The sequence below is a fragment of the Arthrobacter antioxidans genome, from assembly GCF_023100725.1.
Lineage (GTDB): Bacteria > Actinomycetota > Actinomycetes > Actinomycetales > Micrococcaceae > Arthrobacter_D > Arthrobacter_D antioxidans.
The window spans coordinates 1,590,167-1,705,509 of record NZ_CP095501.1; the positions used below are offsets into that span (position 1 = coordinate 1,590,167).

General features: G+C 69.0%; 101 protein-coding genes, 1 tRNA gene, 1 pseudogene and 1 riboswitch (2 of these 104 running past the window's edge). Of the genes and pseudogenes, 66 read left to right on the forward strand and 37 right to left on the reverse strand.

Translation table 11 applies throughout. The features are described from left to right. The 7 genes from MWM45_RS07270 to MWM45_RS07300 all read left to right on the forward strand — a co-directional run. On the forward strand, positions 1–134 hold the 3' end of the coding sequence (locus MWM45_RS07270) for an ion channel (protein WP_247828869.1). It extends 928 nt beyond the left edge of the window; 134 of the gene's 1,062 nt are visible here — the last part of the coding sequence; the start codon falls outside the window, past its left edge; its stop codon occupies positions 132–134. A gap of 116 nt (positions 135–250) precedes the next feature. Then, a complete protein-coding gene (locus MWM45_RS07275) occupies positions 251–1,267 on the forward strand; it encodes a DUF808 domain-containing protein (protein ID WP_247828870.1) in 1,017 nt (338 codons plus the stop codon). Positions 1,268–1,473: 206 nt separating this feature from the next. After that, complete coding sequence (locus tag MWM45_RS07280) at positions 1,474–2,181, forward strand: ABC transporter ATP-binding protein (protein ID WP_247828871.1); 708 nt, start codon at positions 1,474–1,476, stop codon at positions 2,179–2,181. Beyond that, complete coding sequence (locus MWM45_RS07285; RefSeq protein ID WP_247828872.1) at positions 2,178–3,476, forward strand: ABC transporter permease; 1,299 nt, start codon at positions 2,178–2,180, stop codon at positions 3,474–3,476. The genes MWM45_RS07280 and MWM45_RS07285 overlap by 4 nt, the downstream gene beginning before the upstream one ends. A gap of 26 nt (positions 3,477–3,502) precedes the next feature. Then, positions 3,503–4,162 carry a TetR/AcrR family transcriptional regulator gene (locus MWM45_RS07290; protein WP_247828873.1) on the forward strand — a complete coding sequence of 220 codons (660 nt, stop codon included), beginning with the start codon at positions 3,503–3,505 and terminating at the stop codon, positions 4,160–4,162. Between the two features lie 282 nt (positions 4,163–4,444). Further along, positions 4,445–5,218 carry a hypothetical protein gene (locus MWM45_RS07295; protein WP_247828874.1) on the forward strand — a complete coding sequence of 258 codons (774 nt, stop codon included), beginning with the start codon at positions 4,445–4,447 and terminating at the stop codon, positions 5,216–5,218. A gap of 202 nt (positions 5,219–5,420) precedes the next feature. Beyond that, complete coding sequence (locus tag MWM45_RS07300) at positions 5,421–7,157, forward strand: ABC-F family ATP-binding cassette domain-containing protein (protein WP_247828875.1); 1,737 nt, start codon at positions 5,421–5,423, stop codon at positions 7,155–7,157. A gap of 65 nt (positions 7,158–7,222) precedes the next feature. Here MWM45_RS07300 and MWM45_RS07305 read toward each other — a convergent pair whose 3' ends face one another. Genes MWM45_RS07305 through MWM45_RS07320 form a run of 4 tightly spaced genes read right to left on the reverse strand, consistent with a single transcriptional unit; the run spans position 7,223 to position 10,090 of the window. Continuing rightward, a complete protein-coding gene (locus tag MWM45_RS07305) occupies positions 7,223–8,104 on the reverse strand; it encodes a ribonuclease Z (protein ID WP_247828876.1) in 882 nt (293 codons plus the stop codon). 48 nt (positions 8,105–8,152) lie between these two features. Continuing rightward, positions 8,153–8,467 (reverse strand): GAP family protein, encoded by a 315-nt coding sequence (locus MWM45_RS07310; RefSeq protein ID WP_336296699.1) that lies wholly within the window; start codon positions 8,465–8,467, stop codon positions 8,153–8,155. After that, positions 8,437–8,817: a sulfite exporter TauE/SafE family protein gene (locus tag MWM45_RS07315; RefSeq protein WP_247828877.1), complete on the reverse strand. Its 381-nt coding sequence runs from the start codon at positions 8,815–8,817 to the stop codon at positions 8,437–8,439. Before MWM45_RS07315 ends, MWM45_RS07310 begins: the two co-directional genes overlap by 31 nt. A 40-nt stretch (positions 8,818–8,857) precedes the next feature. Beyond that, positions 8,858–10,090: an AI-2E family transporter gene (locus MWM45_RS07320; RefSeq protein ID WP_247828878.1), complete on the reverse strand. Its 1,233-nt coding sequence runs from the start codon at positions 10,088–10,090 to the stop codon at positions 8,858–8,860. A gap of 273 nt (positions 10,091–10,363) precedes the next feature. Between MWM45_RS07320 and MWM45_RS07325 the strand changes: the two genes are divergently transcribed. Beyond that, complete coding sequence (locus MWM45_RS07325; RefSeq protein ID WP_247829171.1) at positions 10,364–11,191, forward strand: CPBP family intramembrane glutamic endopeptidase; 828 nt, start codon at positions 10,364–10,366, stop codon at positions 11,189–11,191. Between the two features lie 42 nt (positions 11,192–11,233). Here the strand turns inward: MWM45_RS07325 and MWM45_RS07330 are convergent, their stop codons facing one another. After that, positions 11,234–12,187 (reverse strand): formylglycine-generating enzyme family protein, encoded by a 954-nt coding sequence (locus tag MWM45_RS07330; protein WP_247828879.1) that lies wholly within the window; start codon positions 12,185–12,187, stop codon positions 11,234–11,236. 229 nt (positions 12,188–12,416) lie between these two features. Here MWM45_RS07330 and MWM45_RS07335 point away from each other — a divergent pair, with 229 nt between their 5' ends. The 7 genes from MWM45_RS07335 to MWM45_RS07365 all read left to right on the forward strand — a co-directional run bounded on the left by MWM45_RS07335 (position 12,417) and on the right by MWM45_RS07365 (position 19,227). Next, a complete protein-coding gene (locus MWM45_RS07335) occupies positions 12,417–14,777 on the forward strand; it encodes a sulfatase-like hydrolase/transferase (protein ID WP_247828880.1) in 2,361 nt (786 codons plus the stop codon). Positions 14,778–14,873: 96 nt separating this feature from the next. After that, on the forward strand, positions 14,874–15,104 hold the full coding sequence (locus tag MWM45_RS07340; protein WP_247829172.1) for an FmdB family zinc ribbon protein: 231 nt from the start codon (positions 14,874–14,876) through the stop codon (positions 15,102–15,104). Between the two features lie 36 nt (positions 15,105–15,140). Then, a complete protein-coding gene (fmdA, locus tag MWM45_RS07345; RefSeq protein ID WP_247828881.1) occupies positions 15,141–16,397 on the forward strand; it encodes a formamidase in 1,257 nt (418 codons plus the stop codon). Positions 16,398–16,557: 160 nt separating this feature from the next. Continuing rightward, positions 16,558–16,926: a GntR family transcriptional regulator gene (locus MWM45_RS07350; protein WP_247828882.1), complete on the forward strand. Its 369-nt coding sequence runs from the start codon at positions 16,558–16,560 to the stop codon at positions 16,924–16,926. A 23-nt stretch (positions 16,927–16,949) separates the two neighbouring features. After that, the gene (locus tag MWM45_RS07355) at positions 16,950–17,870 is read left to right on the forward strand and encodes an ABC transporter ATP-binding protein (RefSeq protein WP_247828883.1); all 921 of its coding nucleotides are present in this window, start codon (positions 16,950–16,952) and stop codon (positions 17,868–17,870) included. Next, positions 17,867–18,607 (forward strand): hypothetical protein, encoded by a 741-nt coding sequence (locus tag MWM45_RS07360; RefSeq protein ID WP_247828884.1) that lies wholly within the window; start codon positions 17,867–17,869, stop codon positions 18,605–18,607. Before MWM45_RS07355 ends, MWM45_RS07360 begins: the two co-directional genes overlap by 4 nt. After that, positions 18,607–19,227: a DNA alkylation repair protein gene (locus MWM45_RS07365; protein ID WP_247828885.1), complete on the forward strand. Its 621-nt coding sequence runs from the start codon at positions 18,607–18,609 to the stop codon at positions 19,225–19,227. The genes MWM45_RS07360 and MWM45_RS07365 overlap by 1 nt, the downstream gene beginning before the upstream one ends. Before the next feature lie 15 nt (positions 19,228–19,242). On the opposite strand, the gene MWM45_RS07370 is transcribed toward MWM45_RS07365, so the two are convergent. The 4 genes from MWM45_RS07370 to MWM45_RS07385 all read right to left on the reverse strand — a co-directional run bounded on the left by MWM45_RS07370 (position 19,243) and on the right by MWM45_RS07385 (position 22,732). Beyond that, the gene (locus MWM45_RS07370) at positions 19,243–20,004 is read right to left on the reverse strand and encodes a glycosyltransferase family 2 protein (protein WP_247828886.1); all 762 of its coding nucleotides are present in this window, start codon (positions 20,002–20,004) and stop codon (positions 19,243–19,245) included. Positions 20,005–20,047: 43 nt separating this feature from the next. After that, on the reverse strand, positions 20,048–20,224 hold the full coding sequence (locus MWM45_RS07375) for a neutral zinc metallopeptidase (protein WP_247828887.1): 177 nt from the start codon (positions 20,222–20,224) through the stop codon (positions 20,048–20,050). 55 nt (positions 20,225–20,279) lie between these two features. Beyond that, entirely contained in the window at positions 20,280–21,080 is an 801-nt protein-coding gene (locus MWM45_RS07380; RefSeq protein ID WP_247828888.1) for an SGNH/GDSL hydrolase family protein, read from the reverse strand. Positions 21,081–21,193: 113 nt separating this feature from the next. Then, complete coding sequence (locus MWM45_RS07385) at positions 21,194–22,732, reverse strand: MDR family MFS transporter (RefSeq protein ID WP_247828889.1); 1,539 nt, start codon at positions 22,730–22,732, stop codon at positions 21,194–21,196. A 192-nt stretch (positions 22,733–22,924) separates the two neighbouring features. Between MWM45_RS07385 and MWM45_RS07390 the strand changes: the two genes are divergently transcribed. The 4 genes from MWM45_RS07390 (at position 22,925) to MWM45_RS07405 (ending at position 26,084) form a co-directional block, all read left to right on the forward strand. Further along, positions 22,925–23,707 (forward strand): thioesterase family protein, encoded by a 783-nt coding sequence (locus tag MWM45_RS07390; RefSeq protein WP_418909747.1) that lies wholly within the window; start codon positions 22,925–22,927, stop codon positions 23,705–23,707. A 117-nt stretch (positions 23,708–23,824) separates the two neighbouring features. Continuing rightward, a complete protein-coding gene (locus MWM45_RS07395) occupies positions 23,825–24,109 on the forward strand; it encodes a DUF427 domain-containing protein (RefSeq protein WP_247828891.1) in 285 nt (94 codons plus the stop codon). 105 nt (positions 24,110–24,214) lie between these two features. Next, positions 24,215–25,246, forward strand: a complete 1,032-nt coding sequence (locus MWM45_RS07400; protein ID WP_247828892.1) for an aldo/keto reductase — start codon at positions 24,215–24,217, stop codon at positions 25,244–25,246. A 52-nt stretch (positions 25,247–25,298) separates the two neighbouring features. Beyond that, complete coding sequence (locus tag MWM45_RS07405) at positions 25,299–26,084, forward strand: lipoate--protein ligase family protein (protein ID WP_247828893.1); 786 nt, start codon at positions 25,299–25,301, stop codon at positions 26,082–26,084. Between the two features lie 18 nt (positions 26,085–26,102). On the opposite strand, the gene MWM45_RS07410 is transcribed toward MWM45_RS07405, so the two are convergent. The 3 genes from MWM45_RS07410 to MWM45_RS07420 all read right to left on the reverse strand — a co-directional run bounded on the left by MWM45_RS07410 (position 26,103) and on the right by MWM45_RS07420 (position 28,170). Beyond that, positions 26,103–26,732, reverse strand: coding sequence for an MBL fold metallo-hydrolase (locus MWM45_RS07410; RefSeq protein WP_247828894.1), 630 nt, complete (start codon positions 26,730–26,732; stop codon positions 26,103–26,105). Continuing rightward, entirely contained in the window at positions 26,732–27,817 is a 1,086-nt protein-coding gene (locus MWM45_RS07415) for an S-(hydroxymethyl)mycothiol dehydrogenase (protein WP_247828895.1), read from the reverse strand. Before MWM45_RS07415 ends, MWM45_RS07410 begins: the two co-directional genes overlap by 1 nt. 95 nt (positions 27,818–27,912) lie before the next feature. After that, positions 27,913–28,170, reverse strand: coding sequence for a mycoredoxin (locus MWM45_RS07420; RefSeq protein WP_272496062.1), 258 nt, complete (start codon positions 28,168–28,170; stop codon positions 27,913–27,915). 164 nt (positions 28,171–28,334) lie between these two features. Between MWM45_RS07420 and MWM45_RS07425 the strand changes: the two genes are divergently transcribed. The 4 genes from MWM45_RS07425 to pgsA all read left to right on the forward strand — a co-directional run bounded on the left by MWM45_RS07425 (position 28,335) and on the right by pgsA (position 32,048). Then, positions 28,335–28,637, forward strand: a complete 303-nt coding sequence (locus MWM45_RS07425; protein ID WP_043445049.1) for a chorismate mutase — start codon at positions 28,335–28,337, stop codon at positions 28,635–28,637. 155 nt (positions 28,638–28,792) lie between these two features. Further along, complete coding sequence (gene thrS, locus MWM45_RS07430) at positions 28,793–30,805, forward strand: threonine--tRNA ligase (RefSeq protein ID WP_247828896.1); 2,013 nt, start codon at positions 28,793–28,795, stop codon at positions 30,803–30,805. Beyond that, positions 30,805–31,428, forward strand: coding sequence for an HIT family protein (locus MWM45_RS07435; protein WP_247828897.1), 624 nt, complete (start codon positions 30,805–30,807; stop codon positions 31,426–31,428). The genes thrS and MWM45_RS07435 overlap by 1 nt, the downstream gene beginning before the upstream one ends. Beyond that, on the forward strand, positions 31,428–32,048 hold the full coding sequence (gene pgsA / locus MWM45_RS07440) for a phosphatidylinositol phosphate synthase (RefSeq protein ID WP_247828898.1): 621 nt from the start codon (positions 31,428–31,430) through the stop codon (positions 32,046–32,048). Before MWM45_RS07435 ends, pgsA begins: the two co-directional genes overlap by 1 nt. A gap of 101 nt (positions 32,049–32,149) precedes the next feature. Here the strand turns inward: pgsA and MWM45_RS07445 are convergent, their stop codons facing one another. Next, positions 32,150–32,974, reverse strand: coding sequence for a sigma-70 family RNA polymerase sigma factor (locus tag MWM45_RS07445; RefSeq protein WP_247828899.1), 825 nt, complete (start codon positions 32,972–32,974; stop codon positions 32,150–32,152). Between the two features lie 267 nt (positions 32,975–33,241). On the opposite strand from MWM45_RS07445, the gene MWM45_RS07450 reads away from it, so the two are divergent. Both MWM45_RS07450 and pdxS read left to right on the forward strand, forming a co-directional pair. After that, positions 33,242–33,469, forward strand: coding sequence for a hypothetical protein (locus MWM45_RS07450; RefSeq protein ID WP_247828900.1), 228 nt, complete (start codon positions 33,242–33,244; stop codon positions 33,467–33,469). A gap of 35 nt (positions 33,470–33,504) precedes the next feature. Continuing rightward, positions 33,505–34,419, forward strand: a complete 915-nt coding sequence (pdxS, locus tag MWM45_RS07455; RefSeq protein WP_043445055.1) for a pyridoxal 5'-phosphate synthase lyase subunit PdxS — start codon at positions 33,505–33,507, stop codon at positions 34,417–34,419. A gap of 70 nt (positions 34,420–34,489) precedes the next feature. Here pdxS and MWM45_RS07460 read toward each other — a convergent pair whose 3' ends face one another. Both MWM45_RS07460 and MWM45_RS07465 read right to left on the reverse strand, forming a co-directional pair. Beyond that, positions 34,490–35,206 carry a GNAT family N-acetyltransferase gene (locus MWM45_RS07460; RefSeq protein WP_247828901.1) on the reverse strand — a complete coding sequence of 239 codons (717 nt, stop codon included), beginning with the start codon at positions 35,204–35,206 and terminating at the stop codon, positions 34,490–34,492. 25 nt (positions 35,207–35,231) lie between these two features. Then, positions 35,232–37,241, reverse strand: a complete 2,010-nt coding sequence (locus MWM45_RS07465; protein WP_247828902.1) for a M3 family metallopeptidase — start codon at positions 37,239–37,241, stop codon at positions 35,232–35,234. 204 nt (positions 37,242–37,445) lie between these two features. Here MWM45_RS07465 and MWM45_RS07470 point away from each other — a divergent pair, with 204 nt between their 5' ends. Then, positions 37,446–39,008 carry an alpha/beta hydrolase domain-containing protein gene (locus MWM45_RS07470; RefSeq protein WP_247828903.1) on the forward strand — a complete coding sequence of 521 codons (1,563 nt, stop codon included), beginning with the start codon at positions 37,446–37,448 and terminating at the stop codon, positions 39,006–39,008. A 40-nt stretch (positions 39,009–39,048) separates the two neighbouring features. Here MWM45_RS07470 and MWM45_RS07475 read toward each other — a convergent pair whose 3' ends face one another. Beyond that, positions 39,049–39,819, reverse strand: coding sequence for a type 1 glutamine amidotransferase (locus MWM45_RS07475; protein WP_247828904.1), 771 nt, complete (start codon positions 39,817–39,819; stop codon positions 39,049–39,051). Beyond that, on the reverse strand, positions 39,819–41,090 hold the full coding sequence (locus MWM45_RS07480; protein WP_247828905.1) for a MurT ligase domain-containing protein: 1,272 nt from the start codon (positions 41,088–41,090) through the stop codon (positions 39,819–39,821). The genes MWM45_RS07475 and MWM45_RS07480 overlap by 1 nt, the downstream gene beginning before the upstream one ends. Before the next feature lie 102 nt (positions 41,091–41,192). On the opposite strand from MWM45_RS07480, the gene pdxT reads away from it, so the two are divergent. Genes pdxT through ruvC form a run of 3 tightly spaced genes read left to right on the forward strand, consistent with a single transcriptional unit; the run spans position 41,193 to position 43,288 of the window. Continuing rightward, positions 41,193–41,921 (forward strand): pyridoxal 5'-phosphate synthase glutaminase subunit PdxT, encoded by a 729-nt coding sequence (gene pdxT / locus MWM45_RS07485; protein WP_247828906.1) that lies wholly within the window; start codon positions 41,193–41,195, stop codon positions 41,919–41,921. A gap of 2 nt (positions 41,922–41,923) precedes the next feature. Then, positions 41,924–42,682, forward strand: coding sequence for a YebC/PmpR family DNA-binding transcriptional regulator (locus MWM45_RS07490; protein ID WP_247828907.1), 759 nt, complete (start codon positions 41,924–41,926; stop codon positions 42,680–42,682). A gap of 36 nt (positions 42,683–42,718) precedes the next feature. Further along, positions 42,719–43,288, forward strand: coding sequence for a crossover junction endodeoxyribonuclease RuvC (ruvC, locus tag MWM45_RS07495; protein ID WP_247828908.1), 570 nt, complete (start codon positions 42,719–42,721; stop codon positions 43,286–43,288). A gap of 27 nt (positions 43,289–43,315) precedes the next feature. Here the strand turns inward: ruvC and MWM45_RS07500 are convergent, their stop codons facing one another. Next, on the reverse strand, positions 43,316–43,891 hold the full coding sequence (locus MWM45_RS07500; RefSeq protein ID WP_247828909.1) for a TetR family transcriptional regulator: 576 nt from the start codon (positions 43,889–43,891) through the stop codon (positions 43,316–43,318). A gap of 51 nt (positions 43,892–43,942) precedes the next feature. On the opposite strand from MWM45_RS07500, the gene MWM45_RS07505 reads away from it, so the two are divergent. The 8 genes from MWM45_RS07505 (at position 43,943) to MWM45_RS07540 (ending at position 53,318) form a co-directional block, all read left to right on the forward strand. Next, entirely contained in the window at positions 43,943–44,932 is a 990-nt protein-coding gene (locus MWM45_RS07505) for an SDR family NAD(P)-dependent oxidoreductase (RefSeq protein WP_247828910.1), read from the forward strand. Beyond that, complete coding sequence (locus tag MWM45_RS07510; RefSeq protein ID WP_247828911.1) at positions 44,929–45,294, forward strand: hypothetical protein; 366 nt, start codon at positions 44,929–44,931, stop codon at positions 45,292–45,294. Before MWM45_RS07505 ends, MWM45_RS07510 begins: the two co-directional genes overlap by 4 nt. Positions 45,295–45,497: 203 nt before the next feature. Next, on the forward strand, positions 45,498–46,127 hold the full coding sequence (ruvA, locus tag MWM45_RS07515) for a Holliday junction branch migration protein RuvA (RefSeq protein ID WP_247828912.1): 630 nt from the start codon (positions 45,498–45,500) through the stop codon (positions 46,125–46,127). Beyond that, entirely contained in the window at positions 46,124–47,239 is a 1,116-nt protein-coding gene (ruvB, locus tag MWM45_RS07520; RefSeq protein WP_043445078.1) for a Holliday junction branch migration DNA helicase RuvB, read from the forward strand. The genes ruvA and ruvB overlap by 4 nt, the downstream gene beginning before the upstream one ends. A 99-nt stretch (positions 47,240–47,338) precedes the next feature. Continuing rightward, the gene (gene yajC, locus MWM45_RS07525) at positions 47,339–47,917 is read left to right on the forward strand and encodes a preprotein translocase subunit YajC (RefSeq protein ID WP_247828913.1); all 579 of its coding nucleotides are present in this window, start codon (positions 47,339–47,341) and stop codon (positions 47,915–47,917) included. A gap of 85 nt (positions 47,918–48,002) precedes the next feature. Further along, positions 48,003–49,748 (forward strand): protein translocase subunit SecD, encoded by a 1,746-nt coding sequence (gene secD / locus MWM45_RS07530; RefSeq protein ID WP_247828914.1) that lies wholly within the window; start codon positions 48,003–48,005, stop codon positions 49,746–49,748. Next, positions 49,745–50,743 (forward strand): protein translocase subunit SecF, encoded by a 999-nt coding sequence (secF, locus tag MWM45_RS07535; protein WP_247828915.1) that lies wholly within the window; start codon positions 49,745–49,747, stop codon positions 50,741–50,743. Before secD ends, secF begins: the two co-directional genes overlap by 4 nt. A 157-nt stretch (positions 50,744–50,900) precedes the next feature. After that, on the forward strand, positions 50,901–53,318 hold the full coding sequence (locus MWM45_RS07540) for a RelA/SpoT family protein (protein WP_247828916.1): 2,418 nt from the start codon (positions 50,901–50,903) through the stop codon (positions 53,316–53,318). A gap of 54 nt (positions 53,319–53,372) precedes the next feature. On the opposite strand, the gene MWM45_RS07545 is transcribed toward MWM45_RS07540, so the two are convergent. Together MWM45_RS07545 and MWM45_RS07550 are read right to left on the reverse strand one after the other, a co-directional pair. Beyond that, complete coding sequence (locus MWM45_RS07545) at positions 53,373–54,026, reverse strand: hypothetical protein (RefSeq protein ID WP_247828917.1); 654 nt, start codon at positions 54,024–54,026, stop codon at positions 53,373–53,375. Positions 54,027–54,122: 96 nt separating this feature from the next. After that, complete coding sequence (locus MWM45_RS07550) at positions 54,123–55,769, reverse strand: DUF349 domain-containing protein (protein WP_418909760.1); 1,647 nt, start codon at positions 55,767–55,769, stop codon at positions 54,123–54,125. A gap of 467 nt (positions 55,770–56,236) precedes the next feature. On the opposite strand from MWM45_RS07550, the gene hisS reads away from it, so the two are divergent. Further along, entirely contained in the window at positions 56,237–57,565 is a 1,329-nt protein-coding gene (gene hisS, locus MWM45_RS07555; protein WP_247828919.1) for a histidine--tRNA ligase, read from the forward strand. Between the two features lie 147 nt (positions 57,566–57,712). On the opposite strand, the gene MWM45_RS07560 is transcribed toward hisS, so the two are convergent. Beyond that, the gene (locus MWM45_RS07560) at positions 57,713–58,975 is read right to left on the reverse strand and encodes an APC family permease (protein WP_247828920.1); all 1,263 of its coding nucleotides are present in this window, start codon (positions 58,973–58,975) and stop codon (positions 57,713–57,715) included. Between the two features lie 136 nt (positions 58,976–59,111). Between MWM45_RS07560 and aspS the strand changes: the two genes are divergently transcribed. The 9 genes from aspS (at position 59,112) to hisF (ending at position 67,034) form a co-directional block, all read left to right on the forward strand. Continuing rightward, entirely contained in the window at positions 59,112–60,884 is a 1,773-nt protein-coding gene (aspS, locus tag MWM45_RS07565; protein ID WP_247828921.1) for an aspartate--tRNA ligase, read from the forward strand. A 176-nt stretch (positions 60,885–61,060) separates the two neighbouring features. Beyond that, a riboswitch (FMN riboswitch) is annotated at positions 61,061–61,202 on the forward strand. Between the two features lie 117 nt (positions 61,203–61,319). Continuing rightward, the gene (pnuC, locus tag MWM45_RS07570) at positions 61,320–62,003 is read left to right on the forward strand and encodes a nicotinamide riboside transporter PnuC (RefSeq protein WP_247828922.1); all 684 of its coding nucleotides are present in this window, start codon (positions 61,320–61,322) and stop codon (positions 62,001–62,003) included. Beyond that, a complete protein-coding gene (gene ribD / locus MWM45_RS07575; RefSeq protein ID WP_247828923.1) occupies positions 62,000–63,082 on the forward strand; it encodes a bifunctional diaminohydroxyphosphoribosylaminopyrimidine deaminase/5-amino-6-(5-phosphoribosylamino)uracil reductase RibD in 1,083 nt (360 codons plus the stop codon). The genes pnuC and ribD overlap by 4 nt, the downstream gene beginning before the upstream one ends. Before the next feature lie 34 nt (positions 63,083–63,116). Continuing rightward, on the forward strand, positions 63,117–63,770 hold the full coding sequence (locus tag MWM45_RS07580; RefSeq protein WP_247828924.1) for a riboflavin synthase: 654 nt from the start codon (positions 63,117–63,119) through the stop codon (positions 63,768–63,770). Then, complete coding sequence (gene ribB, locus MWM45_RS07585) at positions 63,767–64,414, forward strand: 3,4-dihydroxy-2-butanone-4-phosphate synthase (RefSeq protein ID WP_247828925.1); 648 nt, start codon at positions 63,767–63,769, stop codon at positions 64,412–64,414. Before MWM45_RS07580 ends, ribB begins: the two co-directional genes overlap by 4 nt. A gap of 92 nt (positions 64,415–64,506) precedes the next feature. After that, entirely contained in the window at positions 64,507–64,992 is a 486-nt protein-coding gene (gene ribH / locus MWM45_RS07590) for a 6,7-dimethyl-8-ribityllumazine synthase (protein WP_247828926.1), read from the forward strand. Positions 64,993–65,063: 71 nt separating this feature from the next. Further along, entirely contained in the window at positions 65,064–65,327 is a 264-nt protein-coding gene (locus MWM45_RS07595; RefSeq protein WP_043445100.1) for a phosphoribosyl-ATP diphosphatase, read from the forward strand. A gap of 78 nt (positions 65,328–65,405) precedes the next feature. Next, entirely contained in the window at positions 65,406–66,251 is an 846-nt protein-coding gene (gene hisG, locus MWM45_RS07600) for an ATP phosphoribosyltransferase (protein WP_247828927.1), read from the forward strand. 12 nt (positions 66,252–66,263) lie between these two features. Next, the gene (gene hisF / locus MWM45_RS07605; RefSeq protein ID WP_247828928.1) at positions 66,264–67,034 is read left to right on the forward strand and encodes an imidazole glycerol phosphate synthase subunit HisF; all 771 of its coding nucleotides are present in this window, start codon (positions 66,264–66,266) and stop codon (positions 67,032–67,034) included. A gap of 33 nt (positions 67,035–67,067) precedes the next feature. Here hisF and MWM45_RS07610 read toward each other — a convergent pair whose 3' ends face one another. Next, a complete protein-coding gene (locus MWM45_RS07610) occupies positions 67,068–67,709 on the reverse strand; it encodes a TIGR03085 family metal-binding protein (protein WP_247828929.1) in 642 nt (213 codons plus the stop codon). Between the two features lie 83 nt (positions 67,710–67,792). Here MWM45_RS07610 and hisI point away from each other — a divergent pair, with 83 nt between their 5' ends. From hisI to pyk, 11 genes are all read left to right on the forward strand, one after another. Continuing rightward, positions 67,793–68,233 carry a phosphoribosyl-AMP cyclohydrolase gene (gene hisI, locus MWM45_RS07615; protein ID WP_247828930.1) on the forward strand — a complete coding sequence of 147 codons (441 nt, stop codon included), beginning with the start codon at positions 67,793–67,795 and terminating at the stop codon, positions 68,231–68,233. A gap of 3 nt (positions 68,234–68,236) precedes the next feature. Continuing rightward, positions 68,237–69,790 carry an anthranilate synthase component I gene (locus MWM45_RS07620; protein WP_247828931.1) on the forward strand — a complete coding sequence of 518 codons (1,554 nt, stop codon included), beginning with the start codon at positions 68,237–68,239 and terminating at the stop codon, positions 69,788–69,790. Further along, positions 69,787–70,650, forward strand: a complete 864-nt coding sequence (locus MWM45_RS07625; protein ID WP_247828932.1) for a Trp biosynthesis-associated membrane protein — start codon at positions 69,787–69,789, stop codon at positions 70,648–70,650. The genes MWM45_RS07620 and MWM45_RS07625 overlap by 4 nt, the downstream gene beginning before the upstream one ends. A 107-nt stretch (positions 70,651–70,757) precedes the next feature. Further along, on the forward strand, positions 70,758–71,063 hold the full coding sequence (locus MWM45_RS07630) for an HGxxPAAW family protein (RefSeq protein ID WP_418909748.1): 306 nt from the start codon (positions 70,758–70,760) through the stop codon (positions 71,061–71,063). Then, positions 71,064–71,891 (forward strand): indole-3-glycerol phosphate synthase TrpC, encoded by an 828-nt coding sequence (gene trpC / locus MWM45_RS07635; protein WP_247828933.1) that lies wholly within the window; start codon positions 71,064–71,066, stop codon positions 71,889–71,891. A gap of 186 nt (positions 71,892–72,077) precedes the next feature. Next, on the forward strand, positions 72,078–73,433 hold the full coding sequence (trpB, locus tag MWM45_RS07640; RefSeq protein WP_418909761.1) for a tryptophan synthase subunit beta: 1,356 nt from the start codon (positions 72,078–72,080) through the stop codon (positions 73,431–73,433). Next, positions 73,430–74,266: a tryptophan synthase subunit alpha gene (trpA, locus tag MWM45_RS07645; protein ID WP_247828935.1), complete on the forward strand. Its 837-nt coding sequence runs from the start codon at positions 73,430–73,432 to the stop codon at positions 74,264–74,266. The genes trpB and trpA overlap by 4 nt, the downstream gene beginning before the upstream one ends. Next, complete coding sequence (gene lgt / locus MWM45_RS07650; protein ID WP_247828936.1) at positions 74,263–75,378, forward strand: prolipoprotein diacylglyceryl transferase; 1,116 nt, start codon at positions 74,263–74,265, stop codon at positions 75,376–75,378. The genes trpA and lgt overlap by 4 nt, the downstream gene beginning before the upstream one ends. A gap of 336 nt (positions 75,379–75,714) precedes the next feature. Continuing rightward, positions 75,715–80,349, forward strand: a complete 4,635-nt coding sequence (gltB, locus tag MWM45_RS07655; protein WP_247828937.1) for a glutamate synthase large subunit — start codon at positions 75,715–75,717, stop codon at positions 80,347–80,349. Next, complete coding sequence (locus MWM45_RS07660) at positions 80,342–81,799, forward strand: glutamate synthase subunit beta (RefSeq protein WP_247828938.1); 1,458 nt, start codon at positions 80,342–80,344, stop codon at positions 81,797–81,799. The genes gltB and MWM45_RS07660 overlap by 8 nt, the downstream gene beginning before the upstream one ends. Before the next feature lie 47 nt (positions 81,800–81,846). After that, positions 81,847–83,337 (forward strand): pyruvate kinase, encoded by a 1,491-nt coding sequence (gene pyk, locus MWM45_RS07665; RefSeq protein ID WP_043445120.1) that lies wholly within the window; start codon positions 81,847–81,849, stop codon positions 83,335–83,337. A 69-nt stretch (positions 83,338–83,406) separates the two neighbouring features. On the opposite strand, the gene MWM45_RS07670 is transcribed toward pyk, so the two are convergent. Further along, positions 83,407–84,009, reverse strand: a complete 603-nt coding sequence (locus MWM45_RS07670) for an ANTAR domain-containing response regulator (RefSeq protein ID WP_104164638.1) — start codon at positions 84,007–84,009, stop codon at positions 83,407–83,409. 142 nt (positions 84,010–84,151) lie between these two features. Here MWM45_RS07670 and MWM45_RS07675 point away from each other — a divergent pair. Both MWM45_RS07675 and MWM45_RS07680 read left to right on the forward strand, forming a co-directional pair. Continuing rightward, positions 84,152–84,233, forward strand: a tRNA-Leu gene (locus MWM45_RS07675). A gap of 79 nt (positions 84,234–84,312) precedes the next feature. After that, positions 84,313–84,984, forward strand: coding sequence for a hypothetical protein (locus MWM45_RS07680; protein WP_247828939.1), 672 nt, complete (start codon positions 84,313–84,315; stop codon positions 84,982–84,984). A gap of 183 nt (positions 84,985–85,167) precedes the next feature. On the opposite strand, the gene MWM45_RS07685 is transcribed toward MWM45_RS07680, so the two are convergent. Next, positions 85,168–85,341: a hypothetical protein gene (locus MWM45_RS07685; protein ID WP_247828940.1), complete on the reverse strand. Its 174-nt coding sequence runs from the start codon at positions 85,339–85,341 to the stop codon at positions 85,168–85,170. 1,256 nt (positions 85,342–86,597) lie between these two features. On the opposite strand from MWM45_RS07685, the gene MWM45_RS07690 reads away from it, so the two are divergent. The 5 genes from MWM45_RS07690 to MWM45_RS07710 all read left to right on the forward strand — a co-directional run bounded on the left by MWM45_RS07690 (position 86,598) and on the right by MWM45_RS07710 (position 94,389). Further along, entirely contained in the window at positions 86,598–87,029 is a 432-nt protein-coding gene (locus MWM45_RS07690; protein WP_247828941.1) for an AfsR/SARP family transcriptional regulator, read from the forward strand. A 311-nt stretch (positions 87,030–87,340) separates the two neighbouring features. Further along, a complete protein-coding gene (locus MWM45_RS07695) occupies positions 87,341–89,425 on the forward strand; it encodes a M36 family metallopeptidase (RefSeq protein ID WP_247828942.1) in 2,085 nt (694 codons plus the stop codon). A 163-nt stretch (positions 89,426–89,588) separates the two neighbouring features. Further along, positions 89,589–90,452: a M28 family metallopeptidase gene (locus MWM45_RS07700; RefSeq protein ID WP_247828943.1), complete on the forward strand. Its 864-nt coding sequence runs from the start codon at positions 89,589–89,591 to the stop codon at positions 90,450–90,452. Positions 90,453–90,603: 151 nt separating this feature from the next. Further along, a complete protein-coding gene (locus MWM45_RS07705) occupies positions 90,604–92,649 on the forward strand; it encodes a DNA/RNA non-specific endonuclease (RefSeq protein WP_247828944.1) in 2,046 nt (681 codons plus the stop codon). Between the two features lie 687 nt (positions 92,650–93,336). After that, positions 93,337–94,389, forward strand: a complete 1,053-nt coding sequence (locus MWM45_RS07710) for a trypsin-like serine peptidase (RefSeq protein WP_247828945.1) — start codon at positions 93,337–93,339, stop codon at positions 94,387–94,389. Between the two features lie 347 nt (positions 94,390–94,736). Here MWM45_RS07710 and MWM45_RS07715 read toward each other — a convergent pair whose 3' ends face one another. Beyond that, positions 94,737–95,963 (reverse strand): S8 family peptidase, encoded by a 1,227-nt coding sequence (locus tag MWM45_RS07715; protein WP_247828946.1) that lies wholly within the window; start codon positions 95,961–95,963, stop codon positions 94,737–94,739. Positions 95,964–96,319: 356 nt separating this feature from the next. Between MWM45_RS07715 and MWM45_RS07720 the strand changes: the two are divergent. Continuing rightward, positions 96,320–96,532, forward strand: a pseudogene (locus MWM45_RS07720) (IS3 family transposase); the annotation flags it as partial. Positions 96,533–97,885: 1,353 nt separating this feature from the next. Here the strand turns inward: MWM45_RS07720 and MWM45_RS07725 are convergent. The 12 genes in view from MWM45_RS07725 to MWM45_RS07780 are tightly spaced (at most 10 nt apart) and all read right to left on the reverse strand, a layout consistent with a single transcriptional unit that may run on beyond the window. After that, complete coding sequence (locus MWM45_RS07725; protein ID WP_247828947.1) at positions 97,886–100,867, reverse strand: DUF6519 domain-containing protein; 2,982 nt, start codon at positions 100,865–100,867, stop codon at positions 97,886–97,888. Between the two features lie 10 nt (positions 100,868–100,877). Next, entirely contained in the window at positions 100,878–102,971 is a 2,094-nt protein-coding gene (locus tag MWM45_RS07730) for a hypothetical protein (protein ID WP_247828948.1), read from the reverse strand. After that, complete coding sequence (locus tag MWM45_RS07735; protein WP_247828949.1) at positions 102,968–105,511, reverse strand: putative baseplate assembly protein; 2,544 nt, start codon at positions 105,509–105,511, stop codon at positions 102,968–102,970. The genes MWM45_RS07730 and MWM45_RS07735 overlap by 4 nt, the downstream gene beginning before the upstream one ends. A 4-nt stretch (positions 105,512–105,515) precedes the next feature. Further along, positions 105,516–108,011, reverse strand: a complete 2,496-nt coding sequence (locus MWM45_RS07740) for a baseplate J/gp47 family protein (protein WP_247828950.1) — start codon at positions 108,009–108,011, stop codon at positions 105,516–105,518. A gap of 9 nt (positions 108,012–108,020) precedes the next feature. Continuing rightward, positions 108,021–108,380: a GPW/gp25 family protein gene (locus MWM45_RS07745; protein ID WP_247828951.1), complete on the reverse strand. Its 360-nt coding sequence runs from the start codon at positions 108,378–108,380 to the stop codon at positions 108,021–108,023. A 3-nt stretch (positions 108,381–108,383) separates the two neighbouring features. After that, entirely contained in the window at positions 108,384–108,713 is a 330-nt protein-coding gene (locus MWM45_RS07750) for a hypothetical protein (protein ID WP_247828952.1), read from the reverse strand. Beyond that, a complete protein-coding gene (locus tag MWM45_RS07755) occupies positions 108,714–109,298 on the reverse strand; it encodes a phage baseplate assembly protein V (RefSeq protein ID WP_247828953.1) in 585 nt (194 codons plus the stop codon). 1 nt (position 109,299) lies between these two features. Then, the gene (locus MWM45_RS07760) at positions 109,300–110,412 is read right to left on the reverse strand and encodes a phage late control D family protein (RefSeq protein ID WP_247828954.1); all 1,113 of its coding nucleotides are present in this window, start codon (positions 110,410–110,412) and stop codon (positions 109,300–109,302) included. Further along, entirely contained in the window at positions 110,409–110,687 is a 279-nt protein-coding gene (locus tag MWM45_RS07765) for a hypothetical protein (protein WP_247828955.1), read from the reverse strand. Before MWM45_RS07765 ends, MWM45_RS07760 begins: the two co-directional genes overlap by 4 nt. 6 nt (positions 110,688–110,693) lie before the next feature. Next, positions 110,694–111,371 carry a CIS tube protein gene (locus MWM45_RS07770; RefSeq protein ID WP_247828956.1) on the reverse strand — a complete coding sequence of 226 codons (678 nt, stop codon included), beginning with the start codon at positions 111,369–111,371 and terminating at the stop codon, positions 110,694–110,696. Continuing rightward, the gene (locus MWM45_RS07775; RefSeq protein ID WP_247828957.1) at positions 111,368–112,357 is read right to left on the reverse strand and encodes a tetratricopeptide repeat protein; all 990 of its coding nucleotides are present in this window, start codon (positions 112,355–112,357) and stop codon (positions 111,368–111,370) included. The genes MWM45_RS07770 and MWM45_RS07775 overlap by 4 nt, the downstream gene beginning before the upstream one ends. Before the next feature lie 2 nt (positions 112,358–112,359). Beyond that, on the reverse strand, positions 112,360–115,343 hold the 3' portion of the coding sequence (locus MWM45_RS07780) for an eCIS core domain-containing protein (protein ID WP_247828958.1). Its footprint extends 1,027 nt past the window's final position; the window shows 2,984 of its 4,011 coding nt (coding positions 1,028–4,011); the start codon falls outside the window, past its right edge; the stop codon is at positions 112,360–112,362.

Here is a 115,343-nt window from a genome sequence, read left to right on the forward strand (position 1 = left end):
ACCCCGGCTGGGACACGCAGCTGCCCGAAGATGCTGTCGTGTACTACGTAGGAGAGCGCAGGCTCTCCCCAGAGGAGATCGCACGCGCCGTCGCACGACAGCCGTACAAGCAACGCGCCGCCTCCGTCGACTGAATTCCGCTGCCCGTCGAGGGCCGCCCGCGCGCCTATACTCTGAGGATGCCGATGACACATCTCGCCCGGGGCCTCCATGTCCGACCGTCCGCCGTCGAGCGGGCCAGGGCCGCCCTGTGAGCGGCGGTCTCGTAGCCCTGCTCGACGACGTCGCAGCGATCGCCCGCATCGCGGCCGCGTCGGTCGACGACGTCGCAGCAGGAGCCGCCAAGGCGGGGGCCAAGGCAGCCGGTGTGGTCATCGACGACGCCGCGGTCACCCCTCAGTACGTCTCCGGGGCCGACCCGTCCCGTGAGCTGCCGATGATCAAGCGCATCTTCTGGGGCTCGCTCCGCAACAAGCTGCTCATCATCCTGCCGGCACTGCTGCTCATCAGTGCCTTCATCCCCGCGGTCATCCCGTTCATCCTCATGCTGGGCGGCACCTACCTGTGCTACGAGGGCGCCGAGAAGGTCTGGCACAAGATCCGCGGCCACGCGGCCGAGAAGGCACCGGCCACCACACGCGGACCCGAGGCGGAGGCGAAGGTCACCAAGGGCGCCATCACCACCGACTTCATCCTCTCCTGCGAGATCATGGTCATCTCCATGAACGAGGTGTCCAGCGAGTCCATCTGGGCCCGGGCGATGATCCTCGTCGTCGTCGCGCTCGCGATCACGGTCCTCGTGTACGGGGCCGTCGCGCTCATCGTGAAGATGGACGACATCGGCCTGCACCTGACCACCAAGGACTCCGCCGGTGCCAAGCGCTTCGGCGAGGCGCTCGTCAAGGGGATGCCCGCCGTCCTGGCCGGCATCACCTTCATCGGGACGATCGCCATGCTGTGGGTGGGTGGCCACATCATGCTGCAGGGGGCCTACGATCTCGGCTGGCACCTACCGTACGACCTCGTCCACGTCCTGGAGTCCCCGTTCGTCGGCATCCCTCTCGTGGGCGGCTTCCTCGCCTGGCTCGTGAACACCCTGTGCTCGGCCATCCTCGGACTCGCATGGGGGCTCATCGTCATGGCCATCGTGCACCCGCTGCTGAGGGCGCTGCCGTTCGGCAAGAAGGGCGAGCACGAGGAGGGCGACATCCGCGCCGCCGTCGCCGGCTACCGGTCGGACAAGCGAAGCGCGGACCACGCCTCCTGACCCGGCAGCACCCGAACAGCCCGGTACCCTCCGGCCCTCCGAACGCGACCGCGTTTGGAGGGCCGCTTCCGTTGACCGGACACAGCACGTCCGGGACAAGCGCCTCCTGCGAGCCCTAGAATTTGCTGTCAGTGCATGCTAATGTGCAGTTACTGCAAAATGTAGCGACAGGAGCCCGCCATGTCCGTCCACGAAGGCCGCATCCCGTGACCGCCCCACCCGTCATCGATGCCCGGAACATCCACAAGAGCTACGGGAAGGGGGCCGGCCGCTTCGACGCCCTCCGCGACGTGACCCTCCAGATCGGGCAGGGCGAATGCGTGGCGATCGTGGGCAAGAGCGGGTCGGGCAAGTCCACGCTCATGCACATCATCGCCATGCTCGACACCCCCGACGCCGGCAGCCTCACCTACGCGGGACAGGACGCCCTCGCACTGTCCGCGAAGAGCGTCAGCGCCCTGCGCAATAAGGAGTTCGGCTTCGTCTTCCAGCAGTTCTTCCTCACCCCGGGCACCTCCGTCCTGGACAACGTGACCCTGCCGCTGAAGATCGCGGGGGAGCCGTCCAAGAGCCGCAGGGCGCGAGGGCTCGCGGTCCTCCGCCAGTTCGAACTGGAGGACAAGGCCGCCGGCCGGGCCACGGACCTGTCCGGCGGCCAGAAGCAGCGCGTGGTCATCAGCCGTGCCCTGGTCAACGAGCCCAGCGTCATCTTCGCCGACGAGCCGACCGGCAACCTCGACACCGTCACCGGGGCGATCGTGCAGGACGCGCTCTTCGCGCTCAACCGCGACCTCGGCATCACCCTGGTGATCGTGACGCACGACGAGGAGCTCGCCGCCCGCTGCGACCGCCAGGTCTTCCTCCGCGACGGCGTGCTGGTGACGCCCGCCCGCGACCGGGGAGCAGCGGCGTGAAGACGATCGATCTCCTCCGCACCGCGGTCCGCAACACCTTCCGCAGCAAGTTGCGCACCACGTTGACGGTCCTGGCCCTCTTCATCGGCGCCTTCACCCTCACCCTCACCACGGCCGTGGGAGCCGGTGTCACCGACTACGTCACACGGCAGGTTGCGAGCCTCGGCGCCGACGACGTCCTGATCGTCACCAGGGCCGCAGCGGACACGACGACCGACGGCCCCGCGCCCTACGACCCCCGGACGTCCAGTGCCTCCACAGGCACCGACGCTCCCGGCCTGCCCGGGAGCGGCCAGTCGGATCCGCTCACCGACGGCGACCTCCAGGAACTCGCGGCCACCAGCGGGATCATCAGCGTGGATCCCGTCCAGGCCGTCGCCGTCGACTACGTCCAGGGGCGCACGGAGGCCCGGCTGGAATTCACCATCAACCCGACGTCGTCCATCACCCGCGCCGATCTCGTGGCGGGCGGACAGCTCGACGAGGCGGCCACGACCCCCCAGCTGATGCTTCCCTCGGACTACGTGGAGCCACTCGGGTTCGAGGATGCGGCCGACGCCATCGGTGCACCCGTCCGGCTCGGCATCACGGATGTGCTGGGGGAGCAGCACACGCTCGACGCCACCATCGCGGGAGTGTCGCAGGAGAGCCTCCTCGCCTCCGGCGGGGGAGCCAATGCCTCCCTCATCGACGGCCTGGCCCGGCTCCAGGCTGCGGGCATCGACACCGGGCCCGCCCGCTACTCCCTCGCCGTCGCGTACTTCGACACCGCACTGTCCGACGACGGGATCAGCCGGTTGCAGGCGGACCTGGCCGACGCGGGGTTCGGCGCGCAGACCATCCAGGACCAGCTGGGCGTCATCAGGACCGTGATCGACGGGATCGTGGGCGTGCTCAACGCCTTCGCCGTCGTCGCCCTCGTGGCGGCCGCCTTCGGGATCGTCAACACGCTGCTCATGAGCGTCCAGGAACGCACCCGCGAGATCGGCCTGATGAAGGCGATGGGCATGCGCAGCGGCAGGATCTTCTCGCTCTTCAGCATCGAGGCCGCCTTCATCGGCTTCCTGGGGAGCGCGATCGGCGCGCTGGCCGCCGTCGTCGTCGGGTCCGTCCTCAGCGGCGCCCTCGCCGCGGGCCCCCTCGCGGCGCTCCCGGGGTTGAACATCCTCCTGTTCGACCCGGTGTCGATCCTCGCCATCATCCTGCTCATCATGGTCATCGCGTTCGTATCCGGGACGCTGCCCGCCAGCAGGGCGGCGCGGAAGAACCCCATCGAATCGCTACGCTACGAGTAGGCGCGGTTCCGAACGGCAGGGGAGACATGGCAGGCGGCAGTGAGCAGGGACTCCGGCAGCGCAAGCAGGCGGCGACGGCACTGGCGATCGAGCGCAGTGCCGTCGCGCTGGTCCTCGACCACGGGCTCGACGCGGTCACCGTCGACATGATCTGCGCGGCGAGCGGGGTCTCCCAGCGGACGTTCTTCAACTACTACAAGACGAAGGACGCGGCGATCCTCGGCGCCGCTCCCGGCACGCTGGACGAACGCCGCGTCAGGGAGTTCCTCGTCTCGGATTCGCCCGACGTCCTGGAGGAGCTCCTCGGCCTGCTGGCCACCCTCGTGCCCGTGAACGCCGACACCAGGGAACTGGTGGCGCCGCGCATCCGCATCATCAGCCAGAGCCCGGCCCTGATGCAGAAGGAGATGGAGCGGCTCTCGGGCGTCCACGACGAGGTCGCCGAGATCCTCTACCTCAGGATGCGGCGCGCGGCTCCGGCGGACGAGCCGGCGGAGGAGACGCGGCGGCAGAGCGCGCTGATCGCCCACCTCGTGCCCGGGATCCTCCGATTCAGCCTCGAACAGGGGAACAACGACGCGCCCGGCGCGATCAGCCGGCTCCTGGCCGACGCGCTCGGGAAACTCCTGCCAGCCCCGTCGCCGGGCGCCTCCGACACGGGCGGCGCGGGCGCTCCGCCACGGTGACGCAGGCGGCGCGGTGCCCGCCGCCCGGATCGGCGCGCCCGCATCGACCGGTCGGCCGCCGTTCACGGAACCCGCGCGCAGCCAGTTTGTAAAGCGCGAATCGCGGCGACCTTCAGCCCTTCCGTTGGTTCAGGCGCGGGCGGAGGATGAGCCACGTGGGCGCCGCGCAGCAGGACCAGGATCGGCAGCTTCAGGCCGTCCGACGCGACGGGTGCTCCCAGCCAGATCGTCGCGGATCCGGATCCGGGTCCGTTCCCATCGCACCGTGAAGGATACGATCCCATGAACAAGATGCGCCTGCTCGCCGTCCCCGCTCTCGCCCTCAGCGCCGTCGCCCTGACAGCGACCTCCGCGATGGCCGCGGACGGCAGCTACTCCTCGACCCTCGGCCAGGTCAACGGCACCACGGGCACAGGCACCATCACCGTGGACGTCGTCGGTGACCAGGCCACTGTCAATTTGCAGGTGTCCGGACTCGCCGAGACCTTCCAGGGTGCCCCCTACCCGCACGTGCAGCACATCCATGGCGGCGCCGCCGGCGTCTGCCCGACGCCGGCGAACGACACCGACGGTGACGGCATCATCAGCGTCACGGAGAGCGCCCCGGTCTACGGCGGCATCCTGGCGACGGTGACGACGTCGGGACCCACCACTCCTGCCGAAGCCCTGAACCTGCAGCTTGCCGGGCAGGGCGGAACCTACGCGATCCAGCGCACCTTCACGATCGACGCCGCGACCATGGCGGCACTCGAGAGCGGCACGGCGGTCTTCAACGTCCACGGCCTGGATCCGGCCACGACGCCGTCGACCCCGGAGGCGTTCAACGCTCCGAGCGATCTGGACCCGGCCCTGCCGCTCGGCGCGACCTCGCCCGCGCTGTGCGGGACGCTCGTGCCGGCCCAGATGGGCTCCATGCCGTCGGGCGGAGCCGACACCGGTGCCGTCGTGGAGTCCCCGTCCTCCTCCGCGGGGTTGATCGCCCTCGGGGGCGGCGTGCTCCTCGCGGGCGCCGTCGGCGGGACCTACGCCGTGCGCCGCAGTACGGCGAAGGCCTGATCGTCTGCGGCTGAACCGGCGATCGTCGCGGCTCCGCACGGGGGCGCGATGGTCGCCGGACCTGGCGCTTCGTGGCGGAGCGCACCCTTGCGCCCTCGGAACCCGGCGTGCCTATAGTGGTGCCGTGTTCTCCTAGATCCTCGCCCCCTCCTGCGCCCGTGGCCACCGCCCGGCAGGACACCAGCCAGCCCCGAGGATCACCGTGACCACCTCTACCTCCCCGTCCCCGCACGCTGCCGCCCACCTGCGCGTCGACGGCGTCTCCAAGAGCTTCGGGGCGCGCCGCGTCCTGACCGACGTCTCCTTCACCGTCTCCCGCGACCGCGCCGGCCTCATCGGCGAGAACGGGTCCGGCAAGACGACCCTGCTGCGCATCATCGCCGGCCTCACCACGCCCGACGGCGGCACCGTGACCACGGCGCTTCCCGGAGGCGTGATGCCACGCATCGGCCTGCTGCGCCAGGAACCGCCATTCGCCCCGTCCGCCACGATCACGGAGGCGCTCGAGTCCGCCGTCGCCCCGGTGCGCGCCGCGGCTCACGCCGTCGAGCGTGCAGGTCTCGCCCTGGCCGCTTCCCCCGAGGGCCCGTGGGCCGCCACCGCGTACGCGGCGGCCCTCGAGACGGCGGAGCGCGTCGGTGCGTGGGACGTCGACGCGCGCATCGCCGCCGTCGTCGCCGGGCTCGGGCTGTCCACCCTTGCAGGGGACCGGCCGACGCGTGAGCTCTCCGGCGGGCAGCGCTCCCGCCTGTCCCTGGCCTGGCTCCTCCTCAGCACGCCCGAGGTGCTGCTCCTGGACGAGCCGACCAACCACCTCGACGACGACGCCGCCGCCTACCTTACGACCCTCCTCGAGGACTGGCGGGGCCCCGTGCTCACCGCGAGCCACGACCGGGCGTTCCTGGACGACGTCATGACGACCCTCATCGACCTCGACCCCGCCCCGCTCCCGCAGTCGGTCGCCGGACCCCTCGTGGCCGACGGTGACGGCACCGGCATCGGCGTGGTCCGCTTCACCGGCACCTACACCGGTTACGTGCACGCCCGGCTCGACGCCCGGGAGCGGTGGGACCGCCGCTACCGGGACGAGCAGGCGGAGCTGAAACGGCTCCGCGCCACCGTGGCGGACAGTCACCTCGTGGGCCATGAGGACTGGACGCCCCGCTCCGAAGGGCGCGCCAGCCTCAAGTTCTACTCCGACCGCAACGCGAAGGCGGTGTCCCGGAGGGTCGACGACGCCACCTCCCGGCTCCTGTCCCTCGAGGACCGGCAGATCCGCAGGCCACCCCGGGAGCTGCGGTTCCAGGGGCTCACCGCGGCCGGCGCACCCTCGACACCGGAGGGAGCGCTCCCCGTCCTCACCGCGGCGGAGGCCGCGGTGCACGGGCGCCTGGCCGTCACGTCGCTGGTGCTCGGTGCGGGGGAGAAGTGGCTCGTCACGGGCCCCAACGGGTCCGGGAAGTCGACCCTCCTCAGCCTCCTCGCCGGGGACCTCAGCCCGACCTCCGGGACGGTGGGTGCTGCGCCGTCGCTGCGCATCGGCCTGCTCGCCCAGGACGTCGACCTGCCCGACCCGCGCGGCCGCGGCCCCGGACGGACGGCACGGCAGGCCTACGACGACGCCGTCGGACCGGCCTGCGAGGAGATCCCGCTGCGGACCTTCGGGCTCGTCCACCCGCGGGACGAGAACCGGCCCGTCGCCGTGCTGAGCGTCGGGCAGCAGCGCAGGCTGGCCCTCGCCGTCCTCCTCGCCAGTCCTCCCGACGTGCTGCTCCTCGACGAGCCCACCAACCACTTCTCCCTGCTCCTGGCCACCAGGCTCGAGGCCCTGATCCCCGGGTACCCGGGGACGGTCGTCGTCGCCTCGCACGACCGGTGGCTCCGGCGCACCTGGCGGGGCAGGCGCCTCGAGCTCACCGCCGACGACGCAATGGGCTGACCGGGACCAGGCGGCCGGGCGCGCGGTGGGCCGCCGAGACCGCGGCACGCCGATCGGGAGCGGCGTCAGCGGTGCGCCGGGAACGGGATGCTTTCGAGGTCCGACGCCGCGATCACCGTCGCCGTGCCGGCGGTGGCCCGCGCCTGCGCCGCCAGCAGGCCGATGTCGTCGTAGCGTGACGAGAAGTGCGTCAGGACCAGCGTGGCCGCACCGCCGTGGGCGGCGAGGGAGCCCGCCTGCCCGGCGGTGAGGTGCAGGTACTGCGCGGCGAGGGCGGCATCGTCGTCGCTGAAGGTGCTCTCGGTGACCAGGAGGTCGGCGCCGTCGGCGAGCGCGGACGCGCCGTCGCACAGCGCGGTGTCCATGATGAACGCGAAACGGCGTCCGGGCCGGTACACGCTGACGTCGTCGAGCCTCACGGAGCCGAGGCTCCCCTCGCGCTGCAGGCGGCCGACGTCGGGCCCGGTGATGCCGGCGGCCGTGAGCCTCTCCGGTAGGAACGTCCGCCCGTCCGGCTCGGTGACACGGTAGCCGTAGGCGTCGACGCGGTGGCGCAGCGCTTCGACCTCCAGCCCGGGGGCGATCTCCCCGGCGGAGCCGTGGGGGTGCAGGTGCAGGTCGATACCCGGCGTGGCGAGGAAGACGAGGGCGCGCACCACGTCCTCGCCCGACGCCGGGTAGTGGAGGTGCACGGGGTGGTGGACGCCGTCCAGGACCATGCGGGAGAGGACGCCGGGCAGCCCGAAGCAGTGGTCCCCGTGGACGTGGGTGATGCAGATGCGGTCGATCTTCGACGCCGCGAGACCGGCGTGGATCAGTTGCCGCTGCGTGCCCTCACCGGGATCGAAGAGGATCCCCTCCTGCTCCCACTGCAGGAAGTAGCCGTTGTGGTTGCGGGTCCGGGTGGGCGCCTGGGAGGAGGTGCCGAGGATGACGAGCTCACGCATGACCCCAGTCTTGCACCGGGAGGGTGGGCGCGGGAGGGCGCAGGAGCGTCAGAGCCGCGCGACGCCCAGACCCGCGATCAGGAGCCCGGCGAGCAGGAGCGTGATACCCGTGATCGTCCGGCTGTTGCGTTGCAGCCAGGCGTCCAGCCCGGTCAGCATCGCATCGGCGCGCTCCGGCCGGCGTATCCGCAGGACGATCGGGACGAGGATCTCCGACTGGGCTACCAGGACGTACGCGAGGACCACCAGCGTCCCCGCGACCGGTCCGAGGCCGTGGAGCCCGATCAGTGTGCCCGCGGTCAGGGAGAGCAGGATCGCTTTCGGCCGCAGGTTCAGGCGAAACCCAGGGCGAGGAACTCCCAGGGACGGGCCGAGCCGACGCGGGTCCGCATCCTGCTCAGGGCCGCGCTGTCGGTGCTGCGCGTGTGCGACAGGAGGTAGATGCCGTAGGCGATCACGACGGCGGCCACGACCAGGCCGACGATCGCCAGTTTCACATTCTGGTCCGGGCCCTCCCGGACCGGTAGGGAGCGCAGTCCGACCGCCGCCCCGCCCACCAGCAGGAGGGCGCCCGCGAAGCTCCCGATGAGGAAGGACCAGGCGCCGCGCTGGGCGTTGGGGGAGAGCAGGATGATGATGGTCACGCTGGCGGGCACCGTACTCATCGTCCCCGCGAAGGCAACGGGCAGCAGGCTGATCAGGAGGCTCAGCATGTGGGGCTCATGGGGCATCCGGGCCGGAGCCGGGGGGATGTCATGCCTGCTCCTCGCGTGGGGCGGAGGGCCTCGCTCTCCGATGGGTCCGCTGGGTCCGCTGGGTCCGCTGGGTCCGCTGGGCCCGCCGGGTGCGCGTCTCGCTGTCTTCGTTCTCGAGGATCTCCGTGAGGTCCGATGTGTCGCCGGTCAGGGCCCTCCGCCATGCTATCGACGGGTCCGCGTCGATGAGGACCGCCCGGACCAGCAGGGTCAACGGGACGGCCAGGATGGCACCCATCGGGCCCAGGATCACCGCCCAGAAGAGGACGGAGACGAAGGTCAGGGTCTCGCTGAGCGACACCGCGCTGCCGATGTACTTGGGCTGGATGATGGACTGGATGGCGCCGTTGATCACGCCGTAGACGATGATGACGCCGATGACGGTCGGCCAGCCACCGCTGAGGTAGCCGAACAACAGGGGCGGGATGATGGCGAGGAAGTAGCCGACGTTGGGGATGAAGCTGCAGACGAAGGAGAGCAGGCCCCAGAGGACGGCGCCCGGGACCTGGAGGAGGACGAGCGCCAGCCAGTTGAAGGCACCCTGGGCACCACCGAGCAGGGTCGTCGCGACCATGTAGCGGCGAGCCCCGGCCGCGAATCCCACGAGTGCGGAGACCAGCGCCGGGCGGTGGGGGGTCAGGTAGATGAGGAGCGCCGGTACCTTGGACCCGTCGAACGCCATGAGGATCAGCAGGGTCACGAGCACCACGAGAGCGGTCACCATGCTCGTGATGCCGCCCAGCAGACCACTGATGAACCCGGTGATGTCTTCCGGTGTGAAGCCCTGCCCGATCGCGTCCACCTGGTCCGTGCCGAATCCCAGCGATGCCAGCACCCCTGTGCCAGAGGTTCCCACCTGCTCCAGTTGCGATGCGTACTGGGGAAGGAGGGCGGAGAACTGTGCGAGAGCCAGCACCAGGACCAGGGCGAAGGCCACGACGAGGGCAAGGACGGCTGCGAGCGACGTCGCCGTGGCGATCCCCCGTGGGAACCCGCGTCGGCGCATCCGGCTCCCGAGGGGGTGGACGCACAGGGTGAGGATGAACGCCAGGAATGCCGGGACGAAGACACCCCTCATGGCGGCGATCCCGAACGCTGCCGCGGCCGCTCCGCCGAGGGCGAGCAGGACGGTGGTGCTGCGCGGGAAGGCTGATCGTGGCTCAGCAGCAGGCGGGTCCGGCTCCATGGACGTCTCCTTCTGCTGGAGGGATGCGGTGCGTCTGGTCTTCATTGTCGGTGCGGGGAAAGGCCGGGGTCTCACCTCTCGTGGATGAGACAGGGGATCGGACGTTGACATGTCGCCCGGGTCGGCGGGGGTTGTTCTTCGGTCGGCCCCGGGTCTGGACCGGCCGACGGAGCCGGGAAAGAATGGGGATCGAGTCCGCACAGGCCGGCCGGTCGTCGGCGGGGGACGCACACCCGGGCACACGGATCCGGCACAGTCGAAGGAGCGCGCATCGTGGAGTACGCAGCAGCGCCGGACGCGGCGCCTCCGCCGGGCGCCATGCTCACCGCGACCCGCTCGTGGAAGCAGGGCACCTGGCGCACGCCCTCCCGGGCTCTGCTCCCGGCCGCCCTGGTGTCCCTCGCGGGCTTCGTGCTGCTCGTCCTCCACCAGTCCCTGGCCGGCTACGGGCTGCTGGCTGCGGCGCTCGCCGTGGCCGCCGTCGTCGACCGCGCCCTGTTCCGGGACCTGGCGCTCATCGCCTTCGGTCTCACGGTGATGACCCTCGTGCCCATCACCACCGACATCAGCGTGGAGCACATGGCGGTCATGGGATCGGCGATGATCCTCGCCGTCGGCGTGCCCTACACCGTCTCGCGCTTCGTGTACCGCGACCACGCGGTCACCTTCCCCCTGCTGACCGGCGAGCCCTGGACCCGCACCGAGAAGTGGTACCTGCCCGTCGTCGTCGTCATGGGCTATGCCCTGCTGCCCTTCTACATGATCAGCACCGGGGTCTACACGAACTGGCCGGCGGCGTCGGAACCGGCGGAGATCGCCCGCCTGTTCGTCGGCACCAACGGCCTGGGGATCTGGGACGAACTGTTCTTCATCTGCACGGTCTTCGCGCTCCTGCGCCGGCACCTGCCCATGGTGCAGGCCAACGTGCTGCAGGCGGTCCTGTTCACCTCGTTCCTGTGGGAGCTGGGCTTCAGGGCGTGGGCGCCGCTGTTCATCCTCCCGTTCGCGCTCCTGCAGGCCTTCATCTTCACGCGGACGCGGTCACTGTCCTACATCATCTGCGTGCACCTCCTCTTCGACTTCGTGCTGTTCCTCGTCCTCCTCCACGCGCACAACCGGGCGTGGTTCGACCTCTTCATCTACTAGTGCCCGGGCCGGGGTGGTCACGGCCGGCGGTGACGGGTCCGCCTAGGATGCGGGGTCTTCGAGTGGACGTGCGCACCGGAAGCCGATATGCGAGGTCGCCGTGTCCTCGGTCTGCGGGGAGCGGGCGGCCGGGCGGTAGCGGAGGCAGTACTCCGGAGCGCACAGGTGCGAGCCTCCCTTGAGGACGCGGCGGGGGATGCCGGACCCGGGCTCAGCGCTCTCGGCGGCCCTGTCCCGGTGCGGGGTGCAGGCGCATCCGCTGACCTGTCGGTGACTCGCTGATGTGTCGACCGAGTCGTGGCGGGCCGAGTAGTAGGTGCTGGTCCACTCCCACACGTTCCCGATCATGTCGAGGAGCCCGTACCCGTTCGCAGGGAACGTCCCGACCGGGGAGGTCCCCTTCCACCCGTTCGCACCCGTGTGGAGGTAGGGGAATCGTCCCTGCCACGTGTTGGCCATCAGCACGCCGTCCGGCCTGACCTCGTCACCCCACGCATAGGCGAATTCATCGGACAGTCCGCCCCTGGCGGCGAATTCCCACTCGACTTCCTCCGGTAATCGTTTGCCGACCCAGGCCGCATAGGCGCCGGCGTCCGCGAAGGATACCTGCACCACCGGGTGGTCCTCCTTGCCGTCGATGGACGATCCGGGCCCCAGCGGCTGCCGCCAGCACGCGCCCGGGACCCAGCGCCACCACTGTGTCCAGTCACCCAGGTCCACCGGACCGGGTGACGGCGTGAAGACCAACCCGCCCGGGGCCAGGTCCTGGGGTGACAGGCCGGGAAACCCGACCGGGTCCAGCGGCCGCTCGGCCACCGTCACGTACCTCGTTGCCGCGACGAAGACGGCGAAGTCCGCGTTGGTGACGGGACGCTCGTCCAGTTCGAAGGGTGGTACGCGCACCTGGTGCCGGGGCCCCTCGTCGGCGTAGAACTCCTCCGATCCCATCCGGAACTCACCGGCCGGGATGTGCAGCATCGCGGGCGTCACAGGCATGCCGGGCGTCCCCTTCCCCTTCCGCGGGGGCCGGCTGCTCCGTCAGGTGGGGGCCCGACGCTGTCCACCGGCCATGGCGGGACCGATGCTACCCGCTGTCGCACCATCCCTCCAGAGCCCGTCCGGCGCCCACGGCCGATGGGTTCATTCCTTTGGGGTGAGGCGGATGCCGACCGCGCGGGACAGGGTGAGGGAGCAAACCAGCAGAACAACAACCTCGAGGAGTCCCATGTCGATCACGGAGTACAACCCGGGTGACCGGTTCCCGGGCGTCATCGGGCGGACCGTCGAGGAGTCGAAGCCGGCCTGGCCCGCTCCCCGACGGGCTCCTGACGGAGCGCCGAACGTGGTGCTCGTCGTCCTCGACGACGTGGGCTACGGGCAGATCTCCTGCTTCGGCGGACTGGTGGAGACACCGAACATCGACCGCGTCGCGGCGAGCGGCCTGCGGTACGCGAATATGCACACGACCGCACTGTGTTCACCGAGTCGGTCGTGCATCCTGACCGGCCGCAACCATCATTCCAACGGTGTTGCCAGCATCATGGAGCTGGCCACCGGCTTCCCCGGCTACGACGGCAGGATGCCGTTCGAGAACGGCATGCTGCCGGAGATGTTGATCGACCACGGCTACAACACGTTCTGTGTGGGCAAGTGGCATCTGTCGCCGTCCGAGGACAATTCCCCGGCAGGGCCGTTCCACCGGCGGCCTCTCGGGCGTGGATTCGAACGCTACTACGGGTTCCTGGGCGGCGAGACCAACCAGTGGTACCCCGATCTCACCCAGGACAACGCGTCGGTCCAGCAGCCGCGGCTGCCCGAGGACGGCTACCACCTGAGTGAGGATCTCGCGGATCAGGCCATCAGGATGATCCTGGACAGCGAGGCCAACGCACCGGACAAGCCGTTCTTCATGTACTACGCCCCCGGGGCAGGACACGCCCCGCACCACGTGCCGAAGGACTGGGCGGACCGGTACCGCGGCCGGTTCGACGAGGGGTGGGACGCGTACCGGGAAACGGTGTTCGCCCGGCAGAAGGAGATCGGCCTGTTCCCGGCCGACGCCGGACTATCCCCCCGCGACCCCGATGTACCGGAGTGGGACTCGCTGAACGCCGACGAGCGTCGGTTGTACGCACGGATGATGGAGGTCTACGCCGGGTTCGTCTCGCATGCCGACCACCACTTCGGACGCGTGCTGGACACCCTCCAGCAGATCGGTGAACTCGACAACACACTGGTCATGGTCATCTCGGACAACGGCGCCTCGGGCGAAGGCGGTGTGACGGGCTCCTTCAACGAGATGCTGTTCTTCAATCAGGTTCCCGAGAAGTTCGAGGACAACCTTGCCAAGATCGACGAACTGGGCGGCGCCCGGGCCTACAACCACTATCCGTGGGGGTGGACGTGGGCGGGCAACACGCCGTTCCGGCGCTGGAAGCGTGAGACGTACCGTGGTGGGGCGACCGACCCGTTCGTCGTCGCCTGGCCTGCGCGGATCGCGGCACGCGGCGAAGTCCGCAGCCAGTACGCCCACGCCATCGATCTGGTGCCTACGGTTCTCGACGCCCTGAAATTGGAGCCGCCGGCCGCCGTGCGCGGAGTCACCCAGGCACCCATCGAAGGGGTCAGCTTCGCCCAGTCCTTCGACACGGCGGACGCACCGACCGGCCACGCCACGCAGTACTTCGAGATGTTCGGCCACAGGGCGATCCATCACGACGGGTGGCGGGCCGTGTGCCCCTGGCCGGGACCGAGTTATACGGAGGCCGCGGCCGCGGGTCGCCGGATGGGAGAGCCGATCACCCCGGAGGTCCTCGAGCGGCTCGACGCGAGCGGATGGGAGCTCTACGACATCACCGCGGATCCCACCGAGTCGTCCGACCTCGCTGCCGAGCACCCCGACCAGCTGCGGAAGCTGATCGCCCTGTGGTGGGAGGAAGCCGAGAAATACAAGGTCCTGCCCCTGGACGGTTCGCTGCAGGAACGTCTGACGACCGAGCGTCCGCAGACATCGAGGCCACGAACCCGCTTCACCTATCGCCCCCACACCTCCCTGGTCCCGGCTTTCGCGGCTCCGCCGGTCCTCAACCGGCCCCACTCCATCGAGGCCGACGTCGAGATTCCCGTCGACGACACCAGCGGCGTTCTCATCGCCCAGGGTGGAGATGCCGGCGGCTACACCTTCTTCATGGACGGCGGACGCCTGCGGTACGTCTACAACTATGTGGGCCGCGAACAGTTCGAAGTGTCGTCCTCCGCACCGCTCTCTCCAGGACGGCACACCCTCCGCTACGAATTCGAGCCCACGGGCCGGCCCGACTTCACGGTGGGCAAAGGAACACCCGGACGCGCCCAGCTCTACATCGACGGCACCCTGGTCGGGAACGCGGACTTCCCCTACACCACGCCGCTCCTCTTCGAACTCGAAGGACTCAGTTGCGGATACGACTTCGGCGCCCCGGCGACCAAGAACTATCAGCCACCGTTCACCTTCACGGGCACGATCCACTCGGTCACCATCGAGGTGTCCGGCGACCTGATTCGCGACCACGACGCCGACATAGCACGGCTGATGGCGCAGCAGTGAGCCCGAGAACGGCCTCGCTCGGAAAGAAGGGTGTTCATCATGCCGATCTACGAGTACCACTGCCCCCGATGCGACGTGTACGAGATCATCCGCGGCATGGGGGCGGCGCCCGCGGAGGATGCCTGCCCCACCTGCGGGGAGCCGGCCCGGCGGAAGATCAGTGCACCCCACGTCTCCAGGACGGGAACATCGGCCTTCCGGCTGATCGACTCGACCGAACGCAGCGCAGCGGAACCCGGGGTGGTCTCCGGGAGCCTTCCGTCCACCGGCAGAGGGAACTCTGTCTACCCGACGAATCCTCTTCACCGGAAACTGCCGCGCCCCTAGTCCCGGCGCGCGGCGACGATCATCAAAGGAGATGAAATGCCTGACGTCATATTCCCGCTCGATTCGACCAGGAAGTTCGAGGACCAGGAGAAAGTCGGACACAATCGCTGGCACCCCGAGATTCCCCCGGTGGCCACCGTGAAGCCCGGGGACTCCTTCAGGGTCCACTGTCGGGAATGGTTCGACGGCGCCATCGTCAACGACGATTCCGCCGACGACATCCTGAATGCTCCGCTCCTCACGGTCCACAAACTCAGTGGCCCCTTCGCCGTGGAAGGAGTGAAGCCGGGGGACCTCCTCGTCGTCGACATCCTGGATGTCGGCCCGATCCCCCAGGAGGATTCGGGTCCGCTCGCCGGGCAGGGGTGGGGGTACACCGGCATCTTCTCGCGGAACAACGGCGGCGGGTTCCTGACCGACCAGTTCCCCGACGCCTACAAGGCCATCTGGGACTTCAGCGGGCAGGTGGCGACCTCGCGCCATGTGCCGGAGGTGTCCTACGTGGGTCTCATCCACCCGGGCCTGATGGGCACGGCGCCGTCCGCCGGCCTGCTGGCGACGTGGAACAAGCGGGAGGGGGACCTGATTGCCACGGACCCGCACCGCGTCCCCCCGCTCGCCCTGCCGCCCGAGGCGGAGCACGCCCTGCTCGGGGGCCTGCCGGCGTCGGAGTTCGACCGCGTGGCCGGGGAGGCGGCCCGCACGGCGCCGCCCCGGGAGAACGGCGGCAACCAGGACATCAAGAACCTGTCGAAGGGCTCCCGGATCTTCTACCCCGTGTTCGTGGACGGGGCGAACCTGTCCCTGGGCGATCTCCACTTCTCGCAGGGCGACGGCGAGATCACGTTCTGCGGTGCGATCGAGATGGGCGGCTTCATCGACCTCCGGGTCGACGTCATCAGGGGCGGCATGGACACCTACGGCGTGAGCGAGAATGCCATCTTCATGCCCGGCATCGTCGAGCCCCGGTACAGCGAATGGATCGCGTTCTCCGGCACCTCCGTGACCCTCGACGGCACGCAGCACTACCTCGACTCGCACCTGTCCTACCAGCGGGCCTGCCTGCACGCGATCGACTACCTGACGAAGTTCGGCTACAGCCCGGAGCAGGCCTACCTGCTGCTGGGCTCGGCGCCGATCGAGGGCAGGCTCTCGGGCGTGGTGGACATTCCCAACTCCTGCTCCACCGTCTACATCCCCACGGCGATCTTCGACTTCGACGTCCGCCCCTCCGCGGCCGGCCCACACAGGATCGACCCCGGCATGGGTGCGCCGAGGTCGAGCAACACCTAGGCCCATCAGATCCCGCCTGCGCCGGTGGGGCCGATCGGATCGGGCCCACCGGCGCAGCCGTGCCCTCCAGATCCAGGCATGCCATCCGTTCGACCCTTGACGTGGAGGCACCACGGCGGTTAACTAGTCAAGTAACTAACCAGTTGACCCGGAGGCCGCGGTGATCGAGGAAGGCAAGCCCCTGTTCGTGCAGATCGCCGAGCAGGTCGAGGACTCGATCGTGGACGGGAGCATCGCCGAGGAGGCGCAGGCTCCTTCGACGAACGAACTCGCCGCCTTCTACCGCATCAATCCGGCGACCGCGGCGAAGGGGGTGAACATGCTCGTCGACAAGGGAGTGCTCTACAAGCGTCGGGGGATCGGCATGTTCGTCGCCGCCGGCGCACGCGAGCTGCTGCTCAGCGAGCGGCGCAGCGACTTCGCCCTCCGCTATGTGCAGCCCCTGCTTGCCGAGGCCCGCAGGATCGGGCTCGAACCGGACGACGTCGCCAGCCTCGTCCGTGCCGGTGCTGCACCGGCAACACCCTAGGACCTGTCGGATCGAAGGACATCATGGACCCTGTCATCGAGGTCACGAACCTCACGAAACGCTACAAGGACGTACTGGCCCTCGACGACGTCGGCTTCGACATCCAGCGGGACACCATCTACGGCTTCCTGGGACGCAACGGAGCCGGCAAGACGACGGCGATGTCGATCCTCACGGCGCAGAACCTCCCGACGAGCGGGCGGGTGCGCGTCTTCGGTGAGGACCCCTACGAGAACGCGCGCGTGCTCAGCCGCATGTGCTTCGTGCGCGAGAGCCAGAAGTATCCCGACGATGCGACGCCGCGCCATGCGTTCACCTCCGCCCGCCTGTTCTTCCCCCGGTGGGACCAGGGTCTCGCCGACGAGCTCGTGGACGAGTTCCAGCTGCCGCTCAAGCGCACGATCAAGAAGCTCTCGCGCGGGCAGCTCTCGGCCGTCGGCGTCATCATCGGTCTCGCGTCCCGCGCGGAGATCACCTTCTTCGACGAGCCGTATCTCGGCCTGGACGCCGTTGCCCGCCAGATCTTCTACGACCGCCTCCTGACCGACTACGCGGAGCATCCGCGGACGGTGCTCCTCTCCAGCCACCTCATCGACGAGGTCTCGAACCTCATCGAGCGCGTGCTCGTGATCGACGCTGGGCGCATCATCATGGACCGGTCCACGGAGGACGCCCGCGCAGAGGCGACCAACGTCGTCGGCGACTCCGCCATCGTGGAGCGGGCCCTGCACGGCCACGAGGTCATCCACCGCGAGAGCCTCGGCCGCGTGGCATCCGTGACGATCCTCGGTCGTCTCGACGACGGCGAGCGGGCGGCGCTCGCCGCGAGCGGACTCGATCTCGCGCCCGTCTCCCTGCAGCAGCTCATCGTGCGCCTCACCCAGCAGAAGACGCCCGGCCCCGGAGCGCTCGCCGAGGCCACCCAGGAAGGAAGCCTCCGATGACCACCCTCGAGTCCGGTGCCGCGACACGCCCTCCCGCCGTGCGCAACCGCACGCGCAACGTGGTGCGCCTGCAGTTCGTCAATACACAGACGTTCCTCTGGGTACCGGCCCTCGTGCTGGGCGGCGCCTGGGTCCTCACGATGCTCATCTACTGGATCCTCCAGAACGCAGGGGTCAGCGGGGTGAAGACCGGTGGGGGCTCACAGGCCCCACTGTGGTACTTCCTGTGGGTCGGCATCCAGGCCATGACCATGACGTTCCCCTTCTCGCAGTCGATGAGCCTGACGCGCCGGGAGTTCTACCTCGGCTCCCTCGCCGCCGCGGCCGTGAGCGGCGTCGGGATGGCCTGCGCGTTCGTGCTGCTCGGTCTTCTCGAGCAGGCGACGGACGGCTACGGCATGAACGGCTACTTCGCCTACCTCGCGTGGGTGTGGGAGGCCGGACCGCTCGCGGCGGGCCTGACGTACTTCGTCCTCACGATGCTGTTCTTCATCATCGGTTTCTGGTTCGCCACGATCTACAAGAGGTACGGCACGATGGTGCTCACCATCGTCATGATCGGCCTCGGCCTCGTGTTCGTAGGCCTCATCGCGCTCGCGACGTGGCAGCAGGCCTGGCCGACGGTGGGGCAGTGGGTCCTCGACGCCGGTTCGCTGGGACTGACGCTGTGGGCGATCGCCCTGGGTGCGCTGCTGGCGGTCGGTTCCTACCTCACGCTGCGCAGGATGCCGGCCTGATGAGCACGCCCTCCGACGCTGCCGCCTTCATCGACGACGCCCTCCAGTACGAGAGCTCCTGGGAGCGCGCCGAGGACTACGAGCGGCGCTTGGGGACGCGCCTCGAGTACTACGGGGCCTCCATCGGCGCGATCCGCGGGACCGTCCGCAATGCGGAACGCCGGTACCCGGAGCTGGGGCACGACGACGTCACCGCCCTCGCCTCCGACCTCTGGTCCCGTCCCGTGTTCGAACGCCGCCTGGCGGCCGTGGTGCTGCTGCAGTCGGCGGGCCGGCTGCTGCGCCACTCCGACCTCACCCGCATCGAGGGCTTCCTCCGCTCGGCGCACCTGCCCGAACTGGCGGATCCGCTCGCGGTGGACGTGGTGGGGCCGCTGCTCCTGCGGCTGCGCGGCCAGGATGCCCTCCGGGCGGCGTCCGTCCTGGACCGGTGGGCGGCCGGCGAGGACGCCGCGCTGCGCCGGGCGGCGGTCCTGGCCCACCTGCCGGCCTTCCGGGCGGGGCAGGGCGACGACGCCTCGTTCCGTCGGACGGTCCGCCTCGTCTCGGGCGCCGGGCAGGGACGCATGCCCGCGGTCGAGGAGGCCGTCGACCTGGTGCGGGGCAGCGGCGCGGCCTGAAGGGGCCGCAGGGCGCTAGCGGATGTCGATGGTCCGGACGATCTTGCCCCGGAGCGCCGGCATGAGGTGGTGGACGCCCATCAGTCCGAGCCCGTACCGGCGGACGCGCCGCATCGACGTCGCCACCCGCAGCTGCGGGTCGATGTGCACGGCGCCGAGGCCGAGGCGGCGCGAGATCCTGACGGAGAAGTCGATGTCCTCGTCGCGCTCGTCGATCGACGTCCGCGCGATCCCGCCGCTCGCCAGGTAGGCCGCGGAACGCACCGCCATGTTGTGTCCGGCGACGAAGCGCAGGTAGGCGGGGTCAAGGTGCTGCACAGCCATCATGACCCGCAGCGTCGCCATCGCACCGGGCATGAGGAGGTCATCCCCCCACCGGAAGTGCCCGTCCCGCAGCGGGACGCTCGTGCCGCCGATCAGCTGCACCTCCGGGTACTGCGTGAACAGGGCGCGGATGCGGCTGGTCCAGTCCGCCTCGGGCTCGCTGTCGCCGTCGGTGCGGGCCACGAGCGTGAAGCCGTCCGCGATGGCCGCGCGGAACCCGGTATCGCACGCCGCGCCCGTGCCCTTCTGCCGCTCCACCAGGAGCCGGACGTCGAGGCCGGGCTGGGCGGCCGCGTAGCCTTCGACGCGCTGCACGGTGTCATCGGTGGAGCCGTTGTCCACGACGTAGATGCGCAGGTCCGCGGCGTCGCGCTGCCCGCGGAGGGCGTCGAGTGTGCGGGCGATGCCGGGTTCGTTGAACACCGGGACGACGACGGCGAGGCGGTGGGTCACGAAAGGGTCCTTCGGGGAAGCGGGGGTGTCGTCGGTCATGGCGTCATGGGGCGTCGAGGTCGGATGCGGCGAACGTGTCGCGGGACGGCAGGCTGATGAGGTTCTGGATGTGGTGGCCGGACTCATGGGCCACGCCGCCGCCGATGGCCGCGCCCCGTCCTCGCCCCCGCCGGTCGCTGACCCGCGAGGGGTCGCGTCGGACGTTGTCGATGAAGCTCATGATCCAACCATAAGCCGACTTAGCGTTGACGGGGGTCGCGGCCCGCCGGTGGACGCTAGGGGAGCGGCGCGAGCGCGCGGGTGGGCGGCGTCCGGGCGGCGAGCACGTCCGCGGCGCTCAGCCGCAGTGCCCGGAGATCCTTCTCGAGGACCACCGCTGCGCGCTTGTTGCCGCCGGCGTTCAGATGGACCTTGTCGGCGAGGAAGGCCGCGAGGTCGTGGGTCGTCAGCCAGTCACCCGCCGAGACGAAGGGAATGCCTCGTTTCTCCGCCAGACCGCCCAGCAGGGTGTCCACCTCGTGGCGCCGGCCGCCGCCGTCCTCGGCGCTGCGGCTGAGGGTGCCGACCATGACGAGGCGTGATGACGGATAGATGCGCTGGAGACCGAGGATCAGGGCGTTCGCACTGCCGAGGATGTCGCCGTCGGACGCCCCGAGTGCGGCATCGTTGCCGCCGCCGCCGATGACGACGAGGGCCGGGTCCCCGTGCGGCAGGACCCACCGGTTGCTCGTGAGGGAGTCGTAGTAGTTGGGGACGCGGTCGCGATGGTTCGACGCGACGAATCCTGTGCCGCCCGCTCCCGCGAACCTCACCGAGTAGCCGAGGCTGCGCAGGGCGACCTGCGGCCAGCTCTGCTTCCCGGAGGCCTGGGAGTCGCCGATGAGGACGGCGGTGCGCGGGAGATCCTGCACCACGATCTCCCGCCGGTCCGTGGACGGGTTTTCCACGATGCTGCCGACCGGGAGCGATGGGTCGGGGGTGTCCGCCGCGGCGGGGGGAACGCAGCCGAGGAGGAGGCCCAGTGCCACGACGGCCGACAGGACCGCCGCGCGGGGACCGCCAGTGCTCCCACCCATCGAACCTCACCCTTCTCGCGCCCACCCGCCCCCACAGGCGTTCGCACCAGCCTATCGCCGAGGGGCGCCGGACCTGCGCCCCGGCACGCGGTGAGCCGTCGCCCGTGCCCGGCCTAGTGCAGGGGTGCCGGGGCGTCGTCGGCGGTCTCGGGCCTGCGGACGAAGAACGAGGCGACGACGGCGAGCAGGAAGATGACCGCGCCGTACAGGAAGGCCGCGCGGATGCCCCCGGCGAGCGCGGCGTCGGCCGCGGCGCCGGTCTCCGCGAGCGATGTGCTCCGGAGCGTCATCACCGAGATGAACAGCGCGGTGCCGGCGGCGCCGGCCAGCTGCTGGACGGTGCCGAAGACCGCGCTGCCATGGGAGTACAGCCGCGGCCGCACCGAGCCCAGGGCCGAGGTGAGGAGCGGCGTGAACATGAGCGCGAGCCCGATGCTGAGCAGCACGTGCGCGCCGAGGACGAGGGGCACGGGCGTTGTCTCGGTCACCTGCGTCATGGCCCAGAAGACGGCGCTCACCAGGAACGCGCCCGGGATCAGGAGGACGCGGGGTCCGCGGCGGTCGTAGATGCGCCCGACGATCGGGCCGAGCAGTCCCATGGCCAGCCCGCCGGGAAGCAGGAGCAGGCCGGACTGGAAGGGACTCAGGCCGAGGACGGACTGGGCGTAGATGGGGATCAGGATGATGGTGCCGAACAGCGCCATCATGCTGACCGCGATCGCGACGATCGAGACGGAGAAGTTCCTCGAGGTGAACACCCGCAGGTCGAGCAGTGCGGCGTCGCGCCGTTGCAGGACGAGCTGGCGGGTGACGAACACCGCGAGGCCGGCCAGGCCGACGACGAGGGGCAGCCAGGCGGGGACAGGGCTGCCGGTGGACGCCTCGCCGAGCTGGCTCAGCCCGTAGATGATGCCGCCGAAGGCGACGGCGGAGAGGACCACCGAGGGGACGTCGATGGAGGATCGCCGCGGCGTGGTCACGTTCTGCATCTTGGCCGAGCCGATGGCCAGGGCCGCGAGCGAGATCGGCAGGACCAGCCAGAACAGCCAGCGCCAGTCGAGCGCGCTGAGGATGGCGCCGGAGATGGTGGGGCCGAGGGCGGGGGCGACGGAGATGACGATCGAGATGTTGCCCATCACCTTGCCCCGGGAGGCCGGCGGTACGAGCGTCATGACCGTGGTCATGAGCAGCGGCATCATGATCGCGGTGCCGCTGGCCTGCACCACGCGTCCCACCACGAGGATCTCGAAGCCGGGAGCCATCGCCGCGATGAACGTGCCCAGGCTGAACAGGCTCATCGCCGCCATGAAGACGGGCCGGGTGTTGAAGCGCTGCAGGAGGAAGCCGGTGATCGGGATGACCACGGCCATGGTGAGCATGAACGCCGTGGTCAGCCACTGGCCGGCGCCCACCGTGATGCCGAGGTCCGTGACCAGGCGCGGGATCGCGACGCCCATGATCGTCTCGTTGAGGATCACCACGAACGCCGAGATGAGCAGGAGCGTGATCACCAGCTTGTCGCGGGCCGGGAGGGCGCCTGCTGCGACGGCAGGGGCGTCCGCCGTCCGGGCGGTCCGGCCGGCGGCGTCCGCGCGCTGCGCGTCCCGGCCGGGATCGGCGTCCGTGACGCGGGACGGGGGGCTCTGGGTCATGGGGAATCCGCTCGGTTCTGTGTGCTGCGCGGCTCTTCGGGGCTTGCGCCGGCCGGGTGCCGTCCTTGTCTGTGGTCATACCGGACCGGAGCCCACGATGGTTGATCCGGTCAATCAACTGAACCACGGCCGGCCGGACTCTATTCCGGCTGGAGAGGCCCCGCTCCGGGAGCCGGCCCGCCGTCGCCTAGCATGGGGCGGGTGAATTCTTTCTACCGCGATCTCGGCAGCGGAAAATTCGAGTCGACCATCCACGCCCAGGGCGCCTGGAACCCGCAGGAGCAGCACATGGCCCCCATCTCGGGCCTGCTCACCCAGTGCCTGCTCGAATGCGAGCCGCGCGAGGGGATGCAGCTCAGCCGCGTGAGCTTCGACATCCTCGGGATGATCCCCGGCGGCGAGTTCCACGTGACCACCGCCGTCGTCCGTCCCGGGCGGACCATCGAACTGGTCGAGGCCCGCATGGAGGCGGCCGGCCGGACGGCGATCATCGCCAGGGCCTGGCGGCTCGGCACGCAGGACACGGCCGACGTCGCCGGCGCCGAGGACCCGCGCATGCCCGGCCCCGACGACGCCGGACCGCACGAGGGCATGACGGCGTGGCCGGGCGGCTTCATCAGATCGCTCGAGGTCCGCGTGGTCCCCGGGCACCGGCCCGGCAGGGGCCAGGTCTGGCTGCGCAATCCCCATGCGATGGTCGAGGGCCGGCAGTCCTCCGACGTCGTCCGGCTCGTGGGGATGATGGACGCCGCGAACGGGATCGCCTCCCGTGTGGCGCCGGGCGGCGACAGCTGGATGTTCCCCAATGTGGACCTGCAGATCCACCTCCACCGCATGCCGCGGGGCGAGTGGCTGGGCCTGGACACCCGCGTGACCTTCGGCGAGCACGGCGTGGGCCTGACCTCCAGCGTGGTGCACGACCTCGACGGACCCTTCGGGCGCGTGGAGCAGATCCTCACGGTCCGCCGGCTCTGACCCGCAGGATCCGACCGTACGAGGACCTGGCACCCCGGAATGCCCCGGCCGGTCCGGGGGGTGCACGGGACACGCAGTCCGCGCCGCCGGGCGGGACGCCGTCGATGAGGAGGAAGCATGCCGAAAGCACTCTGGAAGGACACGGTCGTCGCCCAGTCGGAGGAGACGGTGGTGGTCGAGGGGAACCACTACTTCCCGCCGGGATCCATCGTGCAGGAGTTCTTCCGACCCACCGACACGCAGACCGTCTGCCCCTGGAAGGGGACGGCCGGCTACTACACGCTCACCGTGGACGGACGGCAGAACACGGACGCGGCCTGGACCTACCCGGAACCGAAGGAGGCGGCGGAGAACATCCGCGGTCACTACGCTTTCTGGAAGGGCGTCACGATCAGCGACTGACACCACACGGAAGGGCGCCGTCCTCCCGACGGCGCCCTTCCGTGTGCTGCTGACCGGCACCCCCACCGACGACGGCGCCGACCGGCGCCCTGACGAAGGAGCACCATGCAGTATCGGACACTCGGCAACAGCGGCACCTCGGTCTCGCACCTCGCCCTCGGCACCATGACCTTCGGCGCGGAAGCGGACGAGGCCGGCTCCCACGCCATCCTGTCGGACTACGCCGCCGCGGGCGGCAACCTGATCGACACCGCGGACGTCTACACGGCGGGCGCGTCGGAGGAGATCATCGGGCGGTGGCTCGCGAAGAACCCCGCGGAACGGGACCGGATGGTCCTCGCCTCCAAGGGCCGGTTCCCGATGGGTGAGGACGTCAACGACCTCGGCCTGTCCCGGCGCCACCTCCGCAAGGCCCTCGACGCCTCGCTGACCCGCCTCGGCGTCGACCACATCGACCTCTACCAGGTCCACTCGTGGGATCCGCTGACACCGCTCGAGGAGACCCTCGGTTTCCTGAACGAGGCCGTGGTCCAGGGCAAGATCGGCTACTACGGGTTCTCGAACTACACCGGGTGGCAGCTGACGAAGGCCGTCATGATCGCCCGGCAGCGCGGCTACTCCCTCCCCGTCACCCTGCAGCCGCAGTACTCGCTGCTCGTGCGCGAGATCGAAGCGGAGATCGTGCCGGCCGTGCTCGACGCCGGCATGGGGATGCTCCCCTGGTCACCTCTCGGCGGTGGCTGGCTGACGGGCAAGTACACGCGCGACACCGCGCCGACGGGTGCCACCCGCCTGGGGGAGAACCCGCAGCGCGGCATGGAGGCCTGGGAGCAGCGCAACGCCCAGGAGCGCACGTGGCGGATCATCGACACCGTGACCGGGATCGCCTCCGAGCGCGGCGTCAACGCCTCGCACGTGGCGCTCGCCTGGGTCGCCGCGCAGCCCGGCGTGACGTCCGTGATCCTCGGGGCCAGGACGCAGGAGCAGCTGGCCGACAACCTCGCCTCCGCCGACCTCCAGCTGACGCCGGAGGAGCTCGGCCGCCTGGACGGGGTCAGCGCGCCGACCTTCTCCGACTACCCGTACGGCGTCCCCGGCATCGAGCAGCGCAGCCGGGCGATCGACGGCGGCCGCTAGGCCCGACCGGGCGACGGCGCGGGCCGGGGCGTCGACTGCCTACGATGGACGGATGAGCAATCCGTGGCAGGGCGCACCCGGGCTGGCGCTCGTCCCCGACCCGGTGGGGGACGACGCCGCCGCCGAACTCGACCGGGGGATCGGCCTCCTCCGCGAGGTCGCGGCGGGGGACCGGCCGCCGACCCTGCGCCTCTACCGTCCGAGCCCCACCGTCGCCTTCGGGCAGCGGGATGCCCGGCTCCCGGGGTTCGGGGACGCCGCGGCCGCCGTCGCCCGGCACGGCTTCGCCCCGCTCGTCCGGCGTGCGGGCGGTCGCGCCGCCGCCTACCACCGGGGCTGCCTCGTGGTCGACCACATCGAGCCGGCGCCCGACGCCGTGGCCGGCACCCGGGCGCGCTTCGCTGCGTTCGGTCAGTTCTTCGCGGGGGTGCTCGCCGACGTAGGACTCGACGCCCACGTGGGCGAGGTACCGGGGGAGTACTGCCCGGGTGAGTTCAGCGTGCACGGACGGCGCGGCGGCGTCCCCGTGATCAAGCTCGTCGGGACCGCCCAGCGGGTGGTCGCCGGCGCGTGGCTGTTCTCGTCGGTGATCGTCGTCGAGGACGCGGCGCCCCTGCGGGCGGTCCTGACCGACGCCTACGCCGCCCTGGGGCTCCCGTGGCTGCCGTCCACCGCGGGCGCGGCCGAGGACCTCGCCCCCGGGGTGACCGTCGACGCCGTCGAGCACGCGCTGCTCGCCACATACGCCGGCGTCGTCAGCCTCGACGCTCCCGCGTCCGACACCCGCCCATCCGGCGCCCCCGCGCCTGCGAGCCCTTCGGCGTCCGGCCGGTCCTGAGGCCGGACGCCGAAGGCGTCAGGAGCCGCGCCGGATCCACTCCTGGAGGTGCGGGGCCTCGTCGCCGATCGTGGTGCTGTCCCCGTGCCCGGTCCGGGCGACGGTCTCCGGCGGCAGGGTGAGCAGCTTCGTCCGGATGGATTCCACGATCGTGGGGAAGTCGCTGTAGGAGCGGCCCGTGGCGCCCGGCCCGCCCTGGAACAGCGTGTCGCCGGTGAAGACGGTGCCCGCCTCCTCCAGGTAGTAGCAGACGGAGCCCGGGGAGTGGCCCGGGGTGTGCAGCGCCCGCAGGGTCACGCCGGCCACCTCGATCGTGTCGCCGTCGCCGATCGACCGGTCGGGATTCCGCTCCGGGAACACCATGTCCCACAGCGGGCGATCGGCGCCGTGCAGGTGGACCGGCGCGTGTACGGCGTCGACCAGCTCGGCGACCGCGCGGATGTGGTCGTCGTGCGCGTGGGTGAGGAGGATCGCGCGGACCGTGCGGCCGCCGATCTGCTCCACGATCGCCGCGGCGTCGTGCGGGGCGTCGATGACCACGCACTCGTCGTCGTCACCGACGATCCAGACGTTGTTGTCGACGTCCCAGGTACCGCCGTCGAGCGAGAAGGTGCCCGAGGTGACGAGGTGCTCCACCCGTGCGGCCATCAGAGCTCCACCACCGAGCGGAGCACGGCGCCGCCGTGCATCTTGTCGAACGCCTCTTCCACCTGGTCGAGGCGGACGCGCTCCGTGACGAAGGCGTCCAGGTCGAGGGTGCCCTGCAGGTAGTGGTCGACGAGCATCGGGAAGTCCCGGCTCGGCAGGCAGTCCCCGTACCAGGAGGACTTGAGGGAGCCGCCGCGGCCGAAGACGTCGAGCAGCGGCAGTTCGATGGTCATCTCGGGGTTCGGGACGCCGACGAGCACCACGGTCCCGGCGAGGTCGCGGGCGTAGAACGCCTGCTTGTACGTCTCGGGGCGTCCGACGGCGTCGATCACGACGTCCGCGCCGTTGCCGCCGGTCAGCGCACGGATGCCCTCCACCGGGTCCTCGTCCTTCGAGTTCAGGACGTGCGTGGCGCCGAGGCCCTTCGCGAGCTCGAGCTTCCGGTCGTCGATGTCCACGGCGATGATCGTGGTGGCCCCGGCGAGCTTCGCCCCGGCGACGGCGGCGATGCCCACACCGCCGCAGCCGATGACGGCGACCGAGTCGCCGCGGGAGACGTTGCCCGTGTTGATGGCCGCACCGATGCCGGCCATGACACCGCAGCCGAGCAGGCCGACGGCGGCGGCGTCGGCCGCCGGGTCCACCTTGGTGCACTGGCCGGCGGCCACGAGGGTCTTCTCGGCGAACGCGCCGATGCCGAGGGCCGCCGTGAGCTCGGTGCCGTCCTCCAGGGTCATCTTCTGGGTGGCGTTGTGCGTGTCGAAGCAGTACTGGGGCTCACCACGGCGGCACGCCCGGCACTCGCCGCAGACGGCGCGCCAGTTCAGGATCACGCGGTCGCCCGGGGCGACGGTCGTGACGTCGTCGCCGACGGCGCTCACGACGCCGGTGGCCTCGTGCCCGAGCAGGAACGGGAACTCGTCGTTGATGGCACCCTGCTTGTAGTGCAGGTCCGTGTGGCAGACGCCGCAGGTGAGGATGTCGACGAGCGCCTCGCCGGGCCCGGGATCCGGGACGAGGATGGTCTCGATCGTGGCGGGGGCATCCTTTGCCCGCACCACGACGCCCTGAACTGTGTGCACCATGTGTTGCTGTCCTTCCGCTGGGGGCGGCGGCCGGGTGACCGACCTGCCGCTTCCAGCATATGGGGGACGGCGCGGGTGCGCGGGGGCGGCGGGACCTAGGCGGCGATCCTTGCCTGGACCTCCGCGACCGAGGGGTTCGTGGCGGTGCTGCCGTCGGGGAAGATCACCGTCGGCACGGTCTGGTTGCCGCCGTTCAGGGACGCCACGAGCTCGGCGGTCCCCTCGACCTCCTCGATGTTGATCTCGGTGTAGCCGATGCCCTGCGCGGAGAGCTGGGACTTCAGGCGACGGCAGTACCCGCACCACGTGGTGGAGAACATGGTGATGGATCCTGCTTCTGGCGTGTAGTCCACGGTGCTCCTCGTCTGTGCGCGCGGCGGTCCGCGCGCAGGTGGTGGGCGGTGCGGGCCCGGTGTGGTCCCGCACCCTCGTCAACGCGGAATCGCACCGGGCCATTCCTGCGGGCCGGGTCCTGCCGGCCCCTTGCTGCCGGGGACCGCGCGGGTAGGCTCACGGCATGGCTGAAGCAGAGGAAGAACAGAGCGTGAAGCAGCTGGCCGCGGTCCGCGTGGCCATCAACGAGGTGGACGAGCAGATCGTGTCCCTCATCTCCCGCCGCGAACGGCTGGTCCGGCGGGCCGGGGCCCTCAAGCGGGACGATGCCTCCGTCCGTGCGCCGGCCCGGGTGGAGCAGGTCATCACGAACGTCCGCGGCTACGCGTCGAAGCAGGGTGTGGACCCGGCCGTCGTCGAGCAGACCTACCGTGCCATGATCGAGGCCTTCATCGAGTACGAGCTGCGGGTACGGCGGGAGCCGTAGCGCACGCCGGGATGACGCCCCGGCGTCGCCCCGCACCGAGCTTGTTGGTCGGCCCTGCGCCCACCCGATACGATCAGCACGGCGGTCCCCGGGCTCATCGGGTGCCGTCACGCCCTGTCGGGCGTCCCTGTTCCGATTCCCCAAGGAGACCCTCCGTGTCAGCGCCCCAGCCCATCAGACTCATCGTCGACGGCGAAGAGAAGCAGGCGACGGCGGGCACCACCGGCACGGAGCTGTTCGGCGAGCGGCGCGACGTCGTCGTCATGCGGGTGGACGGCGACCTGGTGGACCTCGACCGGGAACTGCCCGACGGCGCCGCCGTGCAGGGCGTGACGCTCGAGGACCCCGCGGGGCTCGAGGTCCTCCGCCATTCCGCCGCGCACGTCATGGCGCAGGCCGTGCAGCAGCTGCGCCCCGGGGCCACGCTGGGCATCGGCCCGTACATCACGGACGGCTTCTACTTCGACTTCGACGTCGAGGAACCCTTCACGCCCGACGAGCTCAAGCAGCTCGAGAAGATGATGCTGAAGATCGTCAACGCCAACCAGCGCTTCGTCCGCCGGGTCGTGTCCGAGGACGAGGCCCGCGAGGCCATGAAGGACGAGCCGTACAAGCTCGAGCTGATCGGCCTCAAGGGCGGCGCGACGGACGAGGACGGTGCCTCCGTCGAGGTGGGCGCCGGCGAGCTGACCGTCTACGACAACGTGGACCGCAAGTCCGGCGACGTCGTGTGGAAGGACCTGTGCCGCGGTCCGCACCTGCCCAACACCAAGCTCATCTCCAATGCCTACTCGCTCACCCGCTCGGCGGCCGCCTACTGGCGCGGCAGCGAGAAGAACAAGCAGCTGCAGCGGATCTACGGCACGGCATGGCCCACCAAGGACGCCCTCAAGGCCTACCAGGAACGGCTGGCCGAAGCGGAGCGGCGCGACCACCGGCGCCTCGGCACGGAGCTGGACCTGTTCTCCTTCCCGGACGAGCTGGGCTCCGGCCTGCCCGTGTTCCACCCCAAGGGCGGCACCATCCGCAAGGCGATGGAGGACTACTCCCGCCAGCGCCACACCGACGCCGGATACGAGTTCGTCTACACGCCCCACATCACGAAGGGGCACCTCTACGAGGTCTCCGGGCACCTCGACTGGTACCGGGACGGCATGTTCCCGGCCATGCACATCGACGAGGAGCTGAACGAGGACGGCACGGTGCGCAAGCCCGGGCAGGACTACTACCTCAAGCCGATGAACTGCCCCATGCACAACCTGGTCTTCCGGTCCCGCGGGCGGTCCTACCGCGAACTGCCGCTGCGCCTGTTCGAATTCGGCTCGGTCTACCGCTACGAGAAGTCCGGCGTGGTCCACGGCCTGACGCGCGTCCGGGGCATGACCCAGGACGACGCCCACATCTACTGCACCCGCGAGCAGATGAAGGACGAGCTCACGGGGACCCTGAACTTCGTGCTGGGCCTGCTCAAGGACTACGGGCTCGACGACTTCTACCTGGAGCTCTCCACGCGCAACCCCGAGAAGTCGGTGGGCTCGGAGGAGATCTGGGAGGAGGCCACCCGCACGCTCGCCGAGGTCGCCGAGGCCTCCGGCCTGGAGCTCGTGCCCGATCCCGGGGGAGCCGCGTTCTACGGCCCCAAGATCTCCGTCCAGGCGCGCGACGCGATCGGCCGCACCTGGCAGATGTCCACCATCCAGCTGGACTTCAACCTGCCCGAGCGCTTCGAACTCGAATACCAGGCGGCCGACGGCACCCGACAGCGCCCCGTCATGATCCACCGGGCCCTGTTCGGGTCGATCGAGCGCTTCATGGGTGTCCTCACCGAGCACTACGCCGGGGCGTTCCCCGCCTGGCTGGCACCCGTGCAGGTGCTCGCCGTCCCCGTGGCGGAGGCCTTCAACGACTATCTGTTCGACGTCGTCGACAAGCTCAAGGCCGAGGGCATCCGCGCGCAGGTGGACGCCGGCTCCGACCGCTTCCCGAAGAAGATCAGGACGGCGAGCAAGGAGAAGGTGCCGTTCGTGCTCATCGCGGGAGGCGAGGACCAGGAGGCCAACGCGGTCTCGTTCCGTTTCCGCGACGGCAGCCAGGACAACCAGGTACCGGTGGACGAGGCCGTCCGCAGGATCGTGGAGGCGGTCCGCAACCGGGAGGCGACGGTCTGATGGCCGACGCCGACAGTCCGGACACCTCCCTGCTCGGCGAGCCGGCGGCTGGGTACCCGGGTGACCGGGAGGTCACCGACGGCTTCGAACTCGCCGGCGTGCCCGACGCCTTCCAGCGGCTGTGGACCCCGCACCGCCTCGCCTACATCAAGGGCGGGCAGGAGCAGGTGACGACGGAGGAGTCGTGCCCGTTCTGCCGCGCGCCGCAGCTGAGCGACGAGGACGCCCTGATCGTCCATCGGGGCACGCACGCCTTCGTGCTCCTCAACCTCTTCCCCTACAACGCCGGGCACCTCCTGGTCTGCCCGTACCGCCACGTGCCCGACTACACGGACATCGACGGCGCCGAGACCGCGGAGATCGCCGCCCTCACCCAGACCGCCATGCGCGTGCTGCGCCGGGTCTCCAACCCCTCCGGATTCAACCTCGGCATGAACCAGGGCGTCACGGGGGGTGCCGGGATCGCAGCCCACCTGCACCAGCACGTGGTGCCGCGCTGGGGCGGCGACGGCAACTTCCTGCCGATCATCGCGCAGACCAAGGCCATCACCCAGACGCTCGGCGACGTGCGCGGGCAGGTCGCCGCGGCGTGGGCCGGCGACGACGCGGGATCGGCCTCCTGATGCTCAACAGGTACGCGCGGGGCTTCTTCACCCGGCTCTTCACGCCCCTGGCCAGGCTGCTGCTGAAGTGGGGCGTGACGCCCGACGCCGTGACCATCGCCGGCACCCTCGGCGTGGCCGGCGGCGCACTGGTGTTATACCCGCTCGGGCAGCTGTTCTGGGGCACGGTCTTCATCACCCTGTTCGTGTTCTCCGACGTGGTCGACGGCATCATGGCCAGGATCAAGGGCCACAGCGGCCTCTGGGGGAACTTCCTCGACTCCACGCTCGACCGCATCGCCGACGGCGCCCTCTTCGCCGGCGTGGCCATCTGGTTCTTCACGGGCGGGCAGAACACGGCCATCGCGGTCGCGGCCCTCGCCTGCCTCGTGCTGGGCATGATCGTGTCCTACGCGCGGGCCAAGGCGGAATCGCTCGGGTTCACCGCGAACGTGGGCGTGGCCGAGCGCGCCGAGCGCCTCGTCTCCGTCCTCGTGGTCACCGGGCTCACGGGTCTCGGGCTGCCCGAGGGGGTCCTGCTCGCGGTGCTGGTCATCCTGGCCGCCGCGAGCCTCGTCACGGTCTACCAGCGGATCAGCACCGTGCGCCGGCAGTCCCGCGAGGCGCGGCCGGCCTCCTGACACCGTCCGGCCTGTCCGGCGTCGTCGACCCGAGCGCGCACGTGGGGTGGGTCCCGGTCGGCAGGACCCACCCCACGTGCGCCCTCCGAGCCGCCGAGGCCTCAGGATGCGGAGGCGAGGACCGGCCGGGCCCCCGTGAAGGCAACCGCGTGATCGCGCAGGGGCGTCAGCGCGGTGCCCAGGGCCGAGAGGTACTCGGCGCGCCGCTTCGGAGCCACCCTGGACGTCGGGGTGGGCGACGCGCCGGGGGTGTCGGCGTAATGGGTCGCGAGTCCGTCGTGCAGCAGCCGGAGCGCCTCGGACTTCTGCTGTGACACGGCCGAGTGCGTGGTGCCGAGTTCGGCGGCGACGTCGGTCACCGAACGGCCCTCGAAGAAGACCTGCTCGATGATGTGCCGCATGCGCGCCGGAAGGTGGACGACGGCGGTCCGCAGGTGCCGGATCTGCTCGTCGGCGAGCAGCGAGGCCTCGGGCAGCTGGTCGAGCGACGGGACGAGGTCGAGCACGGTCTCGTCGAGCACGTGCACGGAGCGGGCGGCGTCGTCGAGCGCCGAATGGATCTCCTGCCGGCTGACGCCGAGCGTCATGGCCAGCTCGTCGGTGGTCGGCCTGCGCCCGAGGGTGGCAGCGAGGGCGTCCTGCGCGCCCAGCGTGTCGCCGATCCGCCGTCGGACGGACCGCGGCGCCCAGTCGTTGGACCGCATCTCGTCCGCGAAGGCGCCCGTGATGCGACGCCGGGCATAGGCGCCGAACGGCACGCCGAGCGTGGGATCGAAGGCGTCCGCCGAGGTGATGAGCGCGATTGCTCCGACGGACGCCAGGTCCTCCCGCGACAGATGCGTGGCGCGGGCGCACAAGGACGAGACGAGATACCCGACCAGTGGCAGGTTGTCGACGATAAGTTTTTCACGGTCCCGTGAATGCATGAGCAAGCTCCCCAGCTGCCTAGTCGCATTGCAGCCCGTAGCGGCCCGGTGAGGGGCTGCCGGGGGCGGCAGGTGTCGTGATGAAGCTATCAGCGGCGTTTCGGGCGTACGGGCCCCTTAGGCCAATCCTGCTCAAAGGCTGAGGTTCGTCTGCTTACACCCGCCAAAACTTCGGTCCGGGGCCTCGAGTCCTGAGCGAGGCCCCGATGATTCACCGCCGTCGGAACCGTCTGTAAGGCGACCCATCATCCAGGGGAAGGACTCACGATGCCGCACCTCCCGGCGTTCCTGCCGCCCGATCTGCACATCGTCTCGCAGGCGGAACTGCTCCTGCTGGAACGCGGAGCCGTGGCCCGGGGAGGCAGGCCGGCGGCCGGCGCTGCCGGGCCGTCCGCGCCGTGGCCCGAGGAACCCCTCGACCGGCTGCTCGATGAACTCGAGCGTCGCGAGCTGGTCGCCGGCGACCGAGCGACCGAGGCCGGGCGCGTATCATGAGGTGTCAGCTTTTATCTACCTTTTAGGGGCAAGTTGTGTCCACCGTTGAAGGAAATCCGGCAACCACAGCACAGACCGGTGGAAACCGGGTGAAGCGCGGTATGGCCGAAATGCTCAAGGGCGGCGTCATCATGGATGTCGTCACCGCCGAGCAAGCCCGCATCGCCGAAGATGCGGGTGCCGTCGCGGTCATGGCGCTCGAGCGGGTGCCCGCGGACATCCGGGCGCAGGGCGGCGTCTCGCGCATGAGCGACCCCGACATGATCGACAGCATCATCGCGGCCGTCTCCATCCCTGTCATGGCCAAGGCGCGGATCGGCCACTTCGTGGAGGCGCAGGTGCTGCAGTCCCTCGGCGTCGACTACATCGACGAGTCCGAGGTCCTGACGCCCGCCGACTTCACCAACCACATCGACAAGTGGAAGTTCACGATCCCCTTCGTGTGCGGGGCCACCAACCTCGGCGAGGCCCTGCGGCGCATCAACGAGGGCGCTGCCATGATCCGGTCGAAGGGCGAGGCCGGCACCGGTGACGTCTCGAACGCCACGATGCACATGCGCAAGATCCGCTCCGAGATCAACCGCCTGTCCTCGATGGCCGAGGACGAGCTGTACGTGGCCGCGAAGGAACTGCAGGCCCCGTACGAGCTCGTGAAGGACGTCGCCGCGGCAGGCCGCCTGCCGGTGGTGCTGTTCACCGCGGGAGGCATCGCGACCCCCGCGGACGCCGCCATGATGATGCAGCTCGGTGCCGACGGCGTCTTCGTGGGCTCGGGCATCTTCAAGTCGGGCAACCCGGCCGAGCGCGCGAACGCCATCGTCCAGGCGACGACATTCCACGACGACCCCGACATGATCGCCAAGGTCTCCCGCGGCCTCGGCGAAGCCATGGTGGGCATCAACGTCGACGAGATCCCGCAGCCGCACCGCCTGGCGGAGCGCGGCTGGTAATCCGGCAGAGCATCACGAAGGGTCGCAGCCGCGAGGCTGCGGCCCTTCCGCGTTCCCGGGGCGGCCCGGGTCAGAGCGCCAGGGCGTAGGTCTTCCCGCGGCCCAGCAGCACGAACCCCCGCCGGGAGAAGAACGCGTAGCCCTGCGGGGTGGCGTTGACGGCCAGATCCACCGCGCCCGCCGCACCCGCGGCGCGCGCGGTGGCGCTGAGCAGTGCCGTGGCCAGCCCCCGCCGCTGGTACCCGGGGAGGACCTCCAGCTGGTGGATGCCGCCGAGACCCTGCAGCCCGGCGACCCCGACCGGATGGAACGAGTACGCGGCACCCGAGATGTTCCCGTGGGCGGGATCGCGGGTCACGGCGTGCCAGGCCTGGCGCGGCTGAGCCCGGGCCACCCCGAGTTCCTGCCGCAGCGGCCCCGAATAGTCGGGCACCTCGGTGGTGAGGACCGCGGCGTCGTCCCCGGGCCCGACGACGGCGGAGACGGGCGCCGCCATCCACCACGGCTGCCAGCTCGGGCTGAACCCGAGCTCAGCGAGCTCTGCGCCGTCCACCGCGGCGTTGAGCCAGACCCGGACGGAGGACGCCCCGAGCCTGGTGCCCTCCGCCAGGGCGGGCCGGACGGCGTGCGCCCGGACCGCCTCGGGGAACATCACCATGAGCTCCCGCCGCGCGGGCAGCCACACCCAGGTGGCACCGTGCGTGGAGAACGTCTTCCCGCCCGTCGCCGTCGCGAGCGCCGCGCACCAGGCGGACTGCAGCCGCTGGCACGCGGCGATGCTCACCACGCCCGACCACCGGCGGACGGTTCCCTCATGCGAGGCCGCGGCGGACCAGCAGGGGCTGGAGGTCCGCGTCCCGTCCCCGGAACCTGCGGAACGCCTCCAGCGGGTCGATGCTGTTGCCGCGGGAGAGCAGCTCACGCCGGAAATGGTCGCCGTTCTCCCGGGTGAGACCGCCCGAGGACTTGAACCACTCCACGGTGTCGGCGTCGAGCATCTCGCTCCAGATGTACGCGTAGTAGGACGCGGCGTACCCGCCGGCGAAGATGTGCTTGAAGTACGAGGTGCGGTACCGGGGCGGGACGGGGGTGAAGTCGATCCCGGCGTCCGCGAGCGCCGAGGCCTCGAAGGCCAGCGGATCCTCGATCACCGTGCCGGCCGGGACGGAGTGCCAGGCGAGGTCGAGGAGGGTCGCGCCGAGGTAGGCGGTCGTCTCGAAGCCCTCGCCCCAGGCGCCCGCCGCATGCATGCGGTCGATGACGTCCTGGGGAAGCGCCTCACCCGTCTCGTGGTGGCGTGCGTAGTGCGCCACGATCTCGGGCCACAGGATCCACATCTCGTTGACCTGCGACGGGTACTCGACGAAGTCGCGCGGCACGGACGTCCCCGCGAGGAGCGGGTAGGTGACGTCGGAGAACAGGCCGTGCAGGGCGTGGCCGAACTCGTGGAAGGTGGTGACCACCTGGTCGTAGGAGAGCAGCGTGGGCTCACCGACCCCCGGCGTCGAGATGTTCAGGTTGTTGATGACGACGGCGCGCGTGCCCTCGAGCCGGGACTGGTCCACGAAGGAGTTCATCCAGGCGCCGCCGCTCTTGGTGTCGCGCGTGTAGAAGTCGCCAAGGAACAGTCCGAGCCCAGACCCGTCCTCGTTGAAGATCTCCCACACGCGCACGTCGGGGTGGTAGCCCGTGAGGTCTGTGCGCTCCGTGAACGCCAGGCCGTACAGGCGGTTCGCGGCGTAGAAGACGCCGTCGTTCAGGACGCGCTCGAGCTCGAAGTAGGGGCGCAGGGCATCGAGGTCGACGTCGAACTTCGCCTTCCGCACCTTCGCGGCGTAGTAGGCCCAGTCCCACGGTTCGATGCCGTGGCCGGCCTCCGCCTCGAGTTCGGTGGCCTCGGCGCGGGCGTTGCGGACCGCCGGAGCCGCGAGCTCCCGCATGCGGTCGAGGATCGCCTCGAGCGACGGCGCCGTCTGGCTGTCGGTCGCCGCGGCCGCGTGCGTGTCGAAGCCGAGGAGGGCGGCGCGCTCGGCGCGGAGCGTGGCCATGCGCACGGTGACGGCGAGGGTGTCGGACTCGTTGCCGCGGGCCCCGCGGGTCACGGAGGCCTCGTGCAGGCGACGGCGCACCTCGCGGTTCGTGAGCTGCTCCAGCGCCGGCTGCGCAGTCGGCAGGATGAGCGTCAGGAGGTATTTCCCGTCGTGCCCGGCGTCGGACGCCGCAGTGGCCGCGGCGGAGATCGCATCGGCGGAGAGCCCGTCGAGTTCCTCGGGGGTGTCGAGCACCAACGCGGAATCGTTCGTGTCCTTCAGCAGCTTCTGCGAGAACTCGGTGCTCAGCGCCGACAGCTCCGCGTTCAGCCGGCGCAGCGTGGCCTGCGCGTCGTCGTCGAGCTCAGCTCCCGCGCGCACGAACCCGCGGAGGTACTCCTCCACGAGGCGCGCCGACTCGGCGTCGAGTCCCTCGAGGGGCACCTGGCGGATGCGCTCGAACAGGACGCGGTTCAGCTTGATGTTGTCCTCGTGCTCCGCGATGCGCGGGGCGATCTGCTGCTCCAGCTCCTGGACGGCCTCCGTCGCGTGGCTGACCGAGTTGCTGAAGAAGACCCGCGAGACGCGGTCCAGGGTGCTGCCCGCACGCTCGAGGGCGATGAGCGTGTTCTCGAAGGAGGCCGGTTCCCCGGATCCCGTGATGCGATCGATCTCGGCGAGGTGCTCGGCGAAACCGGCATCGAACGCGGGCAGGTAGTGCTCGTCCCGGATAACCGCGAATGGGGGCAGCTGGTAGTCGAGGGTACTGGGCTCAAGAAAAGGGTTGCTCATGGGAACTAACTTTTGCACGTTGTTGCAGGTAAGCCCACCACCCTTGACCCGGCGGCATGTGCCTCCCTACTGTCGGAATGCTTCGCTGCCTGATGATCGCCCGTCCTCCCGACCGTCGACCCGCGGGCTGGGGCGCACGGCACAGACGCCGCTGCGATGCGGGGCGCGCCGGGCAGTGCAGCCCGGTTCGACGAAGGAGCACCGATGAGAAACCGTTCCCGAACGTCCATCCTGCTGACGCTGTCCCTCGCGGTCACCGGCCTCGGCGTGTCAGCCGGCCCCGCGGGCGCCGCCCCACCCCCGCCGACGGTGGTTCCGGCACCGGACGGCACGACGCCGATCCCCGCCGTGGAGGGGCCCCTCGCCTCCACCGCCGCGTCCTACCCGTTCGGCGCCGCCGACCACCAGGAGGTGCCGCAGGACCTGTCGCGGCTCGGCTACGTGGAGGAGGAGTACCTGGTCAGCGGCACCTCGAACGTCTACACGTGGCCCTCCGCCGGGCCCGCGCAGGTGCGCACCGACGACGCCCCGTACACCACCCGCGTGCTCGTCCGGAAGCCGGCCAAAGGCCAGAAGTTCAGTGGCAACGTGGTCGTCGAGATGCTCAACCCGAGCAACCTGTTCGACCTCAACATCGGCTGGGCCATGGCGCAGGAGCAGATCGTGGCCAACGGCGACGCCTGGGTGGGAATCACCGCCAAACCGATCGCCGTCCAGGCGCTGCAGAACTTCGACCCGGAGCGGTACGCGTCCCTCTCCTTCGCGAACCCGCTGCCGCTGGATGATCCGCGGAACTGTGCGACGGTCGCCGCCGATTCGGCCAGGACCACCGAGAACGGGCTGATCTGGGACATCTACTCCCAGGTGGGGGCGTGGCTGAAGAGCAGCGACGCCGCGAACCCGCTCCGCTACGGGGCGCGGGACTCGCGGGTGGAGCACGCCTACGGCTTCGGGTACTCCCAGACCGGCGGGTACCTCGTCAACTACATCAACGGCGTGCACCCGCTCGTCGTCGCCTCGGACGGGGAGCCGGTCTACGACGCCTACATCGTCGCCGTCGCCGGCGGTGCCTTCGCCGGCGCCTACCCGATGAACCAGTGCGAGCCGGCGCCCCCGGCCACCGACACGCGCCGCCAGTTCGAGGACGTCGGCGTCCCCATCATGCGGATGATGTCGCAGTCCGACTACCTGCTCGGCATCGGCTCCCGCCGCGCGGACAGCGACGAGCCGGGCGACCTGTACCGGCACTACGAGATGGCCGGCGCCGGGCACGCGACGCCGGACGAGCTGACGTACTCGGCGTCCTCCGCGGACATCGTCGCGGCCGAGCGGACCGTTCCGCCGGCGTCGTGCAACGAGGGCCCGCGCAGCAGGTTCCCCAGCTCCATCTTCTTCAACGCCGCGCTCCGGAACCTCGATCTCTGGGTGCGGGAAGGCGTCGCGCCGCCGCGTGCCGAGCCGATCCTGGTGCGCGACGGCGCGCCCGTGCTGGACGCCTACGGCAACGTGCAGGGCGGCCTCCGCTCGCCGTTCCTCGACGCGCCGACCAGCACCTGGTACGGCACGGCGACGGGGGCGTCCTTCTGCTTCATCGCGGGCTACGAGCGGCCGCTGTCCCAGGACGTGCTCGACGACCTGTACCGCAACCACGGCAGCTACGTGCGGGCGGTCCGGGACAGCGTGCGGACGCTCGAGGACGAGGGATTCCTGACGCGCTACGACGCCCGCGAGCTGCGGCGCGACGCGGCACGGAGCGACATCCCCTGAGCGGGGAGCCCGAGCAGGACCTGAGCCCGGCCCCGGTCTCCTACCGGGGCCGGGCTCCGGCGTGCTGCCGGGCGAGGTCCGCGAGCGAGTCGTCGACGCCGTCGTCCTCGAACGCGCCGAACTTCCGCTCGGCGGCGGTGCGCAGGAGATAGTCGGCGATCGCCGGGTTCTTGGGCAGCAGGGACCCGTGGAGGTAGCTCGCGACGATGTTCCGGTAGCGGGCGCCCTCGTGCTTCTCCCCGGCGTTGTTGCCGGCGCCCTTGATCACGGTCGCGAGGGGCCGCAGCCCGCTGCCGAGGAACGTCTGTCCGCTGTGGTTCTCGTAGCCGTGGATCTCGCCGAACTCCTCGCTCGTGGCGACCACGTTGCCGATCAGCCGCTCGGAGCCGCCGCGGGTCTCGAGGTCGAGCACCCCGATGCCGGGGATCACGGTGCCCTCGTACGTCCGGAAGCTGTTGCCGAAGAGCTGGTACAGCCCGCAGATGAGCAGCATCGGCGTGCCGTCCTCGGCGAGCTCCCGCAACCGGGGGGCGATGGCCTGGAGGTCCTCCTGGATGACCACCTGGCCGCTGTCCTGGCCCCCGCCGCCGACGATGATGTCGACGTCGTCCGGGAACGGGTCGCCCGCATTGTGCTCGAGGATCTCGGCGCCGTAGCCGCGCCAGGCCAGGCGCTGCTTCAGCACGAGGACGTTGCCGTAGTCCCCGTAGATGTTCATCTCCCGGGGGTAGAGCTGCAGGATGCGCAGGGAGCCCTTCTGCGGATCGGCGGGCGCCCCGGTGAGGGCGGCGGCGGATGGGGCGTCACTCATCAGGAGACCACCTCGACCTTCGTGATCTTGGACAGCTCGCGGCGCACTGCGAGCATGGCGGTGTAGGTGCAGAAGATGCGCTTCGGACGGCCCGCGGAGCCACGGATGAACTGCCGGAGCGCGTCGGTGGTGTCCGGCTCGACGGCACCGACGCGGACGTCGTCGTACTTCAGGCGCAGCGCCATGTCGTAGGCGCGGACCCCGCTGACGACGTCCACCCCGCCGAGGCCCAGCGAGTCGAAGTCGACGTCCCACAGCCAGGACATGTCGCGTCCGTCGGCGTAGTTGTCGTTGATGGCGATCATCGTCGCGCAGCCGGCGGGGTCGAAGGACTTCAGGCCCAGGCGGAACCCGCTCGGGTTCTTCACCAGCACCAGCTCCAGGGCCTGACCGTCGACGACGAGGCTCTCGCCCCGGCCGAACGCCGGTTCGACGGCGGCGAGGGAGGAGAACAGGCGGTCGCCGTCGGCGCTGCCCCCGAGGACCGCGCGGGCCGCCGCGAGGGCCGCCGCCGCATTGAAGATGTTGTAGACACCGCGCAGGCGGAGGTCGGTGCGCGTCGTGGTGCCCTCCACCTCGAAGCTCGCCGCATTGCCGTCCACGGACGCGAGGACCACGTCGGCGGGCAGGGCCGAGGCGGGTGCGGTGCCCGCGGCGCCGCGCAGTTCGTCGTCGTTCGGGAAGGTGCTCCGGAGGGAGGCGTCGAGGCCGAAGTAGACGACGTCGGCCGCCGTGATCGACGACGCCAGTCCGGCGACGCGCGGATCCTCGCGGTTCAGCACCACCGTGTCCGTGGTGGCGAGCGCGATGCGCTCGAGCAGGCGCGTGGTCGCGTCGATCTCCCCGAACCGGTCCAGCTGGTCGCGGAGGACATTCAGCAGCAGGGAGTACCGGGGAGGGACGAGCTTCACGAAGTGCACGGCGTGGGCCTCGTCCAGTTCCAGGACGGCGACGTCGGCCTGGAGGCGCCCGCGCCAGTCGACCTCACCGAGCAGTGCCGCCGCGACGCCGCGCGTGAAGTTGCTGCCCGTGCGGTTGGTGAACACCGTCAGGCCCTGGCCCTCGAGCAGTTCCACCACCATCTTGGTGGTGGTCGTCTTGCCGTTCGTGCCGCTGACGACGACGACGCCGCGGGGGAGGGTGGACAGGGCGCGGCCCATGAAGCCGGGGTCGAGGCGCTCGACCACGAGGCCCGGGAACGCGGAGCCGCCGCCGCGCAGGCGGGAGGCGAAGCGCGCAGCCTTACCCACGAGGACTGGAAGGGGATTCATGCCTCCAAATTATCGCAGGCCCGGACGCCTTCCCGGGACGCGGCGGGGAGTCGCTCCTCACGCCCCGCCGGGAGCGGGGGCCGGAGAACCTAGAATTGGGGGATGACCTCCCCGTCCTCCCCGGCTCCCACGCCCCCGTCCGGCGTCGTGGTCGGCGTCCTCGCCGTCCAGGGCGATGTCCGCGAGCACATCGCGACCATCGAGTCCCTGGGCGGGCGGGCCGTACCCGTCCGGCGGGCCTCGGAACTGGCCGGGATCGACGGCCTGATCATCCCCGGAGGGGAGTCCACCACGATGGACAAGCTCACCCGGACCTGCGGGCTGGCCGGGCCGCTGCGCGACAGGATCGGCGACGGGATGCCCGTCTACGGCTCCTGCGCCGGGATGATCATGCTCTCGGACGTCCTCGCGGACCCGTCCACGGACCGCCTCGGCAACCCGCAGCAGACGCTCGGCGGCCTCGACATGGTGGTGCGGCGCAACGCGTTCGGGCGGCAGCGCGAGTCCTTCGAGGCCGATCTCGCCTTCGGCGGGCTCGCCACCACCGGAGGCGTCGGCGGCGCCGATCCGGTGCGGGCCGTGTTCATCCGCGCGCCGTGGGTGGAGAAGGTGGGCGAGGGCGTCGAGGTGCTGGCGCAGGTGCCCGCGTCGGAGACGCCGCAGCCCGGACCCGCACCGGAGGGTGCCGATGCCGGTGCGGACTTGGAACCGGTCGCTAGAATTGTCGCAGTGCGTTCGGGGAACCTGCTGGCCACGAGCTTCCATCCGGAGGTCACGGGGGAGCGGCGGGTCCACGAACTGTTTATTCGGATGATCAGAGGAGAAGCGTAGGCATGTCGGGGCACTCCAAGTGGGCAACAACCAAGCACAAGAAGGCCGCGATCGACGCCAAGCGCGCGAAGTCCTTCGCCAAGCTGATCAAGAACATCGAGGTCGCGGCGCGGGCCGGCGGCGCCGACGTCGCCGGTAACCCGGGGCTCGAACTGGCCGTCTCGAAGGCCAAGAAGACCTCCGTCCCCATCGACAACATCAACCGCGCGGTGAAGCGCGGGGCAGGGCTGCTCGGCGAGGCCGTCGACTACCAGACCATCATGTACGAGGCCCGCGGCCCCCAGGGCTCCGCGCTGCTGATCGAGTGCCTCACGGACAACAAGAACCGCGCGGCCTCCGAGGTGCGCCTCGGCATCTCCCGCAACGGCGGCACGGTCGCCGATCCGGGCTCCGTGGCCTACCTGTTCGCACGCAAGGGCGTCGTCACGCTCCCGAAGAAGGACCTCACCGAGGACGAGCTGCTCCTGTCCGTCCTCGACGCCGGGGCGGACGAGGTCAAGGAATCGGCCGAGACGTTCGAGATCGTCTCCGAGCCGCAGGACCTCCGGGCCGTGGTCGCGGCGCTCGACGAGAGCAGCATCGAGTACGAGAACGACGACGTCGAGTTCGTCCCGTCCATGCAGGTGGACCTGGATGCCGACGGCGCGCGGAAGTTCCTCAAGCTCGTGGACGCCCTGGAGGAGCTCGACGACGTCCAGAACGTCTACTCGAACGCCCACCTCCCGGACGAGGTCCTGGCGGAGCTCGAGAACGACGACTGACATCGCCCCTCCCGGCCCCGGGCGGCAGGTAGCCCCGTGACCTTCCGCGTGATGGGCGTCGACCCCGGGCTGACGCGCTGCGGGCTCGCCGTCGTCGACATCGAACCCAACCGGCGCTCCACCCTCGTGGCCGTCGGCGTGGTGGGCACCGACGCCGGGCAGAGCCTCGACCAACGGCTCCTGGTCATCTCGGAGGCCGTCGACACCTGGCTGGACCTGCACGAGCCGCAGGCCCTCGCCGTCGAGCGCGTCTTCAGCGGGACCAACATCAGCACCGTCATGGGCACCGCCCAGGCGTCCGGGGTCGTCATCGTGTCCGCGGCGCGCCGCGGCATCCCGGTGGCACTCCACACGCCCACCGAGGTGAAGGCCGCGGTCACGGGCAACGGGCAGGCGGACAAGGTGGCGGTCACGAAGATGGTGACGAAGATCCTACGGCTGGACACGCCGCCCCGGCCCGCCGACGCCGCCGACGCCCTGGCCCTGGCGATCACCCACGCGTGGCGCCGCGGCGTGGGGACGCAGGGTGCGGCCGCCGCCGGCGGACTGGTGACCCCCGCGCAGCGCCTGTGGGCCGAGGCGGAGGCCCGGGCCCGCCGCCGCTGAGCAGGTGACGCCTGTCCCGGCGCCCGCTCAGCGCGAGCTGCGGACGTCCAGGACGGACCGCACACCGGAGAGTGCGTCGCTCACCCGCGCCTCCAGGCTCGGCCCCTCGTCGTCCGCGAGCCAGGCGTGCAGGCACTGCCGGAAGAGCGCGAACCCGATGGCGGCCAGGACGTCGGACTGCTCCGGGGGGAACCCGCGACCGATGAGGGCCGTCGTCACGTCCTTCTGCCACCGGGCCTGCTTGGCGAGTTCCCGTCCGGACAGTGCGATGTGCGAGTCGATGACGCGCTGGCGCCGCTTCAGCAGGTCGCGCCGGGACTCCATGGTCGACGCGAGCGTCCCGAGTGCCTTCCCCATGTGCACGTCCGCGCGGACGGGACCGGTGTCCTCCGCGATGACACCGATGAGCAGCGGCAGGAGCTCGTCGTCATCGGCGAAGAGCACTTCCTCCTTGTCCGCGAAGTAGCGGAAGAACGTCCGCGGGGTCACCCCGGCCGCGAGCGCGATGTTCTCGACCGTCGACTCGGCGTAGCCGCGGTCGACGAACTGGCTGATCGCCGCGTCCACGAGGCGGCGGCGGGAGTCTTCGGGCCATCGGGGCATCCCCCGATCCTACCCTTGTGTCACTTTGTGACATCGACTATATTCTCTGCCATGACACAAACTGTCGTCACGTCACCGACGGTCCTGCTGACCGGCTTCACGAGCGGTATCGGTGCACGGATGCTCGAGGAGCTTCTCGAGCATCCGTCACGGCCGAGCCTCGTGCTCCTCGCCCGTGGTGCTGCCGACCTGGAGGACGCGCTCGAGCGCGCCCGGGCCACCGGGCTCGTCGCCATGGGTGCTCTCGCCGATCTCGGCGACCTCGGCTCGGTCCGCACTGCACTCGAGCAGATCCACGCAGCGCAGGAGCGTGGCGCGGTGCGCCCCGTCGACGTCGTGCTCCTCAACGCCGGCGCACAGTTCACGAGCGGGCGGCGTGCCGGAGCGCAGGGCCACGAGCTGACCTTCGCCGTCAATGTGATCGCGCAGCATCTGCTCCTGCGCGGGCTGGAACCGCTCCTCGCCGCGGGCGCCCACGCGGTGCTCCTGGGGTCCTCCACCCACCGGGGCAAGAAGGCGAGCTTCAATCTCGTCCCGGACCCGCAGTGGCGGGATCCCGAGGACCTCGCCCGACCGGAACCCCCGGCCGATGGTCCCGTCCGGTCCGCCGACGAGCGCGGGAAGGGGGGCGTCGCCTACGCCTCGAGCAAGCTCGCGCTGGTGACCCTCGCACACGACTGGGCGGAGCGGCTCGCCGCGTCCGGGCATCGACTCAACACCTACGACCCCGGGCTGGTCGCCGGGACCGGGCTCGGCAGGGACATGCCGGCCTCCAGGTACTGGGTCTGGAAGCACGTGATGCCGGCGATGAGTGTCCTCCCGGGAGCCTCGACCCCACGGTCCACCGCCCGTCACGCTGTCCGGCTGGCTCTCGGGGACGCCCACGGGGCGCTGAACGGCGGCTACGTGGAGATCGGCCGGGTCACCCGGGCGGAAGCGGCCACGTTCGCGGCCGATCGGCGTGAGCGGCTGTGGGCCTGGCTCGAAGGTGCCGTCCGCGACCACCTGCCGACCTATGCCGCGTCCGAGGGGTCCCGATGATCCTCGTGTCCCTGGGATTGAACGTGCTCGTCCTCGTTCCGGTGACCGTCCTCCTGGCCGGCGAGATGCCCGGGCTCCGTGCGGTGTTCGGGGAGCGGACGCCGGCCCGGGACATCCTCCTGGCGATCTACGGGGCGATCCTCACCGCCTCGGCCGTCCTCATGGGCGCGGCGCTCGTCCTACCCGATGCACCGTGGCTGACCGGAGCGGTGGGGGCCCTGCTGACGGTGCAGGTCTTCTACAAAGGCCTCACCGCCCTCACCGTGCGGAACGGTCTGCGTCACCCTGTCGTCCTCGCCAACCTTGCGATCGCCGTCGTGCACGCGGTCACCCTCATCGGGATAGCGGCGGCCTTCCGGTGATCGCCGGGGCGCGGAGGGTCACCGGCCGGATCATCGCCCAGGGATGCGGGCAGGCCCGGACCCGAGGCGTCCCGCCCGACGGCGGACCCGGTGTGGCGGCTCGATCGCGGGCCGATTCGCCGGTACCGTAGTGCATTAGAACGTATGTTCGACGCCGGGTGGCAGCCCGGCGGTCCCGCCCGCAAGTGCCCCTGGAGCCCTTCATGATCAGTTCCCTGCGCGGAACAGTGACCCACGTGGGCCTGCACTCCGCCGTCCTCGACGTCAACGGCTTCGGCATGCAGGTCCAGGCGACCCCCCAGACCCTCGCCGGGTTCCGCGTGGGGGAGCAGGCCACCGTCGCCACGGCCATGATCGTCCGCGAGGACTCCATGACGCTGTTCGGCTTCGAGGACGCCGACCAGCGCGAGGTCTTCGAGACGCTTTTGGCGGTCAGCGGCGTGGGGCCCCGCCTGGCCCTCGCCGTCCTCGCCGTCCACACGCCCGACGCCATCCGCATCGCCGCAGCGTCCGGCGACGACAAGGCGTTCAGCAAGGTGTCGGGGATCGGGCCCAAGGGCGCCCGCCGCATCGTGCTCGAGCTCGCCGGCAAGCTGGTCCCGCCCGACGCGAAGCCCGGGGTGCCCAAGCAGACCTGGCAGGGCCAGGTCCTCACCGCCATGATGGGTCTCGGCTGGTCCGAGAAGGACGCCGGAGCGGCGATCGACGCCGCCGTCGAGGAGGCACCCGAGGTCGCCGCGACCGGTGACGTGGGCCAGATCCTGAAACTCACGCTGCGCAGGCTCGGCCAGGACGGCGCCCGCAGCTCGGCCCGGACGACGGTGGGCACATGACGGACAAGCAGCAGGAGGAGGCGCCGCTCGTCGCGCCGGCCGCCGACCCCGAGGACCGCGCCGTCGAGGCCGCGCTCCGGCCGAAGAACCTCGACGACTTCGTGGGCCAGAAGCGCGTGCGCCGGCAGCTCTCGCTGGTGCTGGAGGCGTCCCGCCTGCGCGGGCGCAGCGCGGACCACGTGCTCCTCTCCGGGCCGCCCGGCCTCGGCAAGACGACGCTCGCCATGATCATCGCGGCCGAGATGAACGCGCCGCTGCGCATCACCTCCGGGCCCGCCATCCAGCACGCCGGCGACCTCGCGGCCATCCTCTCCTCCCTCACCGAGGGAGAGGTCCTCTTCCTCGACGAGATCCACCGCATGTCCCGGCCCGCCGAGGAGATGCTCTACATGGCGATGGAGGACTTCCGCGTCGACATCATCGTCGGCAAGGGGCCCGGTGCCACCGCCATCCCCCTGGAACTGCCGCCCTTCACCCTCGTGGGCGCCACGACCCGCGCGGGGCTCCTGCCGGGCCCGCTGCGGGACCGCTTCGGGTTCACCGGGCACCTCGAGTTCTACTCCACCGAGGAACTCGAGCTCGTGCTCCGCCGCTCGGCCATGCTCATGGACATGAAGGTCAACTCGGCCGCGTTCGCGGAGATCGCCGGCCGGTCCCGCGGCACGCCGCGTATCTCCAACCGCCTGCTCCGGCGCGTCCGTGACTGGGCCCTGGTGCACGGCGTCGACCTCATCGACGCGCGCTCCGCGGGTGCGGCGCTGGACATGTACGAGGTGGACGCGCGGGGCCTCGACCGGCTGGACCGCTCGGTGCTCACGGCGCTCATCACCAAGTTCAACGGGGGACCCGTGGGCCTGTCGACGCTCGCGATCGCCGTGGGCGAGGAACCGGAGACCGTCGAGACCGTCGCCGAACCCTACCTGGTCCGCGAGGGCATGCTCGGGCGCACCCCGCGCGGCCGGATCGCGACGGCTGCCGCCTGGCGGCACCTGGGGATCGAGATGCCCGCGAACGTCGCCGCCGCGATGCCCGAGGACCTGTTCTCCGTCACGCCCGAGGACCTGGTGGCCACGGAATCGGCGGTCGACAGCTGGGCCCAGCCGGACTCCTGACGCGGGGACGCTCAGGAAACGCCTCTACACTGGTGTCTCACGATGTGTGCCGCGGCACAGTCCTGCCACCCAGACCCCAGCCCCAGGAACGGATCCCCAGTGCTTGCAGATGTAGTCGCCCAATCCACCACCGGACAGACCGGAGGCTTCGACGTCTTCGGTCTGCTGCTCCCGCTGGCCCTGGCCTTCCTCATCTTCACCATGTTCCGCAGGCAGCGGAAGGCGCAGCAGCAGGTCAAGGAGATGCGCACGCAGATGGAACCCGGCACCGAGGTCATGACCCAGTTCGGCCTCTTCGGGACCATCGCCTCGATCGACCAGGAGAACAACAAGGCCGTCCTCGAGCTGTCGCCGGGTACCTTCGCGACGGTCCACACGCAGGCGCTCTCGAAGGTGGTCCAGCAGGAGCCCGCCGCCGCGGGCGCGGACGCGGACGCGACGGCCGCTGAGCCCCTGGACCGCCCCGACTATGACGCCTCCACGGTGCCCGACGACGTGTCCTCGATCGACGGCGTCGACCGCGGCCCCGCCGGCGGTTCCACCGCTGCGGGCACCCCGGGATCCACGTCCGGCGTCGAGACCCCGGAGGAGACGCTGGAGCGCCTGAACCGGGAATCGCCGCGGGAAAACCGCGACGCGCGCGACGCCCGCGACCCCAAAGCGAACCCGGACAACTAGCATTCCGTAGGGCGCCGGTAGCAGTACCGGCGCCCCCATGATCACCCGGCGCACCCGACGCGCCACTGCATAAGGACACCCCACCATGCCTCGTACCGGTCCCGGGACGGCAGCCAAGCGGACACTCGTCTGGCTGGGCGTACTGACAGCACTGCTCGCAACCCTGCTGGGAGCGGGCGCCCACTGGAGCACCGCGAGCTGGAGCCCGCGCCTGGCCCTCGACCTCGAGGGCGGGACGCAGATGATCCTGGCCCCCCGCGTCCAGGACGGCAGCGAGATCACGCCCGAACAGCTCGACCAGGCCGTGGAGATCATCCGCCAGCGCGTCGACGGGTCCGGTGTCGCGGAAGCCGAGATCAGCACGCAGTCCGGCCAGAACGTGATCGTCTCCCTGCCGGGTACCCCCGACGCACAGACGCGCGACCTCATCCAGGCCTCCGCCCAGATGGAGTTCCGCCCGGTCCTCACCGGCGGTCCCGGCCAGGCCGCGGCCGCCGAGACGCCGACGCCGGAGGACCAGCTCCCCACGCCGGCCGCCGAGCCGCAGAACGCGAGTGATCCCAACTGGATCACCCCCGAGCTGTACAAGGAGTTCGAGGCCCTGAACTGCCTCGACCCGGCAGCACTGGAGCCGGCGGAAGAACCCGCGCCCGCCGACGAGCCGATGGTCGCGTGCGAGCCGGACACCCAGGGCAAGTACATCCTGGGCCCCGTCGAGGTACCCGGAACCGACATCTCCACGGCGAGCTACGGACTGGAGCGCAGCCAGGGAGGCCAGACGCTCAACAGCTGGGCCGTGAACATCGACTTCAACGACGAGGCCACCGAGACCTTCCGCGAGGTCACCGAACGCCTCTACGCGTTCGGTCAGGGTGACCCGCGCAACCAGTTCGCGATCGTCCTCGACGGCCAGATCGTGTCCGCGCCGACCACCAACGCCGTCATCCCCGACGGCAACCCCTCGATCAGCGGCAGCTTCACGGAGGAATCCGCGGCGGCCCTGGCGGAGCAGCTCAAGTACGGAGCGCTGCCGATCAGCTTCGAGATCCAGAGCGAGCAGCAGATCTCCGCCACTCTGGGTGCCGACCAGCTGCGGGTCGGGCTCATCGCCGGCCTCATCGGGCTCCTGCTCGTCGCCGCCTACTCCATGTTCCAGTACCGGCTCCTCGGCCTGGTCACCATCGCCTCTCTGGTCGTCGCCGGCGTCCTGACCTACCTGGCCATCTGCATCCTCGGGTGGACGGAGAACTACCGTCTCTCGCTCGCCGGTGTCGCCGGCCTCATCGTCGCCATCGGGCAGACCGCGGACTCGTTCATCGTCTACTTCGAGCGCATCCGCGACGAGCTCCGGGAGGGACGCGGGCTCATCTCCGCCGTCGAGAACGGCTGGCGGCGCGCCAAGCGCACCGTGCTCGCCTCGAAGGCGGTGAACCTGCTGGCCGCGCTGGTGCTCTTCTTCGTCGCCGTCGGCAACGTCCGTGGGTTCGCCTTCACCCTCGGCCTCACCGCGATCGCCGACCTCATCGTCGTCTTCCTCTTCACCCACCCGGTCCTCCGGCTCCTGGCGAGGACCAAGTTCTTCGGCGAGGGCCACCCGTGGTCCGGCCTGGACCCGAGCCGCCTCGGGGGCATCCCGCTGTACCGCGGCGCCGGCCGCCTCCGCCAGCCGGGCGAGGGCACCGTGAAGCCGGTCGCCGTCGCCCGGACCAAGAACAAGGGCGCCACCGCCGAGGCCGAGCGCCGCCTGACCATCGCCGAGCGTCGGCGTGCGGAACAGCAGAAGGCCCTCGCGGGCCGTACCGGTTCTTCCCAGAAAGAGACCAACGAATGAGCCGCACGAACTTCGCAACCTTCGGCAACGAGCTGTACTCGGGGAAGCGCTCCTACCCCTTCGTCGCCCGACGGAACCTCTGGTTCCTGATCGCCGGCATCGCCCTCCTGATCTCGATCATCATCCCGGTGGTCAAGGGCGGCTTCAACCTCGGGATCGACTTCCGGGGCGGCTCGGAATTCACCGTGTCCTCCACGCAGGACAGGGATCCCGCGATCGGCGAGCGGGCCGTGACCGACGTCGTCCCCGAGGCCGTCCCGCGTGTCACCAACATCGCGGGCGACACCATGCGCGTCCAGACGGAGCGCCTCTCCGACGACGAGACCCTGAGCGTCCGGGACAACCTGGCCGGCGGGTACGGCGTGGGCGAGGACCAGGTCACCTCGAGCTACGTGGGACCCACCTGGGGTGAGGACGTCAGCCGGCAGGCCCTGATCGGGTTCGGAGTGTTCGTGCTCCTGGCCGCGATCCTCATGGCGCTCTACTTCCGCACCTGGAAGATGGCGGTCGCCGCGATGGCCGCTCTCGTGGTGGTCATGGTCGTCACCGCGGGGCTCTACTCGCTGAGCAACTTCGAGGTCACGCCGTCGGCCATCATCGGCTTCCTGACGATCCTCAGCTACGCCCTGTACGACACCGTGGTGGTGTTCGACAAGATCCGCGAGAACACCTCCGACATGAAGACCTCCACCGAGCGGACCTTCGCCGAACAGGTCAACCTCGCGGTGAACCAGACACTCGTCCGGTCCATCAACACCTCCGTCGTCGCGATCCTCCCGGTCGCCTCGATCCTCTTCATCGGGGCCTTCGTGCTCGGTGCCGGTACCCTCCAGGACCTGTCGCTGGCCCTGTTCATCGGCATCATCCTCGGCACCCTCGGCACCATCTTCATCGCCGCGCCGCTCTACGCCGCGCTCCGGCTCAACGAACCGGAACTGAAGGAGCAGGAGGAGAAGGTCCTCGCCCGGCGCTCCCTGGCGGCGGCCTCCGCCTGAGCCGCGTACCGCCCCGGCTCGGTCGTCGGCCGCAGGAGACCCGTCCGGGTGCCCTGCGGCCGATGCCGTTCCGGGCCCGGCTAGAATTGGACCGTCGCATGACCGGTGGCATCGCGGGAACCCTTCCGGGCCCGGGATCGAGATTGAGGGATGGCACATGGCTGAAGCGGTGAAGCCCACGGGAGGGCCCGACGGCGGTCCGGGCGCCTCCACGGCGGGCGGGCAGGGCCCGATCGCGACGGACGCCGTGCGCCCCGGACCGTCCCGAGGGCTCGTGCAGCCGGAGTCGCCGACCTCCGCGCCGTCCGCGACGAGCGCCGACCAGGTGGCTCCCGGCAGGCGTGGGCGGACCCGCGCGCGCATCGCCCGGCTCACCGGCCGCGGCTCCTCCGGCTACTCGCCCGTCCTCGAGCCGCTCCTGCGCACGGTCCGGGCCAACAACCCGAAGGAAGACCTCGACCTCATCCAGCGCGCCTACCTCGTCGCGGAGCGCAGCCACGAGGGTCAGACACGCAAGAGCGGCGATCCGTACATCACGCACCCCGTCGCCGTCGCCACCATCCTGGCCGAGCTGGGCATGACCGGCACCACGCTCGCCGCGGCCCTCCTGCACGACACCGTCGAGGACACCTCGTACACCCTCGAGGAGCTCAAGCGCGATTTCGGGCCCGAGGTGGCCATGCTCGTGGACGGCGTGACGAAGCTGGACAAGGTGTCCTTCGGGGACGCCGCCCAGGCCGAGACGGTCCGCAAGATGGTCGTCGCCATGGCGAAGGACATCCGGGTCCTCGTCATCAAGCTCGCCGACCGGCTGCACAACGCCCGCACGTGGCGTTTCGTCTCGCCCGCCTCCTCCGCGAAGAAGGCCCGGGAGACCCTCGAGATTTTCGCACCGCTCGCCCACCGGCTGGGCATGAACACCATCAAGTGGGAGCTCGAGGACCTCTCCTTCGCGGCCCTGCACCCGAAGGTGTACGAGGAGATCGTCCGCATGGTGGGGGACAGGACCCCCGAGCGGGAGAAGCACCTGAGCCTCGTGCGGAACCAGATCGAGGAGGACCTGCGCACCGTCAGGATCAAGGCGACGATCACGGGACGGCCCAAGCACTACTACTCCATCTACCAGAAGATGATCGTCCGGGGTAAGGACTTCGACGACATCCACGACCTCATGGGCGTGCGCGTCCTGGTGGACAGCGTGCGCGACTGCTACGCGACCCTCGGCTCCCTGCATTCGCGCTGGAACCCCCTGCCCGGGCGGTTCAAGGACTACATCGCGATGCCGAAGTTCAACATGTACCAGTCGCTGCACACCACCGTGATCGGTCCGGGCGGCAAGCCCGTGGAGATCCAGATCAGGACCCACGACATGCACCGCCGTGCCGAGTACGGCGTCGCCGCCCACTGGAAGTACAAGAGCGGCGGCCGGCAGCTCGAGGCGCAGGACGGCGGTGACATGGGGTGGCTGCGCAGCCTCGTCGACTGGCAGCAGGAGACCTCGGACCCGAACGAGTTCCTCGATTCCCTGCGGTTCGAGATCAACGCGCGTGAGGTCTTCGTCTTCACCCCCAAGGGCGAGGTGATGGCGCTGCCGGCCGGGTCGACGCCCGTGGACTTCGCCTACGCGGTACACACCGAGGTGGGCCACCGGACCATCGGGGCAAGGGTGAACGGGAAGCTCGTCCCGCTCAGCAGCGAGCTGAACCACGGCGACTCGGTGGAGATCTTCACCTCGAAGGCCGAGGGGGCGGGGCCGAGCCAGGACTGGCAGAACTTCGTCAAGAGCCCGCGCGCCCGGAACAAGATCCGGCAGTGGTTCACGAAGGAGCGGCGCGAGGAGGCCGTGGACAAGGGCAAGGACCTGCTGACGCGTGCCATGCGCAAGCAGAACCTGCCGCTGCAGCGCATGATGACGCACACCGCCCTGATGACCGTGGCGGAGGAGCTCCACCACCAGGACATCTCGGCCCTCTACGCCGCCGTCGGTGACGGACACACCTCCGCCCAGAACGTCATCGAGCACCTCGTGGCCCTCATGGGCGGGCACGAGGGCGCCGAGGAGAGCATCGCCGAGACCGTGGTCCCGGCCCAGCCCCGGCGGCCCAAGTTCTCCGACTCCGGCGTGACCGTCCGCGGGGTCGGTGACGTCTGGGTGAAACTCGCGCGCTGCTGCACGCCCGTCCCGCCGGATCCGATCATCGGGTTCGTCACCCGCGGCTCGGGTGTCTCGGTGCATCGGACCGACTGCCGCAACGTGCAGGAGCTGCGCGACCAGCCGGACCGGATCGTGCCCGTGGACTGGGCTCCCACGCAGTCGAGCGTGTTCCTGGTCGAGATCCAGGTCGAGGCCCTCGACCGCAAGAGCCTGCTCTCCGACGTCACGAGCGTGCTCGCCGAGAACCACGTGAACATCCTCGCGGCCAGCGTGAACACGTCCACGGACAGGGTGGCGATGTCCCGCTTCGCCTTCGAGATGGGCGATCCCAAGTACCTCAGCCACATCCTCAGCGCCGTCCGGCGCATCGACGGCGTCTTCGACGTCTACCGGACCACCGGCTCGCAGCGCCGGCCCTGACGGCGGGCGCGGCGCGCCGCCACGGCCCGGGTGCGTCTGCTCGTGCGCGCCGTCTCATCCTGCGCCCGCCCCCGGACGCCTGGCCGCCCTCACCCTCGACAGGGCACGCGTCTTCCCGGGCACCCGGGAGGCGCCCAGCAACGCGGCCTCCACGAGGCGGAGCGGGCAGTCCAGCTCGCGGTCCCGGCCGATCGCCCGCAGGATGTCCACCGCATCACGGTCCTCGCCGTGCACGGCGATGTCCAGGGCGGTCCTGAGCGGGGTGGTCACGCACACCCCGCCCACCCTGTTCACGTCGAACGGTCCGAGCGCCACCTGGTGCATGACGGCGGACGTGAAGGGCGGCAGGGCCGTGGTGCGGCGCCGGTGGTCCGTCACCAGGCTGATCACGGTCGGAGGAGGGGCGCACCCGTAGATCCACGCCGCGCAGGAGCGCCCCAGCGCCACCCGGGACCGCACCGACTGCGGGATGCTCCGGGCGGCGGCCTGCGACCGGATGGCGGGGTCCTCCCGGAAGTCGCTCCGGAGATAGGACCCGCCGATCACGAGCCGCACCAGGCCCTCGAGCCGCATGGCCTGCAGCTCCGCCGAGGTGAAGATGTCTCCCGCGTGGAAGAGCGCGCCGCCGGTCGAGGTGACCGGAGCATGCGCCGCTCCCGGATAGCGCTCGGGAGGTGCTGCGGCGGAGGCGCTGTGCAGGGGTGCCATCACCTCAGCATGCGGACTGCACCTCCCACGCAAAAGCCCCCCGGCACCCATGTGGACAAGGGTGCCGGGGGGCTCTCGCTGCGTGCGAGCGGAGCGCTAGGAGAAGTCCTGCGCCGACCGCTGCAACATGTCGAGCCACTGCTCCCGCGCTGCCAGCGCTTCGCGGGCCGAGGCGATCCTCTTGGCGTCACCTGCGCGCTCGGCGTCGGCGAGGTCGTCCTTGAGCTGGGCTATGGTCGCTTCGAGCTGGCTCAGGGCACTGTTGGTGCGCGCCTTGGTCTCGGGGTTCGTCTTCGTCCAGTGCTCCTCGTCGGCGGCCCTGACGGCGTCCTCCACCTTGCGGAGCCCGGCGTCGATACGGCCCATGTCGGCGCGCGGGACCTTCCCGGCCTCGTCCCACCGGTCACGGACGGACTGCAGGGCCTTCTTCGCGGCGGCGAGGTCCCTGATCGGCAGGATCTGCTGGGCTTCCCGCAGCAGTGCCTCCTTAACCTCGAGATTGCCCGCGTACTCCTCGTCGACGGCTTCGTTCGCGGCCTTCCGGGCCTCGAAGAAACGGTCCTGGGCGGCGCGGAAGCGGGCCCACAGGGCGTCGTCGTCCTTGCGGCTGGCGCGCTTGGACGCCTTCCACTCGTCCATCAGATGCCGGTACTCGGCGGCGGTCTGGCCCCAGTCCGTCGAGCCGGACAGCTGCTCGGCGCGCTTGATGAGCGATTCCTTGGCCTGCTTCGCCTCCGCGTTGTCGCTGTCCAGTTGCGAGAAGTAGGCACGGCGATGGCGGTCGAAGATGGTGCGGGCGGACCGGAAGCGCTTCCAGAGCGAATCCTCCGTGCCCCGCCCGAGCCTCGGTCCGTTCTTCTGGGCGGCCTTCCAGAGCTCGAAGAGCTCGTTCATCCGGGTGCTGCTGGCCTTCCACTGCACGGTGGAGGGATCGCGGTCGGCGAGCTCCTCCGCTTCAGCGACGATCGCCTCCCGGGCCGCGAGTTCCTTCGCCTTCAGCTCGTCCTGGACGGCGCGCTCGGCCTTCTCCAGACCTCCGATGGCCTCGAGCAGGGTGTCGATCCGCGCTTCGAGCGCCAGGACGTCGCCGACCACCTTGCGTTCGCCGACCTGCGCACGCAGGTGCTTGGCCGTCTTGGCCATGTCCGACGCCGGCGCCTTCGCCTGCACCCGCTGCTCGAGGAGTGCCACCTGGCTCACGATGTCGTCGTACTTGCGCACGAAGTAGGCGAGGGCCTCCTCGCGCGTCGCGTCCGGGTACTGGCCGACCGCGTGCTCCTCGCCGTCGACGAGCAGGAAGACGTGGCCGTCCTCCTCGACGCGCGCGAACCTGCCGGCTTCGGCGAGGGGCGTGCTGTGGGCGACGGGCGCCGCCACCGACGTCGTCGCCTTCTTCAGCGGGCGCGGTGCCATCTTCGTGGGAAGCGGCGGGCGGGGAGCGGACGGCTGGGGCGACGGGGCGCTGGGCGGGGCGGCCGCGGGGGCCGGAACGTCGACCGGCGCCGGCTCGGCAGAAGCCTCAGCCGCGGGGGTCGCTGCCTCCGCAGTCGGCGCCTCGACCTCCTCCTCGGGAGCGTCGACCGGCTCGGGCTCGGCAGGGGACTCAGCCGCGGGGGTCGCTGCCTCCTGGGCGGGCGCCTCCTCGGCGGGAGCTGGTGCGTCCTCGGCAGGTGTCCCGGACGCCACGGTGTCCGAGGGCTCCGCGGACCCGGCCGACTCTTCCGCTGCTGCTTCCTGTGCCACCGCGCCGGGCTCTGCCGCTACGGATGCCGTGTTCGTGCCGTCGCCTGCCGCAGCGTCCTGCTGCGAGTCCTGGCCGATGGTCGTGTCGTCGGATTGCTGACTGTCTGTCACCGCTAGAAGTCTTTCGCTCGTCGGATGGCCGTGAACCGCGCCAGGGCCATGTCATGCAGGGTCTAGGAGTCTATCGGTCATGCCGGTCGGGGTACGGCGGCAAGGGCCTTCCGGCCGACCTCGCTACGCACTCCGTTCCTGACCTGAACTCCGGGAACCTGCCCTGAGGCTACTTTACCCACTGGCCCCCGTTCCGCGGCATGGCGGGGGCGGGTGCACCGGGCTGGACGAGCCACCCCGTCCGGCCCGCGCTTTTCCGGCGGAGGGTGCACGGCACCTAGGATTGAGGCCGCAGAACCGGATCGCCCGCCGTCGGGGCGAGGACCGGAAACCCCGTGCAGGAGGAGATCCCCCCAATGGCCCGCAAGGCATCACTGTCAGGCTTTCCCGAGTGGCTCCCCGAGGAGCGCCTGATCGAGCTCCACGTGCTGGAGGTGCTGCAGCGCACGTTCGAGCTGCACGGGTTCTCCAGCATCGAGACCCGCGCCGTCGAGACCGTGGACCACCTCCTCCGCAAGGGCGAGATCGACAAGGAGGTCTACGCGGTCTCCCGCCTGCAGGCCGACGAGGCGTCCGCCTCGGAGAGCGGACTGGCGCTGCACTACGACCTCACCGTGCCGTTCGCACGCTACGTCGTCGAGAACGCCGGCCACCTCGCCTTCCCCTTCCGCCGGTTCCAGATCCAGAAGTGCTGGCGCGGCGAGCGGCCGCAGGAGGGCCGTGCCCGTGAGTTCACCCAGGCGGACATCGACGTCGTCGGCGACGGCGTCCTGCCGTTCCGGTACGACGTCGAACTCGCCCTCGCCGTCGTCGAGGCGCTCGGCGCCCTCCCGATCCCCGACTTCACCCTGCGCGTCAACAACCGGAAGCTCGCCGAGGGGTTCTACCGCGCGATCGGGCTCGAGGACACCGCGGCGGTGCTGCGCAGCATCGACAAGCTCGAGAAGATCGGCCCGGAGAAGGTGGGCGTACTGCTGCGCGACGAGGTCGGTGCGGACGACGAGCAGGTCCGCCTGGCCCTCGACCTCGCGGGCATCCGCACCGCGGACACCTCCTTCGTGGAGCGGGTCCGTGGTCTCGGCGTCACGAACGAACTCCTCGAGGAAGGACTCGAGGAGCTCCGGCAGGTCGTCGGCGAGGCGTCGCGGCGTGCGCCGGGCCGGGTGGTCGCGGACCTCAGCATCGCCCGGGGACTCGACTACTACACCGGGACCGTCTACGAGACGGTGCTCGACGGGCACGAGGGCCTCGGCTCCATCTGCTCCGGCGGCCGCTACGACGCGCTGGCCCGCAAGGGCAACCGCACCTTCCCGGGCGTCGGGCTGTCCATCGGCGTCACCCGGATCGTCTCGCGGATCCTCAGCCAGGGCTTCGCCACCGTCTCCCGTGCGGTCCCGACGGCGGTCCTGGTGACGCTCGCGGACGACGACGCCTGGTCGCAGGCCCAGGATGTCGCGACGGCGCTCCGGAGCCGCGGCATCTCCGTGGAGGTGGCCGCGACGGCCGAGAAGTTCGGGAAGCAAATCAAGTTCGCGGACCGCCGCGGCATCCCGTTCGTGTGGTTCACGTCGGCGGACGGCTCGCACGAGGTGAAGGACATCCGGTCGGGCGACCAGGTGGCGGCGGACCCGTCCTCGTGGACACCTCCGGCGGACGACCTCCGGCCCGTCGTCGCCCGCGCCTGACCGACCCGTCGTCCGCGCCTGACCGCGGCGTCGTGCACGCGTCCGATGCCGGTTACAGCGGGACGGGCGGCGTGTCCCGCTGCGACGGCCAAAAGGGGGCGGATCGCGTGCGCGAAGGCACACCCCGCGAGGTCGGGACCGTCCTCCTCAGGCCCGACGCCGCCGTCGTGCCAGGACCACGGCCCGCACGGCGACCCCGACGGCGAGCACCGCGAGCATGGTCAGCACCGACGCCGCCGGCAGCGTGAAGGCGAGCACGAGGCAGGCGGCCGCCCCGACGGCATTGAGCCAGCGCGGGGCGTACCACTGCCGGTCGGTGAGGGTGAAGGCGGAGACGTTCGCGATCGCGTAGTACACGAGCACCCCGAAGCTGGAGAACCCGACGACGGTCAGGACGTCCGTGGCGAGCAGCAGCACCACCACGACGGCGGCGGTCGCGACGTCCGCCGCCCAGGGCACCGCGAAGCGCGTCGAGACGCGGGAGAGCATCGACGGCAGGTCCCCGGTACGGGCCATGGCGAGGCTCGTACGGCCCACGCCCGCGATCAGGGCGAGCAGCGCACCGAGGCTCGCGAGCGCCGCCGCGAGGACGACCACCGTGTCGAGCACCCCGGCAGCCCCTCCCGGCGAGCCCGCGTCGACGACGTCCCGCAGCGGCGCCGTCGAGGCGGCGAGGGCCTCCGGGCCGAGGGCGTGGAGCAGCGAGAGTGCCAGGAGCAGGTACAGGACGAGGGTGAACCCGAGGGCGCCGAAGATCGCCCGCGGGATGTTCCGGCGCGGCTCACGGACCTCCTCGCCCATGGTCGCGATGCGCGCATAGCCCGCGAACGCGAAGAACAGCAGGGCTGCGGCCTGCAGGACGCCACCCACGCCGCCCGTTCCACCGGAGCCGGACCCGGACGGGGCCGCGGGGGCGGTGATCGCCACGACGACGACGAAGGCCAGGACGGGCACCACGAGCGAGACGATGATGCGCGTCGCGAGGGCCGTCCGCGTCACCCCGAGGAGATTCACCCCCGTCAGGCCGACGACGGCGGCCACGGCGGCGGCCTTCTCCGCGCCCGGCGCCGAGTACAGGCCGAACGTGAGGGCCATCGCCGCACAGGAGGCCAGCTTGCCGGTGACGAAGCCCCACCCGGCGAGGAACCCGGGCCAGGGCCCCAGCTGCTCCCTGCCGTACACGTAGGTCCCCCCGCTGGAGGGATAGCGGACGGCGAGCGAGGCCGTCGCCGCGGCGTTGCAGTAGGCGACGAGGCCCGCGATGACGACGGCGAGGGGCAGCAGCGCCCCCGCCGAGGCGCCGGCGGGGGCGAAGACCACGAAGGCGCCCGCGCCGATCATCGCCCCGACCCCGACCGTGGTGGCGTCGAAGCCGCCCATCGCGCGGCGCAATCCCGGTGGCTGGGTCATGGTGCTCCTCGACGGTTCCGGGACGGCCTGTCCGGCCGGTCGGAACCGGACCGGTAAAGTTGGGCGGGTTTGCACCAACTCTAGGCAGGCGAGGCTCGCCTGCGACTCATCGAACGTATTTGTGGGAAGGAATGCTGTGCTCCGCACGCATGAACTCGGCTCGCTTCGACCCGAGCACGTAGGACAAACGGTCACCCTGGCTGGATGGGTCGCCCGTCGCCGGGATCACGGCGGCGTCGCGTTCCTCGATCTCCGGGACGCCTCCGGCGTCGCGCAGGTCGTCGTCCGTGAGGAGGACGTGTTCTCGTCCCTGCGCAACGAGTACGTCCTGCAGATCGTCGGCGAGGTCCAGCAGCGACCCGAGGGCAACGAGAACCCGGCCCTCCCCACCGGCGCGATCGAGGTCATCGCGGACACCGTGACCATCCTCAACACCTCGGACCCCCTCCCGTTCCAGATCGACGAGCACGTCGAGGTGGGTGAGGAGGCACGCCTGCGCCACCGCTACCTCGACCTCCGGCGCCCCGGCCCCCAGGCCAACCTGCGCCTCCGGTCCGAGGCCAGCCGGATCGCCCGCGAGCTGCTGCACGCGGACGGGTTCGTGGAGATCGAGACCCCCACGCTCACCCGCTCCACGCCGGAGGGCGCCCGCGACTTCCTGGTGCCCGCGCGCCTCGCGCCCGGCTCCTGGTACGCGCTCCCGCAGTCCCCGCAGCTGTTCAAGCAGCTCCTGCAGGTCGGCGGCTTCGAGAAGTACTACCAGCTGGCCCGCTGCTACCGGGACGAGGACTTCCGCGCCGACCGCCAGCCCGAGTTCACCCAGCTCGACATCGAGGCCAGCTTCGTGGAGGAGGACGACATCATCGCCCTCGGCGAGCAGCTCGTCGCCGCGCTCTGGAAGCTGATCGACGTCGAGATCCCGCTGCCGATCCGCCGGATGACGTACGCCGAGGCAATGGCGAAGTACGGCTCGGACAAGCCGGACCTCCGCTTCGGGCTCGAGCTGACCGAACTGACCGAGTTCTTCAAGGACACCGGCTTCGGCGTCTTCAAGGCTCCCTACGTGGGCGCCGTCGTCATGCCCGGCGGCGCGTCGCAGCCGCGCCGCCAGCTGGACGCCTGGCAGGAGTGGGCGAAGCAGCGCGGGGCCAAGGGCCTCGCGTACGTCCTCATCGACGACGACGGCAGCCTCCGCGGGCCCGTCGCCAAGAACCTCACTGACGCCGAGCGCGAGGGCCTGGCCGGCGCGACCGGGGCCAACCCGGGCGACTGCATCTTCTTCGCGGCCGGTGACCGGTCGTCGTCGCGCGCCATCCTCGGTGCCGCCCGGGTCGAGATCGGCCGGCGCACGGGGCTCATCACGGAGGGTGACTGGGCCTTCGTGTGGATCGTCGACGCGCCCATGTTCGAGCCTGCCTCCGCAGCCGTCGCCGCGGGCGACGTCGCCGTCGGTGGCGGCGCGTGGACGGCCGTCCACCACGCCTTCACCTCCCCGAAGCCCGAGTTCCTCGACACGTTCGACACCGATCCGGAGAACGCGGTCGCCTACGCTTACGACATCGTCTGCAACGGCAACGAGCTCGGCGGCGGATCCATCCGTATCCACCAGCGCGACGTGCAGGAGCGCGTGTTCGCGGTCATGGGCCTCGGCAAGGAGGAAGCACAGGAGAAGTTCGGCTTCCTCCTCGAGGGCTTCAAGTACGGCGCGCCTCCGCACGGCGGGATCGCCCTGGGCTGGGATCGGGTGGTCTCGCTCCTCGCGGGGACCGATTCCATCCGGGACGTCATCGCGTTCCCGAAGTCCGGCGGCGGGTTCGACCCCCTGACCGCGGCGCCCGCGCCGATCACGGCGCAGCAGCGCAAGGAGGCCGGCGTGGACGCCAAGCCGAAGGCCGCCGCCGAGGGGTGATCGGCGACACCGTCCGGGGCGCTGCCCCGGACGGTGTGCAGCTACGGCGGGTGCGGGTCGATCGCACCCGCCGTAGCTGCGTCCTGGAGGGCTGGGCGCCGGGCGCTCCTTCGCTGTCGGACGAATTGTGACCGTTGGGCGGAGGGTTCCGGCGGGTTGTGAAATAATCGGGGGAGTACGTGCTCCGGGGTCGGTGTAATTCCGAACCGGCGGTGATAGTCCGCGACCCGCTCAACGTCCCGCACCCGCGGGGTGGCGGCGGTTGAGCCGGTGGAATTCCGGGACCGACAGTCAAAGTCTGGATGGGAGAAGCACGAACAGCAGGGACTCACCGCTGCCCGTCGCCGGGTCGCGGCGCCTGTCGTGGCAGCAGCCAGGGCGGGACGTTCCTTCTGCTGCCGTTGCCCGGAGCCGTCGACCCGGTGAAGGATCGGCATGGACTTTCTGCAGTGGCTCTTCGAAGCCCGCATCCCCGTAGGCAACGGCTCGCTCCTGCTGCGCGAAGTGGTGGGTAACGTCTTCGGGCTCCTCAGCGCCTTCGGCGGCATGCGCCGGCGCGTCTGGGCCTGGCCGGTCGGGATCATCGGCAACGTGCTGCTCCTCACCGTCTTCCTCGGATCCCTCTTCGGCGCCGCGAGCGCCGCCAACCTGCTGGGCCAGGCCGGCCGGCAGGTCATGTTCATCGCCGTCTCCATCTACGGGTGGCGCCGGTGGCGGGCCAGCCGCGACCACGGCGGCCAGGCCGTCGAGCCCCGCTGGGCCGGGACGACGGCGCGCCTCGGGATGGTCTCCTTCATGATCGTGGGCACCTTCGCCCTCACGCCCCTGTTCCGCCTGCTCGGCTCGTACGAGCCCGTCTGGGCCGACGCGTGGACGTTCGTCGGGTCCCTGCTCGCCACCTACGGCATGGCCAAGGGCTGGGTGGAGTTCTGGCTCGTGTGGGTCGCCGTGGACATCGTCGGGGTCCCCCTGCTGTTCAGCGCGGGCTACTACGCCAGCGCCTTCATGTACGTGTTCTACGGGGCCTTCACGCTCGTCGGCTTCTTCGTGTGGGCACGCGCCCAGCGCACCGAGAAGCCGCGCATCGAGACCCTCCTCCCGGATCCGACGCTGCGATGAGCGCGACGCCCGGCACCCGGACCACCGCCGCGGAGGCGGCCGCGATGCTCCGCGCCCTGGACCTCGCCGGCCGCGGGGTGCGCGGCGCCAACCCCCTGGTGGGCGCGGTCCTGCTCTCCACTGACGGCACCGTCCTGGGGGAGGGCCACCACCGCGGGGCCGGCACGGCGCACGCCGAGCCCTCCGCCCTCGCCGATGCCTGGCGGCGCGGCAACGACCCGCGCGGCGCCACCATGGTGGTGACCCTCGAACCCTGCAACCACACCGGCCGGACCGGCCCGTGCAGCGAGGCGCTCCTCGACGCCGGCGTGGCCCGCGTGGTGTACGCGGCCGACGACGTCGACGGCGCTGCCGCCGGCGGTGCCCGGCGGCTGCGCGAGGCCGGCGTCGACTGCGTCGGCGGCCTCGAGGCCGCCCGCTCCCGGCACCTCAACCGGCGCTGGACGGCGTCCGTCCTCGCACGCCGGCCGTTCGTCACCCTGAAGTCCGCGCAGTCCCTCGACGGGCGCGTGGCGGCGTGCGACGGCTCCAGCCGGTGGATCACCGGCGCCGACGCCCGCGCCGACGGCCACCGGATCCGCGCCCTCGCCGACGCCGTCCTCGTCGGCACCGGGACCGTCCTCGCGGACGATCCGCGCCTCACCGCCCGCCTCGACCCGGCGCCGGGGGCACAGGACGACGCCCGGGTGGTACCTCCGACCCCGGGCCTCCGAGTGGTCCTCGGGCGCACCCCCGTGCCCGACGACGCCTCGGTGCGCGGGGAGGGTTTCCTCCACCTGGTCACGCGGGACGTGGACGTGGCGCTCGGCGAGCTCCATGCCCGGGGCGTCCGGCACGTCCTCGTCGAGGGTGGCCCGCGCATCGCCTCCGCGTTCCTCCGGGCCGGAGTGGTGGACGAGCTGTTCAGCTACGTCGCGCCGCTGATCCTCGGCGACGGGGCACCCGCCTTCCCGGATCTCGGCGTCGGGACCCTCACGGATGCCGAGCGCTGGGCCCTGGACGACGCCGGTGGTCCCGCCGTCCGGCAGTTCGGCCCCGACGTGCGGCTGCACCTCGGGCCCCCACCGGCCACCGTCTGACCCGCCCCGCCCACCGATCGCGAAGGAAGTACCAGTGTTCACAGGAATCGTCTCCGAACAGGGCAGCGTGGTCTCCCTGGAGCTCACGCCCGACGGCGAGAGCGCGCTCCTCGTCTTCGAGGCGCCCGGGACCGGCCGGGACCTCGCGCCCGGCGCCTCGATCGCCGTCAACGGCGTCTGCCTGACGGCCGTCACGCTCGACGGCGGCCGCGTGGGCGTCGACGTCATGGGGGAGACCCTGCGCCGCACCACCACGGGCGGCCTGCAGCCCGGCGCGCCCGTCAACCTCGAGCGGTGCGTCCCCGTGGGTGGACGCCTCGACGGCCATGTGGTGCAGGGGCACGTGGACGGCATCGGCGTGCTGCTGGAGCGCGAGGACCTCGGCGCCTGGCACCGGCTCCGCTTCGGGCTGCCCGCCGGCCTGGGACGCTACGCCGCGGAGAAGGGGTCCATCGCGATCGACGGGGTCTCCCTGACCGTCACCGCGGTGAGTCCGCCCGAGGACGCCGAGCAGTGGTTCGAGGTGGGGCTCATCCCCACCACCCTCCGGGAGACCGGCCTCGGCGCGAAGGCCCTCGGCGATCCCGTGAACCTCGAGATGGACGTGCTCGCGAAGTACGCGGAACGACTCCTCGGCTTCGCCGCCGCGGACGCCCGCCGGGACCAGGCCACCGGCGGTACACCGTGACGGGAACCGCTCCGGTGCGCCTCGACCCGATCGAGGACGCCATCGCCGCGATCGCCGCCGGCGGCGCCGTCGTCGTGGTGGACGACGAGGACCGCGAGAACGAGGGCGACATCGTCTTCGCCGCCGAGGAGGCGACGCCCGCCCTCGTGGGGTGGACGGTCCGCTGGACGTCGGGCGTGCTCTGCGTGCCGCTGCGCTCGGACGACGCCGACCGGTTGCTCCTGCCGCCCATGACGGCGATCAACGAGGATGCGAAGGGCACGGCCTACACGGTCTCGTGCGACGCCGCGGCGGGAGTGAGCACCGGCATCAGCGCCGCGGACCGCGCCCGCACGGCGCAGGTGCTCGCCGACCCGGCCAGCGGCCCCCTGGACCTCACCCGGCCGGGCCACGTCTTCCCGCTGCGCGCCGCCCCCGGCGGCGTCCGCGAGCGCCCCGGGCACACCGAGGCCGGTGTGGACCTGAGCGTCCTGGCCGGCAAGCGCCCGGCGGCCGTCATCGCCGAACTCGTCCACGACGACGGCGACATGATGCGCCTGCCCGCGCTCCGTCGCTTCGCCGACGAGCACCGGCTCCCGCTCGTCTCGATCGAGGATCTCGTGGCCCATCTCCGGGCCCGCGAGGACCACCGGCACAGCGCCTGACCCGACGACCGACCCACCAGCAGCACAGCAGCACAGCAGCACCCGGCAGCATCCAGGCAGTATCCAGGCAGCAACCCACCCGAAGGAGACCCATGAGCAGCCACGGAGCACCCAGCATCGACGTCAGCGCACTGACCGCACCGGACGGCGCGCCCCTGCGCCTCGCGATCATCGCCGCGAGCTGGCACACCCAGATCATGGACGGGCTGCTCGACGGCGCCCGCCGCGCCGCCGTGGAGGCCGGCGCCGAGGTCACCGAGATCCGGGTGCCCGGCAGCTTCGAACTTCCTGTCGCCGCCGCACGCCTCGCCCCCCGGTTCGACGCCGTCGCGGCCCTCGGCGTCGTCATCCGCGGCGGCACGCCGCACTTCGAGTACGTGTGCCAGGCGGCGACGTCGGGCCTCACCGACGTCAGCGTCCGCACCGGCGTGCCGGTGGGCTTCGGGGTCCTGACCTGCGACACCGAGCAGCAGGGCCTGGACCGCGCCGGCCTGCCGGGCTCCTCCGAGGACAAGGGGCACGAGGCCGTGTCGGCCGCCCTGGCGACGGCCGCCGTCCTCCGCGCGTCGGAGCGATGAGCACGGAGGCGTCCGTCACAGGACGCGGCCCGCGTGCCGCGGCGGCTGCGCGAGCCGATAACCTAGGAGGTGTGAAAACCTTTGATTCCCTGTTCGAGGAACTCAGCGCGAAGGCGGTCGAGCGCCCCACGGGGTCGCGGACCGTGGCGGAGCTCGACTCGGGCGTGCACGGCATCGGCAAGAAGGTCGTCGAAGAGGCTGCCGAGGTGTGGATGGCCGCCGAGTACGAGTCCGCCGAGGAGGCCGCGGAGGAGATCTCCCAGCTGCTCTACCACCTGCAGGTCCTCATGATCGCGAAGGGACTCACGCTGGAGGACGTCTACAAGCATCTGTAGCCGCACAGGGCGCACCCTGCACCCATCCGCGGCTCCGGCACGTCTCGTCCCACCGTCTCCACCAGCGAAAGATCCCCCATGCTCCGTGTAGCAGTCCCCAACAAGGGCGCCCTCTCCGAGGCCGCCTCGTCCATGCTCGCCGAGGCCGGTTACCGCCAGCGCCGCGATTCCCGCGAACTGGTGCTCGTCGACCCCGAGAACGAGATCGAGTTCTTCTTCCTGCGCCCGCGCGACATCGCGGTGTACGTGGGCTCGGGGACCCTCGACGTCGGCATCACCGGCCGCGACCTCTTCCTCGACGCCCAGGTGGAGGCCGAGGAGCTCATGCAGCTCGGCTTCGGCGCCTCCACCTTCCGGTTCGCCGGCCCCGTGGGGGACTTCTCCTCGCTCGAGGAGCTCGAGGGCCGGCGCCTGGCGACCAGCTACGAGGGCCTCCTGAACGACTACCTCGCCGCGCGCGGCATCACCGCATCGGTGGTTCGACTCGACGGCGCCGTCGAGTCCTCCGTACGCCTCGGCGTGGCCGACGCCATCGCCGACGTCGTCGAGACCGGCAGCACGCTCCGCGCCGCCGGCATGGAGATCTTCGGCGAGCCCATCCTGCAGAGCGAGGCCGTGCTGATCGGCCGGGCCGGCGCCGAGGCACCCGCCGGTCTCGACGTGCTGCTGCGGCGCCTGCAGGGCGTCCTCGTGGCGCGCCAGTACGTGATGATGGACTACGACATCCGCAAGCACCTCGTGGACGAGGCCGCCGCCCTGACGCCCGGCCTCGAATCCCCGACAATCTCGCCCCTCCGCGACTCCGAATGGGTGGCCGTCCGCTCCATGGTCAAGCGCCACCAGACCAACCGGGTCATGGACGAGCTGTACGAGCTCGGCGCGCGCGCCATCCTCGTCAGCACCATCCACGCCTGCCGGATCTAGGGAGGGGCAGCCATGACCGTCGCAGTCCGCGTCATCCCCTGCCTCGACGTCGACGCCGGGCGCGTGGTGAAGGGCATCAACTTCGAGGACCTGCGCGACGCCGGAGATCCCGTGGAGCTCGCGCACCGCTACGACCGCGCAGGCGCCGACGAACTCACCTTCCTCGACGTCACCGCGTCCTCGGGCAACCGCGAGACCACGCTCGACGTCGTCGCCCGCACCGCGGAGGAGGTCTTCATCCCGCTCACCGTGGGCGGGGGCGTCCGTGAGATCTCCGACGTCGACCGCCTCCTGCGCTTCGGCGCGGACAAGGCCTCCATCAACACCGCCGCCGTGGCCCGCCCTTCCGTGATCGACGAGATCACCGGGCACTTCGGCGCGCAGGTCCTCGTGCTGTCCCTCGACGCACGGCGGACGCGGGACGCGCGCACGCCGTCCGGCTTCGAGGTCACCACGTACGGCGGCCGCAAGGGCACCGGGATCGATGCCGTGGCCTGGGCGAAGGAGGCCGCGGACCGCGGGGTCGGGGAGATCCTGCTCAACTCGATCGACGCCGACGGCACCAAGGAGGGCTTCGACCTCGAGCTCATCCGCGCCGTGCGGGCCGCCGTCGGGGTGCCCCTGATCGCCTCGGGCGGCGCGGGCAAGCCGGAACACTTCCCGCCGGCCGTGGCGGCCGGCGCCGACGCGGTGCTCGCGGCCTCGGTCTTCCACTTCGGTCCGGTGGACGCGATCGCACAGGTGAAGGCGGCCATCCGCGCGGCAGGCTTCCCGGTCCGCTAGGACCACCGGGATCGGGGATGCCCGGCTTCGGGGTCAGATGCCGACGTCGGCGCTCTGGAGCAGGGCGACGGCGTCGGGCTGGCCCTCGTAGGTGACCAGGGCCTGGGCGCGCCCGTGCGCGTGCAGGAGCAGCTCACCCGGATCGCCGACGATCGCCACGGACACGGGGGCGCGCTTGGCGACGTGGCGGGGCCCATCGGGGCACACCAGGACGATCCCCAGGTCCACGCCCCGGTAGAGGTACGCCGCGCGCTTGACGAGCTCCTCCCAGAGGGCGTTCGCGTACTCCACGTCGAGGGCCCGCGGCGCCCAGCGCGTCGTCGCGCGGCGGACGTCCTCGGTGTGCACGAAGTACTCGATGAGGTTGGCGCTGCGGTCGATCGCGCCGATGCGCATCGGCGACAGGGCGGGCGGACCGGCCAGGAAGCGGTTCACGAGGGCCTCGTAGGCCGCCGGCGACGCCGCCCGTTCCGCCGTCTCGCGGGTGGCACGCTCGGTCGCGGGGGCGAGCTTCCGGATCACCATGCCGAAACCCAGGGCGGGCCGGTGCTCCCGGAGGTAGAGGTGCGCGGCGAGGTCGCGTGTCTGCCACCCCTCACACAGGGTGGGGGCGTCGGGGCCGGCGGCAAGAAGCGTCTCGGCCAGGACCTCGCGGGACGGGGTTACGTAGCGCATCACTGCTGAAACTAGCATGACGGGCCCGGTCGGGGGCAGGCCCCGCCCGTGCTCCCGCGTGGTCCGCACTAGAATCAGGGGTGATGCTCCCCTCCACTTCCTCCCCGGACCATGCCGTCCCCTCCGCCGACCCCGGCTCCGAGGGCGACGGCCCCGCCCTCGACCCGGCGATCGCCCGCGCCCTCAAGAAGGACGACGCCGGGCTCGTCGCCGCCGTCGTCCAGCAGTACGACACGCTCGAGGTCCTGATGCTCGGGTGGATGGACGAGGAGGCGCTGCGGCGGACCCTGACCACGGGCCGCGTCACGTTCTACTCGCGATCCCGCGCCGAGTACTGGCGGAAGGGCGACACCTCCGGGCACCGGCAGTGGGTCAGGGGCGTGGCCCTCGACTGCGACGGCGACGCCCTGCTCGTGACGGTGGACCAGGAGGGCGCGGCCTGCCACACCGGCACGCGCACGTGCTTCGACGGCCGGGCACTGCCCGCCGAGACCGCCCACCGCCCCGACCCCGAAGGACTCTGACCCATGCAGCACCTGGGCACGATCAGCCCCACCCTCGAGGAGTTCCGCGCGCTGGCCCGGGCCCGCCGCGTGGTGCCCGTGCACCTGACGGTCCTCGCGGACGCGCACACGCCGATCGGCGTCTACCGCAAGCTCGCCGCCGGGCAGCCCGGCACGTTCCTCATGGAGTCCGCTGCCGTCGGCGGTGTCTGGTCGCGGTACTCCTTCATCGGCTCGCACTCGCGCGCCACCCTGACCTCACGGGACGGGCAGGCGCACTGGCTGGGCGAACCCCCCGCCGGCGTCCCCGTGGACGGGAACCCCGTCGAGGCCCTGCGCCTCACGGTCGAGGCACTGCGGACCGAGCGGTTCGAGGACCTCCCGCCGTTCACGTCCGGGATGGTCGGCTTCGTGGGGTGGGAGGCCGTCCGGCACTGGGAGCGGCTCACCAGCCCCCCGGAGGACGATCTCCTCCTGCCCGAGCTCGCCATGTGCCTGGTGTCCGACCTCGCCATCCACGACAACTCCGCGGGCTCCCTCACCCTCGTCGCCAACGCGATCAACTTCGACAACACCGACGAGCGCGTCGACGAGGCCTGGCACGACGCCGTCGCGCGCATCCAGGGCATGCTCGCGAAGCTCGTCGCGCCCACCGAGCTCGCCGTCTCCGTGATGGCGGCCGACGCCCCCGGCGCCGAGGCGTCGACGGACCGCGTCCGCGAATCGTGGTTCGAACCCGACTACCTCACGGCGATCGAGCGCGGCAAGCAGGCCATCGTCGACGGCGACGTCTTCCAGGTGGTCATCAGCCGACGCTTCGAGATCGAGTGCGACGCCTCCGCACTGGACGTCTACCGGATCCTGCGCACCACGAACCCCAGCCCCTACATGTACCTGTTCAGCCTCGAGGACGCCGACGGGAGAGGCTACTCGATCGTGGGCAGCTCGCCCGAGGCCCTCGTCACGGTGACCGGAGACGAGGTCATCACCCATCCCATCGCCGGCTCGCGGCCCCGCGGGAGGACCACGGAGGAGGACCGCGACCTCGCCGTGGAACTCCGCGCCGACACCAAGGAGATGGCCGAGCACCTCATGCTCGTCGACCTCGCCCGCAACGACCTCTCCAAGGTGTGCACCCCGGGCAGCGTCGACGTCACACAGTTCATGGAGGTGGAGAAGTTCAGCCACATCATGCACCTCGTGTCCACGGTGGTCGGGCGGCTCTCGCCGTCGAAGAGCGCCTACGACGTCCTAGCGGCCACCTTCCCGGCCGGCACGCTCTCCGGAGCACCGAAGCCGAGGGCCCTGCGCCTCATCGACGAGGTGGAACCGCACCGGCGCGGCATCTACGGCGGGGTGGTGGGCTACCTGGACTTCGCGGGCGACATGGACATGGCCATCGCCATCCGCTCGGCGCTCCTGCGCGACGGCAGGGCGTACGTGCAGGCCGGCGGCGGCATCGTCGCCGACTCCGTGCTCGAGGCCGAAGCGCTCGAGACGGTCAACAAGGCGGCGGCACCGCTCCGGGCGGCCCTGACCGCGGCCGCCCTGCGCCCGGCGACGGCGGACCTGTCGTGAGCGCCGCCGGTCGCCCCGCCGCGGGTCGCCCCGCCGCGGGTCGCTTCACGCGTCGCGGCGTCGTCGTGCTGGGAATCGTGGTGCTCGCGCTGCTCGCCTTCGGGGCGACGACGCAGACCTGGCTCACGGTGCGCCTGCCCCAGGACGCCGTCCAGACCCCCGACCTCGCCATCGCCGGCAGCGATGCGGCGACGCCCGTGACGGCGTTCGCCCTCGTGGCACTGGCCGCGGCCCTCGCCGTCTCGATCGCAGGGCGCGTGGCCCGCTGGATCATCGCCGTCATCCTCGTGCTCTCCGGGGTAGGGATCACGATGTCCAGCGCTGCGGTGGCCCTCGATCCCTCCTCGGCCGCCGAGCCGGCCATCGGGACGGCGATCGGCGTCAGCGGCCTCGCCGGCGCCGACGCGGTCCCCACGGCGATGCCCTGGGTCGCCGCCGCGGCCGGGGTCCTCCTCGTGCTCGCGGCCGCCTGGGTGGTGCTCGCCGGGCGCACCTGGGGCATCAACCGGCGGTACGACGCCGGTGCGTCCCGCACGGCCCACGCCTCGCCGGAACGCGCGCCGGCGGACGCACCCGCGCCGTCGACGGGCGATGTGCCGCCCGGCGTCGTGCCCGACGACGCGCGGGCGGACGCCGACGCGGACGCCCCCACCGCACCGCCGGGGGGCGCCCCGGACGCCGCCGTGAACCCGACCATGGATCCCGGCCCCGCACCCGATGCCGAGTCGGGCTCCACGACCGACGAGCCGGCCCCCGACCCGGACGGGCGGCGGTCGGCGCAGCAGGCGCGGGGGAGCGCCCACGCCGACGAGATCGACAGCTGGGACGAGCTCTCGCGCGGCAACGACCCGACGCGCTGACCGGGAGCCCCGGCCGCGCGGGCCGGCCCTGCCGGAGCCCGCCGCGTACCGCCGCCCCGCCCCATCAATGGCAGAATGGGAGACGACCCGTTCGAAGGAGATTACCCATGGCATCCGAGACCAGCGCCAGCGCCACCCGCAACACCCCGGCGACCCACGCCCAGATGGGTGACGAGACGATCGGCCACGGCAACAGCCCCGCCGCGTGGACCTGCGTGCTGATCATGCTGGTGGGTGCGGCGATCGCCTCCTTCGCCTACATCCTCGCGAGCACCGAGGGCAACCACGACTTCGGCACCCTCCTGTTTTGGGGCGGCATCGGCGTCATGTTCGTCGGCCTGATCGTCGGTTTCATCATGCGCAAGATCGGCTACGGCGTCGGTGGATCGAAGCTCAAGAACAACGGCCACTAGATGACGGTCCTCGACGACATCATCGACGGCGTCCGCGAGGACCTCGCGGAGCGCCGACGCGCGCTGCCGCTCGACGACGTGCGCACGGCCGCCCTCGCAGCCCCCGCGCCGCTCGATGCGTTCGAGGCCCTCGGGGCCGGACACGGCGGAGCCGTGGCGGTCATCGCCGAGGTGAAACGCAGCAGTCCGTCCAAGGGAGCCCTCGCTGACATCGCGGACCCGGCCGCCCTGGCCGCCCGCTACGAGCAGGGGGGCGCGGCCGTCATCTCCGTGCTGACCGAGCAGCGGCGCTTCGGCGGATCGCTCGCCGACCTCGACGCCGTCCGCTCGGCGGTGGCCCTCCCCGTGCTCCGCAAGGATTTCACGGTGGACGAGTACCAGATCTGGGAGGCGCGCGCCCACGGCGCCGACGTCGTCCTGCTCATCGTCGCGGCACTCACCGACGAGGAGCTGGGCACGTTCCTCGCGCTCACTGCGGAACTCGGGATGCACGCGATCGTCGAGACGCACACCGCCGACGAGGTGCGCCGGGCCGTGGCCGCCGGTGCCGCGATCATCGGCGTCAACGTGCGCAACCTGAAGACCCTGGACCTCCACCGCGGCGTCTTCGCGGAACTGGCGCACCTCATCCCGTCCGGGACGGTCGTCATCGCCGAATCGGGTGTCCGTGACGCCTCCGACGTCGCCGACTACGCTGCCGGCGGGGCGCACGCCGTCCTGGTGGGGGAGGCACTGGTCCGCCACAGCGACCCCGCGGCGACCATCGACGAGTTCATGCGCGCCGGCCGGGACGCGTGGCGGGCCATGGACACGCCGGCACACGGCTGACGGATCACCACGGGCCGGATCTCCGCCGGTCGCAGCGGGCCCGGCAGGGCCTGGCAGCCGGGGCGCCGAGCCCCGGCGGGACAGCGAGCAGTACACGGACCGGCCACCCCCGGTCCGCCAGGGACCCGGCGGCACCGACGGCCGAGTCAGGACCAACAGGACAGGAACGCTGAAGTCATGACCGATATGCACCAGGACACGGGCCCCGAAGGCACGGGCGTCCGAGCAGGGGACGCCATCGACGCCGGGGCGGCCGAGGCCTTCCTCAGCCACGACGAGAGCCTCCGCCACGCCCCCGGTCCCTACTTCGGCTCCTACGGCGGGCGGTGGATGCCCGAGTCGCTCATCGCCGCGCTCGACGAGCTGCAGGACACCTTCGAGAAGGCCAAGGCCGACCCCGAGTTCACGGCGCAGGTCGCCGAGCTCAACAGGAACTACGCCGGCCGGCCGTCCCTGCTGACCGAGGCGCAGCGCTTCGCGGAGCACTGCGGCGGCGTGCGCGTGTTCCTCAAGCGCGAGGACCTCAACCACACGGGCTCGCACAAGATCAACAACGTGCTGGGCCAGGCCCTGATCGCCAAGCGCATGGGCAAGACCCGCGTGATCGCCGAGACCGGAGCCGGCCAGCACGGCGTGGCCAGCGCGACGGCGGCAGCCCTCCTCGGGCTCGAGTGCGTCGTCTACATGGGCGCGGAGGACACCCGCCGCCAGGCCCTCAACGTCGCGCGCATGCAGCTGCTCGGCGCGACGGTCATCCCCGTGACCAACGGCTCCCAGACCCTGAAGGACGCCATCAACGAGGCCCTGCGCGACTGGGTGGCGAACGTCGGGACCACACACTACCTGCTCGGTACCGCGGCGGGCGCCCACCCCTTCCCGTCCATGGTCCGGTACTTCCACGAGGTCATCGGCGACGAGGCGCGGGAGCAGATCCTCGAGCAGACGGGCAAGCTCCCCGACGCCGTCTGTGCGTGCGTCGGCGGCGGCTCGAACGCCATCGGCATGTTCCACGGTTTCCTCGACGACCGCGAGGTGGCCCTGTACGGCTTCGAGGCCGGCGGCGACGGCGTGGAGACCGGCCGCCACGCGGCCACGATCACGCTGGGACGCCCGGGCGTGCTGCACGGTGCGCGCTCCTACCTCATGCAGGACGAGGACGGCCAGACGATGGAGTCCCACTCCATCTCCGCGGGCCTGGACTACCCGGGCGTCGGCCCCGAGCACGCCTACCTCGCCGACATCGGACGGGCGCACTACGAGCCCATCACCGACGCCGAGGCGATGGAGGCCTTCAAGATCCTCAGCCAGGCCGAGGGGATCATCCCGGCCATCGAGACCGCACACGCCCTCGCCGGTGCCATGAAGGTGGGGCAGCGCCTCGCGGCGGACCTCGGGCCGGGGGAGAAGGCCTCGGACAGGATCGTCGTCGTCAACCTCTCGGGCCGCGGCGACAAGGACGTGGCGACCGCCGCGGAGTACTTCGACCTCCTCCCGGACGACAGTGCCGAGCAGGAAATCGCCCAGGAGGGAGAGCAGCTGTGACCACGCATCCCGCCACTGCCCCCTCGACCGGCCCCGCCACCGGCTCCAAAGCCGCGGCCGCCATCGAGAAGGCGCGCCGCGAAGGCCGCGCCGCCCTCATCGGCTACCTGCCCGCCGGTTTCCCCGACGTCCAGACCACCATCGACGCCGGCATCGCCATGGCGAAGAACGGCGTGGACCTCATCGAGATCGGGATCCCGTACTCGGACCCGGTCATGGACGGGCACGTCATCCAGGAGGCGACGGTCGAGGCGCTGGCCAACGGCTTCACCGTCCCGCGGATCTTCGACGTCGTCGCCGGCATCACGAGTGCCACCGACGCCGCCGTCCTCGTCATGACCTACTGGAACCCCGTCATGCGCATGGGTGTCCGCGACTTCGCCGAGCGCCTCGCAGCAGCGGGTGGCGCCGGGCTCATCACCCCGGACCTCATCCCCGACGAGGCCTCCGAATGGCTCGAGGCCTCCGACGAATTCGGCCTCGACCGCGTGTTCCTCGTGGCGCCGTCCACCTCCCCGCAGCGCATGCAGGCCACCGTCGACGCCAGCAGGGGATTCGTCTACGCCGTGTCGGTGATGGGCGTGACCGGTGCGAGGACCTCGGTCGGTGCCGCCGCCCGGGCCGTCGTCGATGCCGCGCATGCCGCCGGAGCCGAGCGGGTCTGTGTGGGGCTCGGGGTCTCGTCCTCCGCCCAGGTCCGTGAGATCGGCGCGTACTCCGACGGTGTGATCGTGGGCACCGCCCTCGTCGCCGCCCTGCGCGACGGCGGAGTGGACGCCGTCGCCGAGCTCACGCGTGAACTCAGCACCGGCACGGGCAAGGCGACCGCGTGATCGGCGGGAGCCTCGCCGCGTCGATCCCCAGCCCGCCGGCGGAATGGGCGAGCTTCAGCCTCGGACCCGTCACCGTCCACGCGTACGCCCTGTGCATCCTCGCCGGCATCATCCTGGCGCTCCTCCTCACGCAGAAGCGGTTCGTCTCCTTCGGCGGCCACGCGGACACGGTCTGGGACATCGCCATCTGGGCCATCCCGTTCGGCATCGTCGGCGGGCGGCTCTACCATGTGTTCTCCTCCCCGGACGCCTACTTCGGCCCGGACGGGGACATCGCGCGCATCCCGCAGATCTGGCAGGGCGGCCTCGGCATCTGGGGCGCGATCGCCCTCGGCGCGGTCGGTGCCTGGATCGGCGCCCGGCGCGCGGGAGTGAAACTCTCAGCCTTCGCCGACGCCGCCGCGCCCGGGGTGCTGCTCGCCCAGGCCATCGGACGGCTCGGCAACTGGTTCAACCAGGAGCTCTTCGGCGCGCCCACCACCCTCCCGTGGGGCCTGGAGATCGATGCCGACAACGCGAACTTCCCGCCCGGCACGGAACCCGGCACGCTGTTCCACCCCACGTTCCTCTACGAGCTCCTCTGGAACCTCGCCGGCGTTGCCCTGCTGCTGCTGCTCTCGCGGAAGATCACCCTGCGCGGCGGCCGCATGTTCTGGCTCTACGCGGCCTACTACACGCTCGGTCGCGTCTGGATCGAGGCGCTCCGCATCGACGACGCCGAGATGATCACGCTCTTCGGCGTCACCCAGCGCCTCAACGTGTGGACCAGCATCGCCGTCTTCCTCGTGTCGGTGGCCGTCCTCATCTACCTGACGGTCAAGCGGGAGCCCGTCGCGGAGCTGGAGGTCTACCTGCCCGGGCGCGAGCCCGGGCAGGTCGACGCCGTCGAGGCGGACGGCGCCCACGAGGGCGCCGACAGGAGTACCGATCCGAGTGCTGACGGGAGTGCCGACGACGGCGCCGCGACGGCCGCCGGGACCGGCGACAGCGCAGGGACGACGCCGGGAAAAGGCGCCTCCCGTAACGCTTCAGCCACAGGTGGCCACGCCTCGGACACGGGGCAAAGCGGGCGGAACGACCGTGGTAATCTGTCCGAAACAGACGGTTCCTGAGTAGGCGATCCGCGTACTCGGGCCCCCGCGCAAGCGGAACCGCGGGAGTCGGTCCCCGATACAGCAGTCCCCGGGCCACCGCCCCTCAAGGACGCAACACCACATCGTTGTGGACTCCAGGTGCGACGGCCGGATCACCCTCCGACCCCGCACCGACATCGCCGCCACGGGTGCCTGATGCCCGCAGCAACTGCCCGCCAACAGCGCCGGGCACCACCGGCAGGGGTGCCGGGACTCGAGACACACACGACGGCGACCGCTCCCGGACAGCGGCGCCCGCGGGGCCAAAGGCTGTCCCCTCCCGACGCTCCATCATGGGGGAAGGATCCTTATCTGATGACTGCTTTGACGCCAGGAACGCCGACCGAGGCCGCACCACGGGCCACGACGCCCGACACGGGCGACGACGCGGGGGCCGTCACCTCGCCCTTCACCCGGTTCGCCGCGCTGCCGGAGGCCTCGGGACTGTACGACCCCGAGAACGAGAAGGACGCCTGCGGCCTCGCGGTCATCGCGACCCTGCGCGGCGAGCCCGGGCATGACATCGTCGACGCGGCGCTCACCGCGCTGCGCAACCTCGAGCACCGCGGTGCCGTCGGGGCGGACGAGGGCACCGGCGACGGCGCCGGCCTGCTGACGCAGATCCCCGACGAGTTCTTCCGCGCCGTCGTCGACTTCCGGCTGCCGCCCGCCGGCTCCTACGTCGTCGGCACCGCCTTCCTCCCGACCGAGGCCAAGGAACAGGCGACCGCGCGTGCGGGCCTCGAATCGCTCGCCGAGGCCGAGGGGCTCGACGTGCTCGGCTGGCGGGTCGTGCCCGTGGTCGCCGACCTCGTCGGCGCGATGGCCCGGGCGTGCATGCCGCACTTCGTGCAGCTGTTCCTCGCACCCCTGGACGGCGACGCGTCGGACCTGGACGCGAAGGCCTTCCGGGTGCGGAAGCGTGCGCAGAACAAGTACGGCGTGTACTTCCCGTCGCTGTCCTCCAAGACCATCGTCTACAAGGGCATGCTGACCACCGCGCAGCTCGAGCCCTTCTACCCGGACCTCTCCGACGAGCGCTTCAAGACCTGCCTCGGGATCGTCCACTCGCGGTTCTCCACCAACACCTTCCCGTCGTGGCCGCTCGCCCAGCCGTTCCGCACCATCGCCCACAACGGCGAGATCAACACCGTGAAGGGCAACCGCAACTGGATGCGCGCGCGGCAGTCGCAGCTGTCCAACCCGCTGCTGGGGGACGCGCCGGAAGAGCTCTACCCCATCTGCACGCCCGGCGCCTCCGACTCGGCGACCTTCGACGAGGTGGCCGAACTCCTGACCCTCTCGGGCCGCCCCATCACGCACTCGATCATGATGATGATCCCCGAGGCGTGGGAGAACCACGCCACCATGGATCCCGCACGCCGTGCCTTCTACCAGTACCACTCCATGCTCATGGAGCCGTGGGACGGCCCCGCCGCCGTGTCCTTCACGGACGGCCGCCTCGTGGGCGCCGTCCTCGACCGCAACGGCCTGCGCCCCGCCCGCTACTGGGTGACCGAGGACGGCCTCGTCATCCTCGCCTCCGAGGTGGGCGTGCTCGACGTCGAACCGTCCCGCGTGGTCCGCAAGGGCCGCGTCTCGCCGGGCAAGATGTTCCTCGTCGACACCGAGGCCGGCCGACTCATCGAGGACCAGGAGATCAAGGCGGAGATCGCCGCCGCGAACCCGTGGGGCGAGTGGGTCAAGGAGAACCTGATCCAGCTCGAGGACCTCCCCGAGCGCGAGCACGTCATCCACACCAAGGCGTCCATCAGCCGGCGCCAGCGCACCTTCGGCTACACGCAGGAGGAACTGCGGATCCTGCTCGGCCCCATGGCGAAGACCGGCGCGGAGCCGCTCGGCGCCATGGGCTCGGACACGCCCATAGCGGTGCTGTCCAAGCGCCCGCGCCTGCTCTTCGACTACTTCGTGCAGTCCTTCGCGCAGGTCACGAACCCGCCGCTGGACTCCATCCGCGAGGAACTCGTCACCTCCATGGGCGTCACGATCGGCCCCGACGGCAACCTGCTGTCCACCGGCCGCGTCCGCTCCCGGCAGATCGCCCTGAAGTTCCCGGTCATCACCAACGACGAGCTGGCGAAGATCGCCAACCTCGAGACCGACGACGGCGACCGCCTGACCGTCCGCGTCCGCGGACTGTACCGGCACGACGGCGGCGAGGCTGCCCTCCGCGCACGGCTCGCCGAGATCTGCGAGCAGGTCTCCAGCGCGCTCAACCGCGGCGTCGAGTACGTGGTCCTCTCCGACCGCGACTCGAACGCGCAGTGGGCCCCCATCCCGTCCCTGCTCCTGACCAGCGCCGTCCATCACCACCTCCTCCGGAGCGCCACCCGCACCAAGACGTCCCTCGTGGTCGAGGCGGGCGACGTCCGCGAGGTCCACCACGTCGCGGTGCTGATCGGGTACGGCGCCTCCGCGGTCAACCCGTACCTGGCGATGGAGAGCTGCGAGGAACTGGTCCGCAACGGCGACATCACCGGCGTCAGCGCGGAGGCCGCCGTCGCGCACCTCATCAAGGGCCTCGGCAAGGGCGTCCTGAAGATCATGTCCAAGATGGGCATCTCCACCGTCAGCTCCTACTGCGGGGCCCAGACGTTCGAGGCGCTCGGACTCTCGCAGGAGCTCGTGGACGAGTACTTCCACGGCACCCAGACCCAGCTCGGCGGCATCGGCCTCGACGTGGTCGCTGCCGAGACCGCGGCCCGGCACGACAGCGCGTACCCCGAGGACGGCATCGAGGACCCGCACCGCGGCCTCGACAACGGCGGCGAGTACCAGTGGCGCCGCGAGGGCCCGCCGCACCTGTTCAACCCGGAGACGGTCTTCCGGCTCCAGCACGCCACGCGGGAGCGCCGCTACGACATCTTCAAGGCCTACACCCGCGGCGTCGACGACCAGTCGAAGGACCTCATGACGCTGCGCGGGCTGCTCCGGCTCCGCGGTGACGCCCGCGCACCGATCAGCATCGACGAGGTGGAGCCCGTCTCATCCATCGTCAAGCGGTTCTCGACCGGCGCCATGAGCTACGGCTCCATCTCGCAGGAGGCGCACGAGACGCTCGCCATCGCGATGAACCGCCTCGGCGCCAAGTCCAACACGGGCGAGGGCGGCGAGGACGTCGAACGCCTGCTGGACCCGGAGCGCCGCTCCGCCATCAAGCAGGTGGCCTCCGGCCGCTTCGGCGTCACGAGCCTCTACCTGACCAACGCGGACGACATCCAGATCAAGATGGCGCAGGGAGCCAAGCCCGGCGAGGGCGGGCAGCTCATGAGCCAGAAGGTCTACCCGTGGATCGCCCGCACGCGGCACTCCACGCCCGGCGTGGCCCTGATCTCCCCGCCGCCGCACCACGACATCTACTCGATCGAGGACCTCGCCCAGCTCATCTACGACCTCAAGCGGTCCAACCCGAGCGCCCGCATCCACGTGAAGCTCGTCTCCGAGGTCGGCATCGGCACGGTCGCGGCGGGCGTCACGAAGGCGAAGGCCGACGTCGTCCTGGTGTCCGGACACGACGGCGGCACCGGCGCCAGCCCGCTCAACTCGCTCAAGCACGCCGGCATCCCCTGGGAGCTCGGACTGGCCGAGACGCAGCAGACGCTGATGCTCAACGGCCTCCGCGACCGCGTGGTGGTCCAGGTGGACGGGCAGCTCAAGACGGGGCGCGACGTCGTCATCGCGGCCCTGCTGGGCGGCGAGGAGTTCGGGTTCGCCACGGCCCCGCTCGTGGTCTCCGGCTGCATCATGATGCGCGTGTGCCACCTGGACACCTGCCCCGTCGGCGTCGCGACGCAGAACCCCGAGCTCCGCAGCCGCTACACCGGCAAGCCGGAGTTCGTCGTGAACTTCTTCGAGTTCATCGCCGAGGAGGTCCGCGAGCTCCTCGCCGAGCTCGGCTTCCGGACCCTCGAGGAGGCCATCGGCCACAGCGAGCTGCTCGACGCCCGGGAGGCGATCGAGCACTGGAAGGCCGACGGACTGGACCTCGACCCGATCCTGCGCGGCAACGAGTTCGGTCCGGGGGAGCCGCTGCGGAACATGTTCAAGCAGAACCACGACCTGGACCAGCACTTCGACAACAAGCTCATCGAGATGAGCGCCGACGCGCTGCAGCACCGGGCTCCCGTGCGGATCTCGGTCGACGTCGTCAACACGGACCGTTCGGTGGGCACCATGCTGGGCCACGAGGTCACCCGCACCTTCGGCCTGGACACCCTCCCCACCAACACCATCGACGTCACGCTCACGGGGCAGGCCGGGCAGTCGCTCGGCGCCTTCCTGCCCGCCGGCATCACGCTGCGGCTCCTCGGCGACTCCAACGACTACGTGGGCAAGGGGCTGTCCGGCGGGCGCATCATCGTGCGGCCGGACCGCGCCAACGTGTTCCGCGCCGACCACAACGTCATCGCCGGCAACGTGATCGGCTACGGTGCCACCAGCGGCGAGATGTTCCTGCGCGGGCAGGTGGGGGAGCGCTTCCTCGTCCGGAACTCCGGGGCCACCGCCGTCGCCGAGGGTATCGGCGACCACGGCTGCGAGTACATGACCGGCGGCCAGGCGCTGATCCTCGGCCGGACCGGCCGGAACTTCGGTGCCGGCATGTCCGGAGGGACGGCCTTCGTGCTGGACCTCGAGCGGGCCAGGGTCAACCGGCAGAGCCTCGAGAACGGTGAGTTGCTGCTCGTCGACCTCGATGCCGAGGACGTCGAGATCGTCCGGCAACTGCTGATCCGGCACGTCGAGGAGACCGAGTCCAACCTCGCCGAGAGCCTCCTCGACTCCTTCGAGGACACCATCGCACGATTCACCAAGGTCCTGCCGCGCGACTACGCCGCGGTGCTGGACGCCCGTGCCACCGCCGTCGAACAGGGCCTCGACCCCGACGGTGAAGAGGCATGGACCAAGATCCTGGAGGTAACCGGTGGCTGACCCACGCGGATTTCTGAAGGTGCGCGAGCGCCAGACCCAGCCACGCCGGCCGGTCCCCGTCCGCATCATGGACTGGAAGGAAGTGTACGAGGCGCAGGAGAAGGGCGTCCTGAAGGCGCAGGCGGGCCGCTGCATGGACTGCGGCATCCCGTTCTGCCACCAGGGCTGCCCGCTCGGCAACCTCATTCCCGAGTGGAACGACCTCACGTTCCGGGAGAAGGGCCGCGAGGCGATCGAGCGCCTGCACGCGACGAACAACTTCCCCGAGTTCACGGGCAGGCTCTGCCCCGCGCCCTGCGAGTCGTCGTGCGTGCTCGGCATCAACCAGGACCCGGTCACGATCAAGCAGGTCGAGGTCTCCATCGCCGACCAGGCGTTCGAGGAGGGCTGGGTGGAACCGCACCCCCCGGAGCGCCTGACCGGGCGCACGATCGCCGTCGTCGGGTCCGGACCCGCAGGCCTCGCCGCCGCGCAGCAACTCACCCGCGCCGGGCACACCGTGGCGGTGTACGAGCGTGACGACCGCATCGGCGGCCTGCTGCGCTACGGCATCCCCGACTTCAAGATGGAGAAGATCCACCTGGAGCGGCGCCTGGACCAGATGAAGGCCGAAGGCACCCGCTTCCGCACCGGTGTCGCCGTCGGCAAGGACATCAGCTGGGGTCAGCTCAAGCGGCGCTACGACGCCGTCATCGTCGCCACCGGCGCCACCGTGCCGCGCGACCTGACCATCCCGGGGCGGGACCTCGCCGGTGTGCACTTCGCGATGGACTACCTCGTGCAGGCCAATCGCGTGGTCGCCGGAGAGCACGTCGAGGAGCAGATCCACGCCGAGGGCAAGCATGTCGTCATCCTCGGCGGCGGTGACACCGGGGCGGACTGCCTCGGCACCGCGCACCGTCAGAAGGCCGCGTCCGTCACGACCCTCGCCATCGGCCAGCAGCCGTCCACCGAGCGGCGCCCTGACCAGCCGTGGCCCACGTTCCCCACGCTCTTCGACATCGCCAGCGCCCACGAGGAGGGCGGTGAGCGCCGCTTCCTGGCCTCCACCGTCGAGTTCGTCGGTGCGAACGGCGTGCTGCGCGGCATCAAGGTCGCCGAGACCGAGTTCGTCGACGGCCGCCGGGTCCCGAAGGCAGGCTCGGAGCGTGAGATCCCCGCGGACCTCGTGTTCCTCTCCCTCGGCTTCACGGGCGCCGAGCCGGCCGGGATCACCGAGCAGGTCGAGGCGGAGTTCGACGACCGCGGGAACGTGGCGCGCGATGGCTACTACATGACCAACACTCCCGGCGTCTTCTCGGCGGGTGACGCCGGCCGCGGCCAGTCCCTGATCGTCTGGGCCATCGCCGAGGGTCGCGCCTGCGCCGCCGCGGTGGACCAGTGGCTCATGGGATCCACCCGGCTGCCCGCGCCCGTCGCGCCGAGCGACCGTTCCATCGCCGTCCTCTGACCGGCTCCAGCACTTATCCCCCGACCAACACGACTAGGCTAGGTTTCATGAGACGCGCAAAAATCGTTGCAACATTCGGCCCCGCAATCGCCAGCTATGAGAACACCCTCGCTGTGCTCGAGGCGGGCGTCGACGTGGCCCGGATGAACATGAGCCACGGCGACTACGCCGTGCACCTCAGCACCTACGAGAACGTCCGCCGTGCCTCGGCGGAACTCGGCAAGCCCGTCGGCATCTTCGCCGACCTGCAGGGACCGAAGATCCGCCTCGGCCGCTTCGTCGACGGCCCCCACGCGCTGGCCCCCGGCGACGTCTTCACCATCACCGTCGAGGACATCGAAGGCACCCAGGAGATCTGCTCCACGACGTTCAAGGGGCTGCCCCACGACGTCAACGTCGGGGACCTGCTCCTCATCGACGACGGCAAGGTCACCCTCCGCGCCACCGCGGTGGACGACGTGAAGGTCACCACCGAGGTCGTCGTGGGCGGCATGGTCTCGAACAACAAGGGCATCAACCTGCCCGGCGTGGCCGTCAACGTGCCGGCCCTCAGCGAGAAGGACGAGGACGATCTCCGCTGGGCCATCCAGACCGGCGTCGACATGGTCGCCCTGTCCTTCGTCCGCGACGCCGGCGACGTCAAGCGTGTCCACGAGATCATGGACGAGGAGGGCCGCCGCGTCCCCGTCATCGCGAAGATCGAGAAGCCCCAGGCCGTCGACGCCCTCGAGGAGATCATCGACGCCTTCGACGCCATCATGGTGGCCCGCGGAGACCTCGGTGTGGAACTGCCCCTGCAGGACGTCCCGATCGTGCAGAAGCGCGCCGTGGAGCTCGCCCGCCGCTGGGCCAAGCCCGTCATCGTGGCCACGCAGGTCCTCGAATCCATGATCGACAACCCGCGCCCCACCCGCGCCGAGGCCTCCGACTGCGCCAACGCCGTGCTCGACGGCGCGGACGCCGTGATGCTCTCGGGCGAGACCAGCGTGGGCAAGTACCCGATCGAGACGGTCCGCACCATGGCCGACATCATCGAGTCCACGGAGCGCCACGGCCTCGAGCGGGTCCCGCCGCTCGGCAGCAAGCCGAAGACCCGCGGCGGTGCCATCACCCGCGCCGCCGTCGAGATCTCCGACCAGCTCGACGCCAAGTACATCTGCACCTTCACCCAGTCCGGGGACTCGGCCCGCCGCCTCTCCCGCCTGCGCCCCAGGAAGCCGGTGTTCGCCTTCACCCCGGTGCAGTCGACGCTGAACGCCATGTCCCTGATCTGGGGCGTCCAGCCCCGGCTCGTCGAGTTCGTGGAGCACACGGACCAGATGACGGCCCAGGTGGACCGCGTCCTCTTCGAGCAGGGCCTCGTCGAGGTGGACGACCTCGTGGTGATCGCCGCCGGGTCCCCTCCCGGACAGGCCGGCTCCACCAACTCGATCAAGGTGCACCGCGTCGGCGACATCACGGATGCCGGGCAGCTCCCGGAGGACCACACGTCCTACATCAAGGAAGGCGTGGGCCCCTGGCCCGTCAAGAAGAAGTAGCCCGACCCGCAGGACAGACGACAGGACCCCCTCCCGATCCGGAAGGGGGTCCTGTCGTCTGTCCTGCGGTCAGTTGACCTGGTTGATGATCGTCTCGGCGACCTCGCGCATGCTCAGGCGGCGGTCCATGGAGGTCTTCTGGATCCAGCGGAAGGCCTCGGGTTCGGTGAGCCCCATCTTCGTGGTCAGGAGGCTCTTGGCACGCTCGACGAGCTTACGGGTGGCGAACTGCTCCTGCAGGTCGGTCACCTCCGCCTCGAGCGCCTTGATCTCCTCGTGGCGTGACATGGCGATCTCGATGGCCGGGATGAGGTCGGCCGGGGTGAAGGGCTTGACCACGTAGGCCATGGCGCCGGCGTCCCGCGCCCGCTCGATGAGCTCCTTCTGGCTGAACGCGGTGAGCAGGACCACGGGCGCGATGCGCGCCTTGACGATCTGCTCCGCGGCCGTGATGCCGTCCATGACGGGCATTTTCACGTCCATGAGCACGAGGTCCGGCTTGTGCTCATGGGCGAGGGCGACGGCCTTCTCGCCGTTGTCGGCCTCGGCCACGACCTCGTAGCCCTCCCCGCGCAGGATCTCGATGATGTCGAGCCGGATGAGCGTCTCGTCCTCGGCCACGATGACCCGGCGTGCGGGCCCGGCGGGCGTGGATTCGGTGGGTTCAGACACTGTTGCTCCTTGATGATGACGGCGTGCGGGGGGTACGGGGAGGATGTGCGCCCGTTCCCGGAACCAGCCTATCGGCATGTAGAGTGGATTCGCGCACCGGCCGTCCAGGAAGTCATCCCTCCCGGAGGCCGCGGCAGGTACGGCCCGAATGGCGGAATTGGCAGACGCGCTGCACTCAAAATGCAGTATCGAGAGGTGTGTGGGTTCGAGTCCCACTTCGGGCACCGTGTTCAGGGTGGATCGGCTCTTCTCTCATCGCAGGCCGGGGTCTAGTATGGACGCGCACCGCCAGACGGTGTCGGGATGGCCCTGCTGGGAAGCACCGTCGAAAGTGAAGATCGCACCTGGATGCGGCGGGGACGAGACAAGTCGGGCGAGAATGCCCGCGAGCACCCCCGAATTGATTCTGGTCCGCGCACATCTGCTCTGGGCATAAACGGGCGGCCTCGCCGGACGACCGCCCGAGGCGTGCCGATCACGGCACACACCCAGCCCCATTACCGGGCCCGGCATGCGTGGAAGAAATCCATCATGAAGAAATCTTTTAGTTGGCGTCTGTTCGTTCTCGTGGCAGGAGCCCTGCTCGGCCTCATTGCGAGTATGGGCCTCGCCGCACCAGCCGTTGCGTCACCGGTCCAGGTCGCAGCCTCCGGGAACTACCACGACAATGACGAGAAACTGACCCTCAAGGCGAAAGGCGAGGGCAAATATGTCAGTTTGAAGGTTGTCGGCAAGAATTACGATGGCAATTGGATCGACGTGGAGGTCTACCAAATCAAGCGCCACTACAACCTTCGGCAGATTGACGATCGCGATGTGCGCGCGAAGGGCGGCTCCTTCGAGTACAAGATCAACCACGTCGAGTGCGGCGAGTCCTACGTGGCCCGCAGCGACAGCAACAACAAGAAGGAAAGCCGGAATTGGAGCAACAAGATCACGATCAAGTGCGATAGGAATGGCCACTACCACTACTGACGCGCGCTCCACGTGACGGACCCGCGAAGGCGGGCCCGGAAGGAGGAGTTCATCTGCCCTGATGGGCATCCTCGACCCGGCAGGGAACCGGCCGTACACCGTGCAGGCCGTTCCCTGCCGGGTCACGCCGTTTGTTGGGCCAGGCCGTAGATCCCGGCCACCGTAGCGGCTCAGCGCCGCCAGTCAGCGCGACGGCTCGACCACCCAGACCAGGTCGGTCACCGGACCATCGTTGCGGACCTCGAAGGACTGGTCGGCGGTGCCGCGCTCCTGCGCTCGGGCCCCGATCGGGTTCTGCGAGCGCATGGGCCCGGTACGGAGTCCTTCTCCGTCGAGAGTGACCTCATAGTTGCGCATCCTGAGCTGCTCCTCTTCGTGGCAACACTCGACGCAGACGAATGCAAGTTGTCCAACTACCTCCAGCACACAGTCTTTTACGATCAGGCGCGCCCGCTTGCGCAGTGGACGAATCACGACGGCTTCGTAGCAGATTAACCATGTCGGACAGGGTATGGACACTGTCCGCACCCTCTCCGTTTGGAGGCGCTGCTAGCCGCACCTCCTGACGGCTGACTCCCGACTTTCCGAGAACGCCCCTTTCGCACCGATGCTCTTGTCCGGTTCGAGTCCCACTTCGGGCACCATATCGGCGCAGGCAGACCTCCCTTTGCGGTGTCATACGTGACAAGGGCTACAACTGTAGACAGCGGCGCAGCATTTTCCTACGGCCGGCATCCGAGATCGCACGGAAAGTCGCTCGCTCGAACGCTGTACAGCGCGCCTTGCCTGCTCGCCGGTGTTTCTCATGGCGCCGGTGCCCCCCGCCGCCCGCCGACACGACAGACGTGAGCATCCGTGATGCGAAGCACTCTGGAAGGTTGGGCCCGCCCGAGAAGAGCATCTTCCTCACGCCGCTTGGAACGGGCCTCGGCCCTGGAGAACGTCAGGCGACGACGGTAACGCAACGGTAACGCGGTCGGTGGTGTACTCGAGAGGACGAAGCATGCGTGCCACGCGGTTTCCATCGCAACCCCGACTTTCGGATCATGCGAAGGAGGTGTGCCATGCGCCACTGTTGGAGCTCTGTATTCGGGTTGTCCGAATTCACCGCCGCGGGGTTCGAGCATCCGTGCCCTGTGCCGAATGAAATCCAGCCGCTCCAGCGGCTACAACACAGCGTGACGCCGGTAGACAGCCCCCTTCTGCCTTTTGGAATCGGGTTGGGTGAGGGTGCAGGAGAGGAGAATCTAATGAAATCGAAAAGGACTACGTGCGGCGGGATCGGCACTGCCGTCAATCCGATTGCAGGAAGGTCAATCAAGACAAGCCATGAGCACTACGAGAGGGGCGCTCTCGACCTTCGGCTTCTCGGGGGCTTCCGGCTACGACATGGTGAGACGACAATAGGTTTAACCCCTCGGGTTGAGCATTTGCTTGCCTATCTCGCGTTGCGCCACGACCTGAGCCGAGCGGCAGTTTCTGCACAGCTGTGGCCGGACCTCGACGAGGTTCAGGCGCGGGGGTGCTTGCGCTCGACTTTATGGAGGCTGCCGAGGCCAGGCGGGCGCCCGTTGGTGGCGACGGCCGGTGACAGCCTATACCTGTCCACCTTCGTGAAGGTGGACATCAGCCGTATACGTGATCGGCTGGATCAGTGGTTGTCGGGCCCGCCACCGGTAAAGGCTGGTCCACTTACTTTGGATCTGTTACCAACCTGGTGCGACGATTGGCTGGTGGTCGACCGCGAGCGTCAGCGTCAGGTCCGACTCCACGCCTTGGAACGCATGTCTGCCTGGTACCTGAGCGTAGAGAGGTTCGACAGCGCGATCGAGGCGGCATTGCAGGCGATCGCCGGGGATCCGCTGCGGGAAAGCGCGCATCGTTGTCTTATACGTGCGCATCTGGCAGAAGGAAATGTGAGTGAAGCCCGTCGGCAGGTGGACAGCTACGAGGCACTCCTAGCCGACGCAGGAATTCCGACACAACTCTCGGCGCGCATGGACGAACTGATGCTGACCAGTCCGAGCTCGGGCAGTACCCGTTGAGGCCGTCAGTGCCATCCCAGCAGGTGCCATACCTCCCAGCGTGTCCGACGGAGCGGATTCATGCGCGGGAAGGCTGCGCGTATCCTTCCCGGAACCTTCGGTCGCTTCCCTCTTGCGCGGGTACGGTACGAGTCGAGTCAGCTGTGAGTCGACACCTGGCGCCCCAGCCCGTGACGCCCAGGTGACGGTGACGTGACGCGGACGCGGGAGACTTTGTCTACCGCTCCGTCTCCGATCAGGAGGAGATAGGCACTTCGCAAGCAGGGCACTCACGTGGTCGGGTCGGTCCGACCAGAGGATGGAGGTTGCAAATGATCCCGAATGATTACCACGCCCTTTATGACCGCGGAGTACAGGTAGCGCGCAGCGCGGCGCGATTGTCCCCGGAGACCACCACCGCCGGGCGGGACTTGTTATCCGCTGACGTACCGGATCTGGTCATCGAGGAGGATGAAACCACAGGGCTCCCCAATAGGATCTTCAGCCGACAGCCCAGCAGTCGGTTGTCCGCGCCGGGTCCTTCGGACCCGGCGGAGGCTGTACGTCAGTTCATCCATGAGAGACGTGCCGTCTGGAACCTCGAAGAAGAGGATGCAACGAGTGTGCAGGTGCGTGCGGTCAGTCATACCGGTCTCAAGACAGCGCAGTTGTACCAGAGTGTCGACGGAGTTGAAGTCTTCGATTCTGATGTGACCGTTGCACTCGACGACGGGAACGGCGTGATCTCGTTGTCCGGACAGTTCTTCCCGGGCGCGGGCGCCGCTGCCGGCGAGACCCGCACAGTGCGGGCGCAGAGCCCGGAAGACGCGATCGCTCGGGCGGCGTTCGACTTGACCCGGGTCGTCTATCAGTCCTCCGATTTCATGGTCGCGCCAACACAGCCCGACGGTGATCAGTACCGGTCCTATGCGTTCAAGGCTGGTGAAGAGGATCGGCGACCCCGATTCGACCGGCCGATCAGGTTGAAGCAGGTCATGTTTCCACTGGGTAATCACCAGTTCGCCTCAGGTCACTACCTTGAGCTGTGGATCGTCGGATTTCCGGCATTCAGTTACGTCATCGACTCGGTGGAGACTCCATTCGTCCTGTTCCGCAAGAACCTGTCAAGTGAGAGTGCCCCATTCACTTATCGCGTGCACAACACCGGAGACGCGCTGTTCCGGCCCCATGATGGACCGGCCCCCGGGTCCCCCCACCCCACGGGCATACCTGACGGCTTTCAGGCACCGCCGGTCGCGGAACGCCTGGTCACAATCGAAAGCCTGCCAGGTCGAGACCCATGGCTACCGCCAGGTGCAACGACGACCGAAGGGAACAATTGCATTGCTCACGCCGACTTACAGGCGCCGCAGGGGCTGGGCGGCGGCGATGTGTTGGGGAGAATCTCCGATACCGACACCTTCGACTACACCTACGACCACACCAGGGACGCCAGCGAGGCGACGAATCTTCAGAACAGCCTCGTGGGCATGTTCTTTCATGTCAACTGGCTCCACGACCGGTGGTACGAGGCGGGCTTCGACGAGGGGGCAGGGAACGCCCAAGCTGACAACTTCGGCCGCGGCGGGTTGGGAGGTGATCCGGTTCTGGCTGAAGGCAACGATTTCAGTGGCACAGATAACGCGAACATGTCGACGCCTGCCGATGGGGCCAGTCCTCGGATGCAGATGTTCGAGTTTCTCGGTCCGCAACCCGATCGACGAACCCGTACCAGCAACCACGAAGCGCTGATCACCTTCCACGAGATGGGCCACTACATCACAAACCGCTTGGTGGGCAATGCGAATGGTCTAACCAACCAGCAAGGCCGCGCAATGGGCGAGGGCTGGGGCGATTTCTTCGCTATCTGTATGACGTCCCAATCCGCCGACAACTTTGTCAGCGGCGTCTTCCCGGTCGGCGGCTGGACCGACCTCACTCCGACCTTCGATGACAACTACTATTTCTCGATCCGGCGCTATCCCTACAGCGCGGACACCTCGAAGAACCCGTTGACCTTCCGCCACATCAGTGCTGGACAATTGCTGCCCATTGGTCCGCCGATAAATCCCAATGCCGGCGGTTCGAACAGCGCCGTGCACAACGCAGGAGAAATTTGGTGCGCAGCACTATGGGAGGTCTTTGTGAACCTGGTGGCAAAGCACGGGCATGAGGAAGCCGAGCGGCGGATCTTATTGGATGTGGTCGGCGGCCTCAAGTTGACGCCCTCACGACCGACTTTCCTCCACGCTCGCGACGGAATCATTTCGGCGACGACCGTCCTCCACCCCGATGACTTGCCTGAAGTCTGGTCCGGCTTCGGCAAACGTGGAATGGGAGCTGGGGCAGTTGCGCCAGCACAGAACTCCACCGACCTGACTGGTGTCGTCGAAAGTTTCACGGTACCGGTCCCCTAGTGGGCAGCACTACGCGTTGTCCAACAACCCGATGACGAGGATAGCCATGGATGTACCAGTGCCCCCTTCAGGTTGTCGCCGAAGGCGAAGCGGGCGGCCGATCCCCGTATTGCTGCCACGGTTGAAGGTCAGCTCGCCGCGTATTGCCGATAGGACGGCGGCCGTGCTGGCTGACGAGGTATCGGTCGATATGTATCGGAAGACCCTCGAGGACCTCACCGTGCATTCGACTCGGCATTCGTTCTCGTCGGCGTACCTTGACGCGGCACGAATGGCCGCCGACCAGTTTGCCTCGCTCGGATATGTCGTCAGCGAGGAGCCTGTTGCCTTCGGTGGGCGCGAGACACTCAACATAGTGGCCGACAAGCCCGGTACAGCCCTCGAAGACGAGCGACGGCTGGTTTATGTCGTGGCGCATCTGGACTCGATCAATGAGGCCGGGGGAGTCGACGCACCAGCACCAGGGGCAGACGATAACGCCTCGGGTGCTGCGGGGGTTCTGGAGATCGCCCGCGTGCTGTCCGGCGCCCTCATGCGGAACGACCTACGCCTGGTCATGTTCGGCGGCGAGGAACAGGGGCTCCACGGGAGTCGCATGCACGTGGCTGCTCTGACTGACTCTGAGCGGTCGAGGATAACCATGGTCGTCAACATGGACATGATCGGTCGGCGCAACACCGTCGCGCCCTCAGTTCTGCTGGAGGGAGCGACGGTTTCCCAGCCCGTGATCGACGTGCTGGCACAAGCCGCTCATGACACGTCGAATCTGGAGGTGTTCATTTCGCTTGATCCCTTCGCTTCCGACCACGTGCCCTTCATCGACGCCAATCTTCCTGCTGTGTTGACCATCGAGGGCGAGGATCAATTGAACATCGATGAGCACACACCTAGAGACACTCTCGCGGAACTGGATACCCCGGTGGCCATCAGCATCCTCCGGATGAACACCGCTGCAGTCGCAGCCATGCTCGGTGCGTCCGCTGAACGGTCCGATGACGACTCGAAGCCGGGCCGGGACAGGAAATGACTCCGTCTTCGGCTGGAGTCCGCATTCATAGTTCTGCCACAGGGTCTGATGCTCGTCGCAGGGTGTCGAATGCTGACAGGCGCAGGTTCTGGGGTCGGAGAGGGGTTCAACCAGCCTCGCCGCCTCCCTGCATCGATCGAAAGGCAATCAAGTGGAGGATCTCATCGGCCGCCTCAAGGCCGCGAACGCTCAGATCGAACATCGCGATGGCCTGCTCGGCAAGGAAATGCTCGAACGCCGTGCGAGCAGTGCCCCGATACTGAAATCGGCCGATCGCGACCTCCATGGAGCCCAAGCGGATAGCGGGCCGTCGTTCGAGGTTGGCGGACAAATGGTCGATCGATTCGAATTCGCGCAGGAGACCATCGTGCTGCGTACCGGGCGGCCCGTGCTGGCCGTCGTCGGAGATGAGGCGCAACTCGTGTTCTCCGATTCGGAAAGCAGCGTCTGGAAGTCGCGTCTCCGGGAGGCTTCAGCGCACTTGGTTGACGCCGTGCGCGCGGTCGGCCGCATCGAGGTCGAGGGACACGACTTGGCCTGGCTCGGCACTGGTTGGTTGGTGCGACCGGATGTCCTGGTCCTGAATCGCCATGTGGCGGCCGAGTTCGGGCACAACGACGGTACCTCCTTCGTGTTCAAGCAGGGGATCGGCGGTCGCCGGATGGAGGCCTCCATCGACTTCCTGGAAGAGATCGGAAGCATCAGGAATCGAACGTTCCGGTTGAGCCGAATTCTGCATATCGAGGATTCGGCGGGACCTGATCTGGCATTCGCGCGAGTCACCCCGATAGGGGAGCAACCCCTCGCAACGCCCATCGCGCTTTCCACACGTTCCGAAGATGACGAGATGGTAGCGGTGATCGGCTACCCGGCCCGGGACAGCCGCATCCCCGACCAGCAGCTGATGGATGAGATCTTCGGGAACGTCTATGACAAGAAACGGCTCGCGCCGGGGCGAGTGACCGGCTCTAATTCGACGTCGATCCGCCACGACTGTTCAACTCTCGGCGGCAATTCTGGGTCGGTGGTGCTGTCGCTCACGACGGGGGAGGCGGTGGGTCTGCATTTCGCAGGCCGCTTCCTCAAAAGCAATTTCGCGGTGCCGAGCACCATAGTGGGGGAGCGGCTCGAACAGGTCCTGAGCGGCCGGATCCGGCCGGGTCCTGCTCCTTCGACGGTCCCGAACCGCGTTGCGCCGGCAAAACAGCAAGCACTTGCGGCTCCTCACCAGGCGCCCAGATTCTCGTTCGTGGTTCCACTGCGGGTGACAGTTGAGGCCGGTAACCCGTACTTGGATGACAACGACCAGCACGACTGGGATGGGCCGCCGACGACGAGCGATCCCGACGGCGAAGTGTTCACAGAGGCGATTCCGGCCGATTATCGGAATCGTTCGGGGTACGAGGAGATGTTCCTTGGCGCTGCCGTGCCGATGCCGTCGATCACGAGCGGTCAGGATGATGTCCTTACCTTCACCTTCGATGGAACCACTGAAGATGTGCTGCGGTACGAACATTTCAGCGTCATGATGAGCAGGAGCCGCCGGCTGTGCTTGTTCAGTGCGGCAAACATCGACGGAATGCGATCCATCTCGCTGCCACGCGTGGGCTGGCGGACAGATCCGCGTATTCCGCTCGGCGCACAGATCATCAAGGAATGCTACGGTGCCGAGCCAAAGTTCTCGCGGGGGCACATGACCCGGCGTGAGGACCCGGTTTGGGGTCCTCACGCCGTCGCATCGACGGCGAACGCGGATTCAATGCACGTCACCAACGCCGTCCCGCAGATGCAGCCCTTCAATGGCGGAGTTTGGCTCGAGCTCGAGAACTATGCACTGCAGAATGCACGCAAGGACGACATGAGGATCTCTGTCTTCACCGGTCCGTTCCTGACGAGTGAGGACCCCCTCAGGTTCGGTGTGCAGGTCCCTACAGAGTTTTGGAAGGTCATTGCGTTCATCCACGACGAGACGAGGCAACTATGTGCCACCGGCTACACAATGTCTCAGGAGGATTTCCTGCGCGACGAGGAATTCGTGTTCGGCAAGCACAAAACTTCGCAGCGATCCATCACCCATATTGAACAACGTACGGGACTTTCGTTCGGACCACTCGCCGCATTCGACCCCATCGAGGACAACGAGGGCCTGGTTTCCGAACTGACCGATGTCCGACAGATCCGATTCATCGGACGCTAGCCAAGTCACCCGATAGCTGAAGGTCGAGCGTATATGACTCAGAACGCGTAATGGCGTTGGCCAGCGCCTATGGGTCCTCAGACGGTCGTGAAAGTCGATATTCATGTGGTTCCGGCCCATCAGGTAGGCCGAGTCTGGACCGGCAATCAGCTGACGCGAGCATCGGACGGCCGGTGCAGTTGCCAGCACTTCGCATCGCACCGAGGTGACGCTGCGGTAACGCTGTCGTAACGGGGGGTCCAATAATGTACCGAAGTACACAGAAGACCCTTGTGGACGACTTCGGAGTTGAGGGAGTTGTGAATCCGACGATCGTAGAGCCGGTCCACCTCGGCCCCAGGTTGGGCAGCAGCGAGGAACTGGTTGGCGAACCTGCGGCGGAGGCACGATTGCGGTGGAGTTCGGCAACGTCGTTCGATCTCATTCATGACACCCATTTGGAAGAGTTCGACATCGACCCCCGATACGCATCCTGTTGTATCCCAAAGCGCTTTCTCGACCACGACGGTGATTCAACGGGCCCCTCCCAGGGCTTCGGGACGCGCAGCCCGTTCTCCGTCTTGAACTACCGGTCAATCACCAGATATTGCGCGCCTTACGTAATTCCGAAGTAGAGCTGCAGGAGCACCCGAACGGACATCAGGAAGAAAACCCGAACGGACATCAGGAAGAAAACGGAGGCAGGAAATGAGCGACGAATATGACAACACGATGCTGGGACCATCCTCAGCTCACGAACTCGGGGAGGATTTCACGGATGCCAAGGGAAGGCGCTGGGTGGCAGCCGAGCGGATCGACCTTCCCGAGATTGACGTTCCGGAAACCGAGCGAGTACGGCGCGCCCCGGACATCGACGCCGCATTTGCACCGGATCCGCGTGCGATGGCACGTGAAGACCTAGCGAGGGCCCTGCAGCCGAGACGGCTCGTCGGGAATTTCGAATACCGACTCGATGAACCTGACTACGAGATTGCTGACGCAATCCAGGCAATGGCGTCCCCCTCCAATACGGAGGGGTCCTGGGGAGAATCAAGCGCATTTGCGAGGGCGAAATATCTCACCGGTCCGGGGCTAGCCCCGACCGCTGATCGTTATGTCATTGGGGCGGACGACCGGCGCCGTATCGATAGTCCGCAGTTTTTTCCTGGCAGCGCGTTCGCATACTTGTCCCAGGGGTGCACAGCAACAATGATCGGGCCGAGCACGGCACTCTGTGCCGCCCACTGCTTCTTCCAGAACGGTACATGGATTCCTACCCGCAGCGTCACGTTCGGAGCCAACACGGTGGCTCCGACCGCACCCTTCGGGAGCTTCGTCTTCGACTCGATCACCCTTCCTGGCCAGTGGAACTCGAACGAGTGGGATTGGGATTTCGCGGTCCTGGAATTCAGCCCATCGCGGCCGGACATCGGTCGTCAGACTGGCTGGTTCGGAACCGGACAAAACTTCAATGGCACAAAGACGATGATCGGGTACCCCTCGGATAAGCCGGTTCCGTCGTCATGGATCAAAAGTGGGGCGTTCACGGCCGCGCCGGGAAGTCGCTACCAGCACAACCTCGACATCATCCCTGGGGACAGTGGCGCCGGCACCTACGATAATGGTGACAGCCGAGTCAATGGCATCCAATCGACCCAGTGGTTCTCCACGAACCCGCCCCGCGTGTGGAACGAGGTCCGACGCTGGGATTCGACCACCTACAACTTCTTCCATGCCTACGGTAATTGGCCGCGCGGTTGATCCGGAGTTCAAGTGCTTCGTGGGCAACGATCGGACCAGACCGACGCGGTCTTCGACGAAGAGGCCAGCGCCTAGGCATCCGGGCCGAGGTCGTCGAAATCGAATCCACCGCATATTCTTCCCGCAAATCAACAGAGCAGGTCACCGGCCGGCTGGTGGTGCGCCGCATGCGGCGTTGAACCCGAGAGCCGGCGACGGGCCGGGAAGCATTGTTCGACACGCACCGTCGTTACGCGTTCTTCACCACGGTGGACGCCGCGGTTTTGGACACCGTCCACCCAGACGAAATCGGCCCGACCAGGATTCTTGATGTCTATCGCGTCTGGGATTGGGCCATATTTCGTTGACTACGCAACGTTCGTGGGTGCCTGGACCAGACCGGCCCCCACGTCCATCGGGTCAGTTCCGGACTTGAGTGGCTCGAACGTTCCTGACCCAATCACTTTGGCTTGGAGGAGAATCGGGCTGAGCGGTCCCTGCGCCATTAGCCGCTCGGCCCAGAGTGCCGTGACGCCGGCGACGTGTGGGGTTGCCATACTGGTTCCGCTGATGGTTCTGGTGCCGCCGTTGAGCCAAGCACTGAAGACCCCTACTCCTGGACCCGCAACAGTCGCCATCGTGTTGGAGAACGGTGCAACGGTGAGTCCGCCGGCGCCGTCGGCCAAGGCAGCCACGGAAGTAATCCCAAACGCTGCGGCGGGAGGGGCAACGTTGATCTCATACGCTGGGGAGCCGTTGCGTTCACTCTCATTGCCAGCGGCCGCGACGACGATTGTGGTCTGGGCTACTGAGGCGCGGGCATTGAGAAGATTGGCCAGTTGTTCGAATAGCCGGATGTTGGCGCGGTAGCCTTCGAGGGCGATCGAGGTGGCGGCCGGGATCGATAAGCCGTTCACGTTGACAAGATCGTTCACCCAGCCCGGGAAATCCATGCCGAGCGACATGGAGATGACGTGGGCGCCGTTGTCGGCTGCCCACAGCATTGCCGACGCAAGTGCGTCGCTGCTGCCGCCGTTCGGGCCTCCGAGGACCTTTCCGATCAGGGCCCTCTGAATGCCGGGGGCAACGCCTATCCGCTGGCCCTCTGTGTCGCGGCCAAAAATGGTTCCGGCGCAGTGCGTGCCGTGACCGTTGTCGTCGTCGGCGCTGCCGGCTCCGGTGAAATCCTTCGTGACGAGGTCGACGCCAGCGAAGGCCGGGTGGGTGGAGTCGATTCCGGTGTCAAGGACCGAGACCGTCACCCCGGCGCCCGTGAAGGGCGAGGTATCGGCGCCTACTGCCTTCACGCCCCACGTCACAGCAGCGGCCCTAGCCGCCTCAGCTTCGAGAGGTTCGATGAGCTTCATCGGCATAGCGGGTGCGACGCTGAGGACCGTCGAATCGTTCCGCAGGGCGTTGAGAGTCGCATGTGAGGGGTTGTCTTCCCTTTCCACGGTCAATCCCATAGCGCGTTCTGCGATTCCTTGGGCGGCCATTTCGAGCCCGGGGGCACCCGGTCCGTCGAAGGGGTCACGCGTGGCGCGAAAGGCCGGGGCGCGTAGAACGACGATTCCCTGGTTGAACAATTCGGACATCTTGGGCTCCCTGCCTCTAGATCTTCATGTGGTGGTGTGCACGGCTTCACATGGCGAGCCGCAATGCTCTATGTGCAAATGCTCGCGAAAAGCCGAACAATAATTCGTGCGTTCTGCCGGCGGTCGGGGCTGAAACCGGGAGGTTGGGCTCCGCCATGGTGTCAGGTCTATATCGGAAGGCGTTACTGTGGCGTTACTGGCTGCTGGGCATCCGATCAGGAACCAATGGTACTGAGCCGCATGGCAGTCATATCTGTGGACGATAGCCGGGCAGCCTATAGATTTCGGTCAGTGGGCCCTCTTCAATTGGGGGTGCTACTGAATGAAAGATTTGCTGAAGGGATTGCCCCGGGTCCGCGTGCGCCGACAACGCGGCCATCGAGTCCTTCTTCTCGCTCCTGCAGAAGAACGTGCTCGATAGCCGGCGATGGTCCACGCGGGCCGATCTGCATCTGGCCATCGTGACCTGGATCGAGAAAACCTACCATCGGAAACGCTGCCAACGGCGCCTCGGAAGGCTAACAACCGTCGAGTTCGAGATACTCACTAACGGCATCAAAGCCGCCTGACAACACTAAATCCCGAGAGTCAACGGAATCCCGGGCAGTTCCGAAGGCCCCCGCGTACAGCGTGGGCAGTCCCCTGGGACACTCAGACGGTGCGCGGCCAGCCGGCTTCAATGAAAAAATCAAATTCTGGAAGAGTCCCTGCAGGACTTCCAGCTTGCAATTCGTCCTGGCATCGTCTCCCGGTCGGTTCGGCATCAACTCGGCGGACCAAGGAGCCAACCTGATGTCATGAACGGCCACGAACCGCGCGGATCCCATGACCCCATACTCGCCAGGGCCGGTCCGCTCCGCCTAAGTTCTGAAATGCCACGCTGATCTTCACGCCACATCATGAACTGTGGTGACGCGTACTTGTCGCTGGCAAACTCCCTGCCGACGTCCGCAGGCAAGGACGCCACCTCCTGCGTTTCTTCCTCAGTGCCGAACCGTAGTTCGCCTATCGACTCGTACATGGTTTCCACCACAGGTCTTCCTTGAGCATTGGGCAGCTCACATCCCTGTGTGGACGTCCTCACAATGGCGCGTTGGTAACGCCATGAGTGCTCGTATGGATACGGATCCAAGCGGTGTCTCCGACGGCGCTCAGCAGGGGACGCCCCCAGCTTTCAACACGTCAGTACCACCTAAGAATGTTCAGCGATTGCCCTTCTCGGCGGGTAGATCGCACCATAACACCGCCCCAGGGGAAAGTCGTGAAGGAACAAGAGGCTCGTCAGAGACTGATCGAGAACATCGAGCAGGACAGTCCGCTATCAGGCTGTTCCTGCGTCATGAACGACCTCGTCGGAACAGGCTGGTCACCACGAGCGTCGTTGGTAATGCGCTGGCTGCGGGTTTCACCGTCGGCCCCGCCTTCGGCGGCACCAAGTTCACAGCGGAGGTTCAGGAAGCGCTGACCCTGGAACAGAGTGCCATGGTCTGGCAGGTGCTTTGCCTGGCGGCGATGCTGATGTCCGTCGTCGCTGCCGTAGCGACCAGTTTGGCCAACTCGCACTCCGTGGCCGCAAAGGTCAGCGCAGCAGAGGCAGGTATTGCCCAACTCGGGGGGGGGGGGGCTGAAAGCGGCATTGGACCTCGGACGCCTGCCCGTGGAGGATGCAATTCAGCTCTATCAGCAGTACACAATTCAAGTAGCGTTCGTGGACGACGAGGACAAGGCGACTTCCCCGCGGTGACGACTGTTGAGTCCGAACCGGGAGTCGGGTACAGGGTAAGTCCGGACCTGGATTGTTCTATTGAGCCGATGCTTTGCCTGGCCGGCTGGGTCCTTTGCGTTTGACGACACGCGGTTCGGTGCATGGTCTTCGGGGTGTATCAGGGCAGGGAAGCGCCGACCTAATCACCGCCTGAAAATCACAGAACGGTGAACGCCGCTGCCTCATAGGGATTCGTAGAATGAAGGAGCAGTGCGTTCAAGTCGCTTCGTCGGCATAGGAGAAGCACCGGTTGCTTGTGTATCGCAGTTTGGACGAATTCGCTGTCGTCGACCGCCACGTCGGGTAGCGTTCCGCGAAGGAGTGGCTCCCAGGCCGGACCGATCAGCCGGCGATACAGTGGCCCCAGCGATTCAGGCACCAAGATGTTCGGGGAAACGCCTTTTCCCGGTGAACCGGCGAACGGCAGGACCTCCAGGCCCAACTTGAACATCATCTGAACTGCCCGGTCCGGCTCGAAGGGCTCATTGGTCCTCACCTGGTAGCCCTCCGGCAGTATTCCGCTTTGGGAGTAGGCTCCCCGGTCCAGCATCATGGACATCATGGGATTGAACTGTGTCCAGTCCTGATTGCGGACGAGGACGAAGCCGATGTCGTCCTGCCGGGGTTTGATGTCGTCGTCGGTGACCCAGAACCACATCTCGAAGTCCCCGCCGCGCTTGTCGTTCCCGCTGAAGGCAGTGCCCGTCTTCAGCTTGGTCGGGAGAAGGTCATGCGGTGGCCTGTCCGGCCGGCCGAAGGCTTCCCCGTCCAGATAACGGCGGCCGCGTGCGTCGCGGATGAAGTTGCCTTTCAGCGTCAGCCGGACCAGCAGTGAGCGCTCCTCGAACGTGAGTGCCGTGGCCAGCGAGGCCCTGAGGAGTTCCCGGGTTCGGGCTTCCGGACGCCAGTGGATCTCATTCTCCAGCACGGTCGGCTGCCCAACTTCCGGCCGCAGCACCACCGGCAGGTAGATCCCTACGCTGCGCTGGACGGTCTGAGGCATCTCCAGGGTGAGAAAGCATGTAGCACGGGAGACATTCTTGTCCAGGATGTCGTCGCAGACGACGGTCAGCCCCTCCAGGAAGACCTGTACAGCCACCTCCTGATCATTGATCGCAGGGTCACCCACGGCGGATATCATTCCACTCAGCATGTCCGAGACCTCCTGTTGGATTCTCTTGCTGCCCCTTCGGCTGTCTGCGAAGGTAATCCGCCCACCCGTCAGTTCCGCCGTGGCCAAATACGGCATGTCCAAGCGACTGCCGGCATCCTGCAGCAGCAATAGCAGTTCGTCAGTGATGGCACCGTCGGCCAGCCGCAGTCCCGTGATTCGGTCGTTCGTGTGCTCCACCTGCAGGTTTCCTGCGGGAATCCGATGCAGGCGGGGTTGCTTCGAAATGCCCCAAAAGATCCCTGTCACCCTGATTCCCGGATCTTTCTCTGCTCCGCGGGCGCAGAGTTGGTCCAGACCCTCCTGCACCGTGGTAGCGGTCAGATCGCACCCCGCCGCCGGGCTGTAGGAGATGCGGTCGGCTGTGCTCAGATTGGCGTTGAACACGGTGTGGAGCCTCGGGTCCGACCACAACGATGCCCTCACCTGCTGCACGTGGGGCGACTGGCCGAGCGTCCACGCCACACGTGCCACGCCGGCGTCGTCGGTGATGGCGAGGACCCGGTCACCGGTTCCGTCGAGAACGCCGGCGGTCGCGACGAATTCGACCGGGCGTCCGGGCACCGGCACATTGCCCCGGTTGACTCGAACCTGAAGGGGCGCCGGCAGCGGCTGTCCCGGCAAGGCCTCCTGGCCGTCCCCACCCACGTAGTAAACGTTGGTGAGCTCCGTGATGCCGGGGAAGACCGACCGGCAGTCCTGGACAGTGGCTACCACCTGGCCGTTCTGGAGCCACCAGTGCAGCAGTCCCAGCCGTGAATAGTGATTTACTGTTCCATGCGGAGCCACGCCGTCCAGCCTGGCGTAGCTCGCATCGCGGGCCCGGGCCGGAATAAGCCAGTAGTCTCCGGGCCGGTAGGTGCCAGCGGAGAATTTCACCTTGATGCCGGACCGCCCCAGTGCACTGCCTGCACTGACCGGAATAGCGACGTCGTCCCAGCGTCTCACCCCGACGTCGCGGCGCCCGAGGTAGCCGCTCAGGTCCCCTTCGACGGTGAGTTCGAGACCGTTGGGATGTGCGGCCACCGTGCTGAGCAGACCCGGCCGTGCCTGCCGGATGTCCTCGGTGCTGTAGATTTCGACGGCGTCACCTTCCCGGAGCGCCAGAACGTCGTCGGCACCCCGGCGTCGAAGCGTAAGTGTGTGAGCGTCGTCCACCGACTCGGCCGCGTAGACGACGGCTGCATTCTCCGAGGACCAGGTGAATGTCGCATCGGCTTCGGAGCCGCCGGTGTGGATTTCCACCCGATACAGGCGATTCTCCCTTCCCCGAAAACCTCCGCCGTCCGGCTCAGCAGCACACGGGTCATCCGGGCCCTGCACCAGATCGTCCGACGTGCTCAGTACGCCCGTCCCGGTTGCCTCCGGCGCGAACCCGGGAACATCGTCGGAGCAAGCGGCCACACCGGCATTCCGGAGCAGACGGACCCGCCATGTGGTCTGCAGCCGCGTTGCCGTATCCGGTCCGCCGAGGGCCACCTCGCGCAGCGCCGGATCTTCCAGCGCGGTGACGTGGCGCTGCCACACCTGGAGATAGATGAGATCGGTACGAAGCCGGTCCGCCCCCGCAAGCCCACCAACCTCCAGCTCCGGCAGCGGAGCGGTCGCCGCGTCCGGGGCAGATAGCAGCTCGCCGGCAAGTGCGCCGTTGGGCTGGAGTCGCTCTTCCACTGCGCCGGAACCCTGGTAGAGCACGTCGGCGCTGTTGTCGACCAGGACGCCGTCCACGTAGAGGCGTCCTGCCGCAATGCGCAGATCGGCACCGTCCTCCGTCGCCGTGATCGTGAATCCGTCTCCGGGAGCACCGGAGGCTCCGATGATGTCGGAGAGCGCCCGCTCGCGCAGGTGGGTCTGGATGGACTGGCCTTCGTTCCAGTCGGCATCCAGATCCACCCGCCCCTGCTGTTTGAAGAGGCCGGTGTAGTGTTTGGCGGGATCGAACGTCAGACGCGAAAAGTCGCCTTTCATCGTGCTCTCCTTAAGTCACGTAGATGAAGCCCGGTTCGAGCCCGAAGGGAAGGTATTCCTCCAGCCGGGTCCGCAGATTCGCTTCGCGTTGCGGCTGGAACAATTCATTGAACACACCCATTTCGGCCCTGTTCTGTCCGCCGGCAAGAATTTCGGCGGCGGTGCCCGCTGCCAGTTGTGCATATCCCGGCTGTCCGTAACGGCGCGAGGTGAATAACGGGGTCAGCCGCTTGAGTTCGCGGCCCCGCTTCGCCGGTTCCGTCATCTCCGCAACGCCAGTGGCGGGTTGGCAGCGGTAGTGGCCGGGAACGGACGAGCCGTCCGGCAGGTAACTGAATCGTACGCATCCGTGCTGCCGCCGCCGACTGACCACTTCACCGGTAAGGATGGATTCGGAGACCATCGTCAACTCCCTGACCTGGATGCGGCCGAAGACGGTAACACGCTCCAGCGAGGTGCTGGGGCCTGGCTGGTTGCCGTCCCCGCTGCCTGCGAGGGCGAAGCTGACGACCGGTCCGGAGGAGCTGCCCGGGTGGTCGATGATGCAGTTCCGGGCCAGCAGCCCGCCGGTGGACTGCGGAATTTGCAGCCGTCCGGTGATGCTGTTGATCAGCTCGATCTCGAGTCCGCCGTTGCCTGATCCAACCATCAGACTCGCTTCGTCCGGAAAGGCGGCAGAGCCGTCCTCGTTCAGGCTCCAGCCCGGCACCAGGGTGCAATGGATCAGGCTCAGCCTGCGCAGCCTGCTGTGACCTGCAATCGTCAGCGGGCCCTCGATGACCAGTCCGTCCAGCACCAGGTGCTCCGGAGCGTTGGCGCCGACGGCCAGAACACCGCGGATCACCGGCCTCTGCGAATTGGCTGCCTGCAGGGTCAGCCGGAGCCCACCGGAATCGAAAGATACGCCGGCGGCTTCGTCGAAGGTGCGGCTGTCCGGCAGTTCCAGCACGGCCGCCGGGTTCTCCGTCGGCGTCCACGACTGCACCGAAGCGGCGATGCCGTTCGGATGCAGGGCCAGCACTGTCGGGTGTTCTCGCACCACCGTGCGTTCCAGCAGATGACTGCGGTCGTACGGTCCACCGCCGATGTCGGAGCTGAACCCGTAACCGAAATTCACCCGAACAGTGTGTGCGTTTGATGGTTCGGCGCCGGCGGCAAAAGCGAAGCGGCCCCGAACAATGTCGATTCCCACCCGGATTCCAGCCGCCGCGGGAGCGGCCCATCCGCTCAGGTTCATGCACTGGATGAGTTCCGGCGGTATACGCTCGCCGTCCGCAAAGATGGACAGTCCAGGTGGGGTCTTGTCGCCGATCTGCTCCGGGTAATAGTCGGTCAGGTGGTGATGGAAGGAAGGATGCCGGATGGGACCGTTGATCTCGGCCTCCGATCTTTTCGCCGGGGGAGTCGCGCCGGAAACGCCGGCTCCGGTCATCCGACCGGCTCCGCCGCCGTCGTGCGCGGCGTTGAACAGCGGCGCCGGGTTTCCCAACGGGCTGAAGTGATAACCGTGCGGGTGAGCAGTCGACCGCCGCGGCGTGGCACCTCGGAGCTGGTAGGCGCCCAACCGCCAGAGGAAGCAGCCGATCGCCGGTATGTTGTACCGGGCACCGGCGGAGAAGGGCCTGATATCCGCGCTGTGGCTGAGGTCGTTGAACGCGGTACCCAGTGCATCCAGCGCCTCGAGCCGCCGCAGATCCACCGTCCCGGTGCCCGGACGCAGATGGTTCATGTGCTGCGTCCAGGTCATGCGGTCGAAGAACGCCACTGTGTGGGCGGGCCAGCCGGTAACGAACCCGGCCAGTTCCTCGAGCATGGGAACGGTGCCCTTGCGGCGCCGGAAATACACGGTCCGAGCCACGTCCGCGCGCGGTCCGCTCGGCACGGGCTGCAGCGGAATGTTGCCCACCAATTGGCCGATATAGGGCACAACCCAGTCGTCGCACGTCTCGATGAAGTAGTCGTCCCACAGATCGTCGATGTTCTGGTGAACCGCGTTGGCCTGCTGCGAGATGATGTTCAAGAGCGTCCGCAGCGGATAGCCACGGTCGGCGTCATCTATCCGCTGCGCCGAAGGCAGCAACTGCCAGAAGTCGATGGTGCTCACGAGCCGGCCTCCTTGTACTCCGTGGTTGTGGTGAGACCGGCCAGACGAGGGTCCTCCAGGACCATGAGCTGGTGGCTGGCGGGAACGACGGCGGTGCTCAGTGGCGGGGTCGTTCCCTCCTCGCCGGCCGAGGGCACAGCCCGGAAGGTGTGGATGCGCACGGCCAGCACTCCGGCGACCGAGTGGAAGACGGGATACAGGTCGCTTCGGTTCACACGCCCACCCAGGTCGAGTCGGTCGAAGGAGAAGTGGTCGGCCACAGCGTCGCGCACGGCAGCGAGGACGTCGTCGGGCCTGAAGGTGGGGGCGTCCACCAGGACCGTGGCGGCCAGTTGCAGGGGCAGTTCGGCGTAGCTGTCAAGCTGGAGCACGCGGTTGGTGTCCCGGCGAGCGTCCAGGTCGGCCAGCAGCGCCGTGTGGGTGTCGGCGCCGGCCGGAAGAGTGGCACCGCCGTCACCGGCCACGGTGAGCCGGACCAGCTGGGTCTCACCGTCCCACTCGACTACCGCGCGGGCTTTGGCTATGCCGGCGTATTCGCGCGCGGCGTCCTCGAAGTCACGCAGTGAGACGATCCTTCCAAAGGTCCGCACCGTGTTCGGGGCGTTGCGACGTAGCGCTTCCGCGGGTTCGGGCTCCGCCCCTCCGGCAGCCGGCAGCAGGTTGAGCACGCTCTTCAGGCCCAGCGGACGGTCCAGGAGGGTGGTTATGGTTCCGGCCGAGACGTTGCCGGCCGCGCCGAGTCCGTGGCGGTAGTCGGCGGTCACGTTGCCGCGCCCGGTGGGGAGCCGTCGGCCCGTGACGCCGTCACCGAACCGCACCGTCGTGCTGCCGTCCCCGGCGGTGACCGTGGTGTAGACGGGTTCCTGCGGCCCGTGACCGTAGAAGCTGCGCGACTCCGTCCAGAGGACTCCGTCCACCCGGACCTGGAGTGTGCTGGTCGCGCCGTTCGGGGCTCCGGCCTGCACCCGGTAGGTCAGTGGGGACTTCTTCAGCGTGAAGGCCTGGAACGGCTGCGAGGCGTCGCCGCTGCCCAGGACCTCCGCCGCGGCCTCCCCGTGTGCCGCGGCCGCCACGTTGGCGTAGACGGTCAGTCCGATCCGGTCGTAGCTGTGGGCCAGGGGTTTGGAGAAGAACAGCCGGGTGTCCGCGCCAGCGGCTTCGACCCGGGCGAGTTCAGCCAGTTCGGCAGGTGCAGCGGGTCCGCTGATCAGGAGGGGACGGCCGCGCTCCAGCGCCGTGTGGCTGCCCTGGACATCGAGCCAGTCCTTCGGAAATGATGCGGCGACCTCTTCCTGTCCCAGCCGGAGTGGCTCCGGCGTCAGATGTACCGCCGTCCGGCGCGGGTCCTGTTTGAAATCGGCTACCCCTTCCCCGGAGTGCAGCGTGAGCCGGGTGACCTTGCCGGTCAGCAGGAAATCGTTGCGGGCCTGCGTCGCGACGCCGTCCACCCGGTAGAGCCGGGCAGTCCCGGGCCGCTCGAGCACCAGCCAGGAATTGGGCAGCACCGGGTACACGGCGTCGAGGTCGATGTCCCGGCCATCAGGAGGGCTCTTCCCGAAATCCCAGTCGGCGGGCAGAGGCGGCAGCGGCTTCTCGGTCGCGGACACGATGTCCGTCGTGGTGACGATGGTCCGGCCGCTTTCACCCTCAAGGCTTTCCTTGGTGGTGGTCATGATCTTGAAATCGTGGCCGGCGAGCTGGCGCCGGGTGACTTCCGGTAGTGCGGCCAGCATGGGGGCGTTGAACCCGAAGAGGGAGGCCGTGGCGCGCATGGCGTACGCGGCAGGGCCCGTCTGTTGCCTGTGCGGGTCCGGCTGGGCAGCGGCCAGGGATTTGTCCAGGGCCACGGTGGTGTTCTCTGGTCCCGGTCGGACGGACTGGACCCGGCGGAGATCCCAGCGCGGTGTTCCCGGATCCTCGTCGTGCTCGAAGCCCACCAGCAGCAGGGGGCAGCCGGTGGAGAGGGAACGGACCTGGCCGTCCAGCTGCACGGCCGCGGTCTGCTGATTCCAGTCCTGCGGGCGGTGCGTGACGGGCCGCAGGCGATTCCATTCATACCGGGCCAGCCGCGGCTGCAGGGTCTCGAACTTCTGCGGTTTCTCCCCCTGGGCGGGGACGCTCTGCGCCCGCAGGGATCCGGAGATGAGGGTCTGCTGGGCGGCCGGCGTGGGAGGGTGCAGGGTGAAGGCCAGCTGGGCCGACGCGGCGATCCCCGGGACCGGCCGGTAGTCCAGCATGGCGGCCAGCCGGCGCAGGCTTTCCGGTTGCCGGGCCGTGCCCAGGTAGGCCTCGTTGGCACTGCGCTCCTGGTAGAAGGTGAGGATGTCCGCGACATAGGACCACAGGTCGATCAGCGCTATCCCGAAATCGTCGTCCCGGCGGGCAGTGAGGTCCCGCAGGGGAACCCGGCCCTCCACCATCTCGAACGCCAAACGGGCGAGCATTGCGCCGCGGAACTGGGGGTAGGCGCGGAGCCGGTAGCGGATGGCCGGCAGGCCGGGCCTGTTGCTGATCCGTGGCGTCCCTGGTTCCACCGACATCGCGTCAGCCCCCAGCTCTGACGGTCAGCAGCCCGTTCTCCGGGAAGCTGGGATCATTGTCCAGCCTGAGAACCTCAAGCGGATCAGCGGCGATGAATCCTCGCGCCAGATTCAGGGCAGTCGCTCCAGGATCGGAATCGTAGCGCCGGGCGAATCCCACGGCGGTGGCTGAACCGACGCCGGACACGCGCTCGGCGGCGGCCAGCAGCGCACTCAGATACAGCGGCTGTCCGAAGCCGAACCTATCCGGGTGGAAGAATGCCATCAGGGTCCGAAGCACGGCCTGCTCCACGTCACGGCCCAGATGGCCGGCCTCCGCACACAGCTGAAGCTCCACCATCAGGGGCACGTAGACGGGGCCCTTGATGCTCAGGTCATACCCGGCCAGCGTGACGCTGTTGACCCAGTCAGCCACGTCCCCGGCCAGCGCCGGGGAGAGTTCCGCCGCGTTGAGCGGGTCCACGTAGACGAACACTGTGTGCCAGCTGCCGGTCCAGCGGAGACGGGCCGCGGCGTCCCGGACCTGAGGGTGCTCCTTCGCTGCACGCGCGTAGTCTGCAGCGGTGACCGCGCGGTAGGTTCGGGCGTGGAAGGCCGCCGGAGCCACGGCTTTGACCGCCGCGATCGGCTCCGGGTCGACACCTCCCCAGGCCGGCAGCGGGTTGCGCACCCTGCTGATGGCCGCATGGGCGGGATTGTCCGGATCCTTGAGGAAATGCACGAGCGAGTCGGCGCCGACGTTGCCGCCGGGTCCCGTGCCGACCCGGTAGGACACGCGCAATTCTGACCCGGCGCCCGGCGCCATACCGAACTGGTTGTCGCCGAAGCGGGGCACTGCCGCGCCATCGTTGTCCGTCTCGACGACGAAGTGTGGATCGAAGCGGCCACTGCCCAGCAGGTCTCCGGTCGCCGCGGACCACTGGTAGGCGCCGCCGGACTGCGTGGTCTCGCTCAGCTGCAGGACGGCGGGCAGCGCACCCCGGGCCTGGACCGAGCGCAGCTCGTCGACGGAAAGCGCGGGCAGATCTGCTGACGGCAGGAAGCCCAGCGGAGACTGCTGCAGTCGGAAGCGGTAGCCACGGGTCCCAACGGGCTGTTCGAGCAGCGGGTTCTGGGGTCCGCCGCCGTGCACTGTGTGCTCTTCGTCGACCGTGCGGCCGTGGAAGGCCGGCAGTAGGTTGCCCCGGGCGACGCTCACCCCGTCCAGCTGGGCTCCGTCGCGGGTTTGCCCTGCGATGCAGAGATCGAAGACCAGCGCATCCTGCTGCCCCCATTCCACCCGCGTGTATGACCCGCCGGTGAGCGGGTCCGATTGCGGCTCCCGTACCCGGGTCAGTCGGACCGCCTGACGGTGCGCCGGATCCCGGTCCGCTGCCTGGCCGCTGTCCGGGCTGAGTACTTCCTCGAACAGGAGTAGGTCGCCGGCGGCCAAGTGGGGCAGGGCGCCGGCCAGATCGGCGCCCGTACCCCCCGACGGCAGGGTGGCCTTGAGGTTGCCCCAGGTGTAGAGCGGTATCTCGTTGTGGTCCGGATAAAGCCGCACCGGTCCCGCGGGCAGTAGCCGGAAGGCGCCGTGGCCGGGGGAGAGCACCTCGAACACGGCGTCCGCGCTGTCCAGTGCCTGTGCCGCCAACTCGCCCGGAACGGCCGGCGGCGGATTATCAAGCAGGCGTGGGGACGTCACAGCCCGCAGCAGCACATCCCCGGTCAGCTCGACGTCGGCCTCTGCCCAGCAGTGCAGCAGGGTCATGGCGCTCAGACCATCATGCAGGGCGTAGTCGATCAGCCGGGTGTGGCGGCGGACCGACAGCCGCTGGCGGGCGGTCTCCAGATAGGCCTCGTTGGCCACAGCGTCCTGGTAGTAGCTCAGCCGGTCGCCCACGTAGGCGAAGAGCTCCAGCAGGCTCATGCCGAAATCTGCTTCCCGGCGTTCTGTCCACGCCGGGATGATGGTGGGCAGGTAGTCGGTCAACGCCTGGCGGAAGCTCTCGTAGTCCTTGGCCAGGTAGTCGATATGCGGTGCGGAGGTGACACCGGCGCCGTCGTCGTCCGTCTCCAACCGGCAGTCGTAACGGCTGGGGCAGCCGGCTTTGAAGCTGAACGCCGTTCGTCCGAAGAACGGATCCATGCTCGGATGTACGACCCTGAGCACATAGTCCGAAAAGTCGCCCCGTCGATCAACGGTGATCACCACATGGTCGGATGCGCGGTGGACCTCCCGGATTTCGATACCGCGGGTCTTCACGCCGCCGCTGAGTTGCAGCATGCTGCGGTGTGCCGGGTCGGCCAGGGTGGTCAGCAGTGTATCGACCTTGGCCATCAGTGCTGGGTCGTCCGGTGGGTCCGCGGGCAGGAAATAGACACGCAATTGGCGCTGATTGACAGCATCCGGCTCGGTATCCACTTCCAGGTAGTCCAAGCCGTTGAGGACCGGATCCCGCCGGATGCGTGTCCGTCGTTCGGCGTCGCCGTAGCTGATTCCTTCGAACTCTGTGCCCACGCCTGCCTCCTAGCCTGCCTGGAACGTGTCGGTGACACGCTGGCCTGTGTCCAGCCGGATGTATTCGATGGTGACGACCAGCCGCTCCTCCGCGGCCTGCACTTCCACCCGCTCCACCGTGATGGCAGTGGCCAGCCAGCGCTGCAGGGCACTCATCACCTGGAGTCGCGTCTCGCCGGCCAGCACCGTGGTGTTCGGCTGGAACAGCAGCGCCGCCAGGCCGCAGCCGAAGTCCGGCCTGTTCACCCGTTCGCCGGGACGGGTGAACAGAACCGCATGGATCATGTCCTGCAGGTGATCGGACTTGTCGGTGGTGGCGGTGCGCCCGCGCCGGTCCACCGTGAACGGATAATCAAGGCGTGAGTCCACTGCCTACACCCCGCTGACCTTCGTCTGTACTCCACTGACGACGACGGTGCCCTGCACGATCTGCTCGGCGCTCTGGCACAGCCCGATGCTGCTCGCCAGCAGGACCGCCTGCCCACCCACCGTGATGCTCACCGCGGGTGCCTGCCACAGGATCTTGACGCAAGGCTGCGGCTTCGGACCTACCGTGAACGGGCAGCCGACGACCGTGAAAGGGTCGTTCTGCAGCAGCGCGAACGCCCCGCCCACCCGGACGTGGGCATTGGTCGGCACGGCTATGACCATGCCACCATGTGGGCACTGGATGGTGCAGCCGAGCTGGAGGATGGCCGGCACCTACATCACCTCCAGGGAGGTTCCGTTGATCGTCACGGAGGCGCTGCCCAGCTCGATCTTCCTGCCGTTGTTGTTCAGTGTGATGCTGCTGGCCTCCAGGATCACACGGGGTCCGTTGTTGTCCATCGTGATGCTGGACGCGTCAATGTGCAGGGCCGCGCCACCCTCGTGGGCCAGCCGGATGCCGTCGCTGTCCATGCGCAGCACACTGCCGTCGGCGTGCCGGAGTTCGATCTTCTCCCCGCCCGGGGTGTCGTCCAGGATGAGGGTGTGGGCTGCGGTCTTGATGATCTTGATTTCCGGGGTGGCCTCCTCCGGCATCTGACCCTCACCCCACCAGCAGCCTGTCCAGACGGGGGCGGATGTCTCACCGGACTCGAATTCGATCCACACGCCTGCCCCGACGGGCGGGATCAGGTGGAAGCCCACGCCCTCGCCGGCGTAGGGCACGCATGGCAGTGCCCAGCCGGTTTCGAGGCCGTGCAGGACGGACGGCACGTTGGCCCGGATCCGGCCCAACCCGGCGGGGTCGTCGACGTTGGTGACCAGACCGCGGAACTTGCCCCAGTAGGCGTGTGCTTCCATCTCAGCCTCCCGCCATCCCCGTGAAGTCTTCGCCGGCGAGCCCGGTGGCGTTACGCACCAGCGTGAAGGATTGCGTGTAGTCGGTGCCGGCGAAGGCGTGGAAGACCCGCTCCACCAGGAACGTCCCGCTGAGCGAGCCTCCGGCGCCGCGGACCAGCAACGGCTTCCTGGCGCGGATGACGCCACCGTAGGTCGCGGACCTGACCTCACCTTCGGCGCGGATGGCCAACGCGGACCGGTCTGTTACCGCCTGGGCGTAGGACTGCAGCTCGGGGACCGCCGCGAGCGCGGTGCCACGGACCAGGTGCGTGCGGGGCCGGTTCGTGGTGAGCACGGATTCGCCACCGAGCAGGGGAGCGGCTACGGCGATAGCGGAGGCTTCCTGGACCTCCAGCGAGCCGTGATCCACATTGTGGGCCGCGGCGGACACCGGGCGCAGCATGTCATGCGACACGGATAGCTTCTCCGTGTTGCTTTGGGCGCCCAGGCCCACGGAAATGATGCCCTGCGGTTCGGCGTCGAGTTCCGCCGGATGGAAATGGCCCGTGGGCACCCCTGACTGGTTCAGGTCCACGTAGCATTCGTAGCCGTTTCTGCGGGCGAGGCGGCGCAGCAGCTGCATGTCCGTCTCCGACTGCAGCAGCGTCTGGTCCGTGTCCGCGCGGGTGGGCTGCGTGGATTCCACAATGGACGCCAGCCCGTAATCGGCGAAAACGGCGTCCGCGACATCACCGTCGGACATGTCCGGCCAGGCCCGTGTCCGGGCCTGAAGATGCAGCAGCACGGACGTGTCGAAGGCCACCACGGTGTAGGTGGTCTTGTCCGGGTCGCTGGAGAACCCGGCGATCGCCTCCACCACGTACCCCTCGAAGAGCGGCTGGCTCCCGCTGCCCACGGTGACGTCGAGCCGGATCCGGGCCAGCCGCCCGAAAAGACCATCATCGATGATTTCCCAGCCACGGGCGCCGGCCTTCTGTGCGGCGCTGAAGTGTAGCCGCAGCACGTCGGCTAGCCGGAGGTGCTCCTCGCATTCGACGCGTTCGAGTTGTCCCAGGACGACGGCAGGCAGGGGCGAGCCGTCAACGGTGAGCGAGTAGCCGGTCCGGGTGCTCACGGGGACTCCGGGATGTTGATCTTGCGGCCCACGTCCTGCTCCAGCCGCGACGGGTCCATGACGGCGTTGGCATCGCAGATCCGCCAGAACCGGTCCGGGAGTCGGTAGTAGAAGTAGGCGATAAGGTCCAAGCGCTCGCCGCCGCTGATGATGTGGCCCGTGGTGGCAGGTGCATCCTCGATGAACCGGGTGGTCTTGTAGTGCAGTTCGTGTCCGTCCGGCCCGGGCATCGACGCTTCGGGGGTCCGGGCATACCTGCTTCCTTTGAAGAACATCTCCGATTACCCCGTTTCCGCGTTCAGGTGCTGGGTTCTCGTGGGCGCGCCCGCGGAGAAATAGCCGCGCGCCAGCCGTTCCTTCTCTTTCTGGTAGGAGAGGAACGCGTCGATTCCAGTGCTTCCCGGACCCAGGTCCAGATAAGTCAGCACCTGCAGGCCCAGATCCACCTTTGCGCGGATGGGGTTGAGCCGGGCATCGAATTCCTGCTCCGTGATGCTGAAGCTGGTCAGCATCACCGGCACTACCCGCGAATCACCCCAGTTCAACAGCACGAGCGGCAAGTTGCCGGCCTCCACTGTGATCTGCCCCTGCTCCGCCTGGTCCTTGGTCCGCTCGTACTCGGCGCTGGCCGGATACATCAGCATCTCCAGTGCCGCGAGCGGCATGTGCAGACCGCTCTCAACCACGGTGCGGTCCGGCCGGGTCTCGCCGAGTGCATCCGTGGCATCGAGCTCGATCCCCAGGGTCAGCGTTTCCGTGGGCGGTCCAGCGACCAGACGGGCATCCTGAGGCGCCGCGCCCTGCTCCGGTTTCTGCGGACGGCGGTGCGCCAGGGAGCGGCGGATCTCTCCGGGGTTGTACTGGAACGCGATGGTCTGCGCCGGGGTGCCCGGCGCATCGTCCGGATGGATTCTCAGATAGCCGCGCACCAGCCGCGGCGAGCCGGGGAACGTGCTCATGGCTTGCCTCCTCGCGTCAAGAACTGTGCGGCCAACGCAGCGTACCTGTCCGGTGTAGCATCCCCGGTGCCGGCCAGGGCCCGCATCAGTCCGGTGGCTTCGTCCGGGCGGCGAGCGGCCGCGAGTGCTGCGGCGTAGTAGTAACGCGCCCGAGATCCGGCGACGTCGCCGTCCTTAGCCGGAGCCAGGAGCTCCAGTGCCGCGGCCGCTCGGTTCGACGCCAGCAGCAGCACGCCCAGGTTCTCCCGGGCGTCCGCGAAACCGGGATCCCGTTCCAGCACCTTCCGCAGCAGTTCCTCAGCGCCCGCGGCGTCACCGCGGGCCACGCAGAGCATGGCCATCTGGTAGTTCGCCTCGCGGTCCTCGGGCTCCAGCTCCATGGCGTGCCGGAGCAGGTCCCCGGCGGTGCCGTAGTCCTGGCGGGCCATGGCCACGGCGGACCACTGCTGCCAGGGGCGCGGGTCTGCCGGGTCCAGGGCGGCAGCCTGCTGGAACAGTTCGACGGCTTCGGCCACCCGGCCCTGCACTGCGATCACGCTGCCGAGCCGGGTGAGCAGCTGTGGCTGCTCCGGCAGCAGCCAGGCGGCTCGGCGGTACGCCTGCTCCGCACGGGCCGGGTCCTGCTGGAGCAGCCTGCACTGAGCGAGGGCTTCCCACGCCAACAGGTTCTGCGCATCCAGCGAGACGGCCGTCTCCAGCTCGTCAGCGGCCTCCGCGGTCTCCCCGGCGAGGGCGAGGGCCCCACCGAGGTTGGCGTGGACCGTGCTTCGCTGGGGGTCGATCTCCAGCGCCCGGCGGTAGCGTGCGATGCCGCCGGGCAGGTCCCCTGTCTGCACGGACAGGAAAGCGGAGTTGTTCAGGGCGGTCGCGTCCCGCGGGTCGAGTTCCAGCGCGAGCGCGTAGGCCGCCGACGCACCATCGAAATCTCCCTGTGTCTGCAGCAGGGCTCCGCGGTTGTTGTGATCGCGCGCGCTGAACTGTTCCATTCTCAGATCCCCAACAATTCGCTGAGTGCGGCCATCGCGTCCACCTCGGGCACGGTAAATCGCAGGTCGTCAAGAGAGAGGTCGAAAGGCTCCCGGTCGGCATAGTGCACGGGGAACTCCACACCGAAGCGCAGCGCGGAACCGTACTCGAAGTCGGTCAGCCGCCATCGTTCGCTGTAGAGATCGATTTTGTCGACGACCAGGTCAGCAGTCACCTCCACGAACGCGGTGACGTCGAACTTGAACTTCGGCTCGACGAAGACACTGCCCACCGCAGCCAGCACGACGCCGGTCTGCGGAGTCCAGTCCACGTCGACTGCCGCGCGGGCTTCACCGGCGAGCCCCAGCTGGCCGCCGAGCTCGATGCCTGCCCTGGCGCTGACCACCGGGATGCCGGCCCCGATGCCGCCGCGGATGAACAACCGCAGACCGGCGTCGGCGGGGATGATGAACTCGCCCTGCCCCACCACATGGGTCTGCTCTTCATGGTCCGGGTTGTAGGTTACGCCCAGGCTCAGGCCGGTGATGGTGCCGGGGCCGATTCCGGCGCTTAGATCCAGACCGCCGCCAATGGTGGCGTAAATGCCGACGTTCTGGCCCAGGACGCTCACTCCCACGATGGGAATGTCGAGGTTGACGGAAAAGATGTTCCTGTCGTAGCGCCGCTCAGGGAACACCTCGACGGCACTGGGCAGGGCCACCTCGCCGGAGAGTTCGATTTCCCCGTTCGGCAGCAGCCGGATTCCTACGGTGCCCTGCAACCATGGCGAGAATGTCATAGTCATCGAACCGCCGCCGTAGACGGTGATTTCCTCTCCGGGATCTCCAGCAGGCTGGTCGGTGGCGGGGTCCACGGGACGGTTCGTGGCTGCGACCTGCAGCGCACCGCTGAGCAGCCCGCGGGTGAAGTCCGCGGTCACGGTGGCGTCGAAAGCGCCGTCGTCGTAGGCCACAGCCAGCCGGGAGTTGACGTTGGGGATGGCTGGTTCCGCCGTGCCGGCGGCGGAGACCTTGTACGATCCGTCAGGTTTGCGCTCCACTCGCGCTTGCAGCGACCCGTTGCGGATCGCGGGGTTCTCCGCGAGCTGGAGTGTGCCGCTGATGACAAGTCCGTCTTGTTCCGAGTACTCCAGGCTCATGCTGCCCTCCCGCACGCCCGGGATGCTGGGCCGGACTGTGCCGTCCGCAGTGAATCGGCCGTCAGCGTAGACCATGGACAGCTCCGCGGAACGGATGCCGCGGATCTTGCCTTCGGGGATGCCGAGCGTGCCTTCACCGGAGAAGCGGCCGTCCTCATACCGGAGCCTGATGCCGGCGGGATCGAAGAGGTTGCTGTCGAAGTCGAAGCCACCGGCCAACGAGAAGCCGGAACCTGCGCCAGCGCTCCTTCCTGTACCTGATCGTACGGCCGACTCCACAAACCCTCTACCAACCTTGTCGATGCCGAAATGTGCATCGCCACGAACGCCCAATCCGCTGCGTGAACCGAGGCTGACTACGAGAGTGGCAGCGTCAACGACGAACGGTGACGGTACGTCCAGGTCGGCCGCAGAGAAGGCTTTGAAGACTTGCAGTTGGCCGTTCCTAAGTTCCCAGTCAATCGTTGTTCTACTAAGCAGCGGGACTTCCGGGGTAATCGCACCGCTCATCACCAGACCGCCGTCATCGATATCCAGCTCATTGATCCTCACGGGGCTCAACCCGCTGATCCGTAGTCCCTGGCGTTTGAAATGAGTTGAAACGGCGTCGAGGTCCAGGTAGCCCGCATAAGTGGTGCCAAGGATGCGTTTGAGTTTGAAGGGGAATGGAAGGGGCGTGAAATCGAATTCCAGCTGCGCACCGGAACCCTCCGGTTGCTTGAACGGTGCGGCAACAGCCGCCGTAAGTGAGGCGAACTCCCCGTCCTGAGTTGTCTCTCCGGTGTTGGCTAAATCGAATCTCTTGTGGGTGACCTTGAGCATGCGCCCCAAGATTCCTTCCTCCTCTGGGGTAACGGCTCCGCTGGGGCTGAAAGGGATGCTTCTGCCGCCACGTCTGCGGGTGAAGATGAAGAACTGCTCGGCTGAACCAAGCTCACTGTGAGGAATGGCCTTGACCACATCCATATGGATGCCGGCTTCGACCTGTTCCTTCGTGTAGTAGTCCTCTTCGGGGATGCTCGGCGGTGCACCTCGACCGGTCAACTCGGCTACAGCAGAAAACCTCAGATTGAACGCACGCTTGACGGTCCCCAATTGGTCCTCTGTATCGGTTTTTGGCCGTCTTCCGCGCCCCGGTACCCTCCCGGCGGCAGACGCCGACTCCGGAGCGCCTGCCGCACCGAATGCAGATTCGGCCCGATCATTGACTGCAACGATGAAATCCGCCAATTGCTTCTCTACGCCGGCATTGATTGCTTCTCCGGATTGCTGGTTGGGTCCGCCAGCCAGAAGGAATAAATTCTCGATGTTGTTGACGCTGCGATTGTCTGCCCAGTTGCCGATCTGCAACTCCACTATGTGGTCCACCTGCATCGGCTTGAATTGTGGTACCGGACGCTTTTTGTCCCATGACGGAAAGATCAGTTCTCGGAGCAGCTCTGGTGCGGTCCCGAAGTACAACAGTGATTCTGAACTGCCGCCGGACCGTTTTCCGGCCCTCTTCGTTCCCTTACCCGCTCCGGCTATATCGACCTTGAGGACATGGCGGGTGGCGTGCCGTGGGCTGTGGTCGTGTCCGGCAACTGCGCTAATGGCTTCATTGAGTTTCGCTTTCAATCCTTCCGTCTTGATCGCGTCAGCCCACACATCACGTTGCTTCGGATCATTGGTTCCCCGGCGTGAGTAGTTCTTGGATCTGCCGAAGCGGTGGGCACCTGCATATTTTTCCGATTTTTCCGAATAACCCCCGGACTGAGGCAAGTTCAGTTTGAACCCGGGGACCTTCACACTCTCGAACACGATGTTGTCCGGCGCCTCGAAGCCTAGTCCCGGACGGGGATGATCGG

Coding starts and splice junctions, on each gene's coding strand:
- MWM45_RS07305 (WP_247828876.1), bottom strand. CDS start 8,104: ATGCGTGAGCTCGTCATCCTCGGCACCTCCTCCCAGGCGCCCACCCGG.
- MWM45_RS07340 (WP_247829172.1), top strand. CDS start 14,874: ATGGGGGCGGCGCCCGCGGAGGATGCCTGCCCCACCTGCGGGGAGCCG.
- MWM45_RS07325 (WP_247829171.1), top strand. CDS start 10,364: ATGCTCACCGCGACCCGCTCGTGGAAGCAGGGCACCTGGCGCACGCCC.
- MWM45_RS07775 (WP_247828957.1), bottom strand. CDS start 112,357: ATGGAACAGTTCAGCGCGCGCGATCACAACAACCGCGGAGCCCTGCTG.
- MWM45_RS07685 (WP_247828940.1), bottom strand. CDS start 85,341: ATGCGCAACTATGAGGTCACTCTCGACGGAGAAGGACTCCGTACCGGG.
- MWM45_RS07320 (WP_247828878.1), bottom strand. CDS start 10,090: ATGAAGACCAGACGCACCGCATCCCTCCAGCAGAAGGAGACGTCCATG.
- MWM45_RS07415 (WP_247828895.1), bottom strand. CDS start 27,817: ATGGTGCACACAGTTCAGGGCGTCGTGGTGCGGGCAAAGGATGCCCCC.
- hisF (WP_247828928.1), top strand. CDS start 66,264: ATGACCGTCGCAGTCCGCGTCATCCCCTGCCTCGACGTCGACGCCGGG.
- gltB (WP_247828937.1), top strand. CDS start 75,715: ATGACTGCTTTGACGCCAGGAACGCCGACCGAGGCCGCACCACGGGCC.
- MWM45_RS07540 (WP_247828916.1), top strand. CDS start 50,901: ATGGCTGAAGCGGTGAAGCCCACGGGAGGGCCCGACGGCGGTCCGGGC.
- MWM45_RS07715 (WP_247828946.1), bottom strand. CDS start 95,963: ATGTCCGAATTGTTCAACCAGGGAATCGTCGTTCTACGCGCCCCGGCC.
- MWM45_RS07465 (WP_247828902.1), bottom strand. CDS start 37,241: ATGAGCAACCCTTTTCTTGAGCCCAGTACCCTCGACTACCAGCTGCCC.
- MWM45_RS07365 (WP_247828885.1), top strand. CDS start 18,607: ATGAGCACGCCCTCCGACGCTGCCGCCTTCATCGACGACGCCCTCCAG.
- MWM45_RS07695 (WP_247828942.1), top strand. CDS start 87,341: ATGATCCCGAATGATTACCACGCCCTTTATGACCGCGGAGTACAGGTA.
- pnuC (WP_247828922.1), top strand. CDS start 61,320: ATGGACTTTCTGCAGTGGCTCTTCGAAGCCCGCATCCCCGTAGGCAAC.
- pgsA (WP_247828898.1), top strand. CDS start 31,428: ATGCTCAACAGGTACGCGCGGGGCTTCTTCACCCGGCTCTTCACGCCC.
- MWM45_RS07335 (WP_247828880.1), top strand. CDS start 12,417: ATGTCGATCACGGAGTACAACCCGGGTGACCGGTTCCCGGGCGTCATC.
- ruvB (WP_043445078.1), top strand. CDS start 46,124: ATGACGGACAAGCAGCAGGAGGAGGCGCCGCTCGTCGCGCCGGCCGCC.
- ribD (WP_247828923.1), top strand. CDS start 62,000: ATGAGCGCGACGCCCGGCACCCGGACCACCGCCGCGGAGGCGGCCGCG.
- hisI (WP_247828930.1), top strand. CDS start 67,793: ATGCTCCCCTCCACTTCCTCCCCGGACCATGCCGTCCCCTCCGCCGAC.
- MWM45_RS07765 (WP_247828955.1), bottom strand. CDS start 110,687: ATGTTCTTCAAAGGAAGCAGGTATGCCCGGACCCCCGAAGCGTCGATG.
- pyk (WP_043445120.1), top strand. CDS start 81,847: ATGAGACGCGCAAAAATCGTTGCAACATTCGGCCCCGCAATCGCCAGC.
- MWM45_RS07725 (WP_247828947.1), bottom strand. CDS start 100,867: ATGAAAGGCGACTTTTCGCGTCTGACGTTCGATCCCGCCAAACACTAC.
- MWM45_RS07710 (WP_247828945.1), top strand. CDS start 93,337: ATGAGCGACGAATATGACAACACGATGCTGGGACCATCCTCAGCTCAC.
- MWM45_RS07490 (WP_247828907.1), top strand. CDS start 41,924: ATGTCGGGGCACTCCAAGTGGGCAACAACCAAGCACAAGAAGGCCGCG.
- MWM45_RS07450 (WP_247828900.1), top strand. CDS start 33,242: ATGCCGCACCTCCCGGCGTTCCTGCCGCCCGATCTGCACATCGTCTCG.
- hisG (WP_247828927.1), top strand. CDS start 65,406: ATGCTCCGTGTAGCAGTCCCCAACAAGGGCGCCCTCTCCGAGGCCGCC.
- MWM45_RS07505 (WP_247828910.1), top strand. CDS start 43,943: ATGACACAAACTGTCGTCACGTCACCGACGGTCCTGCTGACCGGCTTC.
- secD (WP_247828914.1), top strand. CDS start 48,003: ATGCCTCGTACCGGTCCCGGGACGGCAGCCAAGCGGACACTCGTCTGG.
- ruvA (WP_247828912.1), top strand. CDS start 45,498: ATGATCAGTTCCCTGCGCGGAACAGTGACCCACGTGGGCCTGCACTCC.
- trpC (WP_247828933.1), top strand. CDS start 71,064: ATGACGGTCCTCGACGACATCATCGACGGCGTCCGCGAGGACCTCGCG.
- MWM45_RS07755 (WP_247828953.1), bottom strand. CDS start 109,298: ATGGAAGCACACGCCTACTGGGGCAAGTTCCGCGGTCTGGTCACCAAC.
- MWM45_RS07475 (WP_247828904.1), bottom strand. CDS start 39,819: ATGAGTGACGCCCCATCCGCCGCCGCCCTCACCGGGGCGCCCGCCGAT.
- MWM45_RS07425 (WP_043445049.1), top strand. CDS start 28,335: ATGGCTGAAGCAGAGGAAGAACAGAGCGTGAAGCAGCTGGCCGCGGTC.
- MWM45_RS07510 (WP_247828911.1), top strand. CDS start 44,929: ATGATCCTCGTGTCCCTGGGATTGAACGTGCTCGTCCTCGTTCCGGTG.
- MWM45_RS07395 (WP_247828891.1), top strand. CDS start 23,825: ATGCCGAAAGCACTCTGGAAGGACACGGTCGTCGCCCAGTCGGAGGAG.
- MWM45_RS07500 (WP_247828909.1), bottom strand. CDS start 43,891: ATGCCCCGATGGCCCGAAGACTCCCGCCGCCGCCTCGTGGACGCGGCG.
- MWM45_RS07400 (WP_247828892.1), top strand. CDS start 24,215: ATGCAGTATCGGACACTCGGCAACAGCGGCACCTCGGTCTCGCACCTC.
- MWM45_RS07445 (WP_247828899.1), bottom strand. CDS start 32,974: ATGCATTCACGGGACCGTGAAAAACTTATCGTCGACAACCTGCCACTG.
- MWM45_RS07680 (WP_247828939.1), top strand. CDS start 84,313: ATGGCCCTGCTGGGAAGCACCGTCGAAAGTGAAGATCGCACCTGGATG.
- trpB (WP_418909761.1), top strand. CDS start 72,078: ATGCACCAGGACACGGGCCCCGAAGGCACGGGCGTCCGAGCAGGGGAC.
- MWM45_RS07610 (WP_247828929.1), bottom strand. CDS start 67,709: ATGCGCTACGTAACCCCGTCCCGCGAGGTCCTGGCCGAGACGCTTCTT.
- MWM45_RS07470 (WP_247828903.1), top strand. CDS start 37,446: ATGAGAAACCGTTCCCGAACGTCCATCCTGCTGACGCTGTCCCTCGCG.
- MWM45_RS07380 (WP_247828888.1), bottom strand. CDS start 21,080: ATGGGTGGGAGCACTGGCGGTCCCCGCGCGGCGGTCCTGTCGGCCGTC.
- MWM45_RS07560 (WP_247828920.1), bottom strand. CDS start 58,975: ATGACCCAGCCACCGGGATTGCGCCGCGCGATGGGCGGCTTCGACGCC.
- MWM45_RS07385 (WP_247828889.1), bottom strand. CDS start 22,732: ATGACCCAGAGCCCCCCGTCCCGCGTCACGGACGCCGATCCCGGCCGG.
- MWM45_RS07295 (WP_247828874.1), top strand. CDS start 4,445: ATGAACAAGATGCGCCTGCTCGCCGTCCCCGCTCTCGCCCTCAGCGCC.
- MWM45_RS07435 (WP_247828897.1), top strand. CDS start 30,805: ATGGCCGACGCCGACAGTCCGGACACCTCCCTGCTCGGCGAGCCGGCG.
- MWM45_RS07390 (WP_418909747.1), top strand. CDS start 22,925: ATGGGGCGGGTGAATTCTTTCTACCGCGATCTCGGCAGCGGAAAATTC.
- MWM45_RS07360 (WP_247828884.1), top strand. CDS start 17,867: ATGACCACCCTCGAGTCCGGTGCCGCGACACGCCCTCCCGCCGTGCGC.
- secF (WP_247828915.1), top strand. CDS start 49,745: ATGAGCCGCACGAACTTCGCAACCTTCGGCAACGAGCTGTACTCGGGG.
- MWM45_RS07735 (WP_247828949.1), bottom strand. CDS start 105,511: ATGTCGGTGGAACCAGGGACGCCACGGATCAGCAACAGGCCCGGCCTG.
- MWM45_RS07480 (WP_247828905.1), bottom strand. CDS start 41,090: ATGAATCCCCTTCCAGTCCTCGTGGGTAAGGCTGCGCGCTTCGCCTCC.
- MWM45_RS07410 (WP_247828894.1), bottom strand. CDS start 26,732: ATGGCCGCACGGGTGGAGCACCTCGTCACCTCGGGCACCTTCTCGCTC.
- MWM45_RS07290 (WP_247828873.1), top strand. CDS start 3,503: ATGGCAGGCGGCAGTGAGCAGGGACTCCGGCAGCGCAAGCAGGCGGCG.
- MWM45_RS07770 (WP_247828956.1), bottom strand. CDS start 111,371: ATGAGCACGTTCCCCGGCTCGCCGCGGCTGGTGCGCGGCTATCTGAGA.
- MWM45_RS07545 (WP_247828917.1), bottom strand. CDS start 54,026: ATGGCACCCCTGCACAGCGCCTCCGCCGCAGCACCTCCCGAGCGCTAT.
- MWM45_RS07375 (WP_247828887.1), bottom strand. CDS start 20,224: ATGAGCTTCATCGACAACGTCCGACGCGACCCCTCGCGGGTCAGCGAC.
- MWM45_RS07355 (WP_247828883.1), top strand. CDS start 16,950: ATGGACCCTGTCATCGAGGTCACGAACCTCACGAAACGCTACAAGGAC.
- MWM45_RS07405 (WP_247828893.1), top strand. CDS start 25,299: ATGAGCAATCCGTGGCAGGGCGCACCCGGGCTGGCGCTCGTCCCCGAC.
- MWM45_RS07330 (WP_247828879.1), bottom strand. CDS start 12,187: ATGCCTGTGACGCCCGCGATGCTGCACATCCCGGCCGGTGAGTTCCGG.
- hisS (WP_247828919.1), top strand. CDS start 56,237: ATGGCCCGCAAGGCATCACTGTCAGGCTTTCCCGAGTGGCTCCCCGAG.
- fmdA (WP_247828881.1), top strand. CDS start 15,141: ATGCCTGACGTCATATTCCCGCTCGATTCGACCAGGAAGTTCGAGGAC.
- MWM45_RS07630 (WP_418909748.1), top strand. CDS start 70,758: ATGGCATCCGAGACCAGCGCCAGCGCCACCCGCAACACCCCGGCGACC.
- pdxT (WP_247828906.1), top strand. CDS start 41,193: ATGACCTCCCCGTCCTCCCCGGCTCCCACGCCCCCGTCCGGCGTCGTG.
- MWM45_RS07315 (WP_247828877.1), bottom strand. CDS start 8,817: ATGCTGAGCCTCCTGATCAGCCTGCTGCCCGTTGCCTTCGCGGGGACG.
- ribH (WP_247828926.1), top strand. CDS start 64,507: ATGAGCAGCCACGGAGCACCCAGCATCGACGTCAGCGCACTGACCGCA.
- MWM45_RS07620 (WP_247828931.1), top strand. CDS start 68,237: ATGCAGCACCTGGGCACGATCAGCCCCACCCTCGAGGAGTTCCGCGCG.